This is a genomic window from Serratia nematodiphila DZ0503SBS1, from assembly GCF_000738675.1.
Taxonomy (GTDB): Bacteria; Pseudomonadota; Gammaproteobacteria; order Enterobacterales; family Enterobacteriaceae; genus Serratia; species Serratia nematodiphila.
Window position 1 is genome coordinate 4,001,414 of the sequence record NZ_JPUX01000001.1, and the last position, 113,838, is coordinate 4,115,251.

The window sequence follows — 113,838 nt, forward strand, 5'->3', positions numbered from 1 at the left end:
CCGTTATAATCGCACTCAGGCTCACTCCCCTATCCTGGAATAGAACATGGATTATCAATTAGATCTGGACTGGAACGATTTTTTGCAACGTTATTGGCAAAAGCGTCCGGTGATTCTGAAGCGCGGCTTCAAAAACTTTATCGATCCGATCTCCCCGGATGAGCTGGCCGGGCTGGCGATGGAAAACGAAGTGGACAGCCGTCTGGTCAGCCACCAGGACGGCCGTTGGCAGGTTGCGCACGGCCCCTTCGAGAGCTTCGACCACCTGAGCGAAAACAACTGGTCGCTGCTGGTGCAGGCGGTAGATCACTGGCATGAGCCTTCCGCCGCGCTGATGCGCCCGTTCCGCCAACTGCCGGACTGGCGGATGGATGACCTGATGATCTCCTTCTCGGTGCCGGGCGGCGGCGTCGGCCCGCACCTCGATCAGTACGACGTGTTCATCATTCAGGGCACCGGCCGCCGCCGTTGGCGCGTCGGGGAAAAAACGCCGCTGAAACAGCACTGCCCGCACCCGGATCTGCTGCAGGTCGAACCGTTCGACGCCATCATCGACGAAGAGATGGAGCCGGGCGACATTCTCTATATTCCGCCGGGCTTCCCGCATGAAGGCTACGCGCTGGAAAACGCGCTCAACTACTCGGTGGGCTTCCGCGCGCCGAACGGCCGTGAGCTGGTGAGCGGCTTCGCCGACTACGTGCTGGCGCGCGAGCTGGGCAGCAAGCGCTACGCCGATCCGGACGTTAAACTGCGCGAACACCCGGCGGAGATCCTGCCGCAGGAAGTGGACGCCTTACGGCAGATGATGCTGGATCTGGTGCAACAGCCGGAACACTTCCAGCACTGGTTCGGCGAGTTTATCTCCCAGTCGCGCCACGAGCTGGATCTGGCGCCGCCGGAGCCGCCGTATCAGGCCGGGGAAATCTACGAACTGCTGCAACAGGGTGAAGCGCTGCAGCGCCTGGGCGGATTGCGCGTGCTGCGCGTCGGCGATCGCTGCTTCGTCAACGGCGAGCTGATCGACACCGACCAGCTGCAGGCCGCAGACACCCTGTGCCAGCACTTCAGCGTCGATGCCGCCCTGCTCGGCGACGCGGTGGACGATCCGTCGTTCCTGGCGCTGCTGACCGCGCTGGTCAACAGCGGCTATTGGTACTTTAACGACTGAGTTCTTGGAATACCCCACTAAACCACAATAACGGCCCTCCAGAGCGGGCCGTTATTTATCGCTTCCAATAGTGCCCCGCTCCAAAATCACATCACTACGCCTCTAGCAATGTGGCAACTTATCCCATCATCACGTTTGAATATAACGCTTAAAAATTACGCAAATCTCTGAGCAACATGACATCAGCGGATATATCGGCCGACACCGAACTTAAGGAGGATGGCTAAAGCACATGGGGTTTAGAGGATCGATTTATACTTTACACTTGATACCCATACTTATAGCAGTGGCATCGTAGCCATCTTAATGGCCATCTGTCCGGTATTGTTAACCCAGCGTCCGGTTTTGTTTACTGTGAACAAAAAAAGACATGTGATAATAAATATCAAACCTGATTAACGTAAAACTTAACTAATGGAAGATTCAGTGCTTTTAGGTATGGCCTTTCCAAACATTCTCAAGACATTAATCGAATCTTGGTTGTTGTATAAAATAGTGTTATCTGTAATTAAGCATTTAAGCTTCTGGAAAAACGTATGGCATAAACCTCTTTTCTGTTTTTCGCTCTACTTAATGAGCCTCTCACTATTTACTCGCTGGATCTGAAATGAAAACCACCAGAAATATTTACCTGACATTACTGATATTTGTTCTAGGGTGTATCTCTGTTTACGCTGTTTATTCGAAACAAGTATACGGTCTATGGACCCGCGATGGCAGAGTGAGGAGTGACGTCATTGCCTTGTCGAGCGAGGTCAACGGCTATGTGGAAAGTGTCTATGTGCATGATAACCAACCCGTTAAAAAAGGGCAGCTGTTATTTGTCGTTGATGAACGCGAATACAAAATCATCGCCGCAGAAAGTTATCACGCCATGCAGTCAAAAAAGGTTGAAGTCAGTCGTCTAAAAAATAGGTATAACCGACGAAAGGGTTTGGCCGGAGAGGTCATCAGCCAAGAAGATGTAGAAAACGCCGCACTGAACTACGCAATGGCACTGGCGAACTATTCATCAGCGGTTGAGGAAAACCGCAAAGCGGAACTTGCTCTAAGTAAAACTAGAATTTATGCCCCCACCGACGGCTATATTACCAACCTGCTTATTCACCCCGGCGATTATCTGAATGCGGGAAAAAACATTGTCTCAATCGTAAAAAAGGACTCTTTCTATGTATATGCCTATTTCCAAGAGGATCAGATCCAAAGAATCAAGCCTAATCAGAAAGCAAAAATTATCCTGCTGAATAAAAATAATCAATATGAAGGGAGAGTCGACAGCATCTCCCGCGGCATCATTGACAGTAGCGATAAAAGCAGCACCGGTGAGTTACACGATATCAATCCGACATTTGAGTGGGTTCGCCTGCCAATGAGGATCCCCGTGCGCATCGTTATCGATCCCCACGAAAAAGGCTACGAAGCACTGATCTCCGGCATGACCTGCACGGTGGAAATCGTCGAGGAACAATGAAAATATCACTAAGCGCGCTGCGCATCATCCATCTCAGTATCGCCATATTTATTATTCAACTGTGCTCCTTTTACTTTAGCATCGACGGTGTCGCCACCTCCATCATGAGTGCAATTGTCGTTTCACAGTCTTTTGTCGGCACCCTATATCTCAAGGCCAGAAACCGGCTGATCGGCACCGGGTTGGGGATATTGTTCTCTTTTATTGCTGCGTTCCTGTTTCCGGAAAATCCATTCTTTTTCATTGGCCTCTCGCTTCTGTGGGTAACGACCATGACTGTGGTGTCGAGCTTTGTCATGAGCGAAAATACCTATATATATCAGCTTGCCGGATATACATACGCATTCATATCCATCCCGGTACTGGGAGACCCACAGAGGGCATTCCATAACTTAATTTTTCGCGCTACTGATGTCACGATGGGTATGGGGATACTCGTGGTCACTTCCCTGCTTATGTTTATGCACTACAGCAACTTCAATGTGAACGAGAGGATTCTGTCCATCTATAGAGGCGCGCTGCTACTGCACAAAAAGATCGCCAGAAGGCAAGAGGTATCTCTCGATGAACTTAAGGGTAACTTCAATAATGTCTCGGAACTTATCGCCAATAAAACCATTATCAAATATGAGTCCGCATTTAGCCTGCGTTCCGCAAACCTGTTTGACCGCTTTTCCTATGTGGCCCTGATGGCATTTTTCTACGCCAACACACTGCGACACTCGTTGCGTATTGGTGGTGAAATCTCCGTCAATATTCAGCGCGACTACGACAACATCGTGACCCAATCGGTACGTTATAAAAGAGAGTGGGGAAAATTTCGCGATAAGGCGATTGACCGACCTCATCGCTTTCCGGAGTACAAATCGGTTTCCCAAGCGTTACAGCGTGGAATCAGAACCTTGTTGGTATCCGTATTGCTGTTTACGTTGTGGTACCTGTCAGGGTGGGATGGCGGGAGTGATATGACCATTCTGGGCATTGTCTATATCGTCCTGCTCTCATCTTTCCCTGCCCCCTTGAGTGCAGCCAAAGAGATTTTTAACGGTACGATCCAGGGCGTCATTGGTGCGTGGATTTATATTCATTTCATCTATGGTTTTAGCTATGCCTATACGCAGCCTGCCATTTACTTCTTTTCTCAACTGCCATTTATGATTTACGGTGGCAGGCTGCTGGTCGAAAGTAAGACATTCTTAATCGGTATCACCTTCCTGACACAGTTTTACTTCTCTGTTCAACCTTCCAACGGTGAGCCGGTCAGTTTCTCCGTCTTTATGCAGAGTTCTCTGGGGGGGATTGCCGGCGTAGGCATTGCAGGCCTGGGGCTGGTTATGCTGTTTCCAGAAAGCAAAAAAATCAAAAATCGCGATCTGATAAAAGATGCAATAACGCTCATTCTCCAGGACATTAAAAAGGAAAGTTTTGACCTCCATGCCCAGCTAAAAAGCATGCACGATAAACTGCGCAGAAGTGCAATGTTGATCGCGCACACCCGTGATGACTTTAGCGTTTTAGCCGACCTGATGTCGTTGTACATCATCATGTGTCATGTAAAATTTCACAGGCTTGAAAATACGCCGCTTTTACCGTTAATCCGTCAGTTGCAGCTGTGGGCCAAAGAGGGCATTCTTCATGTGGACCCAGACTGTGCAGGCGCACTACAGGCACAGATAGCAGAAGAGAGTGGTGAGTTGAAGAGAGTTTCCCTGTGTATTCTCTCAATTATAAATGAGATTGGAGCCGTTTATGAAGAATAAAAACTACCATAATTCGCTGCTGGAAGGATTAAAGATATCCGATGAATATATTAGCGTACTTAGCGCTTCTCTAACGGCAAACACCGAAGTGGTACTGCATAAACACGATTGGGGTCAGCTTAATGTCATCAATATTGGCGTTATGGAGATCAACATTAACAATGAGGAAAGCCTCATCGCGCCCTGGCAATACTCAGTGTGGATCCCCCCTGGCATTCTGCATTCCAGCTATAACGAGAAAAATACGGACTACTGCTCAATCTCGATTCCCGCTAAATATTGCCATCGTTTATCTGCCACGCCGTGCATTATTGAGGTTTCAGAAATAAATCGAGCTATCATTAACGACCTCTTAGACCGTCACGTGGACATCCTGGCCAATGATAAAGATCTCAATCTTTCGAATGTCATTATCGACCAACTGGAAGAGAGCTCAAAAAGGCTAACTTACTTGCCGAGCACTACAGATAAATATATAAGCCCGATCATTGAATACCTGCACAATAATCCGGGTGATAACTGTACGCTGCAGCAGTGGGGTAAGAAAGTCTTCGCCTCAGAAAAAACGCTCTCCAGAAGATTTAACGAGAAATTACACATGCCATTTCGTGAATGGCGTTCGCGCCTGCGTTTTATCCACTCACTGTCTTTGTTGAAAACCAGTATGACCATTCAAGAAATCGCCTGGCAATTAGGATATGGGAATCCATCTTCCTTTATTATCATGTTTGAGAAAATATCTGGAACCACACCTGACCGATATCGTAAAAATCTCTTTATTCAGCCATAGATGACTTTAAAATATCAAAAACAGAAGAAGAATCCTATTCCATATTGACCGTTAATGTTCATCCGATGTCTTCTTTTGTTTATCACAAAGAAAATTTTTATCGTAAAATATTTACACATTCAAGAAATCATACAAATGGAGAACTTACCATGAAGAAAATAATTATTTTCAGCGCAATCATTTTCTCTGCTGCCAGCATGGCTGCGACTGAGGTGACATTTTCAACACCGCTTCCTGCTGGAAAAAATAAAATTGGCAGTGTCAGTTACAGTAATCCTAACGCTTCCACATCAGAGATTATCCAGGGGTTATCTGACCAAGCAGATAAAATGGGGGGTGCTTACTTCAAAATAACCTCATTGGAAGTGGCAAGTAATTCACGTGGAACCGCGATTGTTTATAAATAGTTTTTAACCAAGCCAAAAGTTGCTCGTTTAATTTTTATCTATTACACACTCGGAATTGCTGCTAAAAGCGGCCAGCCCTCTGACGATCAAGACAACCGTGAGAAAGGCGGTCATAAAGTGAACGGCGGGCGCGCTGGGCCCCGCCGGGCGGATCAGAAAAGGGAGTGCGGGCCGGCGCAAGCCGGCCGGGGAACGAAGGTGTTTACCGCGCCCGCTCGGCGGCCAGCGCCGCGATGCGCATGATCACCGCCACCGCTTGCTCCATGCCCTCCAGCGTCACGAACTCGTGCTTGCCGTGGTAGTTGTAGCCGCCGGTGAACAGGTTCGGGCACGGCAGGCCGCGGAACGACAGCTGCGCGCCGTCGGTGCCGCCGCGGATCGGCTTCATCACCGGTTCGATGTCGCAATCGCGCATCGCCTGCTGCGCCAGCGCGATCACGTGCGGGTGCTCCGCCACCTGTTCGCGCATGTTGTAATAGCTGTCTTCGATGCTGACTTCGATATAGCAATCGCGCGGCAGGCCTTTGCCGACCTCACGGGCGATGTCCACCATCTTGCGCTTGCGCGCCTCGAACCCTTCGCGCTCGAAGTCGCGCAGAATGTAGTGCATTTCGGCGCGCTCCACGCTGCCCTTGATGCTGCTGAGATGATAAAAGCCCTGGTAGCCTTCGGTGGTCTCCGCCGCTTCGTCCGCCGGCAGCGCCTGATGAATGCGGGTGGCCAGCGACAGCGCGTTGACCATCACTCCCTTGGCGCTGCCGGGGTGTACGCTGTTGCCGAGGATTTTGATCGTCACCGAGGCGGCGTTGAAGTTTTCGCACTCCAGCTCGCCGACGCCGCCGCCGTCCACCGTGTAGGCCCATTCCGCATTGAAGGCCGCCACGTCGAACAGCTGCGCCCCCTTGCCCACCTCCTCGTCCGGAGTGAAGGCCACGCGGATGTCGCCGTGCGGGATCTTGCGAGCGCGCAGGCGCACCATGGCGGTGAGGATCTCGGCGATGCCCGCCTTGTCGTCGGCGCCCAGCAGCGTTTTGCCGTCGGTGGTGATCAGCGTCTGCCCCAGCATCTGGTGCAGGATCGGGAACATCACCGGCGACAGCACTTCATCACCGATGCCGAGCGCAATGTCGCCGCCGCGATAGTTCTCGACGATCTGCGGATTGACGTGCTTGCCACTGAAATCCGGCGAAGTATCCAGATGGGCGATGAAACCGACCGCCGGCACCGGCCAGGCGACGTTACCCGGCCAGGTGCCCATCACGCAGCCGTGTTCGCTGAGCGACACCCGCTCGAAGCCGAGCGCGATCATTTCCTGCTGCAACGCACGCGCCAGCTTCAACTGCCCGTCGGTGCTCGGCACATGCTTTACGTTCGCTTTGGACTGGGTGTCGAAAGAGACGTAGTTGAAAAAGCGGTCAAGTAATTTGTCCATGGTAGCGGCCCCTCAGAATATCGCGTTTCATTATGCGGAACCGATCAGGATCAAATATTGCGTCAGGTCATTTTTAACCAGAATTCGCCAATATCATTAATCTTTGTGATGATTTCTGAGGGGAATAATGCTGTCATCACAGGGTCATTTGTCGCTATCATGATGAAAAACGCGGCATCTGGGCCGGATCGGCTTTCAATTCCGGCATTCAGCGTCTATCATGCGCGCTCGAAAAATTTCCATTGGCGTAACTGGTTTGAGCTTCATTTGATCAGCGGGTATCCCGCAAGCTCCGGCAGTCTTTTCCAGTTACGGTTCTATCTGCATTAGCCCACGGGATAGAGTAATACGATAAATGACTGAGACATCCTCTCCGACTCCCCTTGTTGAACTGCATGCCCTGAGCAAAGCGTTCGATGGCAAAACCATCATTGCCGATCTGGATCTGACGATTAACCACGGCGAATTCCTCACCATTCTCGGCCCCTCCGGCTGTGGCAAAACCACGGTGCTGCGCCTGATCGCCGGTCTGGAAGACGCCGATGTGGGCCGCATCGTGCTCGACGGCCAGGACATCACCGCCATTCCGGCCGAACATCGCCACGTCAACACCGTGTTTCAAAGCTACGCTCTGTTTCCGCACATGTCGGTGTTCGACAACGTCGCCTTCGGCCTGCGCATGCAAAAGGTGCCGGCGGCGGAACTGACGCCGCGCGTCGAAGAGGCGCTGCGCATGGTGCAGCTGGACGACTTTGCCAAGCGGCGGCCGGGCCAGCTCTCCGGCGGCCAACAGCAGCGCGTGGCCATCGCCCGCGCGGTGGTCAACAAGCCGAAGGTGCTGCTGCTGGACGAATCGCTGTCGGCGCTGGACTACAAGCTGCGCAAGCAGATGCAGAACGAACTGAAAGCGCTGCAGCGCAAACTGGGCATCACCTTCGTGTTCGTCACCCACGATCAGGAAGAGGCGCTGACCATGTCGGATCGCATCGTGGTGATGCGCGAAGGCCGCATTGAGCAGGACGGCACGCCGCGTGAGATCTACGAAGAGCCGAAGAACCTGTTCGTCGCCAGCTTCATCGGCGAGATCAACATCTTCGACGCGGTGGTCCTGCAACGCCTCGATCCGCAGCGGGTGCGCGCCAACGTGGAAGGCCGCGAGTGCGACATCTACGCCGATCTGCCGGTAGAGCCGGGCCAAAAGCTGAAGGTGCTGCTGCGTCCGGAGGATCTGCGGGTGGAAGAAGTGAACGACAGCGCGCAGCACGACGGGCTGATCGGCTACGTGCGCGAGCGCAACTACAAAGGCATGACGCTGGAATCGGTGGTCGAGCTGGAGAGCGGCAAAACGGTGATGGTCAGCGAATTCTTCAACGAAGACGATCCGGACGTCGATCACTCGCTCAATCAGAAGATGGCGGTAACCTGGGTTGAAAGCTGGGAGGTGGTGCTGGCCGATGAAGAAATCGCGTAAAGTCTTCCAGAATGTGGTGATCGTCGGCGTCGTCGCCTGGCTGTTGCTGTTCGTGTTCATGCCGAACCTGATGATCATCGGCGCCAGCTTCCTGACCCGCGACGACGCCAACCTGGTGCAGATGGTGTTCACGCTGGACAACTACCGGCGCTTGTTCGATCCGTTGTACGCCCAGGTGCTGCTGCACTCGCTGAACATGGCGCTGATCGCCACCCTGTGCTGCCTGGCGATCGGCTATCCGTTCGCCTTTATCCTGGCGCGGTTGCCGCAGAAGGTGCGGCCGCTGCTGCTGTTTCTGCTGATCGTGCCCTTCTGGACCAACTCGCTGATCCGCATCTACGGCCTGAAGCTGTTTCTCAGCACCCGGGGCTATCTCAACGACGCGCTGCTGTGGATCGGCGTCATCGACAAGCCGCTGCGCATCATGTACACCTCGGAAGCGGTCGTCCTCGGCCTGGTGTATATCCTGTTGCCGTTTATGGTGATGCCGCTCTACTCCAGCATCGAAAAGCTCGATAAGTCCTGCCTGGAGGCGGCGCGCGATCTCGGCGCCAGCAAGCTGCAAACCTTTATCCGCATCATCGTGCCGCTGACCATGCCGGGCATTATCGCCGGCTGCCTGCTGGTGGTGCTGCCGGCGATGGGGCTGTTCTTCGTCGCCGATCTGATGGGCGGCGCCAAAAACCTGCTGATCGGCAACGTGATTAAAAGCCAGTTCCTCAATATCCGCGACTGGCCGTTCGGCGCGGCCACCAGCATCTGCCTGACGCTGGTGATGGGGCTGTTGCTGCTGGTTTATTACCGGGCCGCACGCCTGCTGAACAAGAAGGAGGATCTGGCATGATCGGACGTCTGCTGCGCGGCGGCTTTATGACGCTGGTATACGCCTATCTGTATATCCCGATCGTCATCCTGATCGTCAACTCCTTCAACGCCTCGCGCTTCGGCATCAATTGGCAAGGGTTTACCACCAAGTGGTACAGCACCCTGCTGAATAACGACAGCCTGCTGCAGGCCGCGGGCCACTCGCTGACCATGGCGGTGCTCTCCGCCACCTTCGCCACGCTGATCGGCTCGCTGACCGCGGTGGCGCTGTACCGCTACCGCTTCCGCGGCAAACCGTTTGTCGGCGGCATGCTGTTCGTGGTGATGATGTCGCCGGACATAGTGATGGCCATCTCGCTGCTGGTGCTGTTCATGCTGCTGGGCATTTCGCTCGGCTTCTGGTCGCTGCTGTTCTCGCACATCACCTTCTGCCTGCCGTTCGTGGTGGTGACCGTCTACGCGCGCCTGAAAGGCTTCGACGTGAAGATGCTGGAAGCCGCGCGCGATCTCGGCGCAAGCGAGTTCACCATCCTGCGCAAAATCATCCTGCCGCTGGCGATGCCGGCGGTGGCGGCCGGTTGGCTGCTGAGCTTCACCCTGTCGATGGACGACGTGGTGGTCTCCTCCTTCGTCACCGGGCCGAGCTACGAGATTTTGCCGCTGAAGATCTACTCGATGGTGAAAGTCGGCGTCTCGCCGGAGGTCAACGCGCTGGCCACCATTTTGCTGCTGCTGTCGCTGGTGCTGGTGATCGCCAGCCAGTGGGTGATGCGCGATCGCTCGCCCAAGGCCGAGTAACCCTTCCCGCCGGGCGCTGCGGCGCCCGGTTGTGATCCCCTTCACAACCGGCACCGGTTGTCACTCCCTGACCATCGGTGCCTATTTCCGCCCCGCCGATTGCAGCGGCGAAAACTTCCCCCTATAACTGAATTCAGGCAAGGTGCCTTATTTTTTTCTCGCTTCCAGGGAGTTTATTCAGCAACGTCGCCATCCATTAAAATATAAAAAGGAACTGCCATGAAAGGTATTATCGATAATATCTTAAGCAAGCTGCAGCTTTTCTCCAAAGCCATGATGGGGCCGATATTTTTCCTGCCGGTAATCGGTCTGATCCTGGCGCTCAGTTCTATTCTCACCAATGCCACATTAATCAATGAACATTCCGCCGTCTTCTCTATCGGTAAAATGATCGGCGATACCTTCTGGCCATTATTCGGCAACCTCGGGCTGATTTTCTGCATCGGCATTACCTACGGCCTGGCCAAAGACAAGAAAAGCGAAGCGGCGCTGGTCGCCGTGATGTGCTTTATCATGTTCCTCGGCGCCAATTCTTCTTATCTGCAATTCAGCGGCCACGTCGCGGCCAAGATCAACGGCGAATATTACGGCACCGGGCAGACGGAGTTGCTGGGTTTTACCGTGGTGGATATGGGCATTTTCCTCGGTCTTATCCTCGGCGTCACCATCGCCTGGGTGCATAACCGCCTGTGCAACGTCGAACTCAACGGCGTGTTCTCGGTCTACGGCGGCGCCAAGCTGGTGCTGATTGCCATGACGCCGATCATCATGCTGTACGCCGTCGCCTTCAGCTACCTGTGGCCGGCGATCTCACAGGGCCTGATCGCGCTGACCGGCTTTATGAAAAGCGCCGGCTCGCTCGGGGTATTCGTCTACGGCTTCTTTGAGAAATTCCTGATCCCCACCGGGCTGCACCACTTTATCTGGTCGCCGTTCCAGCTCACCAGCATCGGCGGTTCGATCGTGCAGGACGGCCAGACCGTCTCCGGCTCGCAGGCGATTTTCCTGGCCTATATGCGCGACCCGAGCATCTCGCCGCTGATGAACGAAGCGCTGCGCTTCTCACAGCAAGGGATGGTGACCATCTTCGGCCTGTCGGGCGCGGCATTGGCTTTCTATCACACCGCCAAGCCGGAAAAGAAAATGCTGGCCAAGGCGATTCTGATCCCGGCCATCACCACCTCGATCCTGGTCGGCATCACCGAGCCGATTGAGTTCACTTTCCTGTTCATCTCTCCGCTGCTGTGGGTGATCCATGCCGTGTTGACCGCGCTGTCGCAGGTGGCCTGCAACCTGTTGCAGGTGCGCCCCTGGGGCGCCAGCGGGCTGGTCGAGTTCCTGGCCTATAACCTGCCGCTGCCGGTTTCCCTCACCCGCTGGCCGCTGTACGTGGTCATCGGCCTGGTGCAGTTTGCGGTGTATTACCTGGTGTTCAAAACGCTGGTGCTGAAGCTCAATCTGAAGACGCCGGGTCGTGAAGATGATCAGGACGTCAGACTCTATTCCAAACAGGATTACCGGAACCGCAAAAATACCCCGGACGAGCCGAGCGGCATCATTATTCGCGCGCTGGGCGGCAAGGAAAACATTATTTCCGTCGATAACTGCTTTACCCGGCTGCGGGTGGAATTAAAGGATATGACGCGGGTGGATGAGGCCGCGTTAAAAAGCACCGGCGCCAAAGGCGTAGTGAAGAATCGCCGTGAAGTGCAGGTGATTTACGGCGTCACGGTCGGCAAGGTCAAAAATCAGGTAGAAAAATATTTAGCGGCACTCTAACGCTTTATTAATGGGAGATATCGAATGAAATTAACCGTTCTCGGCGGCGGCGGCGTGCGTTCCCCGTTCCTCGCCAAATCCATCGCCTATAACGCCCATCGCATCGGCATTACCGAAGTGGTGTTTATGGATACCGATGAGCGCCATCTGGCGATCTACGGCGCCCTCGCGCAGGGCGTATTCCAGCGCATTCGCGGCGACATTGCTTTCAGCCTCAGCAGCGATCCGCGCCAGGCGCTGCAAGGCGCCGACTACATCATCACCACCCTGCGCATCGGCGGCGAGGAAGGCCGCATCCATGACGAGCGCATCGCACTCAATCACCAGTTGCTCGGGCAAGAAACCACCGGCGCCGGCGGCTTCGCCATGGCGATGCGTTCGATTCCGGCGATCCTCGACTATTGCCGCCTGATCGAGCAGCTTTCCTCGCCGGACGCGGTCTTGTTCAACTTTACCAATCCTTCCGGCATGGTGACCGAGGCGATCATCAAATCCGGCTTCCAACGCCGGGTCTACGGCATCTGCGACGCCCCCAGCGAGTTTATCCGCGAACTGGCAGAGCTGCTGGGCTGCCGCGAAGACCAACTGAGCGTCGACTGCTTCGGCCTCAACCATCTTTCCTGGTTCCGCAATGCGCGCGTCAACGGCGAACCGGTCACGGAACGGTTGCTGGCGGATCCGCGCCTGTATCGTGATACCTGCATGAAATACTTCTCGCCGGAGTTGGTGGCGCTGTCGGACAATTTGATGCTCAACGAGTATCTCTATTATTACTACTATCGTGAGCAGGCGATCGCCGCCATCGTCGCGGGCGGCGAGACCCGCGGCGAACAAATCGCGGCGATCAACCGCCAAATGCTGTCAGAGTTAGGCGAGCTGGACATCCCCCACCAGTTGGAACACGCCTTCTCTGTCTATTTCAGCCATTATCTGCAGCGCGAAAACTCCTACATGCAGCGCGAGTCCAACCAGGGCAAGGTGAAAACGCGCGAGATGCTGACGCTGCAACAGTTTATCGAGCAGCCGGACAGCGGCGGCTATGCCGGGGTGGCGATCGACATTCTGGAGGCGGTCAACAGCGGCCGGCAAAAACGCGTGGTGGTGTCGATGCAAAACCGCGACACGCTCGATTTTCTGCACCCGGATGACGTGATCGAAATCAGCTGCGAATTGAGCAGCGCCGGCATTCAGCCGGTCAAAATGCGCGATATTCCCGACACCCAGAAAAACCTGATTTCGCAGGTGAAAGAGTACGAACGGCTGGCGGTGGCGGCGATCCTGACCGGCAACCGCCAACTGGCCATCAAGGCGCTGATGGTGCACCCGCTGGTCAACTCCTACTCGCTGGCAAAAACGCTGGTAGAGGAGTACCTGCAGGCCCACCGCGCGTATGCCGGGCACTGGCGCTAAACGGTGCGGCCGTCAGCGGCCGCGACGTTCAAACCAGGCGGTGATCACATTCTCGAATCCCAACAGACAGTGGCCGAAAAACGGGTTGGGATAGTAGATATCGTGATCGTATTTTTGCCGGTCCTCAAACAGAAAGGTCATGTCGGCCTGCTGCGCCAGCGGGCTGCCGCCGTCGCCGCAGAAGGCCGCCAGCAGAATGCGGTTACGCTTCACCGCCTCGCTCCAGCTCAGCGCCGAGCCGCTGTTGCCCGACTTTGAAATCACGATCACCATGTCGAAGCGAAAGCGCGTCTCACGGTCAAGAATGTCGAAATCCGGCCACAGCGACAGATAACTGTCTACACCCAGCGTCATAAACTTGTTGTACATATATTGAGCCACCAGCTGCGAAAAACCGCTGCCGTGGATCAGGATCTTGCCGTTGTCGAGCAGATCGAGAAACTGCGCCTGCTGGGCCGGCGGTGCCGCCGACGTAGCGCGTTCCGCCTGGTAAGCCGGCGCCATCGTCAGGTTGAATTTGATGAAATAGACCAGTTCGAGATAGCCGCGAAAGCCCAGCTTTTTAGCCAGCCGCACCAGCGTCGAGGGGGAACTGTAGCAGCGTGCGGACACCGCACGGATGCCGTCGTCGATGCAGGCGTCCGGGTTGTCGAGAATGCAGTGCAAAATCGTCAGATCCGTCTTGCTGAGCTCAGCCTGGCTGAAGACCTGTTTGAAATTCATCGCTGCCCTCGTTTATTCGCCAAAATTATTGTTTCGCACGCGCTTCACCGCCTGTCCAGCGCGAGACACACAAATTGTGATGCGCTTTAAGGCGCTGAACCCCTTGATTTGCCAGCGGGATAACCGCCTTTACCCACCCCGCCCCGGCCCCTATAATGGCCCCTTTCTGGGGTATGGCGCGGCCGAAAACGGCAGCCCATACGGGTTCGGCTCACTACTGCTGAAGGATACGCTGCATGAAAAAGTGGTCACATCTGCTCGCAGCCGGGATGATGGCGCTGAGTTTCTGCTCTGCAAACGCCTCTGACGGCAAAACGCTGTATTTCTATAACTGGACTGAATACGTCCCGCCGGGGCTGCTGGAGCAGTTCACCAAAGAAACCGGCATCAAGGTGATCTATTCCACCTATGAATCCAACGAAAGCATGTACGCCAAGCTGAAGACCTACAAGGACGGCGCGTACGATCTGGTGGTGCCCTCCACCTACTTCATCGCCAAGATGAGCAAGGAAGGCATGCTGCAAAAAATCGACAAGAGCAAGCTCAGCCACTTCAAGGATCTCGATCCCACCCTGCTGAACAAGCCGTTCGATCCCAACAACGACTACTCCATCCCTTACATCTGGGGCGCTACCGCCATCGGCGTCAACAGCGACGCGCAGGATCCGTCCACCGTCACCGCCTGGGCCGATCTGTGGCAACCGCAGTACAAAGGCCGCCTGCTGCTGACCGACGACGCGCGCGAAGTGTTCCAGATGGCGCTGCTCAAGCTGGGCTATTCCGGCAACACCACTGACCCGAAAGAGATCGAAGCCGCCTACCACGAGCTGCAGAAATTGATGCCAAACGTGCTGGCCTTCAACTCCGACAACCCGGGCAACCCGTTTATGGAAGGGGAAGTCAACGTCGGCATGGTGTGGAACGGCTCGGCCTTTGTGGCGCGCCAGGCCGGCACGCCGCTGGAGATCGTCTGGCCGAAGGAAGGCGGGATCTTCTGGATGGACAGCCTGGCCATTCCGGCCAACGCGCGCAACGTCGAAGGGGCGCTGAAGCTGATCGACTTCCTGCTGCGGCCGGAAATCGCGGTGCAGGTGGCGGAGACCATCGGTTACCCGACGCCGAACCTGGCGGCGAAGAAGCTGCTGTCGCCGGAGATCGCCAACGACAAGTCACTCTACCCGGATAAGGCGGTGATTGAGCACGGCGAGTGGCAAAACGACGTCGGCGACGCCAGCACGCTGTACGAAAGCTACTTCCAAAAGCTGAAAGCCGGGCGCTAATACGCCCGCCATCCCATCAGGGCGCGCATTGCGCCCTGATGCCTTTCTCAGGGCCGGTCGGCCCGCGCCACCTTGCCCACCAGGAACTTGTGCACAAAACGCGGCACCACTTCGCTGGCCAGACCGTAGTGTTTCTCATCGAACTGGCTTTCTACCTGGCTCGGTTCCAGGTTCAGCTCCATGGCGTAAGCGCCGCCCAGCCGCGCCTCATGCACGAAGCCGGCCGCCGGGTAGACATGGCCGGAGGTGCCGATGGCGACGAAGAAATCGGCCTTGCTCAGCGCCTGGTAGATGTCATCCATGCCCAGCGGCATCTCACCGAACCACACCACGTGCGGCCGTAGCGGCGCCGGGAACTGGCAGCAATGGCAACGATCGTCAACGCTGAGATCGCCGGGCCATTCGAACACCTGCCCCGACTGGGTGCAACGCACCTTCAGCAGTTCGCCGTGCATGTGCAGCACCCGCTTGCTGCCGGCGCGCTCATGCAGGTTATCAATGTTTTGCGTGACCAGCAGGAAGTTGTCTCCCAACCACTCTTCCAAATCCGCCAACGCGCGGTGTGCGGCGTTCGGGGCGATCTCCTCCGTCTGCAGCTGGCGGCGGCGTTCATTGTAAAACGCCTGCACCAGCGCCGGATCGCGCTGAAAACCTTCCGGCGTGGCGACGTCCTCCACCCGGTGCTCTTCCCACAGCCCATCCGCGGCGCGGAAGGTGCGAATGCCCGACTCGGCCGAAATGCCGGCCCCGGTCAACACCACCACAAACGGCTTTTTCAGCTCGGCCGCCGCCATGGTGTCACGATGAAAAATGCGTGAACGAAAGCGCTGATGCAGCACATGCTTACTCTTGCGAAACTGACACAGCCGATGGCGAGTGTACATTAACTCTCTCCTTACTTTTCCCTGTTTACCCTTCTTACTGGACGTTGCGGCGTTGTTGGCTGCATACATTCACGCCCGGCCTCAACGCCCATTACGTTGGGCGCGCCAAATTGAGGAACGCCGCGCCGCGCACGCCGCCGGCGTCGCCATAGCGCGCCTTCTCGATGCGCGGCAGCCGGGCCACCCGCAGCAGGTGCGCCGGCAGCCGCTGCGGCAACGCCTGGTAAATGGCGTCGAAATTCGACAGCCCGCCGCCGATCACCACCAGATGCGGATCCAGCACCGTCAGCAGGTTACCCAGGCAGATCGCCAGCACGTCCATAAAGCGGTCGACGTGAGCCACCGCCTGCGGCTCACCTGCCTGATAATGGGCAATGATCTCGATGGCAGGCAAGCGCCGGCCATAGAAATGGGCGTACATCCATTCGAAACCGCGGCCCGATATGTAATTTTCAATGCAACCCTGATGGCCGCACCCGCAGGCAACGCGAGGCACATCACGCCCCAGCACCTCGAGCGCGTCCACCGGCAGGCGCAAATGGCCGAACTCGCCGGCGATATAGTTGCGCCCAGGCACCGTCTTGCCATCGACGATCAGGCCGCCGCCCACGCCGGTGCCGAGGATGATGCCCAGCACCGTCGGGTAGCGGCGGAACTCGTCGTCCCAGGCTTCCGACAGCGCAAAGCAGTTGGCGTCGTTATCGACGCGCACCTCGCGCCCGATCAGCGCCGCCAGATCGCGCGGCAGCGGACGCCCCATCGCCGCCGGCACGTTGGCGGTAAACAGCGTGCCGTCATCGTCGTTGGGCAGGCCCGGTATGCCGATGCCGACGCTGCCGCGCCGGCCGCAAAACGCATCCGCCTCAAGGGTCAGATCGCACAGCGTGGCCAGCAGTTGCCGGTAGTCTTCACGTGGCGTCGGCACTCGCTTTTGCCAAATGCGCTGCAGGTTGTCGTCGAACACCCCCAGCTCAATCTTGGTGCCGCCCATATCGAAACCGTAGTACATAACCCATCCCCAGGCTAAAAAAACGGGGCGGCATCGCTGCCTCCCCGTTGGTGTTATTGTCCGCTCAGCACCCGCGCCGGATCGATGCGGCTTGCGCGCCTCGCCGGATACCAACTGGCCAACAGGCTCAGCACAATGGCGGTCGCCAGCACGATCAGCACGTCCAGCCAGTGCAGCTCGGAAGGCAGGAAGTCGATGAAGTAGATATCGCCCGACAGGAAGGAATGACCGACCAGTTTCTCGATGCCGCGGATAATGTTAGTCAGCTGCAGCGAGGCGATCACGCCGATCACCACGCCGCTCAGGCTGCCCAGCAGCCCGGCCAACAGCCCGTACCAGATGAAGATGGCGCGGATAAAGCCGTCTTTAGCGCCCAGGGTGCGCAGCACCGCGATGTCGGCGCTTTTGTCTTTCACCGCCATCACCAGCGTGGAAACGATGTTGAAGCAGGCCACGCCGATCACCAGCACCATCGCCAGATACATGATGGCGCGGATCATCTGGATGTCGCGGTACATGTAGCCGTACTTGCCGATCCAGCTTTTGATGTAGATATAAGAATTGGTCACTTCGCCGGCGTCGCGCACCAGTTTATTGGCGGCGAACACGTCGTTCATCTTGAGCGCGATACCCGTGACGCTGTCACCCATGTCGAGATACTGCTGCGCGTCGGCCAGCGGCACCAGCGCCAGGCTGTGATCGAGCTGGCCGCTGAGCTGCAAAATGCCGGTCACATGCAGGCGAATGCGCTTCGGCTGCAGCAGCTTCATTTCCGGGTCGCTGTTGGGGATCATCACCGTCACATAGGCGCCCTGTTTAACGCCCAGTGCGTCGGCCACGCCCTTGCCGAGGATCACCTGCTGCTCGCCGGGCTTGAAGTTGGCCCAGGCGTCGCCCTGCACATACTGCGGCAGCGCGCTCAGCCGGCTCTCCTGCTGCGGATCCACGCCTTTGACTTCCACCGCGCGCAGCTGCGCGCCGTTTTCCATCAGGCCGGTGAAATTGATGTACGGCGCGGCGGCCAAAATGCCCGGCACCTTTTCCACCCGCTGCAGAATCGACGGCCAGCCGCTGAACGGCTGATTGACCGGCTCAAGCTCGCCGTGCGGCACCACCGCCAGAATGCGGTTCTTCAGCTCGCGCTCAAAACCGTTCATCGCGCTCAGCCCGACGATCAGCACCGCCACCCCCAGCGCGATGCCGATGGTGGAGATGACCGAGATCAGCGACACCATGCCGCCGCGTTTACGGCCGCGGCTGAAACGCAGGGCCGTCAGGAAGGACAGTGAGGCTCCCGCCATTATTCGGCCCCCATCAGGGTCAGCTGCGCCTGCAGGTGGCCGTCGGCCATTTCCAGCTGGCGGCTCAGGCGCTTGGCCAGCTGCAGATCGTGCGTCACCACCAGGAAAGCGGTGCCCTGGCGCACGTTCAGCTCGCCCAGCAGATCGAAGATGCTGTCCGCGGTGCGTTTATCCAGGTTACCGGTCGGTTCGTCCGCCAGCACCAACGCCGGGTTGTTGACCAACGCGCGCGCGATCGCCACGCGCTGACGTTCGCCGCCGGAGAGCTCGGACGGGCGGTGCTTGCTGCGTTTTTCCAGCCCGACCGCCGCCAGCATCTCCCGCGCCTTCTCCTGCGCCTGCGCCGGCTTGGCGCCGCCGATCAAGAGCGGCATGGCGGCGTTTTCCAGCGCGGTGAAGTCCGGCAACAGATGGTGGAACTGATAGATGAAGCCCAGCTGGCGGTTGCGCAGCTCGGCCTTGGCCGCCGAAGACATGGCGTTCAGCGATTCGCCCTTGAAGATCACCTCGCCGGAGGTCGGCGAGTCCAGCCCGCCCAGCAGGTGCAACAGGGTGCTCTTGCCGGAACCCGAGCTGCCGACGATCGCCATCATCTCGCCCTGCTGCATGGCAAAGCTGACATTGCGCAGCACGTCGGTGTGCAGATTGCCTTCCTGATAGGTCTTGCACAGGTTGTCACACTGCAGCAAAAGATGGTTACTCATAACGTAAAGCCTCAGCGGGTTGTACGGCGGCAGCGCGCCATGAAGGATAGAGCGTGGACAACAGGGAAACCGCCATCGCCACCACAGCGATGATCGTCACCTGCAGCGGATCGACCGCCACCGGCAGCGAAGCGCCGTCGATCAAGGCGCCGAGGATCGGCATCAGGTTATTCAGATTGGTAGCCAGCAGCACGCCGAGCAGCGTGCCGAGCAGCGAACCGATGATGCCGGCGCTGGCGCCCTGCACCATAAATACCGACATGATCTGGCGGCGGGTCAGCCCCTGGGTTTGCAGAATGGCGACCTCGCCCTGCTTCTCCATCACCAACAGGCCGAGAGAGGTGATGATGTTAAACGCCGCCACCGCCACGATCAGACTGAGCAGCAGCCCCATCATGTTCTTCTCCATACGCACCGCCTGGAACAGCTCGCCCTTGCGATCGCGCCAGTCTTTCCAGACGGTGCCCGCCGGCAGCGCCTGTTGGCTGAGGGTATCGACCGTCAGCGGCTGTTGCAGGAACAGGCGCCAGCCGGTGATGTTGCCGGCCGGGTAGCGCATCAGGCGCGAAGCGTCCTGTTGGTTGACCAGCAGCTGATAGCCGTCCACCTCGCTGTTGGCGTGGAAGGTGCCGATGAGAGTGAACAGGCGCTGGCTGGGAATGCGGCCCATTGGCGTGAACTGGCTGGCGCTCGGCACCATCACGCGCAGCGAATCGCCGCGCTTGACACCAAGTTGCCCCGCCAGCTGTTCGCCGATGATGATGTTGTACTGGCCCGGCTGCAGCTGCTGTTGCTTGACGTTGACCAGATATGGGGTCAGCGGATCGGCCTCGTCGGGATTGACGCCGAGCATTACCCCGACCGCCACGCTGCGGGCGCTTTGCAGCACCACGTCACCGGTGGTCAGCGGCGCGACGCGCGTGACGCCCTGCAGCTTCTGCACCTCGGAGGCCGGCAGCTGCTGCGGGTTGACCGATCCTTGCGGACTGGTGACCAACGCCTGCGGCATCAGGCCGAGAATGTTGTTTTCCAGATCCTTTTCGAATCCGTTCATCACCGACAGCACGGTGACCAACGCCATCACCCCCAGCGTAATGCCGATGGTGGAAAGCCAGGAAACAAACCGCCCGAAGCGGTCTGAGGCTCGCCCGCGCATGTAGCGCAGGCCAATGAATAACGCGACAGGTTGATACATGAAATCCGTTTGATAGCCGTGGCTTAAGCAAAGTGATCATGGATTATATCGTCGCCCTGAAAACAATTAAATGAAAAATAAAGATTTTTACGATTCTTACAGCAGTACGAATCCGGCCTTCCCATCTCGGATAACCCCTTGTTTACACTTAACTGTTTTTAGTGAATCGGCAAAATACTTGCGGCGTTCCGCCTCAGTTTCTTCTGAAAATGATAGTGAGACCTGCGATATCGCGTTTGCCTCTGTAACTCACCAGGCACTGGCCACATTGCCGTTTCCCACCGTTGCAACACGCCGCCGGCCAAGCGGGTTTCACTCAAGGTTCTGCGCGCAGGATCGCCAGCGATTTCACCCTATGCTACTATCTGCCAACATTGACAAAGTTGATGATAGTTATCGGTTAAACGCAAGGGCAATCAATGAGAGCGGAAACAAAATATAAAATCTATGCCGACTTCTTTCGCGCGAGCAGAAAGTCTGGCATCGCAAGGCTAATCAAGTCCCTTTTCCAACAGAACTACGTCGGCTTTAACTACATTTTCACCTTGCGGCTGCACAGTGATTTTCACGCCAAAAAACGCAATATCTTTGAGAGACTTTGTTTTCGTCTACTGGTGAAAAATCTCAAGCGCCTGCAGATAAAATATGGCATCGAAATTCCCCATCAGGCCAGTATCGGTGAAGGCCTGCTTATTCCGCACTTCGGCGGCATCGTTATCCATCCCAACGTGAAGATTGGTAAAAATTGCACCATCCTGCAAGGTGTGACCATCGGCAACAACCTCTTCAAAAGCCGTGAAGACGTCGCCACTATCGGCGATAACGTCACCATTGCAGCCGGAGCCAAGATCGTTGGTCCGGTCACTATCGGTGACAATGTGACGATTGGCGCCAACTCCGTTGTCACCAGTGACATTGAGCCAAACTGCATCGTGGCAGGCATGCCGGCCAAGATTATTTCGCGCAAAGAGTCAATTGTGCTGAATACGGATTACTTGTCCTTTGACGAATATCAAAAGCGCTAATCTTGCGCTGACTGGCGTTCTATCTTTCCTCCCGGCGACGCCTTGTTGGCGTCGCGCTTGCGTGCATCGTCGCCCCGATAACTAACGAGATAGGGCACTTTTATCGGTGTCAGTTTGCCGGCCGCTGGGCTACTATAAACAGCATAAAAGCACTGGGTTATCCGTGCCGGGACGCCCTCTAACACATTGATTAAAGATACCTGAATGAGCACTTCCGATAGCCGTAACCGTTCTTCATCCCCTCGTTATTCTCTGCCCGATCGCGCGGGCGATCTGCGCCAGCTGGGGCAACTGACCGGCGCGGCCTGCGCCGTGGAGTGCGCCGAGATCGTCGAGCGCCACCCTGGCCCGGTGATGCTGATCGCGCCGGATATGCAAAACGCCCTGCGACTGCGCGACGAGATCCAGCAGTTCACCGATCAGATGGTGACCACGCTGTCCGACTGGGAAACCCTGCCGTACGACAGCTTCTCGCCGCATCAGGAAATCATCTCGGATCGTTTGTCGAGCCTGTATCACCTGCCGACCATGGCGCGCGGCGTGATCATTCTGCCGGTCAACACCCTGATGCAGCGCGTCTGCCCGCACGAATTCCTGCACGGCCACGCGCTGGTGATGAAGAAAGGCCAGCGCCTGTCGCGCGATAAGCTGCGCGCGCAGCTGGAACAGGCCGGTTACCGCAGCGTCGATCAGGTGATGGAGCACGGCGAATTCGCCACCCGCGGCGCATTGCTCGATCTTTATCCGATGGGCAGCGATGAGCCTTACCGCATCGACTTCTTCGATGACGAAATCGACAGCCTGCGCATCTTCGACGTCGACACCCAGCGTACGCTGAGCGAAGTCGAGGCCATCAATCTGTTGCCGGCCCACGAGTTCCCCACCGACAAGAACGCCATCGAGCTGTTCCGCAGCCAGTGGCGCGAGCAGTTTGAGGTGCGTCGCGACGCCGAGCACATCTATCAGCAGGTCAGCAAAAGCGCCTGGCCCGCCGGTATCGAATACTGGCAGCCGCTGTTCTTCAGCCAGCCGCTGCCGTCGCTGTTCAGCTACCTGCCGGCCAATACGCTGATCGTCAATACCGGCGATCTGGAGAGCGCCGCCGAGCGCTTTTGGCAGGACGTCAACCAGCGTTACGAAAGCCGCCGCGTCGATCCGATGCGCCCGCTGCTGGCGCCGGATACGCTGTGGCTGCGCGTTGACGCGCTGTTCGGCGAGCTGAAAGCCTGGCCGCGCATCGCGCTGAAAACCGATGAGCTGCCGGTCAAGGCCGGCAATACCAATCTGGATTACCATGCCCTGCCCGATCTGGCGGTGCAGGCGCAGCATAAATCCCCGCTGGATAATCTGCGCCGCTTTATCGAAGGCTTCGACGGCAGCGTGATTTTCTCCGTCGAGAGCGAGGGGCGGCGTGAAACGCTGCAGGATCTGCTCGGCCGCATCAAGCTGGCGCCGGCGCTGATCCAGCGTCTCGATCAGGCGGAAACCGCGGGCCGTTACATGATGGTCGGCGCCGCCGAACACGGTTTCCTCGACGGCCTGCGCCAGCGTGCACTGATCTGCGAAAGCGATCTGCTCGGCGAACGCGTCAGTCGCCGCCGGCAGGACAACCGGCGCACCATCAACACCGATACCCTGATCCGCAACCTGGCGGAGCTGCATCCCGGCCAGCCGGTGGTGCATCTGGAGCACGGCGTTGGCCGCTATGTCGGCCTGACCACGCTGGAAGCCGGCGGCATCAAGGCTGAATACCTGATCCTCTCCTACGCCGGTGAGGACAAGCTGTACGTGCCGGTCTCATCGCTGCACCTGATCAGCCGTTACGCCGGCGGCGCGGATGAAAACGCCCCGCTGCACAAGCTGGGCGGCGACGCCTGGACGCGCGCGCGGCAAAAAGCGGCCGAACGGGTGCGCGACGTGGCGGCGGAGCTGCTGGATATTTACGCCCAGCGCGCCGCCAAGGCCGGTTTCGCCTTCAAGCATAACCGCGAACAATACCAGCTGTTCTGCCAGACCTTCCCATTCGAAACCACGCCGGATCAGGAACAGGCGATCAATGCGGTGCTGAGCGACATGTGCCAGCCGCTGGCGATGGACCGCCTGGTGTGCGGCGACGTCGGCTTCGGCAAAACCGAAGTGGCGATGCGCGCCGCCTTCCTGGCGGTGGAAAACGGCAAGCAGGTGGCGGTGCTGGTGCCGACCACCCTGCTGGCGCAACAGCACTTCGACAACTTCCGCGATCGCTTCGCCACCTGGCCGATCCGCATCGAGATGATGTCGCGCTTCCGCAGCGCCAAAGAGCAGCAGCAGGTGCTGGACGACGCGGCCGAGGGCAAAGTGGACATCATCATCGGCACGCACAAACTGCTGCAGAGCGATCTGCGCTGGAAGGATTTGGGGCTGCTGATCGTCGATGAAGAGCACCGCTTTGGCGTGCGCCACAAGGAGCGCATCAAAGCGATGCGCGCCGACGTCGATATCCTGACGCTGACCGCCACGCCGATCCCGCGTACGCTGAACATGGCGATGAGCGGCATGCGCGATCTGTCGATCATCGCCACTCCGCCGGCGCGCCGGCTGGCGGTGAAGACCTTCGTGCGCGAATACGACAGTCTGGTGGTGCGCGAGGCGATCCTGCGCGAAGTGCTGCGCGGCGGCCAGGTTTACTACCTCTACAACGACGTGGAAAACATCGAGAAAGCGGCGCAACGCCTGGCTGAGCTGGTGCCGGAGGCGCGCATCGCCATCGGTCACGGTCAGATGCGCGAACGCGATCTGGAACGGGTGATGAACGATTTCCACCACCAGCGCTTCAACGTGCTGGTGTGCACCACCATCATCGAAACCGGCATCGATATCCCCAGCGCCAACACCATCATCATCGAGCGGGCCGATCGCTTCGGCCTGGCGCAGCTGCACCAACTGCGCGGCCGCGTCGGGCGTTCGCACCATCAGGCTTACGCCTATCTGTTGACGCCAAACCCGAAAGCCATGGGCACCGACGCTCATAAACGGCTCGAGGCCATCGCGTCGCTGGAAGATCTCGGCGCCGGTTTCGCGCTGGCAACCCACGATCTGGAGATCCGCGGCGCCGGCGAACTGCTGGGCGAAGACCAGAGCGGCCAGATGACCACCGTCGGCTTCTCGCTCTATATGGAGCTGCTGGAAAGCGCCGTCGACGCGTTGAAAAACGGCCGCGAACCGTCGCTGGAAGATCTCACCAGCAACCAGACCGAGGTAGAGTTGCGCATGCCGGCGCTGCTGCCGGAAGATTTCATTCCCGACGTCAATACCCGCCTGTCGCTGTATAAGCGTATCGCCAGCGCGAAGAACGACGGTGAGCTTGACGAGCTGAAGGTCGAGCTGATCGACCGCTTCGGTCAACTGCCGGATGCGGCGCGCAATCTGTTGCAGTGCGCGGCGCTACGCCTGCACGCGCAGAAACTGGGGATCAAACGCATCGAGAGCAACGAGCGCGGCGGCTTTATCGAGTTCGGCGACAACAACCGCGTCGATCCGGGTTATCTGATCGGCCTGTTGCAGGGCAATCCGCAGGTTTACCGCCTGGACGGCCCGAGCAAGCTGAAGTTCACGCTCGACCTGGCCGATCGCCAAAAACGCCTGGCGTTCACCGAAGAGCTGCTGAACGCCTTCCGCGAACACACGCTGGCGGTCTGAGCCAACGCCCCCGCCGTGGCGGCGGGGGCGGCTTATTCGCGCGGGAATCCGGCGCCCAGCGGCGCCAGCTGCATCACGCGGCTGGTCACCACCCGGTTTTTGCCGCTGCGCTTCGCCTCATACAAGGCCTCGTCGGTCATGGCGATCGCCTTGTCCAGCGTCATGCCCGGCAGATACAGCGACACGCCGATCGACAGCGTGATGTGCGCTTCGTCGTGCGCATTCAGCAAGAACGTCGAGCTTTCAACCGCGCTGCGAATGCGCTCCGCCACCCCGCCGATGACCTGCGGATCGTAGCTGGCGGTGATCACCATAAACTCCTCGCCGCCGTAGCGCCCGACGAAGTCCTCATTGCGCACGCTGTTTTGCAGCAGCCGGCCGACGCTGGCCAGCAGCACGTCACCGGCCGGATGGCCGTAGGTATCGTTGATGCTTTTGAAGTTATCCAAATCGAGGATCATCAGCCCGCACGGGCGGCGCTCGGCACGCTGCAGCATCAGCTGATAATCGACGCTGGCGCGGTTGTTGATGTGGGTCAGGCTGTCGGTGGTGGCGCGCGCGCGCATCGCGAAATAGGCGTAGATATGGCGCTCTTTGAAATTCAGCGCATGATAGCAAATCGCCAGACAGAGCGCGGAAACCGCCTGGTACAGCAACACATCCGGCCACAGCCCGCTCATGTCCACCAGCAGCCACACCACCGCGATGCGATACAGCGCGATGATGCCGATCGTCAGGTAAAACGTCCGGTGGGATTTTTTCAGCCACACGCGCGACAGCAGCAGCGGCGCGACGATCGAGGCGATGAACAGGTTATCGACGGTGAAACCGCCGGTCAGCGTCATGGCGAACAGAAAACTCACCAGCCCGCTGACGCCGCCGCCGAAGAAAGTCACCAATATCATCGGGATCATCGCAAAGCTGTAATGCACCTTATCGGTCAGCTCCAGCCGATCCTGGCTCAAATACAGCACCGCCACCCCGGCCAGCAGGCCGAAAACAACGCGCTTCCACAGTGCGGATTGATAAGAAAAAGGGGCATTCTTGCTGAGAAGGAAATAGCTTATCGACAACGTCGCGTAGGTGATGCAGGCGTCGCTGTAAAGGGTAGAAATGGACGCAATGTAAGTCATAAATAGTCAGCGCGCTCCTCGGGATCGCCAGGGGGTAATGTGCAGACGTTGAATAACGCATCCCTGTCGTCTCCGCTTCGGCGGCGGCCATTTTACACGGTCTATTAATAGAGTAGCAGTTCTATCTTATCGCCAAGCCGTCTATCTCACGACGCCCGCTTCAGGCTACTCTGTGCGTTGTGTTATCGGGGGAGAACCGCATGAATATCGACGATGAACTGCAAGCGCTCAGCGAACAGGAAGCGACGCTGGCCTTTACCCATTTTGACGCCGCCACCGCCTGGGAACTGGGCGCGGCGCTGAAAACCGCCGCCGAGCGGCGCGGCCTGAGCATCGCCATCGAGATCCAACTGACCGGGCAGACGCTGTTTTATTACGCCATGCCGGGGGCAACGCCGGACATTGCCGACTGGGTGCGGCGCAAGCGCAATCTGGTGAACCATTTTCACAAAAGCTCTTACGCCATCGGCCTGCGCCTGCAGCAACGGCAAACGTCGCTGGAGGAGCGTTACGGGCTGAGCGTGCGTGACTATTCGGTGCACGGCGGCGCCTTCCCGCTCACCCTGACCGGCCTCGGCTGCGTCGGCAGCATCAGCATTTCCGGCGCGCCGCAGAAGGAAGATCACCAGCTGCTGGTGAGTACTTTAGCCCACTTTCTCGGCTTATCCCTGCCCACGCTGTAATAACCGTTAAAACCTTGACTGTCACTTTTCTTGTCAGCCGCAGAATCTGCGGCTGACTTCTCTATTATCGAAATTTAGCGCCGAACAAAAGGGCGACTCTCTGATTTCCTGCGCCAAATTGATACAGGTCTGGTAATCCGCTGAACAAAAGGCGTATGGTATCTGTCACGTGACAAGACGGACCTCATCGGGCCCGCCATTCCTTTCACTTTTGAAGATTTGGTACGCACCGTAGATGAAAACGCATGAAATAAACAAAATTCGCCCCTTCAGCGCGCTGATAGACGCCTGCTGGCGGGAACCTTATAACCTGGCGCGGTTGTTGAAAGACGCTATCGCCGGAGTCACGGTCGGTATTATCGCCATTCCGCTGGCGATGGCGTTGGCGATCGCCAGCGGCGTGCCGCCGCAGTATGGTCTATATACCGCCGCTATCGCCGGCATCGTCATCGCCGTCAGCGGCGGTTCGCGCTACAGCGTCTCCGGCCCCACCGCCGCCTTCGTGGTGATCCTCTATCCGGTCTCGCAGCAGTTCGGCCTGGCCGGCCTGCTGGTCGCCACGCTGATCTCCGGGGTATTTCTGCTGCTGATGGGGCTCGCGCGCTTTGGCAGGCTGATCGAGTACATTCCACTGCCGGTGACGCTCGGCTTTACCTCCGGCATCGCCATCACCATCGCCACCATGCAGATCAAGGACTTTTTCGGTCTGCAGCTGGCGCACACGCCGGAAAACTATGTCGGCAAGCTGTACACCCTGCTGCAGGCGCTGCCGACGCTGGATCTCGGCGATACCCTGATCGGCGCCGTGACGCTGCTGATTTTGATCTTCTGGCCCAAGCTCGGCCTGCGGGTGCCCGGCCACCTGCCGGCGCTGCTGGCGGGCACCGCGCTGATGGGGCTGCTGACGCTGTTTGACCACCCGGTGGCGACCATCGGCTCCCGCTTCAGCTACCTGCTGGCCGATGGCAGCAGCGGCCAGGGCATTCCGCCGATCCTGCCGCAGCTGTTGCTGCCCTGGGATCTGCCGGGCGGCGGCGGGCAGCCGTTCACTCTGAGTTGGCAAACCGTTTCCGCCCTGTTGCCGGCGGCGTTTTCGATGGCAATGCTCGGCGCGATCGAATCACTGCTGTGCGCAGTGGTGCTCGACGGCATGACCGGCAAGAAGCATAACTCGAACAGCGAATTAATCGGCCAGGGTGCGGGCAACATCATCGCGCCGTTCTTCGGCGGCATCACCGCGACCGCCGCGATTGCCCGATCGGCCGCCAACGTGCGCGCCGGCGCCACCTCACCGGTGTCCGCCATCATCCACGCACTGCTGGTGCTGTTGGCGCTGCTGGTTCTGGCGCCGTGGCTCTCTTATCTGCCGCTGGCGGCGATGGCGGCGCTGCTGCTGATGGTCGCCTGGAACATGAGCGAGGCGCACAAAGTGATTTACCTGCTGCGCCGGGCGCCGAAGGACGACATTCTGGTGCTGCTGCTGTGCATGTCGCTGACGGTGCTGTTCGACATGGTGATCGCCATTACCGTGGGCATCGTGTTGGCGTCGCTGCTGTTTATGCGCCGCATCGCCCGCATGACGCGGTTGAGCGAGCTGAGCGCCGACGATGGCCGCCTGGTGCTGCGAGTGAATGGCCCGCTGTTCTTCGCCGCCGCCGAGCGTATCTTTAGCGAACTGCTGGCACGCAGCGAGGATTACCGGACGATCGTGCTGCAGTGGGATGCGGTGCCAGTGCTCGACGCCGGCGGCCTGAACGCCCTGCGGCGCTTTATCGACGTGCTGCCGGCGGATAAAAAGCTGGTGATCACCGACGTGCCGTTCCAGCCGCTGAAAACCCTGGCGCGCGCGCGGGTGCAGCCGATCGAGGGCCGCTTGCAGTTCTACCCGACGCTGCCGGAAGCGCTGGCGGCCACCGGCGCCTGAACGTAAAAAAGCCCGACGCGTCGGGCTTTTTTTTGGCGATGAGCGCTTAGTTGCTGGTATCCAGCTCCGGGAAGCTCTTCACCAGGTCGTCGATGGCTTTCATCTGCGCCAGGAACGGTTCCAGCTTGTCCAACGGCAGCGCGGACGGCCCGTCGCACTTGGCGTTGTTAGGATCCGGGTGCGCTTCGAGGAACAGCCCTGCCAGGCCAACCGCCATGCCGGCACGCGCCAGCTCGGCCACCTGAGCACGACGGCCGCCGGACGCGGCGCCGAACGGATCGCGGGTCTGCAACGCGTGGGTCACGTCGAAGATCACCGGATGGCCGCCAGTCACGTTCTTCATCACGTTGATGCCCAGCATGTCGACCACCAGGTTGTCATAGCCAAAGTTGCTGCCGCGATCGCACAGGATCACCTGGTCGTTGCCGCCCTCTTTGAACTTGTCGACGATGTTGCCCATCTGCCCCGGGCTGACAAACTGCGGCTTCTTGACGTTGATCACCGCGCCGGTTTTCGCCATCGCTTCCACCAGATCGGTCTGACGCGCCAGGAAGGCCGGCAGCTGGATCACGTCAACCACTTCAGAAACCGGCTGCGCCTGTGCCGCTTCGTGCACGTCGGTGATGATTTTCACGCCGAAGGTTTTTTTCAGCTCTTCGAAGATCTTCATCCCTTCTTCCAGGCCCGGACCGCGGTACGAGTGAATGGAAGAACGGTTGGCCTTGTCGAAAGAGGCTTTGAATATGTAAGGAATGCCCAGTTTTTGCGTCACGGTGACGTAGTGCTCGCAGATGCTCATCGCCAGGTCGCGCGATTCCAGCACGTTCATACCGCCAAACAGCACAAACGGCAGATCGTTTGCTACGTCGATGTCGCCAATGCTAACCACTTTCTGTTTCATGCTTTCGCCTTTGTTAAGGTTGTAACCGTCGCCTTGCAAACTGCACGGAGTCATTGAATTAATGCAGCGTCACCTGTTTCGGTTCAATCGAATGGATCTGCACTTTGATCACCTCGCTGACCGGGTCTTCAGGACACTGCTCGACAAAATAGTTGAGATCGGAAATCGCGATGTGGTTGCACTCCAGCTGGGCATAAATCAGCCCGCGGTCGCGGATCTCGTACGGATCTTCCGGATCGAAGCACAACACCGTTTCACTGGTGCGCAGCGCCATTTCCAGCTGCTTTTCTTCCATCAGAGCGGCCTTCAGCGTATCCAGCATCTTGCGCACCACCATGATGTTCTCGGATTCGTCGAGATCGTCGTCTTCCAGCTCGGCGCCCAAGCCCAGGTTGCCCTTAATCCACACCTCCAGCTGGTGTTCGCTCAGGGTTTCGCCGTTCAGCGGGTTGATCAGCCACAGCTCTTCATCCAGCCAATCGGCGCGCAGGATCAGCTGAGTGGGGAAAATCACCGGCAGCAGCGGCAGATCCAGCGCGTTGGCGATGTGCAGGAAGATGGTGCCGAGCGAAACCGGCGTGCCCTGCCGCCCCTCCAGCACCTTGTCCAGCCAGATGGCGTCCGACAGGCGGTACACGCCGCTGGCGCCGCCGAATCCCCAGGTCTTGTAGAACAGTTCAATGAGCGCATCCAGTTGCTGCTCCTGAGTGATATCGGCCGGCACCACCGCGCGCGCTTCGTCCACCAGCTGTTGCAGCTTGCGCTCCACGTCGGCAGCCGGGAAATCGCGCCGCACCGACTGCGACACCAGGATCACCCCTTCGCTCAGCGGCGAGGTGTTAAATTCAAAATCAGCAATGCTACTCATAGGTATCCCATCAGAAACGGTATTTTCGTCGTGGCAAGTTTAATTATCAGGTACAGGCAGCCCAACGCCAGCACGAACGCCACGGTTCGCAGCCGCTGACTTTTGGTCTTCTTGCCCAATGCGACGTAGCCAAGCAGGATATAGATAATAACGCCAAACAGCTTCTCGGTCAGCCATGAGTCCATACCCAGCAGCGGATAAAACCCGAACGTCACCACCAGCGCGATGCCGCTGACGAACAGCAGCGTGTCATTCAGGTGCGGCGCTATCTTGACCCAGCGGCGACCCATGATCGGCGAACGGCGCCACTGCCAAAAGAAACGCAGCACAAACAAGGTAATACTGATGGCGACCGTCAGCAAATGGAAATGTTTCAACGCGGTGTATGCAGTCATGGTGCTCCCTTAAATGGCCCGGGCGTCGTTATTATGAGGGGCGCTTATCCCGGCCATTGGCCGAGCGTCACGCGGTCGTTGTCGCCGTAATCACGGTGGGTGGCGACAGCGGAAAATCCGGCGGCCTGCAGCAGCGCGCGCACGCTCTCACCCTGCTGCCAGCCATGTTCCAACAGCAGCCAGCCCTGCGGCTGCAGATGGTGCGGCGCCTGGCGCACGATGGCGGCCAGATCCGCCAACCCGTGCTCGGCGGCGACCAGCGCACTGCCCGGCTCGAAGCGCACGTCGCCCTGCGACAAATGCGGATCGGCGGCATCGATATAGGGCGGATTGCTGGCGATCAGCGCGAAACGTTGCCCCGCGACTGGCGCAAACCAGCTGCCCTGTAAAAATCGGACGTTGTCGATCTTCAGCTTGTGCGCATTGTGCTGCGCCAGCGCAACCGCCTCCGGCTGCACATCGACGCCGATAGCCGAACAATCCGGGCGCTCGCTGGCCAGCGCCAGCGCAATGGCGCCGGTGCCGGTGCCGAGATCGAGGAAGTGGCAGGGTTGCGGCGGCAGGCGCGCCAACGCCAGCTCCACCAGGCATTCGGTATCCGGGCGCGGGATCAGCGTCGCGGGCGAGACCGACAGCGGCAGCGACCAAAACTCGCGCTCGCCCACCAGATAGGCCACCGGCTCACCGCGTTCGCGGCGCGCCAGCAGCGTCTCCAGCTGCTGTTGCTGCGGCGGCGTCAGCACGGTTTCCCCGAACGCCATCAGGAAGGTTCTGGCCCTGCCGGTCACGAAACCCAACAGGATTTCCGCGTCGCGCCGGGCGCTGTCGCTGTGGGTCAAACGCGCGGCGGCGGCTTTCAGCCAGTGTTGATACTCCATCACTCTTGCTCGGCGGACAGCGCCGCCAGCTGATCGGCCTGATACTCCTGCACGATCGGCTGGATCAGCATGTCCAGTTTGCCTTCCATCACCTCGTCCAGGCGGTAGAGCGTCAGGTTGATGCGGTGGTCGGTCACCCGCCCCTGCGGGAAGTTGTAGGTGCGGTTACGGTCGGAACGATCGCCGCTGCCCAGCAGGTTGCGGCGAGTGGACGCCTCGGCCTGCTGGCGCTTGGCCATCTCGGCGGCACGAATGCGCGCGCCCAGCACCGACATCGCCTTGGCTTTGTTTTTGTGCTGTGAACGTTCGTCCTGGCACTCCACCACGATGCCGGTCGGCAGGTGAGTGATGCGGATCGCCGAATCGGTGGTGTTAACGTGCTGGCCGCCGGCGCCGGAGGAACGGAAGGTGTCGATTTTCAGATCGCCCGGGTTGATGTCCGGCAGCTCGGCTTCCGGCACTTCCGGCATCACCGCCACGGTGCAGGCGGAGGTGTGGATGCGCCCCTGGGATTCGGTTTCCGGCACGCGCTGCACGCGGTGGCCGCCGGATTCAAACTTCAGCTGGCCGTACACGCCGTCGCCGGAAACTTTGGCGATCACTTCTTTGAAGCCGCCGTGTTCGCCTTCGTTGGCGCTCATCACCTCGACGCGCCAGCGGCGGCCTTCGGCGTAACGGCTGTACATGCGGAACAGATCGCCGGCGAAGATCGCCGCCTCATCGCCGCCGGTGCCGGCGCGCACTTCGAGGAAGCAGCTGCGCTCATCATCCGGATCTTTCGGCAGCAGCAAGACCTGCAGCTGCTGTTCCAGCGCTTCGCTGCTCGCCCGCGCCTGTTTCAGCTCTTCCTGCGCCATCTCGCGCATTTCCGGATCGTCCAGCATCATTTCCGCCGTCTCCAGATCCTCCTGCACCTGACGCCATTCCAGGAAGCAGCGGCTGACGTCGGTCAGCTGCGCGTATTCTCGCGACAGCGCGCGGAACCGGTCTTGGTCGGCGATGACGCCGGCATCGCCGAGCAGCGCCTGCACTTCTTCATGGCGCTCTTGTAACGCTTCCAGTTTGGCAACAATAGAAGGCTTCATGCGTGGTAATAAACCCTGTTAATAGAGAAAACTAATGCTGATCCAGCCCGAGGCTGTCGCGTAATAACTGCAACCGCTCCACGTCGCCGTCGCCGGCGGCCTGCTGGAGGGATTTGGTAGGGGCATGAATAAGACGGTTGGTCAGTTTATGGGCCAGCTCGTGAATAACCTGCTCCACGTTGGCGCCCTGCGCGATGGCGGCCAGCGCTTTGGCCTCCATCTCTGCGCGGATCTGGTCGGCCTGCGAACGGTAGTCGCGGATGGTTTCCACCGCGCCCTGCGAACGCAGCCAGGCCATGAAGTTGGTGCTTTCCTGCTGCACGATCGATTCCGCCTGCACCGCCGCCGCTTTGCGCTGCGCCAGGTTGCTTTGAATGATGGCGTGCAGATCGTCCACGCTGTACAGATAGGCGTTGGCCAGCTTGCCGACCTCCGGCTCGATATCGCGCGGTACGGCGATATCCACCAACAGCATCGGCTGGTTGCGGCGCGCCTTCAGCGCGCGCTCCACCATCCCCTTGCCGATGATCGGCAGCGGGCTGGCGGTGGAACTGATAATGATGTCGGCGTCCGCCAGACGCTCGTCGATCTCCGGCAGGGTGATCACTTCCGCGCCGACTTCCTCCGCCAGCAATTGCGCGCGCTCGCGGGTGCGGTTAGCGATGATCATATGCCGCACTTTGTGCTCGCGCAGGTGGCGCGCCACCAGCTCGATGGTTTCACCGGCGCCCACCAGCAAGACGTTGAGATCGGCCAGCGATTCGAAGATCTGCCGCGCCAGCGTACAGGCGGCGAAAGCCACGGAGACCGCGCTGGCGCCGATTTCGGTTTCGGTGCGCACGCGCTTGGCGACGGAGAAGGATTTCTGGAACAGGCGCTCCAGCTCGCCGGACAGCGACTGACCGCGTTGTGACTCGGCGAAGGCCTTTTTCACCTGGCCGAGGATTTGCGGTTCGCCCAGCACCAGCGAGTCCAACCCGCTGGCCACCCGCATCAGATGGCTGACCGCGTCGTTGCCTTGATGCCAGTAGAGGCTTTTCTTCACCTCTTCCGGACGCAGGTTGTGGTAGGCGCACAGCCAGGCGACCAGCTGTTCGTGCATGTGCTCCTGCTGCTCCACGCTGAGGTACAGCTCGGTACGGTTGCAGGTGGACAACACGACGCCGCCCTGCACCAACGGTTGTTGGAGCAAGCTGGTCAGCGCCTCATCGATGGACTCTGGCGAGAAGGTCACCCTTTCACGCAGAGAAACCGGAGCGGTTTTGTGATTTATACCTAACGCCAGCAGGGTCATTGCTTCGAGTAATACTTCTGTTGGTACGGGTTCTCGTTGAACGGCATTCTACTTGATGCGCGGGATCAATAAAAGTAACAACCGCATCTTCCGTTCAATCGCTGTCATAGACGACATCAATTAATGAATAAGTAATAAATACAGCGGGATAAATAGTCAAAGGGAAGGCTGATGGTTTAAATTTTAGCGCAGTTTGCGAAGACGCGCACGCTATTCGGCGCACATAACGGCGGCGTTTGCGCAACTCTGCACCGCTTATCGGGAGCGCCTCCCCCGCCTTCAGGCGATTGTGTTACGCTTAATGGCAACCCCGACGCGCGCGCCGTGTTGGCACTACGCCGGTAAACGCGGCAAGATTCAACGCGATGCAGCAAAAAATTGACGCGCCGCCGCCGCCCCGTTAGCGTGAGCGCTGAATCCGGGTTTCGTCGCGCATGCCCGCAAGGACAAAAGGACAAGAAAAAGTTATGCCAATACGCAAAGTTAGTTTGCTCCGTCTGATCCCGCTGGCCAGCCTGGTGCTGGCCGCTTGTACCACCACCAAGCCAACCGGCCCGGCCACCAGCCCGACCTCACCGCAGTGGCGCGCCCATGAGCAGGCGGTGCAGCAGCTTAGCACCTATCAGACCCGCGGCTCTTTCGCCTACTTGTCTGATCAGAAAAAAGTCTATGCCCGCTTCTTCTGGCAGCAGTTTTCGCCGGAGCGCTACCGCCTGCTGCTGACTAACCCGCTGGGCAGCACGGAAATGGATCTCAACGTACAGAAAAACGTGGTGCAGCTGACCGACAACCAGGGCAAACGCTACGTCAGCGACAACCCGGAAGAGATGATCCGCAAGCTGACCGGGATGGCGATCCCGCTGAACAACCTGCGCCAGTGGATGGTCGGCCTGCCGGGCGAAGCCAGCGATTTTGCGCTGGATGACCAATATCGCCTGAGCAAACTGACCTACCAGCAAGGCGGTCAAACCTGGAAAGTGGATTACCAGAGCTACAGCACCGAGGTGCAGCCGACGCTGCCGAACCGTTTGGAGCTGCAGCAGGGCGACCAACGCATCAAGCTGAAAATGGATAACTGGACGCTCAAATGATCCGCCAGTGGCCCTCCCCCGCGAAGCTCAACCTGTTTCTGTACATCACCGGCCGTCGTGAAGACGGCTATCACCTGCTGCAGACGCTGTTCCAGTTTTTGGACTACGGCGACACCCTGACCATTGACCCGTGCCAGGACGATCGCATTAACCTGCTGACGCCGGTCGACGGCGTGCCGGACGAGCAGAACCTGATCGTGCGCGCCGCCCGCCTGCTGCAGCGCTATTGTGATGAACAGGGTCTGCAGACCGCACCGCGCGGCGCCGACATCAGCATCGACAAGCGCCTGCCGATGGGCGGCGGCCTAGGCGGCGGCTCTTCCAACGCCGCCACCGTGCTGGTGGCGCTGAACGAACTGTGGCGCTGCGGCCTTGACGACGACCAACTGGCTGCGTTGGGGCTTAGCCTCGGCGCCGACGTGCCGGTGTTCGTGCGCGGCCACGCCGCCTTCGCCGAAGGCATCGGCGAACGCCTGCTGCCGGCCGAGCCGCCGGAAAAATGGTATCTGGTGGCGCATCCCGGCGTCGGTATCCCGACACCGCTTATCTTCGGCGACCCCGAATTGAAAAGAGACACCCCGGTTCGCTCCTTAAGTGAGCTGTTGCAGGCGCCGTACGCAAATGATTGCGAACCGATCGCAAGAAAACGTTTTCGCGAGGTTGAACAGCTTCTTTCATGGCTGTTAGAATACGCCCCGTCACGCCTGACTGGCACAGGTGCTTGTGTGTTTGCTGAATTCGACACAGAAATCGCCGCCCGTCAGGTGTTAAATCAAGCCCCGGAGTGGTTGTGTGGTTTTGTAGCGCGCGGCGTTAACGTCTCCCCACTACATCGCATTCGTTCCGGGCGGTTTGAGTCGTAGCTCAACGTTTCGCTGCGCAGGGTCATGCACACCTGGCCCTGTTATCCCTGCGCTGCCTGCGATCTCAATTTTAGTTTTACATACCCGTATGTATATTGCGCCGGCGTCGCCGACTGCTCCTTGGCGAGGTCGTATGACAATATCTTCTCTGGACGCAAGCCTGAGGTTCTTCTCGTGCCTGATATGAAGCTTTTTGCTGGTAACGCCACCCCGGAACTAGCACAACGTATTGCCAACCGTTTGTACACCAGCCTTGGTGACGCCGCTGTAGGTCGTTTTAGCGACGGCGAAGTGAGCGTGCAAATCAACGAAAATGTACGCGGCGGTGATATTTTCATCATCCAGTCCACCTGTGCCCCGACCAACGACAACCTGATGGAACTGGTTGTGATGGTCGACGCCCTGCGTCGCGCCTCCGCAGGTCGTATTACCGCCGTTATCCCTTACTTCGGCTATGCCCGCCAGGATCGCCGCGTGCGTTCCGCGCGTGTGCCAATCACCGCCAAGGTGGTTGCCGATTTCCTCTCCAGCGTAGGGGTTGACCGCGTTCTGACGGTGGATCTGCATGCTGAGCAGATTCAAGGCTTCTTCGACGTACCGGTAGACAACGTGTTCGGCAGCCCGATCCTGCTGGAAGACATGCTGCAGCAGAACCTGGAAAACCCGATCGTGGTTTCCCCGGACATCGGCGGCGTCGTGCGCGCCCGCGCTATCGCCAAACTGCTGAACGACACCGACATGGCCATCATCGACAAACGCCGCCCGCGCGCGAACGTTTCTCAGGTGATGCACATCATCGGTGACGTGGCGGGCCGCGACTGCGTGCTGGTCGACGACATGATCGACACCGGCGGCACCTTGTGTAAAGCGGCTGAAGCGTTGAAAGAACGCGGTGCCAAGCGCGTATTCGCCTACGCGACGCACCCGATCTTCTCCGGCAACGCCGTGGACAACATCAAGAACTCGGTGATTGATGAAGTGATCGTCTGCGACACCATTCCGCTGTCGCCGGAAATCAAGGCACTGAAAAACGTTCGCACTCTGACCCTGTCCGGCATGCTGGCTGAAGCCATTCGCCGCATCAGCAACGAAGAGTCGATCTCTGCGATGTTCGAGCATTAATTCGTCGTCTTTCCGGTGCGGCGCCCACTGCGCCGGAAAGATAGCGAGCCCGACAGCAGAAAAGAAAAACCCGTTGGTGCGCGAGCAACAACGGGTTTTCTACTTGTAGTCCGACATGACCTCAAACCTTAATGCACGGCAGATGTTCCCTTGCCCCGCTCTTGCTTCCCTTCTGCTTTTTTAATCAATGCGACGAACGATGTTGATCGTTGCGGCACCGTTTATCAAAGTGTTTTACCCACCAGTAGCGATCCGCCACCTGTTCGCGGCCGCCGATACGCGCGCCCACCAGCCACAACAGCGCGCCGACGAAGATGCTCATGATGGCGCCGTGGGCGAAAAATTGCGGCAGATTGAACTGGGATACTTCAGCAATAATTGAGTATCCGACACCGCCGATCATCACGACCAGCCCCAGTCCCATAAAAAAGTTGCCCACTCTGTCCGCGCTTCTACGTTTCATATGCCACCTCCATGATTGCCATGTGCCAACCGGGATAACGCTGCAACTTGTTAACCCACTTTGATAAGTTAAGTATAGTCCCTGTTGCGGCAAGGGGATTGCGGAGGCGATCACAAATGGTAAAGAATTATTGACACTTCTTAACACAGTGCTGAAAATTAGCGGACAAATTGAATTATTAAGCTAATGAATCATTCATCTTTCTTACCCAGGGTGACGGCAGAGATCGGGTTTTGTCATTCATCGCCCCGACAGGTAGACTAAGGCACTTTCCATTACCCTGATCATAGCGAATCTCCCAGTGAGCAGTATTAAATTGATAGTCGGCCTCGCCAACCCGGGCGCGGAATACGCCCAGACACGCCACAACGCCGGCGCCTGGTACGTCGATCTGCTGGCCCAGCACCACAATCAGCAGTTAAAAGAAGAGAGCAAGTTCTTCGGCTACACCGCCCGTTTGAACCTGGCGGGCAACGACGTGCGCCTGCTGGTGCCGACCACCTTCATGAACCTGAGCGGCAAAGCGGTGCTGGCGATGGCCAACTTCTACCGCATCGAACCCAGCGAGATCCTGGTGGCGCACGACGAGCTGGATCTGCCGCCCGGCGTGGCCAAAATCAAGCTCGGCGGCGGCAACGGTGGCCACAACGGCCTGAAGGACATCCAGAACAAGTTCGGCAACAACCCGAACTTCTACCGCCTGCGCATCGGCATCGGCCATCCGGGCGACAAGAACAAGGTGGTGGGCTTCGTGCTCGGCAAGCCGCCGGCCAGCGAGCAGAAGATGATTGACGAAGCGATCGATGAGTCGCTGCGCTGCACCGAAATGCTGATGAAAGACGGGCTGGAAAAAACCGTTCAGCGCCTGCACAGCTTCAAGGCGCAGGCCTGATCCTTGCCGCAGCGGGCGCCCTGCCCGCTGCCTGCTTTTAGCCGCGCGGGTTGAAGGTTTCCTCGCCCACCCGGCGCTCATCGGCGGTGAAGCCCTCTTCCGCCACGTAATACTGCGGATCGTCCAGCTCATGGCTGCAGAACGGCCCGGCGCGTTTGAGCAGGCGCACGCAGTCAGCGCTCAGGTGTCGCAGACGAATGCTTTTCCCCGCCGCCAGATAACGCGCCGTCAGCTTATCGATAGCCTCCACGCCGCTGGAATCCATCACCCGGGTGCCGGCAAAATCCAGCACCACATTCTGCGCATCGCTCTGCGGATCGAACAGCTCGGCGAAAGCCGCGGCGGAGCCGAAGAACAGCGGGCCATCCAGTTGATACACCGCCACGTCGCCCGTCACCTGCCGCTGGCGCACGCGGATGCGCGCCTGCTGCCAGGCGAACACCAGCGCTGAGATAATCACCCCGCTGATCACCGCCACCGCCAGATCGGTAAAGATAGTGATCAGCGTGACGACGATCATTACCAGCGCGTCGGCTTTCGGCATGCGGCGCAAGCGGCGCAGCGAGCTCCACTCGAAGGTGTTGTAACACACCACCAGCATCACCCCGGCCAGCGCCGCCACCGGCAGCAGGCCGATATAGCGCGACAGGCTGACCACGAACAGAATCAGCAGGATGGCGCCCACCGTGCCGGAGATGCGCCCGCGCCCGCCCGAGGTGAAGTTGATGATCGACTGGCCGATCATCGCGCAGCCGGCGAAGCAGCCGAACAGGCCGCATACCGCGTTACCGGCGCCCTGCGCGATACTCTCGCGATTGCCGTTGCCCTTCTTGCCGCCCATTTCATCCAGCACCGTCATGGTCAGCAGCGATTCAATCAAACCGACCAGGGCGATCACCACCGCGTAGGGCAGCACCACCCGCACCATCTCCAGGGTAAACGGCGCCGTCGGCAGACTAAAGTGCGGCAGCGCGCCGGAAATGTCCGCCAGATCGCCCACCCGCAGCGTGTGCAGGTTGAGGCCAATCGCCAACGCCGAGACCACCAGCAGCGCCGCCAGCGAAGACGGAATGGCTTTGGTGAGGCGCGGGAACAGCACCACCACCGCAATCGCCAGCGCCACCAGGCCGTACATCAGCGGCCCCTGCCCGGCGATCATCTTCAGCTGCGCCAGCATGATGACGATCGCCAGGCCGTTGACGAAGCCGTGGATCGCCGGCAGCGGCACCAGACGAATGAACTTGCCCAGCCGGAAGGCGCCGATCAGGATTTGAATCGCCCCGGCAAACAGCGTGGCCCACAGCACGTAACCCATGCCGTACTGCGCCGCCAGGCTCATCAGCACCACCACAATGGAGCCGGCGGCGCCGGAAACCATGCCCGGTTTGCCGCCGAACAGCGCCGTGACCAGGCCGATAATAAACGCGGTATGCAAGCCGACAATTGGCGAAAGACCGGCGACCAGCGAAAAGCCAACCGCCTCGGGGATCATCGAAACCGCCACCACAAAGCCCGCCAGGACTTCATTTTTAACGTCCGCGATCCTGACGTTACTCAGGTTAAACATGCATTATTCACTTATGACAGATGACATCATCTCCCCGCGTAGCGGGTATGGGGTACCGCAAGGCGCGGCAGAGTGCAGGCGGGCACAGCTCAGGGTGGCGTAGGCAAGAAATACATCCGGCGCGTTTCCTGTCGGTTAATCGAAACGGCCAGTATGGGTAAATGTGATCCAAATCTCAATCAAAAACCGGTCGCCCGCGCTGCGCTCACCCCCGCCAAGCAAGTCTGATCGAGATAAACGCCCATTACGTGTATAATGGCGGCATTATTTTGCCCTTTATGCAGTCGGTTAAACCTAACCAGCTGATAGTTAAGATATTTAAGGTGATTACAACATGGGATTCAAATGCGGTATCGTCGGCCTGCCTAACGTAGGCAAATCCACCCTGTTCAACGCGTTGACCAAAGCGGGCATTGAAGCAGCCAACTTCCCGTTCTGCACCATTGAACCGAACACCGGTGTGGTGCCGATGCCCGATCCGCGTCTGGATAAGCTGGCCGAGATCGTCAAGCCGCAGCGCATTCTGCCGACCACCATGGAATTCGTCGACATCGCCGGCCTGGTGAAAGGCGCGTCCAAGGGTGAAGGCCTGGGCAACCAGTTCCTGACCAACATCCGCGAAACCGAAGCCATCGGCCACGTGGTGCGCTGCTTCGAGAACGACAACATCATCCACGTCAACAACAAGGTCGATCCGGCCGAAGACATCGACGTGATCAACACCGAGCTGGCGCTGTCTGACCTGGACACCTGCGAGCGCGCCATCCACCGCGTACAGAAGAAAGCCAAAGGCGGCGACAAAGACGCCAAGGCCGAGCTGGCGGCGCTGGAGAAATGCCTGCCGCACCTGGAAAACGCCGGCATGCTGCGCGCGCTGGATCTGACCGCGGAAGACAAAGCGGCGATCAAATACCTGAGCTTCCTGACGCTGAAGCCGACCATGTACATCGCCAACGTCAACGAAGACGGCTTCGAGAACAACCCGTACCTGGACACCGTGCGTAAAATCGCCGACGCCGAAGGCTCCGTGGTGGTCGCCGTGTGCGCCGCCGTGGAATCCGACATCGCCGAGCTGGAAGACGAAGAGCGCGACGAGTTCATGGCCGAGCTGGGCCTGGAAGAGCCGGGCCTGAACCGCGTGATCCGCGCCGGTTACGAGCTGCTGAACCTGCAGACCTACTTCACCGCCGGCGTGAAAGAAGTGCGCGCCTGGACCATCCCGGTCGGCGCCACCGCCCCGCAGGCGGCCGGCAAGATCCACACCGACTTCGAGAAAGGCTTTATCCGCGCGCAAACCATCTCCTATGACGACTTCATCACCTACAAGGGTGAGCAAGGCGCCAAAGAAGCCGGCAAAATGCGCTCCGAAGGTAAAGACTACATCGTCAAAGACGGTGACGTGATGAACTTCTTGTTCAACGTCTAACCCCTTCCCCGCAGCGTTTCTCTCCGCTGCCGGAAACGGAAAAATCCACGCTTCGGCGTGGATTTTTTGTTTTCGAAAGGGGATGCGTCGGCGCTAAAAGCAATGCGGCATCTCCCTCCCCAGCAGAACCTTTATTTATTTAACCGAGGGAAAAGCGCCAGAGCGTTATTCCGGTTGAAGCGTACTTTCTGCGCATCCGTCAGATTTGTCTCAGCATCGAGAATATGATTAAACTTAACGGCGACGGACTCCGGCGCATAAGGATAATCGCTACCGAACAGAATATTATTATGATTCGCAAACGTCAGCAAGCTGGAAAATGCATTAGGGCCGGAAGACAATGCGGTATCAAAATAAAAACGCTTAAATTTATCGTTCAACTCCTGAACTGACGGCCCATTTGGATTAAGCGATTCCGCCAACAATGTAAAGCGCAGAATGGCATAAGGCAGGAATCCGCCGGCATGCGAAAGAATAATTCTCACGTTAGGATAATTGTCCATAACGCCATTCAATACCATATGGACGGCATTGCGCGCCGTATCAAACGGGTAATCAACCAAGGGACCCGGAACGCCATCCAGCAAATCCATGATGGGATGACCAGGGTGAATGAAAACAACGGCAGAGCGTTGATTTAGCGCGGCCCAAAGCGGAGCCCACTTTTTATCCCCTAAATAAACCCCTTCATAGTTAGTCAATAATACGACACCATCGGCTTTCAGCACATCTAATGCATACTCCACTTCCAGCACCGCCCCCTCAACGTCCGGCAACGGCACGGTCGCGAAGTTACCAAACCGCGTAGGGTATTTCGCCACCAGATCCGCCGTATACTCATTGACTTTTCTGGCCATATCGCGGCGCGCCTGGCCTTCCCAGCCAACCACGCTCGGCGCGGTTAACGACAGGACGCTGGTCGCTATTTGCTGTTTGTCCATATAGCGAAGATGGTCGTCCGCCGTCCATTTGGGCAGAGACCAGCCCGACGGATCGCCGCCGTGGCTGGGCAGCGCGCTGCCCCAAAAAGGCGGGACCAGGTGAGTATGAACATCGATTCTGGCTAATGAATTCATTTAACGCCTCCACTATACATATATTCGGTTTTTGAAACAGATAGCAACACGCTGAGTGTTGTTGACTAGCCCGCACTCCAGAAATAATCTACACTTTAACGCGAGTTCTATTAGAGGGTATTTTCATGATCGCTATAAATCCAATTCATTTTTTTGAACGACTGATACAGGAATCTAATCCATGAATTTTCGCCATATCCAGGCATTCCTGGCTCTCGTTGAAGAAAAACATTTCGGCAAGGCGGCTAAGCGAATTCATGTTACACAGTCGGCTTTCAGCATGCAGATAAAAGCGCTGGAAGAAGAAATTGGCGCACCACTTTTTATTCGCAACAACCGCAATGTCGAACTAACCGAAGTAGGAGAGATATTTTTAAAAAATGCACCGGATATTTATGAAAAAATAAAAAGCACGCTTGACGAAACCAAAGCAGCAGCGAAAGGTGAGAATGGCAATGTGCGCATCGGATTTGTCGGCAATGCCGTCGCGGCGGGATTAGTCACCGCCGATATTCATCGATTTAAAGCAGAGCATCCCGGCGTTAATTTCCGCGCCAAAGAGATGTCTTATTGGAAACAAACCGATGAGATCGTCAACGGAAATATCGACGTCAGCTATTGCCCCAATCTGGATCTCAAAATCCCACCGGGGCTCGGCCTTATACCCATTAAAAAGTTTGACTGGGTCGTCGTGATTCAGGAAGACTCCGATCTGGCTAAAAAAGAGACCTTGAAAAAAGAAGACCTCTCGGGACGAGACTTTATCATCTACTCGGAAAACAGCGGAGACGATGGTCAGCTTCGTATCCTGAAAGCCATTCTTGAAGAAGACGTCCAGGTTTCCTATCGGCTGGACAGTACACTAAGCGTGCTCGCCATGGTGGCTTCTGGCCTGGGCATCGCTATCGTTCCTTCTACACTATCCTCAATCAAGCTGCCTAACATTACCTACAGAGCGATCCTCGGTGTCGATAACGTGACTGAGTTTTTTTTCATCTATCGTGAGAATGAAAAATCCGCCATCGTTAATGCCTTCATATCAGATGTAAAAAGTAATCTATGACTTTCGTCGATTTCTCCTCTCCCCACGCTTAATCTCGCCCCCTCTTTGAACGCGAAGATAAAAGCCGACACTCACGGTGAAAGCGTGGCTTTCCGGCCGGCGTTCAGGCCATCAGCCGCTGTTAATCATAAACTCCAATAATAAGAGTAATAACTCCAATTATTGAAGTTATCAAGCCGAGGCGATAAAATTCTCGGCAATCAGGCGGCAAGCGGAGGTAAGGCAACGTGAAAGCAAAAGGGTTTGAAGGCATGACGTGCTCGGTGGCGCACGTGCTGTCAGCACTGGGCGATCGCTGGGGCGCGATTCTCATGCGCGATCTATTGCTGGGGCTCTCGCGCTATGACGATCTGCGCCACTCGACCGGCATCACCAACAATACGCTGGCCGACCGGCTCAAGGCCCTGGAAAGCCACGGCCTTATCGAAAAGCGGCAATACCAAACGCGCCCCGCTCGCTACGAGTATCTGCCGACGGAGAAGGGAAAAGATCTCGGGCTGCTGGTGATGGCGATGATTCAGATTGGCGACAAATGGAATCTGTCCGAGCTGGCCGGGCCGCCGCTGCGCGTGGTTGACCGCGTGACCGGCCACCCCGCCACCCTGCGCGTGGTAGATGCCGTGACCGGCGAATCTCTGCCGCCGCAAAGCCTGGCGCTGGCGGCCGGGCCGGGCGCCGACGAAATGACGCAATGGCGACTGGCCGTCGGCCAGGCCCGTTAACGGCGCGCTACAGCAGCGCAATCATCTTCAGCAATTCCACCCGATTGCGGATGCCGAACTTCTTGCCGGCATTGTTGAGGTGCGAATAAACGGTTTTCGGGTGCAAATTCAGCCGCCGCGCGGTCAGGCGGATATCTTCCGTACGGGCCGTTTCACACAGCACCGCCGCCTCGCCGGGCGTGATCGCCGCCGCCCGATGCCGCCTCACCACGCGCCGTTCGCCCGCCTCTTCACGGCGGACTAGCGCCGCGCAGGTTTCCCACACCACTCGCAGCGCTTCCCGTTTGTGCAAAATCGCATCCGGCTGCGCCGCCGCGATAAATGCCAGGATCAGCGGCGAAGTCTTATCGACGAAGAACAGTATCCGGACGCCTTCATATTCAGCACGTGAGGCGTGAATAAATCGCAAATACGCTTCGAACCGATAAATTTCATGGGGAAAATCCATGATAATTAAATCAGGCGCAGGGCTTATATTTTTAATAATATTAATATTGGGCGAGGATAAGGTTATCACTCCTTCTCCCAATAATGTTTTCATCCCCAAACGGCATAGCGGCGAACCGTCGATATAAATCACTCTCACTTTAATTCTCCTTATCAGCGTGAAAGTATGCTTCCACACCTCAGGCGCCTTGTCGCTGCTCTTTTTTGGGGTAATTCGCCTGCAAAGCACACCGATATAAAACAACTTGATAACATGTTTTTCAAATAATCACGCAACAGCCAGCACTTTGATTAATACGCAAAAAAGGCATGAATGTTTCAAATTATTTCATAAACAAAAGACGACGATCCAATAAAAACGCAACACAATGATATAGATCTATTTTCCATTTTGTATGATATAAGCAAAAATGAAAATAAATGTAACAACCCGCATCGCAAACTTATTACCATGCGGAAAACACCTATAGGGAAAATTCTTAGTTTGTTAGGATGAAAATCCATGTTTGCCGACGCGTTTAAAAAACAATTGCGCAACATGATTAATCAACAAACGCACGTCAGTAATTTATTACTGTCAGGAAAGCTTTTCTCTAAAGTTAATTAAAGGGTATTTCACATGAATGTTAAATTAGTCGCATTATCCATGCTGGCTCTCTCCGGCGCCTGTGCGGCCGCCTCGTCCAATACCGTGCAATTCAAAGGCGAAGTCAGCACGCAAACCTGTTCGGTGAATATTAACGGCAACCAATCCAACCCGGTCGTGTTGCTGCCGACCGTCGCCGCCAGCCAGCTCGCCACCAAAGGCGCCACCGCCGGCGACACCACCTTTACCGTTAACGTCACGGGTTGTGCGGCGGCGACCAGCGATACGGCGATCAAAACCGTGTTGGCGGGCAACAACCCGACCACCAACGGCAATCTGGGCAACGCGGGCGATGCGGCCAAGGTGTCCATTCAACTGCTGGACAGCGACGCCACCACGCCGCTGTCGTTCGCCAGCGGTTCGACCGTCACCACGTCGGCGATGACGCTGGCGAAAGACGCCACCTCCACCTCGCAGAACCTGGTGGCCCGCTACTACGCGGAAGACACCGGCGTGGCGGCCGGTTCGGTGATCGCCACCGCCCAGTTCGCCATTAGCTACAAATAAGCCGGCGTCAGGCGCCATACCTGTTGATGCCAGCGCCGTTCCTTAGCGGACGGCGCTGAATGACTCGCTTCTTTATCGGTTCACGTTTATGCCGCAGATATCCCGTTCCGCCCGCCGATGGGCCGCCCTGTCACTTTGCCTGATGAGTTTTGCCGCCACCCACGCCTTGGCCAGCGTAACGCTGCTCGGCAACCGCGTGATCTACCCCGCCGAGGCGCGGGAGAAAACGCTGCAGTTCACCAACGATGACGGCGCCCCGGCGCTGATGCAGATCTGGCTCGACATCAACAACCCGCAGTCCACGCCGGAAAACGCCGATGCGCCCTTTGTCGCCTCGCCGCAAATCTTCCGCATGGATCCGCACAGCGGGCAAATGGTGCGGCTGTCGTTCGTCGGCCAGCCGCTGGCGCGCGATCGCGAATCGCTGTTCTACCTCAACTTCCTGCAGGTCCCCGCCGTGCGTCAGACGGACAGCGACAAGAACAAACTGCTGCTGGTGGTCACCAACCGGCTGAAGGTGTTCTATCGCCCGGCCGGGCTGGCCGGCGACGCCAACCACGTCATCGATAAGCTCAACCTGCGCCAGGTCGGCAACGCGCTGCGCGTCGACAACCCGACCGGCTACTACGCCAACGTCAGCCAGGCGGTAATTCTGAGCGGCGCGAAGCGCAGCGCCATTCCGCAGGCGGATCTGATCCCGCCGTTTTCACAGGCCAATTGGCCTGTGAACGGGGAAGTGCGGCAGGTCGCGCTGCGCGTCATCAATGACTACGGGGTGGAAATCACGCGCACCCTGAACGTCGCGCGCTGAAACCAGACAGGGAGGTTTTCATGTTCGATGTCCGCAAGGCGACGCCGCTGCCCGCACGCTGGTGCTGCGCGCTGCTGGCGCTGCCGTTGGGCTGCGCCGCCGCCGACGGCTACACCTTCGATCCCGCTCTGCTGCGCGGCAGCGTGCTGAGCAACAGCGCCCTGAGCCAGTTCAACCAACAGGACGCCGTCGCCCCCGGCAGCTATCAGATCGATCTGTACCTCAACGGCCAGTTTCTCGAGCGCGATCAAATTCGCTTCGTACGCGCAGGCAAACAGGTGCTGCCCTGTTTCGATCGCGCGCAGCTGACGCGCTTCGGGCTGAAAAATCCGCCGGCGGCCGAAACGGCATGCCTGCTGCCCGGCCGGGATCTGAAGGACATCATGGTGAACGCCGATATCTCGCGGCTGCGGCTGGATCTCAGCATTCCGCAGGCGCTGTTGAACGGCCGGCCGCGCGGCAGCGTCAATCCCGCCAGCCTGGACAGCGGCGAATCAATGGCCTTCGTCAATTACAACCTCAACCAGTACCACGTCAGCTACCGGCAGGGGCAAACCCGCGATCTCGATTCGACCTACGCCAACCTGAACGGCGGGTTCAACCTCGGGCTCTGGCGCTACCGCCAGCAGTCCAGCTACCGCTACGATCGGGAGTTCGGCGGTCACCTGGACACCAGCCGCCGCTACGTGCAGCGCGCAATCCTGCCCTGGCGCAGCGAAATGCTGTTGGGCGAAGGCTTTACCGACGGGCACTTCTTCTCCGGCCTGGGCTTTCGCGGCATTCAGCTCAGCTCGGACGATCGCATGCTACCGGATTCACAGCGCGGCTATGCGCCGGTGGTGCGCGGCGTGGCGAAAAGCAACGCGCGCGTGACGGTGCTGCAGGGTAAAAGCACGCTGTACGAAACTACCGTGGCGCCGGGGCCGTTCGCCATCAACGATCTGTACGCCACCAACTACGCCGGCGATCTGACCGTGGTGGTGACCGAAGCCGACGGCAGCGTCAGCACCTTCACCGTGCCGTTCGCCGCGGTGCCGGAATCCATTCGCCCCGGCCAGTCGCGCTACTCCGCCATCGTCGGCCGTTCCCGCTACGTCGGCGACAACGATCTGTTCAGCGAAGTGACCTGGCAGCACGGCCTGACCAACGCCCTGACCTTCAACCTCGGCAATCAGCTGGCGGACGGCTATCAGGCGATGATGCTGGGCGGCGTGTACAGCAGCTGGCTGGGCGCCTTCGGCATGGATACCACCTATTCCCACGCCAGCCTGCCGGACGGCGGCGCCTCCGGCTGGATGCTGCACCTCTCTTACAGCCGAACCTTCAGCCCGACGGACACCACGCTATCCATCGCCGGCTACCGCTACTCTACCGAAGGCTTTCGCGATCTCAGCGACGTGCTCGGCGTGCGGCGCGCCGCCGTTACCGGCCAAAACTGGCAGTCCGACTCCTACCGCCAGCGTTCGCGTTTCGAGGTGGCCGTCAATCAGGGCATGGGCGCGTTCGGCAGCCTGACGATGTCCGGCTCGACTCAGGACTACCGCGATCAGCGCGGCCGCGACAATCAGCTCCAGCTGGGCTGGGGGAAAACCTTCGGCAACGGCGTGGCGCTTAACCTCTCCGTCACCCGCACCCGCAGCCTGGGCTACAGTAACGGCGACTACCGCGGCTACGGGCCGCTGGATAACGTCTACAGCGCGCCGCTGGCGCAGAACGCGCAGACCGTCACCGCCCTGTCGCTGAGCTTCCCGCTCGGGCGCTCATCATCCGCCCCCAGCGTCTCGCTGCTGGCCAACCACAGCCAGGGTCAGGGCGGCAACTATCAGGCTGCGCTGTCGGGCAGCGTCGGCGACGAACAGCCGGTCAGTTACGGCCTGAACTTCACCACTGACGACGATCGCCAACAAAGCGTCTGGGGCGGCAACCTGCAAACCCGCCTGCCTTACGCCAACGTCACCGGCTCGTTCTCCACCGCGCGCCAGTACCGACAAGGCTCCCTGTCGCTGCAGGGCGCGGTGGTGGCGCACCGCGGCGGCGTGACATTAGGGCCGTATGTCGGCGACACCTTCGCCCTGATCGAAGCGCCCGGCGCCAGCGGCGCACGGGTGATGGACGGCCAGGGCGCGCGCGTCGATCGCTTCGGCTACGCCCTGGCGCCCTATCACTACAACACCGTCGCGCTGAACCCCGAGGGCATGAACGACAAAGCGGAACTGGAAGACGGCCAGCGGCGCGTGGCTCCTTATGCCGGTGCCACGGTGCGCCTGCGCTTCAACACCGTGCGCGGCCAGGCGCTGCTGATCACCGCACAGCGGCCCGATAGCGCACCGATCCCGATGGGCGCCAACGTCCTTGACGCGGCAGGCAACAGCGTGGGCATGGTTGGCCAGGCCAATCAGGTATATCTGCGCAGCGACCGGAATGCCGGCACGCTGACGCTGAACTGGGGCGACGCGCCCGGCCAGCAGTGCACGCTGCATTATCGCCTGCCCGCCGCGGAAGACAACCCGATTCAGCGGCTCAGCGCCCCGTGCCGTTAGCCCGTTTAACTTATCTCAGGAGAGACGATGAAACGCATTTCTTATCTGGTCGCAGCCCCGGCGCTGTTCGCCCTGTCGCTGTTCGGCGCCCCCGCGGCGCTGGCGCAATGCACGCGGGTCGCCCCCTGGATCGACTCCGGCTGCGATCCTTGCGGGGTGGGCACGGCGCTGGGCCGGGTCAACCTGACCAGCACTTACCTGCAGCCCGTCGGTACGCCGCTCGGCACCAGCGTGTTCGATCTGACCTCCGGCACCCGTTATCCCGATCCCAACAAGGTGCTGTATGAATGCGATGCCGGCGATGTTGGGCAAATTTATGAAGTCTTCGCCACCAACGGCGACGACCGCGTCGGCGGCTATTTCGATCTGGGTGCCAGGGACGGCAACCCCAACTATTACGCCACCTACTTCCCTTACGTCGGCATCCGTTTGACCCACCTGGATTCCGGCAAGGTTTTTACCCGTTACTGGCAGTCGGCGCCGATTACCCGCTACGCCACCGTCGGCAACAAAATCCAGATCCGGGTGAAAGACTTCAGCGCCATCCGCGCCGATCTGATCCGCATCAGCTCGCTGCCGGGCGCGGGCGCCAGCAACTACTGCGGCTACAGCGCCGGCAACCCGCTGGTGGGCATGGCCTCGACCACCGGCAATTCGAACTATACCTGCACGCAGCCGAACGGCTATGTCACCTTTCAGGGGCCCGGCATCGCTTCGGATCCTATCGGCAGCGATTCCGCCACCAACTACGCCACCTGGGGCACCGGGCGCTGGAACGCGATGGGCATGGGCACCGCACCGATCTCCTCATTGACCTATACCGCCACCTGCGTGGCGCGCAACGTCACGCCGCTGGTGATCCTGCCGACCATTTCCGTCAGCCAGTTGACCGCCGGGCAAACCTCACAGGCGCAGTTCACTATCAATATCGAATGCGACAACGCCGCCGTGTCCGGCGTCAGCAGCAACAATACCGCCCTCGGCCTGCAGGTACCGTATGAAAGCTATGTCGCGGCGCAGCAGCTCGGGCTGGTCAGCGCCAACGGCGGCGTGAGCTACCTGCTCTCCAGCGGCTACGGCACCGACAGCAGCGTCGCTACCGGCGTGGGTATCGCGCTCGCTAACGCCGGCAACGGCGCGCCGATGAATTTCGTCGGCTGGGCGCGCTGCAGCGCCGGGCAATGCCCGCAGGGCAGCGACGCCGGCTGGTACCCGGTGCTCAACGGCGCCAGCGGCGGCGGCAGCACCGCAGCGGGGTTTACCCACTACACCACCCAGCTCACCGCCACGCTCGCCCGGCTGCCCGGGCAAACCGTCACCGCTGGCAAGGTGGACGCCAGGGCCTACGTTTGGGTTAAGGTGCAATGATGAGAAAGAAATATCTGACGATGGGATGCGCCCTGCTGCTGGCGCTGGCTTCCATCGGCGCGCAGGCGGGCATCATCGCCTCCGCCACGCGGGTGATTTTCCGCGAAGGCGAGACGGAAAAAACCCTGATGCTGCTCAACACCAACGGCTACCCGATCGTGGCGCAAACCTGGGTCGATAACGGTGACGTCAACGCCGCCCCCGAACTGTCCCGCGCGCCGTTTGTCACCCTGCCCAGCGTGTTCGCCCTGCCGCCTTCGGCGCTGAAGGGGCTGAGGATCCTGTTTGCCGGCGCGAACCTGCCCGCCGACCGGGAGTCGGTGTTCTGGCTTAACCTGTATGAGATCCCGCCCAGCCGGCCGGCCATGCCGCCGCTGGCGTCGCGCGTGACGCTGGCGATGAACACCCAGATGAAGATCTTCTACCGGCCCAGAGCGCTGCAGGGGAAAGCCGAAAACGCGGCCGGGGCCGTCTCATTCACGCTGCAAAAATCGCCGGACGGTTATCTGCTGCGCTGTCAAAACCGATCGGCGTTTTATCTCTCGTTCGCGCACATCGCCGTGCACACCAACAGGCGCGATTACCCGGTGCGACAAGAAAGCGACATGATGACCGCGCCATTCAGCTCGCGGGATTATCACCTCGACGGCGTTTCGGCATCCGCGCTCCCCTCTCGGGCCACCGTTCAGACCACCCTCATCAACGACCAGGGCCAGCAGATCGTCAAGTCATACACAGCAAACCCATAACGATAAAAAGCAGCACATTTTTTAAGTACAGGAAATAGGGAAAATGAGTCTAAGCAGATTCCAGCTACAGTTTCACCTGGAGAAACAGGCCAACATCATCAGGCAGTCACCGGCGTTCCACGCCGCCATCGTCAAACACGGGGAATTATTGAGGGAGACCTACAAGAAGCATCCGCTGTTTTACAAAATCATTTTCAGGAACAGCCGGTTCATCATCTGCTCCACCATCCTGTCCATTTATTACCACCAGCCCGCCGCCGCGCTGAAAGACATCAAAGCCTTTTTCAAAGGGAAGAATATGATCAGCGAGAATTCCCTGGATTCCTTTCTGTTCTTTTTACGGGTCGGGCGCCGGCTGGAGGTCAAACCCTGCGAGCATGACAAACGCCAGTTACGCTATAAGCCTACGCCGCACGCGCTGGCGGAAACCCAGGCGCTGATCGCCTCAATGGCGCGCCCTTATCAGGCGCTGGCGCCACAGATGCCCATCGCGGCGCTGCTGGCGGCGCCCGACTTTCTGTCCACCTTTTTCGCCGCCTACGGGCAACTGATGCTCAAGGAGGTCTACCTGATCGACCTGGTGCCGCAATCCGCGCTGTTTATCAGCAAAGATGCCGGCCACATGGTGCTGTTGATGTTGTTTATCGAAAGCATCCGACAGGACTCCCCCTTTCTGCTGCTCTCCTCGGCGAAAATCGCCAAGTCCTGCTCCGTCTCACGCGCGCACGTGAACCGCATTCTGCAGGCGGCGGAAAAATCCGGCCTGTTGACCACCACCAATAATGTGGTGATCGAACTCAACAGTTCGTTCTTCATCATGGCGGAGCGCTATTTTAGTCTCTATTTCGCGATGGTCGAATTCGGACTTGAACGGGTTTGGCAAAACAGGCAAGAAGGCCAGACAGCAAAATCGTAAGTTGACGCCGAGACTAAATCGTCACATGCCCAGAGGTGAAATACTCACAATGGTGTGAAAATCGGCCTATAGAAAAATAGCGGTTCCACCCTATAAGAACCGCTATAAAGTCCCAATAAGCTCTGATTCTCAAAGCATCGGCAGTTTCAATCCAAACCTTTTCGCGGCGGCAACGGCTTGCTCATAGCCGGCATCGGCATGGCGCATCACGCCGGAACCGCAGTCGTTGACCAACACCCGAGCAAGCCGCCGGTCAGCCTCCTCACTGCCATCGCACACGATCACCATTCCCGAGTGCTGTGAATATCCCATACCCACACCGCCACCATGATGCAAACTCACCCAGGTAGCGCCGCCCGCAGTATTGAGCAATGCATTCAGCAACGGCCAATCGGAAACGGCATCGGTTCCATCCTTCATGCTTTCGGTTTCACGATTGGGGCTGGCGACTGAACCCGTGTCCAGATGATCTCGGCCGATAACAACCGGTGCACTAAGCTCCCCTCTGCGCACCATCTCGTTGAAAGCCAGGCCTGCCAGATGGCGTTCGCCCAACCCCAACCAACAGATGCGCGCCGGCAACCCCTGGAAAGCAATGCGCTCACGCGCCATGTCCAGCCAACGATGGATATGCTGGTTTTCAGGAAACAGCGCTTTAACCTTGGCGTCCGTTTTGTAGATATCTTCCGGATCGCCAGATAACGCTACCCAACGAAACGGTCCTTTGCCTTCGCAAAACAGCGGGCGAATATAAGCCGGTACGAAGCCAGGAAAATCGAAAGCATTTTCCACGCCCATGTCGCGTGCGACCTGGCGAATGTTGTTACCGTAATCAACGGCCGGCACCCCCATGTCAACGAAATCAAGCATAGCCTGCACATGAATGGCGCAGCTACCGGCTGCAGCGTCAGACAATCGGGCATGTTGCGCCGGATCGCGTTGCGCTGCTTTCCACTGCGCCACGCTCCATCCAACCGGCAAATAACCGTGGATCAAGTCGTGCGCAGAGGTCTGATCGGTAACCAGATCGGGCCGGATACCGCCTGCACGCGCGCGTTTGACCAGCTCAGGCAACACCTCTGCGGCATTGCCTAGCAGCCCTATAGAAATCGCCTGTCCGGCCGCCGTGTATTCCTTAACCAAAGCGATAGCTTCATCCAGGTCTTTTGCCTGCTTATCGAGATAGCGCGTGCGCAAACGAAAATCCAGGCTACTCTGCTGGCACTCTATATTCAAAGAAACCGCGCCGGCCAATGTCGCCGCTAACGGCTGCGCCCCGCCCATGCCCCCCAGCCCGGCGGTAAGGATCCAGCGTCCTGTCAGATCCCCGCCATAGTGCTGGCGGCCCGCTTCAGCAAACGTTTCAAACGTACCCTGCACAATGCCCTGACTACCTATGTAGATCCAACTACCGGCCGTCATCTGCCCGTACATGAACAATCCCTTGCGATCAAGCTCGCTGAAGTGTTCCCAATTGGCCCACTGTGGAACCAAATTAGAATTGGCGATTAACACTCGGGGAGCATCGGTATGGGTGCGGAATACACCAACCGGCTTTCCGGATTGAACCAACAGAGTTTCGTCTTCATTGAGCGCTTTAAGTGAGGCTAAAATCTGATCGTAACATTGCCAATTGCGAGCAGCGCGACCGATACCGCCATACACGACCAACCCTTGCGGGTTTTCGGCGACGTCGGGATCCAAATTATTTTGAATCATGCGATAGGCCGCCTCAGTCAGCCAATTTTTGCAGGTCAATTGATTGCCCCTGGGAGCACAAATATTCCGGGTGGAATCGAAACGAGGATCGAGAGTATTCGTCATGGCTTGTCTCCTTCAACATGACAGACATCATGGTTCGCCAGCCTAGTCAGGCAGGCTACAGAAAGGCGTACCGCTCACATTAAAACGCCCGTTGAAAACGCCGCCGAGAGCTAAAAGGAACCGTACAATCAACGACGCATTTATTGACGAACCCATTCGCATCACTCCCGCCATAAAGCGGCAATTGCGAGGGATCAAGGGAAGTGCCGGGCAGCAAAGCGCTAACGTGAATGTCGCGTTCAAGTCGGGCGCGCGTACTCATAGCCCAGAGGACATCACGCTCCGAATAAGGGTCAACATCCTCATCCACCAGTAACACATTTTTGAGTGACGGCACTTCGCCGAGCAATCTCTTGGCTGCTTCGATAACGCACAGATCGTCACCGCAAGCGCGTTTAGCGACTTGCAATACGGTAAGCAAGTGACCGCCGCCGGAAGGCAGAGCCGCGACTCGACAAAACAACCTCTCAAGCCCTTCTGTTTTTAGTCGGGCGAGCAGCGAACACTCTTGGCCTAAACCAAGCAGAATGGATTGCTCCACTCCAGGACCCGACAGCGTCTGATATATCGCCCCGGCGCGGTAGCTTACCGCCTGAACCTGCAGTGTTGTGGCCATACCGCATGGCGAGCGATAACCGAGATATTCAGGTAAGGAAAAACCGGCCACCTCTGCTGCCTCCGGCTCTTTTTCCGCACTCAACATCCCTTCTATAACGATCTCGGCATGGGCGATATATCGCCCCGTATTGGCGCGACATGGCGCAACCTCGACCGCATTGCTGCGCAGGGCCCCCGCAACGCCTAACTCGTCGCTACCGTAAGAAAGACAAGGCCGAGTCAATGTCGAAGCCAGATAAATGGCCGGATCAAGCCCAATATTGACGGAAATCGGCAGTCGCTCTCCGCGCGCCAGATGTGTCGAAAGCATGTGTTGCAAGTGACCACGAGAGTCAATCGACACCACTGCGGAATCCTCTTTGAAGGTAATTCGGTGGTAAGAATAATTCGCGGCTCCGGTTCGATTATCGTGCGCATAGATCAACCCCAACGTCACCGTCGGCCCAGGATCATCTTGCAGATAACGTAGGATCGGCAGCAAATCCAGGATTTCAGCAGGCTTACGCACGTTGCGAAAGTTGCGTTTATCCCCGCCCAGTAATCTGGGTGCTATCGGACTACTCGCCGCCTGCAGCAGCAACTGAGCATTTGATATTTCTGAGGAATAACGTCCGTAGGGATCCAAAAACAACCTACAACGGCGACGATTGCCAAACATCCCCATCAAAACGGGAAACTCGCCCCGTGTTGGTCGTCGATAAAGCCGTAACGGTTGCTCATCGGCAAACCAGGAACCGCCAGGCTGGCGATAGGCATCGAGAAAATCTTCAATCATCTCCACCTCGGGAGAAATCGATCTCTTCACCAGGGTGATTTCATCCCCTGTTTGCCGCAACAGCGCCAAGGCAGAGCGCAAGTCATTAGGCAATAGCATTTGACTCCCCCTCATCCCATCCGGGAAGTACAGCGAGAAGCCAAGACGATCCCCAACGCAGACAACAGCGCCGCCATGCCGGCCAACGCAATGGACAACGTGTAACTCTGATACAGATCATACAGCCAACCGGCGGCGCTGCCCCCGCCAACGGCGGCGATCCCCACCGCGATATACAACGCCCCCAGAATGGCGCCCAGATTGGCGGTGCCGAACCATGTACTGGCCACCGCCGGATACAGCGCAATACAGCCGCCGTTGGCCGCGCCGAATAACAACGCGAAAATCGCAAGCGCGGTAAAGCTGTGCGCCACACTCCAAAAGCCGCACAACACGGCCAAACTCAACGTAACAATGACCAAAAAACGTCGCGCGCCCATGCGATCGCCTATCCGCCCCAAAACCAGACGGCCGCCGATATTGCCCACGCCGATCAAGCCGATGAGCAGATTGGCCTGCGTTGAATTTAGCCCCTGTTGCAGCGCATAAGGATTGATATGAACCAATGCCAGAAACAGCCCGATCGAACCGAAAAATATCGCGATAAAAAACCACCAAAACTGAGCCTGTCTCGCCGCTTCTCGCAACGTAACGCTACCGTTAAACGCGGAACCCGGTATTGATGTCACCTCAACGGGACGAAGCCCATCGGGATATTCGCCCACGTCCTCTGGCCGGCCTCGTAAAATGAAGGCGGCAGCCAACCCCAATACGGCGATAGCGACGGCATAAATTTGCAGAGTGCTTTGCCAGGACAAATGTTGCATCAGCCCACCGGCCACCATCGGCCCCACCAGCGTTCCCAAGCCGGTGCCGGCCAGCGCCAGGCCGGAAGCCGAGCTGCGATGAACGACGAACCAACGTTGGATGGTTGAAACAGCCGGCACGTAAACCAATCCGACGCCAACCCCTACCAACAGGCAAAACGTGAGCAAAAATGCCGTCAGTGACGATGCCAGCAGGCTACTGCCGAAGAATCCCAGCGAAAGCAGTAAAATACCGATGCCGGTTACCGTCCTCACCGAAGTACGATCGCTCCAGGCACCGGAAAATACCCCAACGGCATAGTAAATTAACGCCGTCAGCGAGAAGATTGAGGCGGTAGAAAAACGCCCAGCGTCAAAGTTCGTCTGTAATGCAGTAAAAAATGCTCCGAATGAATAGGCCGCACCAAAAATAACCGCCAGCAAAAGATGAACGGCGCCGACCATGTACCAACCGCGAAACTGCCCTTCCTTGACCATCACAGCCTCCTTTTTATTTAATAATTGACGCCCACAACGATCGAATGCTCGCCGCTCACATCCACTTCAATAAGCGATTGCACCGAGATCCCCGTCGCCTCGAACACACGCCTGGCTCCACCATAGTTGCGTTTTTCCACCACGCATAAGATGCCTGATACTTCGGCTCCGGCTTTACGCACTGCGGAGATTAATCCCACCAATGTTCCACCTGTGCTGATGAGATCGTCCACGATGTAAACGTTGTCTCCTGGCTCCACACCGTTCAAAAAGAGACTGCCGCCGGTATATTCGCAATCGAAGTCAACCTGTACCTGCCCTTCAAGGCCGGATGGATACCAGCGAGCAATGCCGTATGGCAGGCCTGAAAGCAACGAAACGGCAGCCAATAAACCGCCCCCTTTGTCTTCCTCCCCCACCAGCTTGGTACCCGGCGGAAATTGCGCCGCATAACAGACTAGCCTGGCTGCTTCACGCAAGAGTTCAGCCGGGGTTGCGGGGATCTGTTCCGTCAGGGCATTCAACAAAAATCGCCGCCCCTGAATCTCCACCAAAGGCTGCCGATCAAAAGAGGCCTTGAGGATGTCCTCTTGCCCACTCTCAGCCGGCACCTGCACGCGAAGCCGATCGGCATAGGCGACAGCGTCAAAAAAGGTTTGGAGTCGCACAGGGTCCTTACGGCGCGCGGACCGGGAGACGCCAGAACAGACATCAATGGCCGTGGGGAAGTAATGCTGAATCAGATGGCTGACATTGCCGGTGTGCAGTCCGCCCGCAACAATTACTGGCCGCGCAAATGTTTTGTTTTTCAACAAAACCCAATCGAATGTTTTTCCAGAGCCGCCGCTCAGCCCCTCAACCTGCGTGTCCAATAGATATGCACTGACCTGATAACCATTTATCCTCTCCAGCGCCAAAGTGCCGTCGAGATGGAAACTCTTAATGACCGGGACATCAAATGCCTGGCAATACTCATTCGTTTCGTCACCCTGAAGCTGAATCGCCGTCAGCCGGCAATAGCGAATAATGCGCTGCACTCGCTCCCTGGGCTCATTGACAAACACGCCGACCATCTGAGTAAACGGTGGCAATCGTTCAATGATCAAACGAGCGTCCTCTGGCGAAACTTGACGTGAGCTCGGTGAAAAAATGAACCCCAACGCATCGGCCCCCGCGTTTAGCGCCGCCAAAGCATCCTCATGGTGTGTGATGCCGCAGACTTTCACTCTCGTTCTCATTCATCGTCTCCTTGAATCGTTTAAGAACCTGATACGCCCGCCCGTTATCCAATACTTGCCGCACGAGTTTCGCCGCTTCGCCAAAGGAGTGCGTTTTGCCAGCCAACACCAGCGCCGTCGCGGCGCTCACTATAGTCGCGTTACGATGGGCACCCTGTTCGCCGTTAAGCACTGCCAGGCAGATTTTCGCGTTACGCTCCGCAGAACCACCTCGCAGCGCCCGTAATTCACAGGCTGGAACCTCAAAATCATCCGGCTGCACGGAAAACCGACCTATACAGCCATCACTGACACACAGGACCTGGGTTTCTCCGAGGCAGCTGACTTCATCCAAATCTCCGGCACCATGTACGATAAAAGCCGTCACCCCGCCCAACCTCACCAGCGCCTCAGCCATGGGATACAAAAGCGAAGCATGCGCAACGCCTATCAGTTGGTGCGTCACGTTAGCGGGATGAACCAACGGCCCACTCAGATTAAACAGGCTACGAACACCCAAAGCGCGCCGTACGGCAGTCAGCCGTTCAGGAAACGCATACCAAGACGAAGTAGAGAGAAACGCGAAGTTGCTCGTTGCCAACGACCGCCGCAGCCACGCTTCATCACCCTTGCGCGAAACATCAATGCCCAACGCCGACATCATGTCGCTGCTGCCGCTGACGCTGGTCACGTGACTATTGCCATGCTTGATCACTGGCACCCCGGCCGCGGCCACAACCAAGGCTGCCGTGGTGGAAATATTGAAGGTCCCGCTCCGGTCTCCTCCGGTGCCACCGATATTCAACGTAAGCGGCAAGCCGCATGCCAATGGCCGGCAACGTGCCGCTATTGCGTCAACCGCACCGGCGATCTCGTCAGCGGATTCTCCCTTTTGCGCCATGGCGACGAGCAACGCGCCGATCTGCATATCGTCCAATTGCAGTTCCAGCATGGCCTGAACCAGATCTCGGGTCTGTTCCCGGCTCAAGCTAAGCCGTTTTTCAACCAAGATTTGCAAGACGTTTCTGAATCGCTCTTCCAGTGGTTTTATCGACAGCGTTGCGCTCATGCCTCCTCCAACCCCACCCGCAAGAGATTCATAACCTCTGCCAAGCTCTGAATACGGCCAAATACATAACCGATGTTCTCAAGCGCCGCCTCATGTCGCACATGACGCGTGCCCGCGACGCACTCGCGCGGCACTATGACGCGATAATCTAATTGCATGGCGTCCTGAGCAGTTGCACGAACACAAACATCCGTGGCAACACCGGTCAGAACGACGGTATCTACCCCTATCCCGCGCAGCAAAAGATCCAAATCGGTGGCGAAGAACGCACTGTAACGGCGTTTGATTAATACCTGATCGCCAACCTGTGGGGACAAGTCTGCGATGATCTCAACGCCACGGCTCCCTTCGAGGCAATGAAGTGTCTCGCCGTAGTCAAGCTCCCGGCCGAAGTCCACACGGTTGACGCGGTGACTTTCCTGGGTATAGATCACCGGGATGCCCGCACCGCGCGCAAAGTTCAATAAAACTTGCAGCGGCGCGATAATCGCCCTCCCTCCTTCGCAAGGAACAGGACCACCTTCATCCAGAAAGTCGTATTGCATGTCGATCACCAAAACGGCGAATCGACGTGTCCGATTGGGGGGCAGAGTTGTTTTTTGACGTTGCATCTTTCTCTCCATGAATGACCGCACGGTGCCGATATTCGGCCTGAGTCAGGCGAAATATTTCGTGGCGATCTCTTGCAATGCGCGATGGCTTTCGCGCACGGGTTCCAATTCATCCAAATGATCGAACCCCATGACATGCAACACGCCGAATCCGCCCGACAGCGTCTGCATTTCTTCTATGCGTTCACGTACCGTCTCCGGCGAGCCAAGGAGCCAACAATGCTTGGCGCAATACTCGACGGTGACTTCACTGTCTGGCACATCAGGATGGTGTTTGAACAAACCAAGCGCCTTGTTGCCGGCGATCATCGGCAAGTAATCCTCACGAAAGTAGCGTCCCATCTCGCCTTCGACGGCGAGCCGCCACGCTTGCGCATCTGTGTCAGCGATCAGAATAGGACGACTGACACGCCACGTATCCCTGGCCGGCGGCGCCCTTCCATTCAACGCAGCGCCCTCTTCAACAACTTGCCAATGGGTATGAAGATACTGCGGTGTAAAACAAAAGCTGATAGGGATCCAGCCATTACGACCGGCAATCTTCAACGTCGAGGATGAAGGTGAAAGGCCGGTCACTCCTACTGGCGGATGGGGTGATTGATAGGGCTTGAGGTGATAACCGGAGGTTTTATCCCACTGATCCGCCGGCCGACGCGCTGTCCAATACTTACCTTTAAATTCGAATGGCCCATCGCTATTCCAAAATCGCATCATGATCGCTATCGATTCTGCCGTCATCTCCCGATGCACACCCGACTTATGATCTATGTCGAACATGTCGAGATCCAAAGTGGTACCGCTGGCGCCAATTCCCACCATTAATCGCCCCTTAGAGATATGATCCAGCCAGCAAATGCGGTGAGCCAACTCGGCTGGATGATGAAACGGCAGCATAAAGGCGCCCGGCGCCAATTTTATGCGCTCAGTCTGCAAAATGGCTTGAGCAATGAGTAAATCTGGAGAAGGGCACGGTTCAGCCGGCATCGTATAATGCTCGCCAATCCAGGCCTCATCGAAGCCGATTTTGTCCAAAAAACTCAAGGTATCAAGATCGTGGTAATGCCCATCGTGCAACGAGCGATAACGCGGATGTGCCGGCATTAAAAATGCGCCAAGTTTCATGTTCGACTATCTCCTTGAAGCGTAAAATCCCGATTAGCACGTGATATACGGTAAATTGACATTCAACCCATCAATTTCATTCAAAATAAAAATGAATTAATACTTAGACATTATTAAATCGTAAAATTAAACACCCCAAAAAAATTAACCACGTAAAGTCCAGCTGGTTATTGGTCATTCGTTTTGTCTCAAGTATATAGTTGTATAGACAAGATCATGGCAATATAAAATTGCTCAATTTGTGATCGGAAACAAATTCATAACAATTACCCATGAAGAGAAAAAGGTATTACTGGTTCAAAAAAAGAGGCAAAATGAAGTGTGCAAAAGCGAGATACAGAATGGCTAACCACACTGTTAAATAAGGGAAAAAATAAAGACCACTGCATTAATAACTGCGAGGAAGATGAAGTATGCGCTCCAATTTGGTTTTATTGCTGAAGGAAACAACCAAATACAATAATTAGAATATTCCCATTTATAATCATAGATTTGTTGAATAATTAATCAAAAATGCATTTTAAAACTCAATTAATTATATTTTCAGTTACACTTTACCCATTTAGTAGAGAAAGGTATATTTACCAAACATCAATATAACAAATACCCATAGAGAAGTATCCTGCACAATAAACTCCCCATCCTCGCGGGTATAGCCAAAATTATCGATACCCTCTACGCTGGTTATTCTGCCTTTTCGTCTTCAACGGAAACACGCAGTCAGTTCGTTAATGGCAGTGCGAATACGACGATTGGAAATAATTGCGAAAATATCACCATCACCAACACACCCGGTTAAAAGGCGCCTCAGCTAGTGCTGAAGCGGCCCGATGCCATTAATTACTCAACCCAATATGGATAACTTGTTGGAGCCCACCAAACATATTTGCCAGCTCATCGCCGGCACACAGGTCACATTGACGGGTAAAAGCGCTGCAATGAACATCGGCAATGCAGAATGGAAAGAGATCGCCATCATTATCGGCGAATGTGCCGGTCAGCGAGGCTGGACCACCTCAACGGCGCTCACCTACCAATGATATTGCCCCCTTCATTCAGCTATCGGGGCCGACACTCACCGCGCCCGCAATACCCTATCGATCACGCTGCTTCATAACTCAGACCGCAATGTTATGTGTTCTCTCATCGTCTTATAGATGAGATTTGCTTTTACATAGATATTAAGTTGACATGGATAATTGACTCATTAAAAATGTATTTCACGATCTCAATTCTACATCAGAAACCAGATTTATCCATAAAAAACCATTTACCAGATGAAAAATAAAATATATAATTCACATATAAATTAGTTAAAGAACAAAAGGAGATAATCATGGAAAAGAATCAATTCAATAAGATCTTATCACTAGTGTCCTCGGATAGACTTCGCACATCAAATACTGGTAATGGTGATTTATTAATAGCTACTGAAAGCGATAAAGGTAGAGTAATAAATTCTGCGTCATTCCGCCGTCTTCAGCAAAAGGCTCAAGTGTTTTCTTTAGAGTCAAATGCAGCTGTTCGCTCCAGATTGACCCACTCTATAGAGGTATCTCAATTAGGACGATACCTGGCTCAAAGTATCGTAAAAAAAGCTGCTAATACAGATACAGGCTACAGAGAGCTAACATCATTTGTTAACACTGTTGAAACTGCCTGTTTACTTCATGATATAGGTAACCCTCCTTTTGGCCACCTTGGCGAGTCTGCAATAAAAGAGTTCTTTAGCCACAAGCACAGTAACGAAAACCTCAGTAACTTTGATGGTAATCCACAAGGATTTCGGTTGGTCAGTTTTTTAAATGGCCATGACTCATATGGATTCAATTTAACAACGAGTCTTTTACTTTCAATTGTCAAGTATCCTTGGACATACATAGATAATCCAGACGAAAATAAAATAGGAATGTTTACCAGTGAATATCCGTCGTACGAAATGGCATGTGAATCTCTTAAATGGAATGTAGGTAAAAAATTCCCTTTAATGTTACTAATGGATGCAGCCGATGAAATCGCCTATTCGATGAGTGATCTTGAGGATGGCTTGGAGAAAAAATTATTTAGAATAGAAGAAATAAAAAGTGAATTCGGACCTGCTCGTTTCGAGAGAAATGCCAGCATAAATCCCATGGTCAATTTTAAGACATCAATAATTAATGATCTAGTGGCACATGCCGCTGATAACTTCACAATAAACCTAGACGAGATAATGGAAGGTGGCAATGTGAAATTAATAAATAAAAAAAGTGAAATTGGTGAGCTTTTGAGCCAGGTCAACAACTTTGCAAGAGATAATATATACTGCCACGAAGAAATTGAAAAAATAGAGTTGTCTGGGAGATGTGTTATAAAAGGACTTTTATCTCACTTTAATGAACTATTGGTTTTAGATCATGATAAATTCGAATTATTGGTTAATAAAGACAAAAAAGCAATCAGGGCAAGAAAATTAGATTTCGAATCAAGAATATTTAATAGACTCCCGTGGAGTTATGTTGAAAAGTATAAAGAGGCTAGAAACAGATGTGATAGTGACGAAATGCAGGCAAGACAGCATCTAGTTGTTGACTTCATCTCTGGAATGACTGATGATTTTTCTTTAGAAACATATCAAATACTAGAGGGGATTAAAATAAAATGACCTTAGAAAACCACCCCTATCAATTTGTAAAGCATCTATTCAAGAAAGAAGGTGCTATATTTTCCTTTAGCAAATATATATATACCCCGGATTCTTTATTTGATGAAAGACAGGTGATAAAAATTGATTCATTCAAAATAAACAGTGATTGGCTTGAGGACATGCTACATTCTCTTGCGGAAAAACAAGAGTTGGCAATAAACTCCAGCGTCATAATAAAAAACAGGAAATATCATATTCCCATGATAGACTTCATGTGTAAAAGGCTATCAGGAACAGATATTTTCGATAGAATGAGATATTACCTTCCGCATAAAGTAATAGCAAACATGGCTATTTATCATAGCGGGACCTCTTACCATGCATACTCGAATACACTAATATCACCGAAGGAGTGGCTTGAGTTTATGTACCGACTACTTCTTGTAAATAGAGCTCATGAAGAGGAACTTATAGATAGCCGTTGGATAGCGCATCGACTTATGGGAGGATATGGTTCATTAAGATGGTCTAATAACACCGCTTTATACAAGGGGTCACCAACTAGAATTCAATATCCTTAGCAATTATCATAATTGATGACTACAAAAGCCCCTTTGAAAGGGGCTACGAGATTCAAATACTCATACTCACCTTTGAATATATCATTAATATCATCTATCGAAAATAAATCACTGACATAATCCATGCCTCACTGGGATAGCTTCCTCAGAGTAAATCATCAAAAACAACAGCCCCTTGAAACAAAAAACATGTTAAATCATAAACATCCTATAAAATCGCCACATATTAAAACTAAACTGCATCTCAACAGATCACTACTGTTGTAAATTAACAGTATCTGGCTATATTATTATTAATAACGCAATACCCGATCGATCAGTCCCCAGGCCGCCGCTTCGTCGGCGGTCATAAAGCGATCGCGATCCAACACCCGCTCCACCTCTTCATAGCTTAGGCCGCAATGTTGGGCATACAACCGAATCACCGTGTCTTTGGTGCGCTTCATCTCTTCGGCGTGGATCAAGATGTCGGAGGCCTGCCCCTGAAAGCCGCCCAGCGGCTGGTGCACGTGCAGGCTGGCATTAGGCAGCGCCATGCGGTGCCCCGATTCGCCGGCCATCAGCAGGAACGAGCCCATCGAGCGCGCGGTGCCCATGCACAGCGTATGCACCGGGGCGCGGATATACTGCATGGTGTCGTAAATCGCCAGCCCGCTGGTGATCACCCCGCCCGGCGAGTTGATATAAAGATGGATGGGTTTTTCCGGGTTTTCCGCCTCCAGAAACAGCAGCTGGGCACACAGCATTTCGGCCACGTCGTCGTTGACTTCGCCGTTAAGGAACACTATCCGATCGCGCAGCAGGCGCGAATAAATATCAAAGGAACGTTCTCCCCGGCTGGTCTGTTCCACCACCATCGGGACGAGCATCATCTTCTCACGCATCGGTGAACTCCTGGGTTGGCAACAAAGAGAAATGTGTTTAACGCGTCAGGCGGCGCGCATCACCGTCGGCGGGCCATCGTTGGCGGCATCGAGCTGGTGGATAATCCGCAGCAGGCTGCCGCCGCCGGCGTCCGGCACGATCTGCAGGGTGACGACGCTTTCGAGAAACGGCGGTTGGTCATCGCGCAGGCGATAGCTCACCGCCTCACCCGGCGTGGCGGCCAGCGGCTCGGCCTGCGCCAGATCCCCCGTCGGCAGCCACTGCTCGCGCAATTCGGGAACGCTGAGCGCCCGCCACACTTTTTCCGGCGGCGCCTCGAGCGAATATTCCAACACCAGCCGGTCGCGCGGCGGCCGCTCAGCCTGTTTGTTCATTGATCCATGTCCTTCAGCAAAGTTTGCAGCGCGTCGATGCGCGCCGGCCAGTAGGCGCGGTACTTCGCCAGCCACTGGGCGATCTGCGCCAGCCCTTCCGGGTCGACCTGGTAATTGACGCAGCGCCCCTGCCTCGTCTCGCGTACCAGTCCGGCGTTGCGCAGCACCGCCAGGTGTTGCGACATCGCCGACTGGCTGATGGGCAGCCCTTCGCGCAACGCACTGGCGTTCATGCTGGCGACAGCGAGTTTGTCGAAGATGCTGCGGCGAGTCGGATCGGCCAACGCCTTGAAGATGTCATTTTCGTTCATACAAACACATTAGTATTCACTTATGTATTATGCAAGCAAACAAGGCAAATTTTTGCCTCGAGAAAACTCCGCGCCGCGGCGCGGAGTGAATGGATGAAGAATGATCGCCGGCAAATCGCGCTTACGAACGGATCGGGATCACCAGCACGTCGATATTCAGCTGGTTGATGGCGTTGCGGGTAGAAGAAAACAGGTTGCTCCACAGATCGTGGTGATGGCCGAACACCAGAAGATCGATGTTCTTGTCCACGACCGCCGTGCGCAGTTCGTCAACGAAGCCGCCGCGCCCGATAATCACTTCCGCGATCGGGTAATTGACGTTTTGCGTGGTGGGTTCCAGCTCTTTGCGGATCTTCTCTTCGAACGGCACGCCGTCATAACTGCGCTCCGAAAAGCCGATCGCCGCGTGGTAGGTGTCGTAGTGGACGTCCACATAGATCAGCGAGAGTTTGGCCTGCAGCGCCTCCGCCAGCAACGCCCCCTTTTCGACCAGCCGTTTGCCGTCATCGCTCAGATCGGTGGCGATGACAATATGGTGGTAACACATAGCGCCTCCTGTCATGGACTCGGTTGAGCCGAGGCTCCGATATCACGCCTGCGTCATATCGTTATGATTAATTTTAGTTCAGAAATGGCGCTCGTGGCGGGAGGTGATGCGGTGGGAAAGCCCCGTCGCCGGGGCTGAAGGCAAAAAATTATTTCTCGCGCTGCGCCTCAAACCAGACGTTGCACAACGACAGGATCAGCGTGTTGGCATCTTTCACCAGCACGTTATCGCCGGGCACCCCATCGGTGCCCTGATCGGTGATGCCTTTGATGGCGGTATCCGCGTGCTGAATGGCCACGCGCTCGACCGACGGCGTGCTGATGCCCAGCATCGGGAAATCGATGTAGGAGCTGCTGCCGGCATTGTCCTCGACAAACTCCTGCGCTTCTACGGTGCTGACGGTGGCCCCTTCGCTTTTCAGCGCCGTGCCGTTCCAGCTGAACGCATCCGCTTTGTAGCTGATTTTACCGCCGATCAGGCTCTGCGCCTGCTGCTGATCCCAGCAACCGGTGGTTTGGGTCGGCACGATCTTGCTGACGCGCCAGTTGCCCAGCAGCTGTTTAGGGATCGGCCCGGTATCGCTCTCCGCCGCCCGAACCTGAGTCGCCGAGACGCAGGCCAACACCACCAGCGGCAGCAACGCCTTGCTCCAAGTGTTCAATCGCATTGTCTTTTCCTTCGTTTCAGTACCCAGTCTGCCCTCGCGGGCCAACGGCTATCATAATAAGCCCGCCGATTCGCCGTCAAAACAATCCGCTCCGCACCGGGCCGCGGCCGCTCATAGCTAATCGCTATGAGTCATAGTGAATCAGTATTTTGTTTTAGCCCAGCGATTACCTACAGTCACTGCCACTATTCTGCCCGCCAAAATTAGCAGGCAATGTTGACAAGGACCCTGGGAAAATGACATTTACGCTGAAAAACCTCACCCTGGCGCTGGCCGCCGCCGGCACGCTGCTGCTGACCGCCTGCGGCCCAACGGCACAGGACGATCACCACATCAAGGTCGGCATCAGCGCCGGTATCGATCAGTCGCTGTGGGCGGTGGTGCAAAAGGTCGCCAAGCAGAAATACGATCTGGACGTGGAGGTGGTGACCTTCAACGACTACGTGCTGCCGAACGAAGCGCTGAACAACGGCGATCTGGACGTCAACGCCTTCCAGCACAAGCCGTATCTGGACAAGCAGATGCAGGAGCGCGGCTACAAACTGGCGGCGGTGGGCAACACCTTCGTCTACCCGATCGCCGGGTATTCGAAGAAGATAACCGCGCTCAGCCAGCTGCCGAACGGCGCGCAGGTGGCGGTGCCGAACGATCCGACCAACCTGGGCCGCTCGCTGCTGCTGTTGCAAAAACAGGGGCTGATCACCCTGAAAGACGGCGTCGGCCTGCTGCCGACCGCGCTGGACATCGTCGGCAACCCGAAAAAGCTGAAGATCGTCGAGATTGAAGCGCCGCAGCTGCCGCGCGCGCTGGACGACCAACAGGTGACGCTGGCGATCATCAACACCAACTATTCCAGCCAGATTGGCCTGTCGCCGGCCAAGGACGGGCTGTTTGTCGAAGACAAAAACTCGCCGTACGTCAACATCTTCGCCAGCCGCATCGACAACAAAGACAGCGAGAAAGTGAAGGATCTGGTCAAGGCCTATCAGACCGACGAAGTGGCGGCCAGCGCCGCCGACATCTACAAGGGCGACGCCGTCAAAGGCTGGTAACGCTCTCCCGCATGCCCGTGGCGCCAGGCCACGGGCCATGCCAACCTCAGCCGCGCTGAATGGACACGCCGCCGTCCACCAGCATCGCGGTGCCGGTGACAAACGAGGAAGCGTCAGACGCCAAATACAGCGCCGCCTGCGCGATCTCCTCCGGCATCGCCAGCCGCTTCAGCGCGTGCAGGTCGGCCACCTGCGCCAAGGCTTCCGGGGTATTGCTCATCTGCCGCCCCATCGCCGTATCGGTGCCTCCCGGCAGCAGCGCGTTCACCCGAATGCCGCGCCCGCCAAACTCCACCGCCAGCGCCTGCGTCAGGCCGATCAGCCCCGATTTGCCGGCCGCATAGGCCGCCGTGCCGGGAAACGCCGCGGTGTGGCCGACGAACGTGGAGGTGAAGATCACCGAGCCCGCGCCGCGCGCCAGCATGGCGGGAATTTGATGCCTGGCGCCGTAATAGGCGCTGGACAGGTTAGTTTCCAGCACCTCGCGCCATTCTGACGCGCTGAGCGCCAGCGACGACCCCAGCGGCCCCAACGTGCCGGCGTTGTTGAAGGCGATATCCAGGCCGCCGAATTCGTCGACCGCCGTCGCCGTCAGCCGTTCGGCGAAGGCTTCATCGCGCACGTCACCCGCCACCGCCAATGCCCGGCCGCCCTCGCGCCGAATGTCCTCCACCAGCTCGGCCAACAGCGGCGCGCGCCGGGCGCCCAACACCAGCGCCGCCCCCTGCCGGGCGAACAGCAGCGCCGCCGCTTTGCCGATCCCCGAACTGGCGCCGCCGATCACCGCCACCTTGCCGTTTAATGCGTTCATCGCTCATCCTCACGTTGTTTAAAGATCCTCAGTGTGAGGCAAGGTTCGACGCCGCGCTGGCCGCAAGCGGACATGCAATTGGCGCAATAAAAAAGGCGCTGCAAGCAGCGCCCCGGCAACGCGGATCCGACGGCGAACTCACGGTTTGGCCGCGTATTTCTCCTGATTGGCCGGCGTCACCAACTCGAACGGGATCCAGTAATACGGCTCAAGCTTTTCACCGTTGATCATGCGCTGCGCCACATCGACCGAGGCTTTGCCCTGCCCGATCGCGTCCTGGAACACCGTGACCTGCATCTTGCCGGAGGCCAGCGCCTTGAGGCCGTCCGGCGTGGCGTCGATGCCGCCGATCAGCACTTTCTTGTCCGCCTTGCCCGCCTGCTGCAGCGCCATGATCGCGCCGATCGCCATCTCGTCGTTGTTGGCGGCGACGATGTCGATCGCTTCGCCGTTGGTCAGCCAGTTCATCATCAGATCCATGCCTTCACTGCGTGAATAGTTGGCGCTCTGCTTCTGCACCACCTTCATGTTCGGGTACTTGGCCACCACCTGCTCCACGTCTTTGGTGCGCTGCAGAGCGCCGGCGTCGGTCAGGTTGCCGATCATCACCGCCACGTTGCCCTGATAGTTGGCCAGCCGCGCCAATTCCTCCATTTGCAGCGTGCCGGACTCCCGCTCGTCGGAGCCGACGAATACCACGCCCTGAGGCAGTTTGGCGTCCCCCGGCGTGCGGTTCACGTACACCAGCGGCACGCCGGCGGCCTGCACCATTTTGGTCATCACCGGCGTGCTGGCCGAGTTGACCGGATCGACGATAATCGCGTCCACCCCGGCGCTGATAAAACTCTGCACCTGGTCGGTCTGGCGGCCGACGTCGCCGCGCGCGTCCTCGAACTGCACGGTAATGCCGCGCGCCTTGGCCTCCTTGTCGATCGCCTGGCGGATAATGGTGAGGAAGTTCTGGTCGAAATAGGCCATCGATACGCCGATGGTTTGCGCCAATGCCGGGGTGGACGCACACAGCGCCACCGCCAGCCACAGCCCTTTCAGGTAATTCATGATGTGCCCCCCGGTAAAAAAACACCGCCGGCCAACCTTGGCGCCGGCGGCAATTCACGGCAATCAGTGTTTCTTGCGGTTGCGACGCATGTCGATCGACACGGCGGCGACGATAATCACGCCTTTGATGATGTCCTGAATGTAAGAATCGACGCCGATAAAGGTGAAGCCGCTTTTGATCAGGCCGAGGATCACCGCGCCGATCAGCGTGCCGGTGATGCGCCCGACGCCGCCCATCAGGCTGCTGCCGCCGATCACCGCCGCGGCGATGGCGTCCAGCTCGTACGACATCCCCATGCTCGACTGGCCGCTGCTGACGCGCGCCGCCAGCACCACGCCCGCCAGCCCCGCCAACCCGCCGGCGATGGTGTAAACCGTCACCAGATATTTGTTGACGTTGATGCCGGACACCCGCGCCGAGGTCATGTTGCCGCCGATGGCGTAGATGTATTTGCCATAGCGGGTGTGTTTGAGCGCGATATGGAAGATCACCGCAATCACCAGGAAGATGATCACCGGCATCGCGCCCTGGCCGATTGACGTGAAGCCGTCCGACAGGAAGCTGACCGGGTTACCCTTGGTGTAGTACTGCGCCAGACCGCGCGCCGATACCATCATCCCCAGCGTAGCGATGAACGGCGGAATGCCGGTGCGGGTGATCAGGAAGCCGTTGATAAAGCCGCAGACAATGCCCACCCCAATCCCCGCGCCGATCGGGATCGCCGCCGGCAGATCGAGCAGCCCCGGGTACATCGGCGAAATGCTGTCCGAGGTCTGCGCCAGGCTGGCCGCCACCACCGCAGTCAGCGCAATCAGCGAACCGGAGGAGAGATCGATGCCGGTGGTGATGATCACCTGGGTGACGCCCACCGCGATGATGCCGATGATCGCCACCTGCAGCACGATCAGCAGCAGGCGGTTCGGGTTCAGCAGGAACGACTGATCGCGCATGTACCAGCCGAGGATTTCGAAGACCAGCGCGATGCCGAGCATCACGATGAAGATGCCGGTATCCTTCGGCATTTTGCCTCTCAGCCCGGAGAACAGCGTTCCCTTGCTCGTTGAATCGGCGGAGAGCGGCTTCTCAATCTTTACGTTACTCATGATGTTCACCCTTCGTTATTCTGAGGCCAGCGCCAGGATCTTTTCCTGGTCCGCGTCGTCTTTGTCCAAAATGCCGGTGATGCGGCCGCCGTGCATCACCATCACCCGGTCGCTCATGCCGAGGATCTCCGGCAGCTCGGAGGAGACCAGAATGATGGCGACGCCGCGGTTGGCCAGCTCGCTGATCAGGCGGTAGATTTCCGCTTTGGCTCCCACGTCGATGCCGCGCGTCGGTTCGTCGAGGATCAGGATTTTCGGCTGCGCCAGCAGCCAGCGCGCAATCAGCACCTTCTGTTGGTTGCCGCCGCTGAGGTTATTGATGATCTGATCCATGGTCGGCGTTTTGATGTTGAGCTTTTTGATCTGATCCATGCAGTCTTTGGCCATCTGCACGTGGCTGACGAAACCGTTCTTGCCGATGTATTCCGACAGGTTGACGATGCTCATGTTCTCGACCACCGACAGCACCAAAAACAGGCCGGATTTTTTGCGGTCTTCGGTGAGGAAGGCCAACCCGCTCTCGATCGCCTTCGCCGGGGAATCGACCTTCACCGCCTGGCCCTCGATAAAGATCTCGCCGCCGTCCGCCGGGTGCATGCCGAACAGGCTTTCCATCACTTCGCTGCGCCCGGCGCCCACCAGCCCGGCGACGCCGAGGATCTCGCCGCGTTTGACGCTGAACGACACGTCGTGGAACCAGCCGCTGCGGCGCAGCCCCGCCACCCGCAGCACTTCCTCGCCGATGTTGTTGTTGAATTTGGGGAACATCTGCGTCAGTTCACGCCCCACCATCATGGTGATCAGCGACTGCTTGGTCAGATTTTCGGTTTTGTCGCAGGCGATGAAGGTGCCGTCGCGGAAAATGCTCACTTCGTCGGTGATGGCGAAGATCTCGTCCATCTTGTGGCTGATATAGATGATGCCTTTGCCCTGCTCGCGCAGTTCGCGGATGATGGCGAACAGGTGCACCACTTCACCTTCGGTCAGCGCCGAGGTCGGTTCGTCCATGATCAATACGTCGGCGTTGTAGGACACCGCCTTGGCGATCTCCACCATCTGCTGGTTGGCGATGCTCAGTTCGCCCACCAGCGTGTCCGGCTGCAGTTTGATGTTCAGCCGCGCCAGCAGCTCGCGGGTGTTCTCGTTCAGCTGCTCGTGGTTGACGAACCCCAGCCGCGCCGGCTCGCGCCCCAGCCAGATGTTTTCCGCTACCGTCATATAAGGCACCAGGTTCAGCTCCTGGTGGATCATGGAAATGCCCGAATGCAGCGCCTGCAGCGTGTCGCTGAAGGTGACCGGCCGGCCTTTGATTTTTATCGAGCCTTCATCCGGGTGGTAGATGCCGATCAGGCATTTCATCAGCGTCGATTTGCCTGCGCCGTTTTCCCCCATCAGCGCGTGCACGCTGCCGGGTTTGATTTTAATCGAGACCTTATCCAGCGCTTTGACGCCGGGGAACTGCTTGCTGATGCCTTCGGCCTCAAGAACATAAGGGTACATACCGCTTACCTCCGCACTGACCCACGTTTTCCGCCGCGCTCGCCCCACACCGGCGCCCGCGGCGGGCTTCAAGGCTTATTTCTTGTTTTTATCGGCGAATTGCTGGTAATTGGCCTGGGTGATCAGCTGGTAAGGGATCAGCACGTTGCTCTCCACTTTCTCGCCTTTCACCAGTTGAACGGCGGTCTGCACCGCGCCCTCGCCCTGGCCTTTGGCGTCCTGGAATACGCTCAGCGCCAGATCGCCCTTCTTGATGAACTCCAGCGCGTCCGGCGTGCCGTCAACGCCGGCCACCAGCACGCCGGATTTCTTGGCTTGCTTCAGCGCCAAAATAGCGCCGATGGCCATTTCGTCATTGTTGGAAGCGATGGCGTCGATCTGCTGGCCGGACAAAATCCAGTCGGTGGTGACGTCCACCGCCTCTTTGCGGAAGAACTTGGCGGTTTGCTTGTCGACTATTTTGATGCCGGGGTAGTTGGCCGCCACCTCTTCCACGCCACGGGTGCGGTCCCGCGTGGCTTCACTCGACAGCTCGCCCATCAGGATCATCACGTTGCCCTTGCCGTTCATCAGCTTGGCCAACGCTTCCATCTGCAGTTTGCCGGCCAGCTTGGAATCGGAGCCGACGTAGGCCATGCCGGCCGGGAGCGCCACTTCCGGCTTGCGGTTGACGAACACCAGCGGGATCTTGGCGTTCTCGGCCAGTTTGATCATCGGCTTGACGCCCTGGGTATCCACCGGGTTGAGGATGATGGCGTCGACGCCCTGGCTGACGAAGTTTTCGATTTGTTGAATTTGCTGCGCGATGTCGCCCTTGGCGTCTTCGAACTGGCCGCTGACGTTGCCGTCGGCCTTCATTTTGCTTTGCATCGACTGGCGCAGAATGGTGAGGAAGTTGTCATCGAAGTAAGCCATGGAAACGCCGATCTTGATGTCTTTCGCCAACACGCTGGCCGGCAGCATGCACATCAGTACCGAGGCGGCGATCAATTTCTTCAGCTTCATGTTCGTTACCCTTTAATCGTTAGAATGAAGAGGTCTGTTGGTTGACAGCTAATGAAAAATATTTTTTACATTCAAACAACAATACGGTCGGTGTTATCCCTTTGATACGGCGAAATTACCGCGTTATCGCCGTATTAAGGCCGTGAACAAAATGGTGATCGATATCTCAAAATAGATTAAAAACAATCAATTGAAATAAACCCCTGGTGGAACAAGCCGCGTCTTCGCCGCTTTTTTAAATGTTTATTTCATAATTTAGACTATTGAAACTTTTTAACCCAAACAAGCGAAACATGCGTTTTGGAATGGCTTATTAACAAAAACATGACACGGATCTAACAAATGAAATGAAAGCCGCCCGCGAGCGTTCCCCTTTCGTGCGCCGGCAAAAACTGCGAGCGGGCACGCAGTTTGCGGTTTCTGCGTTTCCCGACCATCCTTACTCGGCAATAATGGACATATCCCTATCTCAGGAGGACCTGACATGCAGCTCAGCAGTAAGGTGCGGATGAACCGCCTGTTCAACAACGGCAAGTGCCTGGATGTGGCGATCGATCACGGCATCGCCAACGAACCGGATTTTTTAATCGGGCTGGAAGATATCGAACGGGTGATGGGCAACCTGATCGCCGCGCGCCCCGACGCGATTCAGGTCAACTACGGGCAGGCGGATCTGCTGCAGCGCGCGCCGCAGCGCGAAAAACCGGCGCTGGTGATGCGCACCGACGTCGGCAACGCCTATAACGCCGCACGCCACCGCGAAATGTGGGCGGTGCTGCACAACCCGGAAGCGCCGATCCTGGCCGCGCTGCAAATGGACGCCGCCGCGGTGGTGGTCAACCTCTATATGATCCCGGATGAACCCGGCATTTTCCGCCAGTGCGTAGAAAACATCGGCCGCCTGCGCCACGCCTGCGATCGCTACGCCATGCCGCTAATGATCGAACCGCTGGTGATGGCCCCGGCCGGCCAGGGCGCCGCCTACGGATCGCTGGGTGACGTGGAGAAAATCGTGCCGCTGGTGCGGCTGGCGCGCGAGCTGGGCGCCGACATCATCAAGGCCGATCCGACCGATCGGGTGGAAGATTTCCACCGCGTGGTGGAAGCGGCGCGCTGCCCGACGCTGGTGCGCGGCGGCGGCAAGGGAGAGCTGGGCCCGGTGCTGGAGAAATCCGCCGCGCTGATGGCCCAGGGCGCCTCCGGCATGGTCTATGGCCGCAACGTCTATCAACACAGTAATCCTTCGCAGGTGGTGCGCGCCCTGATGGCGATCATCCACCAGGGCGCCAGCGGCCAACAGGCGCTGGAGATCTATCACCAGCAGTAACCCGCTTTTGTAACTAAAATAACCCCTCCGCCCCCCGGCAGCGTGCTATAACCTGCTGCCGGTAACTGCAGCTTGCCGCATTCCTCGCTAGAATACGCCGTGATATCGCCATTCGGAGAACCGCCATGCCAAAACAACGGGTGCCGCTCAAGCTGAGCACCTCCATCACGCTGATGGTGTCCGCCATCATCGCTTCGGTGCTGCTGGTGGTGTTCGCGCTGTTTTTCGTGCAGATGAGCCGCGAGGGGCAAGATCAGCTGCAGCAGAAAGCCATCGCCGTCGCCAACACGCTGGCGCTCTCCAACACCGTGATCGACGGCCTGCAGCGGCGCGATCACAGCGGCGCCATTCAGCGCTTCGCCGAGCAGGTGCGCCATCAAAACGAGCTGCTGTTCGTGGTGGTGGTGGATATGCAGGGCATCCGCTATTCGCACCCTAAACCCTGGCTGATCGGCAAGCATTTTATCGGCGACGATCTGGCGCCCGCGCTGCAAGGCAACGTCAACAGCGCCATCAACCGCGGCACGCTGGCTCCGGCGCTGCGGGTGTTCGTGCCGGTGTATGACGATCAGAAAAAACAAATCGGCGTGGTGGCGCTCGGCATCGCGCTGGACACCGTGCAGCGGGTGGTGGCGGAAAGCCGATGGATCATCTATTGGACCATCGCCTTCGCCGCCCTGGTCGGCAGCCTGGGCACCTTTTTCCTGGTCTCTGCGCTCAAACGCATCATGCTGGGTTTCGAGCCCTACGAAATCTCCAACCTGTTCGAACAGCGCAACGCCATGCTGCAATCGATTAAAGAAGGCGTGATCGCGGTCGATAATGAATCCCGCATCACCATCGTCAATGACGAAGCCAAGCGCCTGCTGCGCCAGAGCGGGCCGGTGGAAAACCTGCTGCGGGAAGCCGCCAGCAAGCATTGGCCGGCGCAGCTGCATCTGGCGGAGGTGCTGGCCAGCGGCGAACCGCTGCGCGATCGGCAGATCAGCTTCAACGGCAGCGAACTGCTGACCAATACCGTGCCGGTGATCGTCAACGGCCAGGTGACCGGCGCCATCGCCACCTTCCGCGACAAGACCGAGATCAGCCGCCTGCTGCAGCGGTTGAGCGGCATGGCGCACTACGCCGACGCCCTGCGGGTGCAGTCGCACGAATTTATGAACAAGCTGCATGTGATACTCGGCATGCTGCATATGAAGGCCTATCAGCAGTTGGAAAACTACATCATCAACACCGCCAGCAACTACCAGGAAGAGATCGGCGCGCTGCTGCGCAAGATCCATTCGCCGGAGGTGGCGGGCTTCTTCATCGGCAAGATCAGCCGTGCCCACGAGGCCGGCATCGAACTGACCATCGAGGAAACCAGCCTGCTGCCGGAAACCGACGATGCGGAAACCACCCACGTGCTGATCAGCGTGCTCGGCAACCTGATCGAAAACGCCATCGACGCCATCGACGGCGTTGAGGGCCACGAGATCGGCCTGAGCTTCCATCATCACGACGATCAATTACACTGTATCGTCAGCGACGACGGCCCCGGCATCGATCCGGCGATCGGCGCGCGTATCTTCGAACACGGATTTTCCACCAAGGGAACGGGACGCGGCATCGGCCTGGCGCTGATCCGCAGCCATCTGGAGAAACTGGGCGGCAGCATCGATTTCGAATCCGAACCGGGCGAGCTGACCCAATTTTTCGTGCACCTTCCCTATCAGGCCAAGAGCAGAGCCCATGATTAACGTACTGATTGTCGACGACGACCCGATGGTGGCGGAGCTGAATAAATACTACCTGAGCCAGGTCGGCGGTTTTCACTGCCAGGCGACGGTCGCCACCCTGAGCCAGGCGCGCGCCCTGCTGGCCGATACCAGCGTCAGCATCGATCTGGTGTTGCTGGATATCTACATGCAGCAGGAGAATGGGCTGGATCTGCTGCCCGGCCTGCGCGAGCTCGGCGAAAAGACCGATGTGATCATCATCTCCTCCGCCAGCGACGTGAACACGGTGCAAAAAGCGCTGCACTACGGCGTGGTGGATTATCTGATCAAGCCGTTCCAGTTCAGCCGCTTCAAGGAGGCACTGAGCCACTACCGGCAACAGTCACAGCTCTTGGAGCAACGCGAGTTTTCGCAGGCCGACGTCGACAGCCTGTTGCGCCGCCAGCCCGGCGGCCAGGAAAGCAAAAAGCTGCCGAAGGGCCTGACCAGCATCACCCTGAGCACGGTGTGCGAGTGGATCGAACAACAGCACGACAGCGAATTCTCTACCGATAATCTGGCCAACGCCATTGGCATTTCGCGGGTGTCCTGCCGCAAGTACCTCATCTATCTGGCGGAAAGCGGTATCCTCGGCACCCGTATTCTGTACGGCGCCACCGGCCGGCCGGTCTATCTGTATCAGCTGAAACCGGACGCGATCGCCATGCTGAAAGAGCATTGCCGCCCGGCCTAAACGACGTCGGGCGCAGAAAGCGCCCGGACGTTGAAGGTTAGAAGTTGTGCATGTAACACTTCGCCTCGGGATGAGGATCTTTCGAGTGTCTGCGCAGGCAGCGCTGCTTTTTCTGCTGCTGTTCCAGGTTCCGCTGCTGCCGCTCGGCGGTCTCAGCGGCTTCGCGTTGCTGTTCACGTGCAATTGCCTGCTCGTTGGCCAGCGTCAGGTTATCGACATTCCACACCTTGTGGCGCAATGCGTCGCGCTTTTTCTGGTACTCCTCGGTGACCTTACTGTCCTTCGGCGTCGCCGCATGGTATTCCAGATCCACCCGCGCCTGCGCGAAGCTGGAACAACACAAGGCCACGCCGGCCAACACGATCCTTTTCATCAATGACTCCTTTTACATTACATCGCTTGACTCTGCGCGCACGCCGGCTCAGCAACCGTTCGGCGATGCCGTCGGCTTTTCCTCTGAACGGGAGACGCGCTGCCCGCCGGTGACGGGCGCTTTGCCGGGCTCGATAGCGCACTCCGCCAACCGCGCCAGCTCTTCCGCATCGCGCTCTGTCGGCGGCGCTTCCTCGCTCATTTCCTGACGCAGATCCTGCGCCAGCGCTTTCAGGCGCTTTTGAAACAGCACCGGCGACACCCCTTCGCACGGCCTGTCGTAGCGCGCTGCGCCGGCGCTTTGGCTTAGCGGCGGCAACAGCAAGAGAAAGATCGCGGCCATGTTCTTCGTCATGGGCAACTCCTTTGATTACGCCGAAATAAACCGGCGGTTCCCTATAAGGAAAACGAATTGTCTGCTAACGCAATGAATGGTCAAGCCACGGCAGAATAACGCAGGAAAGGTAAACCCTCCGACAATATCGGCAGAATGCGCGCATTAATTTGGCTGAATATATTTAGCGGTTTAACGATCGAATATTTTCGACCCATCTAACGTGCCGCCAATACCGATATTACCTTCATGCAATACCGACGAGGCAGACTCACCCGCCATGATGCGTTGCCGCTGTTCCCGCGTGGCCGGCTGAGGCCGAGACCAGTCCGGGGACGTCGACGTTGGCTGGATCGCGCTGCAGCCGCTCAACAAAAACAACGATACCGTGGCACAATAACGCCATGTCATAGTTTTCTCCTTAAAGGAAATAAAATACCCGCAGCCGGCGGCAAGGGTAAATAAAAAATGACTTTCTTTAGTTTAATAACCGCCGTTATTTCACCATCCGACTGCCGATGTTAACCACCCGGTTCCTCTGTTAACCCGAAATAAACATTTTCGCTTAGCCACCCGATAATTCGCAGGCAATAAAAAAGGCCGGGCTAACCCGACCTTGCTTGACCGCTCGACGCGCTTAGACCAGCTCGATCACATCGAAATTGGCTTCGCCGCTCAGATCGGCGTCGTAGTCAACGCCCTGCAGACCGAAGCCGAACAGACGCAGGAATTCCGCCTTGTAGCCCTGGTAATCGGTCAGTTCGTTGATGTTGTTGTCGTTCAGCTGCCGCCAGATTTCACGACAGGTTTCCTGCACTTCGTCGCGCAGTTCCCAGTCATCCAGACGCAGACGGTGCTTCTCGTCGGTGTCCGGCGCCGCACCGCTGTACAGCTTGGTGGCGAACAGACGCTGGATCTGCTCGATGCAGCCTTCGTGAATGCCCTGCTCCTTCATGATTTTGAACACGATGGAGATATACAGCGGCATCACCGGAATGGCGGAGGAAGCCTGAGTCACTACCGACTTGAGCACCGCAACGTAAGCCGCGCCGCCTTTGGCCTGCAGCTTCTGGTTGATGGCGTGCGCCGCGCGATCCAGATCTTCTTTCGCCTTGCCCAGCGTACCGTGCCAGTAAATTGGCCAGGTCAGATCGGTACCGATGTAGGAGTAAGCGACCGACTGCGCGTTATCCGCCAGCACGCCCGCTTCATCCAGCGCGTCCATCCACAGCTGCCAGTCCTGGCCGCCCATCACCTTCACGGTGTCGGCGATTTCTTGCTCGTTGGCCGGCTCGACCACGGCTTCAACCAGCACGTCTTTGTTGGTGTCCAGCGCGACGGATTTGTATGGCTCGCCGATCGGCTTCAGTGCGGAACGCACCACTTCGCCGGTTTCCGGCATCTTACGCACCGGTGAAGCCAGCGAGTAAACCACCAGGTCAACCTGACCCAGGTCTTTTTTGATCAGATCGATCACGGTCTGACGGCACTCGTTGGAGAATGCGTCGCCGTTGATGCTTTTCGCGTACAGGCCTTCTTCTTTAGCTGCCTTGTCGAAACCGGCGGAGTTGTACCAACCGGCGGAACCGGTTTTGCCTTCGCTGCCAGGCTTCTCGAAAAATACGCCGATGGTGGCCGCACCGCTGCCGAAAGCGGCATTGATGCGCGAGGCCAGACCGTAACCGGTGGATGCACCAATGACCAGCACCTTTTTAGGCCCGTTTTTCAGTTCGCCGCGTGACTTAACGTAGGCGATTTGCTCACGGACGTTGGCTTCACAGCCTGCCGGGTGAGCGGTGGTGCAGATAAAACCACGAATTTTAGGTTTGATAATCATAGTAATTTTTTCTTGGTAGCTAAAAACCGAAGGACAATATACCTGATTTTCTCGATATACTTAAGAAAGTGCGAAAACAAGCGCAGTGAACAGACCAGTTTAGTCGATGGTTCAGGGTTGCCCAACTCCGCATCGTGATGCCTTCACGCGCCACGCCTCGCCCCCTCAACGCGTTCAAGCTTTCCCTCTTCAAATCAGCGAAAGTTGATCAAGCTTCTGGCGTTACGTTATGGTGTGGCTGTTTTTCGGTCGAATATCAGGGAAGATAAAATCACCAGGAACAGTGATGGAACCGACTTTATATTATATTTTTCTACTCTCGCTGCCGCGGCCTGTCTGGCCGTGAAATACGTCTTCAGACCGTCTCTGGGTTCCAAGGGTTATGTCGTTCTGGTTGCGATATGTTTTCTAATCCTTTGCTGGCAATTTACCCTTTTTGCCAACGGCAACGCGATGTTTATTGCTGGTTCTGAAACTTGGGCCAAAGCAAATTGGCCTCTACGGAACTGTGCGCTGGGGTTTGCTCTTGCACATGCCTTCGCCACTTTCGAAGCATCCAAAAGAAAGAAAAAAGACAAACTTTCCTGAGGAAATCATCACCAAATGAAACACCATTTGGTGATGATGGGGTAGATCCATTATGCCTTGTGCTTTTCCAGCTGCTCGATCAGCGTGTAACGCAGCGATGAGGCATCGGCCGGTACGTTCTCCACCGGGGTGACGCGCACTTTCAATCGATACTGATAGCCCGGTTCGAAGGTGAAGCCCTCGATGCCGGTATAGAACAACTCCCACGGCTGCTGCGCGGAGCGGCGCACCTGCATGCACTTCATCGGGGCGACGCCCACGCAATCTACCAGCGCGCTGTTCACCAGCAACACTTCCGTTTGGCCGCCTTTTTCGTTTACGGGCTGATTCATCGAGGTTCCCTCCTGGCTGCAGCCGGCCAGCGCGGCCAACGCAACAAATAACAACGCTTTAATTTTCAATGTACTGCACCAATAGTCATCCAGGGGCGCCATGCTAACAAATTAACCGACCCAAGAGAACAGATAGCGCTACGGTTCCACACGCCCCAAATATCATTCCTCTGTGCTCTATCAGTCTGGAAAATATCGCAAAATAAACCCCCTGTTCTTATCCGAACCGGTAATTACCCCCGCTATTTTTTCTGTTAAAAACAGCTGGCTTGCGCAAGCTTTACTGAATCTAACTGAATCGATAAAGAGGGAATTTTATGCAAGAGATCGATGCCAAACACTTTCACCTGATCGCCGGCGCCGGTAACTTTGGCGACAACCGCAGCAGCAATGGCCGCGTCAACAACAACGGCGGCAACAAGAACGGAGGCGGATCATCCAATCAGGGATTCTACGGCAAGCACACCTCGCCGGATTGCGTTAACGGCGTGATCACCGGCTCTCTGGGCGGCCTTGGCGGCCTGGCGGTGGGCGCGCTCAACGGCGGCTGCTTCAAGGAAGGCAGCAAAGGCGGCGGCAACGTCGGCATGGGGAAAGGCGGCAACAAAAACAGCGGCAGCAGCTGCAATAACAATAGCAGTAAAGGCGGCAATACCTGTTCGCGCTAAGCGGTTTTAATTAATCAAAGCTCCGGCTGAGCCTCTCCGTTCGGTCGGCGCTTTCCGTATTTTTGGTGATAACCATGTTTAAACTGTTTCGTACCTTATGCCTGCTGCTCGGCTTCTGGATCGCCACCCTGCTGCTCAGCGGCGCGGGGGTCTCCTTTACCCACGGCTACGCCGCGCCTAAAAATCTGTCGCATTTCGTCGTCTCGCTGGTGGTGGTTGGCGCCATCCTGCTGTGGACCCATAAATTGCTGCGGTTCTTTTTTGCCGAGAAATTTGAGAAGAAACCGCGTTAAGCCGTGTTCTCGTTGGGGGCGCCGCCCGCAACGATAAAACCGGCATCGCGAATCGCCGCCTTAACCTGCCTGGCGTCCATCACGGCCGTTTTCACATAGCCAAAAAAGGCCACCCGTGCGCTGGGCAAACGGATTGGCGTCGCCAGTTGGGCCATAAGCTCACGATTGCGCTGCGCCATCAGCTCGGCGCGCGCCTGCCAAAACGCGGCCGGTTCGGAGGGGGCTTCAGTGGCGGTTTCGAACCGAGACGCCAACTCGCTTAGCGCCTCCCACTCCGCCAACAGGGCGGCAACCACTTCAGGGTTAGCCACCAGCCCCCAGTCAGAGGGTAAGGCCCCCTCACGCCACGCATTGAGATAGCCGGGCAACATCATCTTTAATTGACTCAGTTGCTCGTTCACTGCGGGTTACCTTTTATAGCGCCTGATGCCGGGATATTTCCCATAATGACACTCTCGTTAAACCGTTGATTGAAGCAATGGCCGAAGCTTATCAACGCCATAAATGACGTAATGACTTTTGGTGCGGCTAAATTAGCAATAGGTGCGGGTGGTGTGTGGAGCCGGAGATCGGGCTGAGGTGTTACGACTGGAAAGAGAAACCAGAATTTTATTGGCGTCTTAAGTGGAATTTTCTTATAAATCAATCACACAAAAAAAGACCGAATACGATTCCTATATTCGGTCTAGGGAAATGGCTCTTGGGAGAGAGCCGTGCGCTAAAAGTTGGCATTTAATGCAGGGCTTGTTCAGCCGTGCACTTTAAGAGTAGCCTACCGCGCCAGTTTTGCCAGCCGCCCGGCGGCCGCGTGATAGTTTCGTGACGAAATAACTATGCGGCAAATGCGCATCAATCTGCGCACGCTGGGCAAGGCGTTGGCAAACAAGCGGTTAGTCAGCGCACAGCTTCTCGGCGCGCTCGATAAACGGCGCCATGCTCATTTTTTTCCCCGGTTCGGCAGGGTCGTCCAGCAGGATCACCTCCAGCGGCTGCGCGCGCTGATGGCCCTTCTTCACCTGCTGCTCCGCAACGTCGTTGAGCGGATATTGCATCAGGGTGCTGTTATTCAGCACAAACAGCGCGCCGCCGCTGCGGCACTGCAGCGTCACTTCTTCCTTGGTGAACGCCCACTGTTTGCCGTACTCCAGTTTGGTGATGTTCACCAGTTTGTCTGCCGCCAGCGCGCCGGTCGCGGTTGCCAGCAGCGTAATGCCGAGTAATACCGATTTCATGTGATGGCCTTAAGGTTGCTATTCGCGCCGATTTTCCCGCAGCTTGGCCGGTTGCGGCAAGCTGAAATGTCATACCGGCGCATAGGTTGCAAATAAACTGACCAGCAGCAGCACCGCCATCCCCAGCCCGACTTCGAGCCAGCAGGCCAGCACCACCCCGCGCTGCGCCAGCGCCGGTACGCGGCTCATCGCCGGCACGATGGCGTAGCGATTGGCCAGCGCCACCATCACCATCAGCGCCACCAGCGCGGTTTTGATCAGCAACAGGCGCTGATAAGGCGAGCCGAGGTTGAGCGGCCAACCGCCGAGAATGATCAGGCTGTTGACGATGCCGGTGACGATCACCGCCGCCACCGCCAGGTGCCCCCAGCGCGAGAAACGGATCAGCGTGGTGATGGCGTCGCTGCGCCACTGCGGCGGCGACAGGTAACGCAGGCAAACCAGCAGCGGCGCCAGGCTGCCGAACCAGTAACCGGCGGCCAGCAGGTGCACCGCATGGTTGGCGCGGTGCAGCGCGCCCAACGCGCCTTCATGCATCGCCGCGTGGCCGATGAACGCCAGGCTCACCAGCAGCAGCGCCGAGCACAGCGCCAACGCCTGTGCGCGCGGCCGTTCCGGCAGCGGCAGGCTCAGGATCGCCAGCAGCGACAGGCCCAGATGCCAGCGCCACACTTCGCCGAAGGTGGTGCCGAGCACCGCCCACCAGACCTCCAGCCGCCAGGCGTCTTGCCAACCGTCGCCCATCTGCCCGGCCTGAATGGCCAGCAGCGCCACGGCGGAAAGCCCGGCAATCCAGGTGCCGGCAAGCAGCAGCGGACGCACATCGCGGGAGAGGATCGGGGAGAGGCGCTGCGGTGACAATAAGGCGGTGAACAGACTGATGCCGAACATCAGCATCACCGCCGCAAAGTGCACCAAGCGACACAGAACGAACAGGGTCGCCAGAGTCACGATCAGTTTACGGTGAAGCTGTACTGGCCTTTGGTTTTATGCCCGTCGACCGACACCACATGCCAGCTGACGTTGTATTTGCCCGCGCTCAGCTCGCCTTCAATCGGCACGTTGACCTGAGTGTTGTTGTTCGGATCGAGCTGCAGCTTGCCGGTTTTCACCACGGCGTTGTCCGGGCCGGTGATTTTCACGCCGCTGAAGTTTGGCTCGATACCTTCGGAGAAGCTGAGGGTCAGCGCCTTCGGCGCCGGGCTGACGCTGGCGTCGGCCTTCGGCGTTTCCACTTTCAGGTGGGCGTGCGCCAGCGCTTGCTGCGAAGACAGGCCGACGAACAGAACGAAAACGGTGGAAAGCAGGCGACAGGAGGAACGAATTTTACCGATCACAGTGGTATCCCTTAACAAAATAAAGAGGGTCATAAGGGTTAAGGCCACAGCCAAGGCGATGTATCAGCGGCCCCAACCCACCGCAATGATTGCGCCACGGGTAAACAGAAAAACGGGTTGTATCGGCTAACCCGCTGTTTTGACTCTACCATCCCTGTAGCGTATCGCGGTAAATCATAACGACCACGCTGCGGCAAGTCGAGCGCATCACTGGCATTTTGCGATCCGGCAGCACGTATCGCCGCATAACCGCGATAAACGCAGGGTAAAAAAAAACCGCGCATCAGGCTCGCCCGCGCGCGGTTTTTCGATGCTCTGGTGCAGATCAGGCCTGGTCGTTGCCGCCCTGGCCCATCGCGCCCATTTTCTTCAGATCTTTGTCGATGAAGAACAGGCCCTTGCCGCTGGTCCCCACCAGCGCCAGCTTGTCCAGCACGGATTTGAACAGTTTCTCTTCTTCATGCTGCTCCGCCACGTACCACTGCAGGAAGTTGAAGGTGGAGTAATCGTGTGCGGTCATGGCGGCGTGCGCCAGTTCGTTGATCTGACGAGTGATCAGCTGTTCGTGTTCGTAGGTCTGCTGGAACACGTCCGCCAGCGACTCAAACGCCACCGGCGGCGCGGCGATGGTGCCCAGCAGCGGCAGAGAGCCGGTGTCGCTCAGATAGTCGAACAAACGTTGCATATGCTGCATCTCTTCCTGAGAATGCTCTTTAAGAAATGCGGCGGCGCCTTCAAAGCCTTTATCGCTGCACCATGCGCTCATCTGCAGATACAGGTTGGCGGAGTAGAACTCCAGATTCAGTTGCTCATTCAGCTTTTGAGTCATTTCTTGCGTCAGCATAATGATTCCTTTTATTTTGCAGGTCATGAATTTAATTTCCGCGCATTATGCCTTGCTGCCGTAAAAATAAAAACACATTATTCACACCAAGCAAACATTAATTATAAAAATCATAAATATCAACAAATTAAAATATTCAACCCACATTGAGAATTCACATGATAATTATTTTCATCTTTTATTTTAATCAAAAAGCGAATCATTCTTATTTAAAAGAATAAATAGATTGCATTACTCTCGGATAAATATCGCTCCCGGCAACGGCGTAATGGGCTTGCCAAGCGCCGCCGGGTGGATTACCTTCTGCGCAGATTCAATGCGGCAAAGTAAGTAAGGAGCATAGCGTGGGTTACAATCTGGCCGAGCTGTCCAAAGAGGAAATGGACAGGGTGAATGTGGATCTCGCCGCCTCAGGCGTGGCGTACAAAGAGCGCTACAACATGCCGGTGATCCCGGAAGTGGTGGAGCGCGAGCAACCGGAAGCGCTGCGCGACTATTTTCGCGAGCGCGTGGCGCACTACCGCGCGGAATCCCACAAGTTTTCGCGCCTGCCGTACGAGCCGAAGGCTAAATAGAAAAACCCGCCGTTACGGCGGGTTTTTTGCGTCACTTGCCGGCAAAGCGGTCGGTGGCGATCATCAGCTGGTGCAAAATGCCCGGCTCATCATACGAATGCCCCGCCCCTTCCACGATATGCAGCTCCGCCTCCGGCCAGGCCTTGGCCAGGTCCCAGGCATTCTGCACCTGGCAGGCCATGTCATAACGGCCGTGGACGATCACCGCCGGAATATGGCGGATCAGCGGCACGTTGCGCAGCAGTTGGTCGTCGCTTTCCAGGAACCCCAGATGGGTGAAGTAGTGGTTTTCAATGCGGGCGAACGCCAGCGCGAAATCATCCTCGCCGAACGAAGCGGATTCGCGGCTCGGCAGCAGCGTGACCGTCTCCCCTTCCCACACGCTCCACAGCTTGGCCGCTTCAAGCTGCACCTGCGGATCGGCCGAGGTCAGCCGCTGCCGGTAGGCGGCGATCACATCTTTACGCTCGTCATCCGAGAGGATGGACAGCACGCGCTCCCATTTTTCCGGGAAGAAGCGCGAAGCGCCGTCCTGGTAATACCAATGCAGTTCCTGCTTGCGCAGGGTGAAGATGCCGCGCAGCACCATTTCACTGACGCGCTCCGGGTGGGTCTGCGCATAGGCGAGCGCCAGCGTCGATCCCCAGGAACCGCCGAACACCAGCCACTGTTCGACGCCGGCCATTTCCCGCAGCCGCTCGATATCGGCCACCAAATGCCAGGTGGTGTTGTTGTCCAGGCTGGCATGCGGACGGGAGCGGCCACAGCCGCGCTGATCGAACAGCAGCACCTTGTAGCGTTCGGGATCGAACAGCTGACGATGATGCGGGGAGATGCCGCCGCCCGGCCCGCCGTGAATGAAAACCGCCGGCTTACCGTTCGGGTTACCGCTCAGCTCCCAGTAGATCCGGTGGCCATCCCCAGTGTCCAGCCAACCGCTGTCGTATGCCGCTAACGGCGGGTACAAACCTCGTAATTGTTCCATGGCGCTTTCCGTCTCTCTGTGAGTCATGCTTTCATCAAAGCGGAAGCCGCCCGGCAGGTCAACGGTAAAACCCGAAAACTCGAACGCGCGCCGGGAACTCGGCGCGCGTTTGCTCAAAATCACAACGACCTGCTTGCAAAACGCCCACAGGCCCGATCAGTTCAGGTGCGCAATCGCGCTGATCTCCACCAACTGCTCGGGCGAAGCCAGCCCAGTGACGCCGATCAGCGAACCGGCAGGCCGGTGAGCGCCGACATAGCGCTTGAACAACGCAACGCAGGGTTCAAAATGCGCCTGTACGTCAGTCAGATAGATCTCCACATACGCCAGGTTCGAACGTTCGGCGCCGAATCCCGCCAATACCCGATCCAGGTTGTCCAACGTCTGCTGGGTTTGCCGTTCGATATCGCCCGCGCCGATAAACTCACCCTGCATATCATGGGAAAACTGCCCCGAAATATAGAGGGTGTCTTTGACGCGAATGCCTTGGGACACGCCATTCTCCTCTTCCCAAATGACCCCGTGATGGTAGTGCGTGATGCCGTTTTTCATGCTGCTTCTCCAACCGTTTATCGTTTCCATGACGACTATAATCGTTTGATTGACGAATGGACGTCGTCACTGAAACGACATTCATTATGCAGTTAATTAATTGAATATGTTAAATTAATTATCTTATCACCGGCTCTCGGGGGGCGGCATGCTGCGGGCGAATCTCAATGACATTCAGGTTTTCATGGCCGTCGTCGACGCCGGCAGTTTTGTCGCCGGCGGACAGACGATGGGGCTATCGCGCTCGGCGGCGGGCAAAGCCATCGCGCGTCTGGAGCAGCGGCTGAGCGTGCGGCTGTTGCATCGCACCACGCGTTCGCTTGGCCTGACCGACGAGGGGCGAGAGTTTTATCGGCGCGGTCTGCAGATCCTCGCTTCGGTCGATGACGCCGAGGCCAGCGTGGCCGGCGACAAAGGCACCGCACGCGGGGTGCTGCGGTTGACCGCTCCCGCCGCCTTCGGCAGACGGATCCTGTTGCCGCTGGTGCCGAAATTTCTCGTCGCCTGGCCAGAGGTGCAGGTGGAGATCAGTTTTTCCGATCGCCTGGCGGATATCGTGGAAGAAGGATTTGATTTGGCGGTGCGGATCGGCGTCACGGTGCCGGATACCCGGCTGGTGTCCAGAACCCTCGCCAGGTATCGCGCCCTGCTGTGCGCCTCCCCCGCCTACCTCGCCGCCCGTGGCGAACCGCAAACCGTCGAGTCGCTCGCCGGGCATGAGGCTCTGCTGTTCAGCAGTCGCAACCAAAAACAGCCCTGGCGGCTGCGCGACGAGCGCGGCGAATGGGTCAAGGCCCCGGTGCGCGGCCGCCTGCGGCTGGACAGTGGGGAAGCGTTACGCGACGCCGCTCTGTCCGGGTTGGGCATCGCGTATCTGCCGGAGTTTATGATTGCGGAGGACCTGGCCGCCGGCCGTCTGCGGCAGGTGTTGCGCGCCGTGGCGGGTGAAGAAGTCAGGATTGTGGCGCTCTATCCGAATAAGCGCCTGCTGGAACCACGCGTCAGGCGCTTTCTCGATCTGTTGGTGGATACGCTCGGCGGCTGAGACCTTACCCGCCTTTACGCATATGCGGCTCACGCATCTCCTGTGCGGTTTTCGCCTCGATGCTCAGCTCCGCCGTCGGGCGCAGCAGCAGACGCGCCAGCCCGATAGGTTCGCCGGTTTCACGGCAGTAGCCGTACTCGCCGTTCTGCAATCGCGCCAGCGCCGCATCGATTTTCGGCAGCAGGCGGCTTTCGCGATCCAGCTGGCGGAACAGCAGGCGCAGATCCTCTTCGCGCGCCGCCTTGTCGGCCTCATCGCCCGTCGCTTCGCCGCCGTCGATCTCTTTTTTCAGCTCATCGATGTGCAGCAGCAGCTTTTGCCGCTCATCCTGCAGCAGCTGACGGAAAAACGCCCGTTGAACCGAGTTCATATAATCAGAATCCGGCATGGCCAGCAGTTGCTGCGCATCCGGTAATGCCATCACAGTCATTGCGTTCTCCGAATATTGAAAGTGTAATATTATAACATAATATTTATTTTTAACACCCGGTCATCCAAAAACAAAATTTCACGTGCAAACAGCCGGTTAAGTGCAATTTGCACTTTGTCGCTTGCATCCTGCCGGCTTTAGGCGGTTAATGGCTGAGCAAGCCACCCAATCATAGGTAACGAGAGGCCATCATGAGTAAGGGAATGGATAGCAAAAAAAATGCGAAGAAGAAGCCGTTGAAAACCCCAGCAGAGAAACGTGCGGAGAAACGCGCCAAAAAAGCGCATCCGTCTGGTGAGTAAGCGTCCTTCCATCCGTCATTAAACCCGCCAAGGCGGGTTTTTTATTGCCTCACAGGAGAGATGGCCGATGTCCTGCTTCACCCTCGCCGCCGCCCAATACCCCGCCGCTGCGGCCGATATCGCCTGCAACCTTGAACGTCACCTTGAATTTGTCGCGCAGGCAGCCCAACAGCAGGTGCAGCTGCTGGTGTTTCCCGAACTGTCGCTAAGCGGCTATGAACTGGCCGATGCAGCCGAACTGGCGCTGACGCTGGGCGATCCGCGTCTGCAACCGCTCGCTGCGGCGGCGCAATCGCATCAGATGACGATCATCGTCGGCGCGCCCTTACGCAGCGGCCAGGCGCTGCATATCGCCGCCTTGATCTTTCACCCCAATGGCGCATTGACGCCCTATACCAAGCAGCATCTGCACGGCGCGGAACAGCAACGGTTCTTGCCCGGTAATGGCGGCACGCTGCTGGAAATACATCGGCAACGCATCGCGCTGGCTATCTGCGCCGATACTTCGGAGCCCGGCCACGCAAGCGCCGCCGCACAGGCGGGCGCGCAGATTTATGCTGCCGGCGTGCTGGTATCTGAAGCCGGTTACGCGAAAGACAGCGCCGCGCTGGCAGGCTATGCCCGGCGTTATGGCATGGTCACGCTGATGGCCAACCATGCGGCGCCGACCGGCGGCTGGATCCCGGCAGGCCGCAGCGCCATCTGGGATGAAACGGGAGCGCTTTTGGTTGCCGCGCCGGATGACGCTCCTGGGCTGATCATCGCCGGCAAGACTTCCGACGGTTGGCACGGTCGCCTGTGCCGGTTAAGCTGAAGCCTGACGGCAACGCGGAGGAAAGCATGACGTTACGCGTAATAGATACTGAGACCTGCGGGCTGGACGGCGGCGTGGTGGAAGTGGCCTCCCTCGATCTGCTCGACGGCCAGTTAACCAATCCGATGAGCGACCTGGTCAGCCCGGATCGCCCCATCAGCCTCGACGCGATGGCGATTCATCACATCACCGAACAGATGGTGGAAGGCAAACCGCGCATCGCGGTGGCGATCGGCCGCTATCAGGGCAGCCCCTACTATGTGGCGCACAACGCCGCCTTTGATCGCGGGGTGTTGCCGGAGATGAACGGCGCCTGGATCTGCACCCTCAAGCTGGCGCGCACGCTGTATCCGGACATCAAGTACGGCAACCAGTATCTGCGCTACGCGCTGAACCTGGACGTGCAGCTGCCAGCAGACGCCACGCTGTACCCGCACCGCGCGCTGTACGACTGCTACGTCACCGCCGCGCTGCTGCAGCGCATCATCAAGGATTCGGGCTGGACGCCGGAGCAAATGGTGCAGATCACCGAACAGCCGGTGCTGCTGAAGAAGTTCAAATTCGGCAAGTATCGCGGGCAAGAAATCGATCGCATCGCCCAGGAAGATCCCGGCTATCTGCGCTGGATGCTGAAATCCATCGACGATCTGAGCCCGGACATGAAACACACGCTGAAATACTATCTGATTGGCTAGCACAGCGGGCGGCGCAGGCCGCCCGCTGTTCGCCGTTACTCCGCCAGCGCCAGAATGAAGGCGTACTCCAGCGCAATATCCTCATAGGCCTTGAAGCGGCCGGATTTGCCGCCGTGGCCGGCATCCATGTCGGTATACAGCAGCAGCTGCCGATCGTCGGTTTTCAGCTCGCGCAGCTTGGCCACCCACTTGGCCGGCTCCCAATACTGCACCTGCGAATCGTGCAGGCCGGTGGTCACCAGCAGATGCGGGTATGCCTGCGCCTTCACCTGATCGTACGGGCTGTACTGTTTGATGTAGTCGTAATAGGCCTGCTCGTTCGGGTTGCCCCACTCGTCGTATTCGCCGGTGGTCAGCGGGATCGACTCGTCCAGCATGGTGGTCACCACATCGACGAACGGCACCTGCGCCACCACGCCGTGGAACAGCTGCGGCGCCTGGTTGATCACCGCGCCCATCAGCAGACCGCCGGCGCTGCCGCCCATGGCGAACACCCGCTTGCCGTCGCCGTACCCCTGGGCGATCAGCGTTTCGGTCACGTCGATAAAGTCGTTGAAGGTGTTCTGCTTGTTGAACAGTTTGCCGTCTTCATACCACAGCTGCCCCAGCTCACCGCCGCCGCGAATGTGCGCCAGCGCGAACACGACACCGCGATCCAGCAGGCTCAGGCGGCTGGCGCTGAACGCCGGATCCATGCTGCTGCCGTAAGAGCCGTAGCCGTACACCATCAGCGGGTTGGCGCCGCGCTGGAAGCTGTCCTGGCGATACACCAGCGAGACCGGCACCTCGACGCCGTCGCGCGCCTTCACCCACACCCGCTCGCTGCGGTAGTTTTCCGGCGTGAAGTTCTTCACTTCCTGCTGTTTGAGCATCGTCCGCTCACCGCTGTCCATGTTCAGTTCGTACAGCGTGGTCGGGGTGGTCATCGACGAATAGCCGTAGCGCAGCAGCGCGGTTTCCGGATCCGGGTTATACGCCAGCCAGGTGGTGTAGGTCGGATCGTCGAAGGCGATGCGTTTCTCTTCGCCCGTCTGCCAGTGGATCTGGCGCAGCAGCGTCAGGCCGGCATTGCGCTCTTCCACCACCAGCCAATCACGGAACAGGCTGAAGCCCTCCAGCATCACGTCGGCGCGCGGGGCGATCAGCGTCTGCCACTGCGCTTCGTCCGCCTGCTCGCTCTGGTACAGGCCGAAGTTCTTGCCGTCCTTATTGGAGCGAATATAGAAATGCTGGTGATAGTGATCGATGGCGTACTCGTGATCCTTGCGGCGCGGCACGAACAGCTGCGGCTTGGCGTCCGCACGATCGGCGTCCAGCAGCAGGATCTCCGAGGTGGTGGTGCTGCTCAGGTGGATCAGGATAAAACGCTCGGAGGTGGTCTTCTCCAGCCCGACGTAAAAGGTATCGTCCAGCTCTTCGTAAATCAGCTCATCCTGTTGCGGATCGCTGCCCACCACGTGGCGATAGACCTGATACGGCAACAGCGTCTTGGCGTGCTTGCGCACGTAGTACACCGTCGAGGAGTCGTTGGCCCACTCGAAGCTGCCGGAGGTGTTTTCCAGCACTTCGTCGGCCCAGCTGCCGTCGGCCAGGTTCTTGAAACGAATGTCATACTGGCGGCGCGACAGGAAATCCTCCGCCACCCCCAGACGCTGATTGTCGGGGCTAACGTCCAGCCCGCCCAGGGTGTAAAACTCGTGGTTCTCGGCGCGCTGGTTGCCGTCGATAAGCACTTCCCAGTGCTCGCTCTCGGCCTGCGGCTGGCGCACATAAATCGCGTATTCGTTGCCCGGCTCGTAGCGCGTCTGATAGCGATAGCCGTGGCGCACGTAAGGCACCGAATGTTCCTGCTGCGGAATGCGCGCCACCATCTCTTCGTACAGGGTTTCGCGCAGCGCCTGCTGCGGCTTCAGCATCGCATCGGTGTAGGCGTTCTCCGCCTGCAGGTAGTCCAGCACCTGGCGGTCTGCGCGCTCGTCGTCGCGCAGCCAGTAGTAGTCATCCACGCGCGTGTCGCCGTGAATGGTGATGGGATAAGGGCGTTTTTCCGCTTTCGGTGGGGTCATCATTGCTAAATCATCCGCTTACATAGATTGCGGCAAGAGTGACACGATTCCCCCCGGCTTGCCAAGCGGCGCTACGCCAGCTCGCGCTTTTTCTCGTTGACGTCGCTCTCGATGCCCTGCTTGACGTCCGCCGGGATCTTCAGCGCCTGCGCCAGCGCATCGAGGTAGCCGCGTTCCATAAAGTGATCGACGTCGATCACCAGACAGCTCAGGTAGTAAACCTCCAGCGCCTCGTCTTCATTTTGCACGCTGCGGGCGATCAATTCCGGGTTGAGCGGCTGATCGAGCGCTTCCTGCACCCAGGCCTGCGCCTCTTCCCCCACCTGCAGCTGCGACAGGCTGTGATCGATGGCGCGCTGCTCGTCGGCATCGATATGGCCGTCGCTCTTGGCGGCGAACACCAACGCCTGCACCAAACGCTTGGCGCGCAGATCCACCGGCGTGGTTTGCAAACCGAACTGCGGTTCGTCCTGATGGCTCTCTTTCACCCGCTGCTTATACTTGTTCCACAGCACCGCGCCCACCGCCGCGCTGCCGCCGATAATCAGCGCATTCTTGCCGAACTTGCCCACCAGCTTGCGCGAGGATTTGTTGGCCAACAGCACGCCGACCAAACCGCCCAGCGCCGTGGGCGCCAGCAGCTTGCCGATGCCTTCCGCCCCGCCCATCGCGCCGGCCTTCTGCCCGATCAACGTTTGAATCTGCTGCATCCAGTTACTTTTCATCATCTACCCCTTGCGTGAAAAAGCGCGGCGCGCAGGCGCGGCCGAACCGACGGTAAACCGCCAGATTAGGGGATCTTTTGTCAATTTACGTCTGGGGGATGCAAACCTGTGTTTAGCGGATCGGCGGGCCGGGCGGCCCGCCTGGATGGCTGCGGCGTTACGCGTCTTCGTCGCCCGCTTCGTCGTCCTGCTCGTACTCCGCCAGCTCGTCGCGCATCGCCTGGATGGCGTCGCGGGTCATCAGCGCCAGCGTGCGGTAGAAACCGGTGGTGGCGTGCGCTTCCACTTTGCCGAGGAAGCGGCCGCACCACGGCAGCAGAAACTCGTCGAACAGCGCGATCTGCGCCTGCGCTTCATCTTCCTGCGACTGATCCTCCAGCCAGGAAGCGGCCAGCAGCAGCTGGCCGAAATGGTCGGCCGGCGCCTCCGCCAGCGGCATGCCGCGCTGCTGCAGGAAGGTGCGCACTTCCGCTTCGCTGGCGCCTTCGACGTAGTCGGAGCGGAACGGCGACACGCTGCATTCGCTGCCGACGAACATCGCGTTAAAGTCGGTCGCCAGCTGGTTGACGTCGCAGCCCTGCTGCAGGCGCTTCAGCAGGTCATCCTGCTCCAGCGGCCAGTGCTGCTGAAGCTTGCCCTCTTTGATCAGCGCGAACAGCGGCACCAGCAGCGGATCCTGCGGCTGGCGGTAGAACAGCGTACCCAGCACGCGGCAGACAATGGAAAACTCATTCATGATAATGCCTTATACAATACGGAAAATTTTGCCGGGACGATGTCACAAATCGGCCAATTCCGCAATCGCCGGCTTGCCGCGCCGCTCGAGAAAATCCAGCAACCGGCGCGGGCTGACGTTGAGAATGCGCTCCTGCGGGAAGCCCACCTCTTCGATGATGCGCTCGCAGTGCTCGAAATTACCCAGTGAAAAAGCGACGTGCGAATCCGAACCCAGCGCCAGCCAGCCGCCGGCGTCGCGCACCGCGGCGGCGATCGCCCGGCAATTGGCCTCGCTGCCCTTGCGGGAGTGGGTGAACGACGAGTTATTCAGCTCCAGCGCCACCTCGTATTTGGCCGCCGCCGCCGCGACGGCGGGAATATCGATCGGGTAACGCGGGTTGCCGGGGTGGCTGATGATATGCACGTCTCCCTGCGCCATCGCGGCGATCATCGCTTCAGTATTGGACGCTTTATCCTGCGGCGCAAACACCGGCTCATGGAAACCGGCGATGATCACGTCGGTGGCCGTCAGCATCGGGCCGGTGCAGTCGATATCGCCCTGCAGGTTTTTGATGTTGGCTTCGATACCGCGCAAAATGCCCACGCCGTTCACCCGGCGCGGCCACACGTGCATGTTCATGAAGTGCCAGTAGTGCGGCGCATCGGCCATGTCCGGGCCGTGATCGGTGATGGCGAACAGCTTGATGCCCTTCTGCTGGGCTTCGGCGATGTAATCGTGCAGCGTGCTGTAAGCGTGGGTGCTGGCGACGGTGTGCATATGCAAATCAACGGGGTACATTGTTTCTCCTTCCAGAGGGCCCGCCCGCAAAGGTACGGACAGGCGCGATGACGATAACAGCTTATCAGTTACCGAACGGCGGCTGAAGGCTCAGTAACCCCGTTGCCTGTCGACCACGCCGGCCGGGGCATGCCCCGCCTCCAGCGCGCGGATGTTGGCGGCGATCTGATCCATCGCCTGCTGCGGCAACGTGATGGCAGCAATATGCGGGGTAATGGTGACACGCGGATGACGCCAGAACGGGTGATCCTGCGGCAGCGGCTCGCGGGCGAACACGTCCAGCGTGGCGGCGGCCAGTTGCCCCTGCTCCAGCGCCGCCAGCAGATCGGCCTCCACCAGATGCGCGCCGCGCGCGATGTTGATGAGGTAAGCGCCCGGCCGCAGTTGCGCGAACAGCTCGCGGTTGAGAATGCCGACGGTCTCCGGCGTATTGGGCAGCAGGTTGATCAGCAGTTTGACGCCGTCGAGAAAGGCGCCGCGCTGCGCCTCTCCGGCGAAGCTTTGCACGCCGTCGATCTGTTTGGCGCTGCGGCTCCAGCAGCGTACGCTGAAGCCAAACTCGGTCAGCTTGCGCGCCACGCTCTGCCCCAGCACGCCGGCGCCGAGGATGCCGATAGTGAAATCATCCAGCGAGTGCGGATCGAGCGGTTGCCATTCCTGCCGCTGCTGCAACGCCTGATACTCGTCGAAACGGCGGAAATAGCGCAGCACATAGCTCAGCGCATATTCCTGCATCTGCTGCGCCATACCGGTATCCTCCAGCCGCAGCAGCGGCACGCCGGCGGGCAGTGTGCCGGGGTGTTTGCGCTCCTGATCGAGAATGGCGTCGACGCCGGCGCCGAGGGCGAACACCGCTTTCAGATCGCGGCGGTTGGCTAACATTTCGTGCGGCGGGCGCCATACCAGCGCGTAATCCGCCGGCCGCTCGTCGCCGCGCTGCCATTCGCGGATCTCGGCCTGCGGCAGGCGTTGCTTGATGCCGGTCAGCCATTCCTGGGCGTTAAACAAGGGGTGGTAATAGATGATGTTCATACTGCGGGCTCCGGTTTGTTTTTATTGGTTTTCCTTCAGCCTTCCGCGATTCGCCGCCGGATGCAAGCGTTAAAGCCCAAAATAAAAACAGCCCCGACCAGTGGGGCTGCTGTGTATTCTCGCCAAATCAGGCGGCAGACGGACCGTCGCGCCGGATAAGGCGCCGCAACAGCGGAATGAGGATCAGCATCGCCACGCCGACGCCCGTCGCCCCCCAGCCCAGTGCGCTGAAGATTTCGCTGTAGCCGGGATTGGTTTGCAGCGGCGTACTGCCGCTGTTTTCCGGCATCAGGCCGGAGACGTAGCCCGCCAGCACCGAGGCGACGCCGGTCACCATCATCCAGCAGCCCATCATCACGCCCTGATAGCGCGGCGGCGCCAGCTTGCCGATCATCGCGTAACCGATCGGCGAGATCATCAATTCACCGACGCTTTGCAGCACATAGCTGATGACGATCCATTTAAACGCCACCAGCCCGTCGCCGCCGGCCATGCTGATGCCCAGCGGCAGCACCAGCATGCCAAGCCCGATGCAGAACAGCGATCCGGAGAACTGCAGCGGAATGTCGATGTTGCAACCGCGGGCGCGCAGGCGGTTGAACCACCAGGCCAGCAGCGGGCCGCCCACCACGATCACCAGCGTGTTGATATTCTGGATCCACTGCGGCGCCACCTGAATGCCGTAAACGTTCAGGTTGATGTTGTGCTCGGAGAACAGCATCAGCCCCATCGGCGCCAGCTGATACAGCGCCCAGAACACCAGCGACCCCAGCGCCAGGATCAGATAGGCCGCCATTCTGCGGCGCTCATCGCGCGGATGGTGGCGCAGCGTGACCACGCACAGCATCAGGAAGATCAGCGCGCCGAGCACGATCACGAAATGGCCGCTGAACTCGGCGTGGGTCAGCATCACGCGGATAATCGGCACCAGCGCCACCAGCACCGCCAGCCCGACCAGCATGCGCCAACGGTATTGACTGCGGCTGGCATCGTGCAGCGGCGTATTGAGATCCGCCAGAATCCGCCAACGGCAGACGGCGACGATGATCGCCGCCGCATTGCCCAGCGTGGCGAACAGGAACAGCGCGCGATAGTTTTCCGTCAGTTGGAAATACCCGGCGACGGTAAAGCCAACGAAGAACCCGAGGTTCATGCCGGCGTAGTTCCACAGGAATGCCGATTCGCGCCGGTCATCGTCCGGTTTGAAACGCTGGGTGAGCATCATATTAATGCAGGTCACGTTAAGGCCGCTGCCGGTCAGGAACATCGCCAGCCCCCAGTACAGCCCCCACACGCCCGCGACGGCAATCAGCGCGCAGCCGATCACCTGCAGCACCATGCCCAGCACGAACAGATTGCGGTTACTGAGGAAACGGCCGCCGAGGTAGCCGCCGAACATGTGCAGACCATAGTTGAAGGCGCCGAACACCCCCATCATGGCGTTGGCGCTGCTTTCGTTGAAGCCCAATCGCTTGGTGGCGTACAGCACCAGCGTGGAGTAAAGCACGGCGAAGCCCAGTGTGGCGAAGATCTGGATGAAGAACAGCGCCCCCGCACCGGGGGGAATGGCATGGCGCGCTTGCGGCGCCGGCATGGCATCTGAAGGAGTCAAAACGAACCTCTACTGCATTATTATGTAATGAGTCTGTCCCTGTCTGCGATATCGCCGGCCTGTCTCCCGGCAATCTGCGCGGCGCCGTGATGTTCCTTGCCAAAAACGCCGCGCCGACATAATTCCATTTAGCGACACATTTGACTAATAATCCAGTATTAATGCATATAACATCAAATAGACTAATCTCATTGGCGATATATTGAGCTACCCGTACAGAAAAAGGTCAAACAATCATCTTTCACGCGTTTTGAACATAGTCCGCCCTGCCCGCCGGTGGCCAAGAGTGGGAATATCGTTCGGTAAATCAGCAAATTGCTGCAAGTTTGGCTAAACAGTCATGAGAATGAAATAAGAGGGTTGACGCTGAGATCAGATTCTCCTACATTAGCGCCCGTCGACAGCGCAAAGCGTTTTCGACAACAAAACGGTGAGGTGTCTGAGTGGCTGAAGGAGCACGCCTGGAAAGTGTGTATACGCGAAAGTGTATCGAGGGTTCGAACCCCTCTCTCACCGCCAAATTCAAAGAGAAAGCCTGGATTAACGTCCAGGCTTTTTTTGCATGATGCACCGCCGAGAGGGGTGAGAAGCCTCGACAGGGTTCGACAAAACGCCTGCGTTTTGGACCGCCAACGGCGGCCCGTAGGGTGAGCGCAGCGAATCAAGCCCACAGCCCGCGCCCGTAATTCCCATTTCCACCGGTTATCCACGAACCTTACTTCTGATTTTCCCACCTTTTCATGACTTCTGCCCTGTCGTTCGCCGCAGTTTTCAGCAAAGTGAACACGGCTTGAGCGGACGAACAAAAACACAGAAATTATTCTTGACCGGATCGGCCCCACTCCCTATAGTAGCGCCCCGTTGCAGCGATGATTTCGCAACAAAAAATATGGTGAGGTGTCCGAGTGGCTGAAGGAGCACGCCTGGAAAGTGTGTATACGCGAAAGTGTATCGAGGGTTCGAATCCCTCCCTCACCGCCATATTCTACGAAGAAGCCTGAACTCACGTTCAGGCTTTTTTGTATGCATAGCGCACCGTTCGGGAGGGTGAGAATCCTCGACAGGGTTCGACAAAACGCTTGCGTTTTGGACCGCCAACGGCGACCCGCAGGGTGAGCGCAGCGAATCTATCCCTCCCTCACCGCCATATTCTAACGAGAAAGCCTGAGCGAAAGTTCAGGCTTTTTTGCATGCATAGCGCAACGACCGGGAGGGTGAGAACCCTCGACAGGGTTCGACAAAACGCTTGCGTTTTGGACCGCCAACGGCGGCCCGCAGGGTGAGCGCAGCGAATCAATCCCTCCCTCACCGCCATATTCTAACGAGAAAGCCTGAGCGAAAGTTCAGGCTTTTTTGCATGCATAGCGCAACGACCGGGAGGGTGAGAACCCTCGACAGGGTTCGACAAAACGCCCGCGTTTTGGACCGCCAACGGCGGCCCGCAGGGTGAGCGCAGCGAATCTATCCCTCCCTCACCGCCATACAAAAAAGCCCGAACGCAAATTCAGGCTTTTTTTATCCCCCCCAACCGCTCAGTGGTGCGTGCGCCCCATTGATGCCGGCTGCGCCAGCGCGCGGCGCCAGTCGCCCGGCGTTTGGCCGAATTGGCGTTTGAAGCTGCGGTTGAACGACTGCTGTGAGTCGAAGCCGAGCGAGATCGCCACGCTGACGATAGGCTCGCCGCTGTTGGCCAGGCGCTCCGCCGACACTTTCAGTTTTTGCATGCGGATATACTCTCCCAGCGCGTAGCCGGTCTGGCGTTTGAACATGCGCTGCAGATGCCATTTGGAATAGCCCGCGCGGTCCGCCACGGTGTTGATATCCAGTTTCTCTTCCAGATTGTTGTCGATCCACGCCTTCAAATCGGTAATAAAGCCCGTAGTGTTCATGCAGATGCTCCCATCATTCGGCAGGGTCACCCTCTGCCCGATGCACATACGTTGCAACAGTTTCGCTTTAAATGCAATTTTTATTATTGCATTTATTGGAAAGCCGCCACTATACTCCACCCAATTAATGTAACCGATATTGATACATTAATGTGACACCAATGTGTTTCAAAACCTAACGTTGCGCCGCTGCACGGCGCAGCCGCCCCCTCACCGCACGCCGGCGCGGGGGCGAATCCCGGAGAACAGGGCCGGGTATGGGGCCTGACCGCGCTTACTTATCGGAATAAAAATAATGGCAAATCAACCAAACTCATCGTTCAACGCCGGCGGCCGCACGCGCGCCGTCGCTCTGGGTCAGCGGCTCTCCGGGGTGGCGCTGCTGGCCGCCCTGCTCGCCGGATGCGACAACAGCGTCGCGCACAATGCCCCGCCGCCGCCGCCGGTGGTCAGCGCCGCCAGCGTGGTGGTCAAGCCGATCAGACAGTGGGATGCCTTCAACGGCCGCGTCGAGGCGGTGCAGAGCGTGCAACTGCGCCCACGGGTCTCTGGTTACATCGAGCGGGTCAACTACACCGAAGGCGACGAGGTGAAAAAAGGCCAGGTGCTGTTCACCATCGACGATCGCACCTACCGCGCCGCGCGCGAACAGGCGCAGGCAGAGCTGGTGCGGGCGCGCAACCAGGCCGCCCTGGCGCGCAGCGAATCCTCGCGCACCGAGAAACTGATCGGCACTCAGGCCATCTCTCAGGAAGTGTGGGAGCAGCGCCGGTCGTCCGCCGCGCAGGCGCAAAGCAACGTGCTGGCGGCGCAGGCCCAGCTCGATATGGCGCAGCTGAATCTCGATTTTACCCGCGTTACCGCGCCGATTGACGGGCGCGCCAGCCGCGCGATGATCACCGCCGGCAACCTGGTCACCGCCGGCGACAGCGCCAGCGTGCTGACGACGCTGGTGTCGCTCGACAAGGTCTACGTCTATTTCGACGTGGATGAAGCCACCTTCCTGCGCTATCAGCAGCAAGGCCGGCACGATGCCCGCCTGCCGGTGAAAGTCGGCCTGGTAGGCGAAGACGGCACTCCGCATCAGGGGCTGGTGGACTTCACCGATAACCAACTGAACGCCGGGACCGGCACCATCCGCATGCGCGCCCTGCTCGACAACCGCGATCGCCGCTTCACGCCGGGGCTGTTCGCCCGGGTACAGATGCCCGGCAGCGCCGAGTTCAACGCCATGCTGATCGACGACAAAGCGGTGATGACCGACCAGAACCGCAAGTTCGTTTACATCGTCGATAAAGACGGCAAGGCGCAGCGCCGCGACATTGACGTGGGCCGCATGGCCGAAGGATTGCGCATCGTGCAGAAAGGGTTGGCAAACGGCGATCGGGTGATCGTCGACGGCATGCAGAAAGTGTTTATGCCGGGCATGCCGGTCGACGCGAAAGCCGTCGCCATGAACCCTATCGCCTCCACGCTTAACTAAGCTCCCAGCAGAGACTTCTGACCCATGGACTTTTCCCGCTTTTTCATCGACCGGCCGATCTTCGCCGCGGTGCTGTCGATACTGATTTTTGTCGCCGGGGTGATAGCCATCCCGCTGCTGCCGATCAGCGAGTACCCGGACGTGGTGCCGCCCAGCGTGCAGGTGCGTGCAGAATACCCGGGCGCCAACCCGAAAGAGATCGCTGAAACGGTGGCCACGCCGCTGGAAGAAGCGATCAACGGCGTCGAAAACATGATGTACATGAAATCGGTCGCCGGTTCCGACAGCGTGCTGGTGACCACCGTCACCTTCCGCCCGGGCACCGATCCCGATCAGGCGCAGGTGCAGGTGCAAAACCGCGTGGCGCAGGCCGAAGCGCGCCTGCCGGAAGACGTGCGCCGCCAGGGCATCACCACCCAGAAACAGTCTCCGGCGCTGACGCTGGTGGTGCATCTGGTATCGCCTTCCGGCAAGTACGACTCGCTGTACCTGCGCAACTACGCCACCCTGAAGGTCAAGGATGAGCTGGCCCGTCTGCCGGGCGTCGGCCAGGTGCAGATCTTTGGCGCCGGCGAATACGCGATGCGCATCTGGCTCGATCCGAACAAGGTCGCCGCGCGCGGGCTGACCGCCTCCGACGTGGTGAGCGCCATGCAGGAGCAGAACGTGCAGGTCTCCGCCGGCCAGCTCGGCGCGGAGCCGATGCCGACGCGCAGCGACTATCTGCTGTCGATCAACGCCCAGGGGCGCCTGCAAACCGAAGAAGAGTTCGGCAACATCATTCTCAAGAGCGGTGATAACGGCGAGATCGTGCGGCTGCGCGACGTGGCGCGCATCGAAATGGGCTCCGGCAGCTACGCGCTGCGCGCCCAGCTCAATAACAAGGATGCGGTCGGCATCGGCATCTTCCAGTCGCCGGGCGCCAACGCCATCGAGCTGTCGGACGCGGTGCGCGGCAAGATGGCCGAGCTGGCGACCCGCTTCCCGGACGGCATGAGCTGGAAGTCGCCATACGACCCGACGGTATTCGTGCGCGACTCGATCCGCGCGGTGGTAGATACCCTGCTGGAAGCGGTGATCCTGGTGGTGCTGGTGGTCATTCTGTTCCTGCAGACCTGGCGCGCCTCGATCATTCCGCTGCTGGCGGTGCCGATCTCCGTGGTCGGCACCTTCGCCGCGCTGTATCTGCTGGGCTTCTCGCTCAACACCCTCAGCCTGTTCGGGCTGGTGCTGGCGATCGGCATCGTGGTGGATGACGCCATCGTGGTGGTGGAAAACGTCGAGCGTAATATCGAAGAGGGGCTGTCGCCGCTGGCGGCGGCGCACCAGGCGATGCGCGAGGTCTCCGGCCCGATCATCGCCATCGCCGTGGTGCTGTGCGCGGTGTTCGTGCCGATGGCGTTCCTTTCCGGCGTCACCGGCCAGTTCTACAAGCAGTTCGCCGTCACCATCGCCATCTCGACGGTGATCTCCGCCATCAACTCGCTGACCCTGTCACCGGCGCTGGCGGCGCGCTTGCTGAAGCCGCACGGCGCGCCGAAAGACCTGCCGTCGCGCCTGATCGACCGGCTGTTCGGCTGGCTGTTCCGGCCGTTCAACCGCTTCTTCGCCAGCGGTTCGCAACGCTACCAACAGGGCGTCTCCCGCGTGCTGGGCCGGCGCGGCGCAGTGTTCGTCGTCTACCTGCTGCTGCTGGCCGCCGCCGGCGTGATGTTCAAGACCGTGCCCGGCGGGTTTATCCCGACGCAGGACAAGCTGTATCTGATTGGCGGCGTGAAGATGCCGGAAGGCGCCTCGCTGGAACGCACCGATGCGGTGATCCGCAAGATGAGCGCCATCGGCCTGAGCGTGGACGGCGTCACCGATGCGGTGGCCTTCCCCGGCCTGAACGCGCTGCAGTTCACCAATACGCCGAATACCGGCACGGTGTTCTTCGCGCTGGAGTCATTGAGCACCCGTACCCGCACCGCGGCGCAGATCAACGCCGAGATCAACGCGCGCATTTCGCAGATCCAGGAAGGCTTCGCCTTCTCGATCATGCCGCCGCCGATCCTCGGCATCGGCCAGGGTTCCGGCTATTCGCTGTACGTGCAAGATCGCGCAGGGCTGGGTTACGGCGCGCTGCAGACCGCGATCAACACGATGTCCGGCGCCATTATGCAAACGCCGGGCATGGGGTTCCCGATCTCCTCCTATCAGGCCAACGTGCCGCAGCTGGACGCCAAAATCGATCGCGACAAGGCCAAGGCGCAGGGGGTGCCGCTCAACGCGCTGTTCAGCACGCTGCAGACCTACCTCGGTTCGTCTTACATTAACGACTTCAATCGTTACGGCCGCACCTGGAAGGTGATGGCGCAGGCCGACGGCCAATTCCGCGACAGCGTGGAAGACATCGCCAACCTGCGCACCCGCAACGATAAGGGCGAAATGGTGCCGATCGGCAGTATGGTCAGCATCGGCACTACCTACGGCCCGGATCCGGTGATCCGTTACAACGGTTTCCCGGCAGCGGATCTGATCGGCGACGCCGATCCGCGCGTGCTCTCCTCTACCCAGGCGATGGGCGCGCTGACGCAGATGGCCGGCAAGCTGTTGCCGAACGGCATGAATATCCAGTGGACCGATCTGAGTTACCAGCAATCGACCCAGGGTAACGCCGCGCTGGTGGTGTTCCCGGTCGCGGTGCTGCTGGCGTTCCTCGCGCTGGCGGCGCTGTACGAAAGCTGGACGCTGCCGCTGGCGGTGATCCTGATCGTGCCGATGACCATGCTGTCGGCGCTGTTCGGCGTGTGGCTGACCGGCGGCGACAACAACGTGTTCGTTCAGGTCGGGCTGGTCGTCCTGATGGGGCTGGCCTGCAAAAACGCCATTCTGATCGTCGAGTTCGCCCGCGAACTGGAAATGCAGGGCAAAGGCATCGTCGAAGCGGCGCTGGAGGCCTGCCGCCTGCGGCTGCGGCCGATCGTGATGACCTCCATCGCCTTCATCGCCGGCACCATCCCGCTGATCCTTGGCCATGGCGCCGGCGCCGAAGTGCGCGGCGTCACCGGCATCACGGTGTTCTCCGGCATGCTGGGGGTCACCCTGTTCGGGCTGTTCCTGACGCCGGTGTTCTACGTCACCTTGCGGCGCCTGGTGGCGCGCAAAGCGCAGCCGCAGACGGCGTAATCATCATCCTGAAATGCAAAAAGGTCGGGCAATGCCCGACCTTTTTTATGCGCTCCATCCGGCATTATTTACCGGCGGCTTCAGCCTCTTGCGCGGCGGCGTATTCCGCGCAGGCGCGCTTGTCGCCCCGCTCCAGCTCGGCCAGCGAGTCGGCCACGGTGTGGCGCGCCAGCACCGCGAGCGAAGCCTGCTCGGCCTCGTTCACCACCGATTTGAAATACCAGCAGGCGTTGGCGCTCACCAGGCAACGAGCCGGCACTTCAGGGCGGGAAGCCCAGATGCGCTTGTCGTCGATTACCGCCAGATAGATGTCCCGCAGGGTGATCTCTTCCGCCGGGCGGCCAAGGTGGATAGAGCCGTTTCGGCCCAGGGTGGAAACGATGATGCCGTCTTTGGTCAGCGGCACCATCAGTTTGCGGATAAAGCTGGGGTTGGCTTCCAGAGCGGCGGCGAGGGTGGCGCTCGTCGAACGCATGCCCTGCTTCTCAGCTACGGCGACGCTAAGGACCATTTGCAACGCTGTCGGAAAGCGAAAATCTAACATGTCGTTATCTCTGCGAGACGAAATACTCGGGTTTGGCCGGTGTGGCGATTGGCGCCGATAACACCGCTTAATTGCACAATAATATAACAAACGCAGGGGCTTTTTTGAAGTTTCGCCCAGCGATATCGCACGCAGACATTAGAACGATCGCAAACTTTTGGGCAGGCAGAAAACAGAAACCCGCGTCAATGTTAACGCCGCTCGCTTAACCGGGTTAAACGATCAGAACTAACACTGCCCGCGGGTTTAATTCGAATGTGGCGATCAGGCTCTGTTCAGCACCAGCTGGCCGTTTTTGTCCAACGGAATTTGCGTGCCCGGATCGTGATCCATGCGGATCTTGCCCTGCTGATTGCCGATCTTGTAGGTCACGTCATAGCCCAGCATTTTCTGGGACTTGTCGTAGACCGTTTTGCAACGCTGCTGAACGCTGGTGGTGACGTCGTTGTTCTGCATCGCCCCTTGCACCTGGTTGCCGGCGTAGCCGCCGCCCAGCGCGCCCACCACGGTCGCCACGTCGCGTCCGCGACCGCCGCCGAACTGGTGGCCGATCACGCCGCCCGCCACTGCGCCCAGCACAGAACCGGCGATGCGGTTTTCATCCTGCACCGGTGCACGGTGCGTGACGGTGACGTTGCGGCATTCCTGACGCGGCGTTTTGATGGTTTCTTTAATCGGTGTGGCGGCGAGCACCTGCGCATATTGCGGACCGGCAGAAAAGACGTCCAGGCTGGCTACCGCGGCAATCCCCAGAGCGGCAGCGATACCAATTCCAACACCGGCTAACATTGACTTGTTCACAGGAAACCTCCTGAAAGTGTTACCACGCATTTTTTCCGGGGTCTGTTACCGGCTGGCACCGCGCTTATTATTTTGCGCATGGGCGGCTGGCGGTATCCCGGTTTACGGCGTGCGCGACGCGCCGTCTGTAAACGAGGTAAAGTCTGCACAATGATCTGAAGGCCCGCAATAAGACAAGGGGACCAAAAATGCGGGAAAACGGCCGTTTTCCCGTTGTTTAGGAGGAATCTTAAGAATTTTACCCATATCGGCGACAGCTTATGCTGAAGAATCAAGCAACCGCCGCCGATCGCCTCGCGCCGCCATAAAAAAACCCGCGCGGGCGAACCGGCGCGGGTTGGTCGACAAAGGCGGGATCAGTGCATCTTCAGACGCGGACGGATCACCCGGTTAATGCCGCCCACCAGCATCATCAGGCCGGTTTTGATGTAGCCATGCAACGCGACCTGATGCATGCGGTACAGCGAGATGTAGACGAAGCGCGCGATGCGCCCTTCCACCATCATCGAACCGCGCATCAGGTTGCCCATCAGGCTGCCGACGGTGCTGAAGCGCGACAGCGACACCAGCGAGCCGTGATCTTTATACACGTAAGGCTTCAGCGTCTGGCCGTTCATCAGCGCCAGAATATTGGTGGCGCAACGCGAAGCCATCTGGTGCGCCGACTGCGCGCGCGGCGGCACGAAACCGCCGCCCTCTTTCGGACAGGAAGCGCAGTCGCCGATGGCGAAGATGTTCGGATCGCGCGTGGTCTGCAGCGTCGGCTCCACCACCAGCTGGTTGATGCGGTTGGTTTCCAGGCCGCCGATGTCCTTCATAAAGTCCGGCGCCTTGATGCCGGCCGCCCACACCATCAGATCGGCGTCGATGAACTCGCCGCCCTTGGTGTTCAGGCCTTTGGCATCGGCGCTGGTCACCATGGTGTTGGTCAGCACGCGCACGCCCAGTTTGATCAGCTCCTGGTGCGCGGCGGCGGAAATACGCGGCGGCAGCGCCGGCAGGATGCGCTCGCCGGCTTCCACCAGCGTCACGTTGAGCGCGCTGTTGTCCAAGCCTTCAAAGCCGTAGCTGTGCAACTGCTTCACCGCGTTATGCAGTTCGGCGGACAGTTCAACGCCGGTGGCGCCGCCGCCGACGATAGCGATGTTGACCCGCTCTTTTTGCCCCGGCTGCGCCGAGAACTTCAGGAACAGGTTGAGCATTTCGTTGTGGAAACGACGTGCCTGATGGGGGTTATCCAGGAAGATGCAGTGCTCTTTCACGCCTGGCGTACCGAAATCGTTCGAGGTGCTGCCCAGCGCCATCACCAGAATGTCGTACGGCAATTCGCGCGCCGGCACCAGCTCGCCGCCCTGCTCGTCGCAGATCTGCGCCAGCTGCAGCGTTTGCGTCTCACGGTTGATGTTGGTCAACGACCCCAGCTGGAAGCTGAAATGGTGATTGCGCGCGTGCGCCAGGTAGCTGAGCGCATCTACGCCGTCATCGAGGGAACCGGTCGCCACTTCGTGCAACAGCGGTTTCCACAAATGGCTGTGGTTGCGATCCACCAACGTGATCTCGGCTTTGTTCTTGCGGCCAAGTTTATGGCCCAGGCTGGTCGCCAGCTCCAAACCACCGGCGCCGCCGCCAACAATAACGATTTTCTTCTTTGGCGTTGTCAAAATAACCCCCTAAATGTGAACCACTTGTTATCCCAGGGTAAATAAATAATATCCTTAGAATACATAGGGTTCGCTTAAAATAAATCGGCTCTCTGCAGCCAGAATAGCATGTGAGGTTATTTGGTCATACCAAAATTGACGTACATCAAATTTTTTTGGTTAAAGGCTGGACGCGGGGATTTTTTGGGGATTGTGATTCAAATAGTTAGCGCTGAGTCACAGTTTTAAATTTTGCCGATTGCCACACAGAATCTTGCTTTGGCGTACAAAAAAGCCGCACTTTCCGCCGGTGAAAAACGGGGCGCGCGGCTCGCGGCAGCGTTATGAAACTGTTAACCCAGCGCCTTGAACGCCTTGAGCCGCTGCAGATGCGGAGAGATGTTTTTGAACTTGTGCGTCTGCTGTTCATCCCACACGATCTCGTAGTAGTGATGCAGCAATTCGGCGCTGCGCCGGTTATCCAGCACCTCGTCGTGGCGCGACAGCACCACCAGACAGCGATCGCGGTTTTTCTCGCGGAAATCCTCCACGCACTTGGTGGCGATATCGCGATACTCTTCCGGCCGGTCTATCTTGCCGTGCATGTGCTCTTCCGGGTACAGGTTGGGATTGAACATCGCCTGGCGAATGCCGCACAGGAAGCCGATGCGCTCCGCCCAGAAGCCGCCTAGGCCAACCCCGCAGATCAACGGGTGCGCATCGCCGCCCTGCTGCACCGCCTTGTCCACCTCCTTCAACAGATGCTGCATGTCGTGACGCGGATGCAGCGTGCTGTAGCTGATAAAGCGCACGTCCGGATCGATAAACTGCAGCTGTAATACCTTTTCATGATTGCCGGGACTGGTGGAATCGAAGCCGTGCAAATAGATAATCATGTGGATCCTCGCAACAAGCCAAGAGCCGCGGGCGCGGCCCTCATCATTTCCGCTCTGCGCCGCGATGCGGCACCTGGATTCACCCTTGCGAACGCTGCTTGTGCTCCTCCCAACGCTCGCTCAACGCGCTGAGCGCCTTGTGCGCCTGCTGCCAGCGCTCGGAGTCGCGCAGTTCCTGACGGGTGAACTGACCGCGATGATATAACCGCTTCACCTTCTCTGCTTTGACCGGGGACAGGTTATCCAACACGCTGACCGCACCGGCGCGGTTGTTGCACACCAGGATCATGTCGCATCCGGCATCCAGCGCCGCCTGGCCGCGCTCGGCGTAGCTGCCCATGATGGCGGCGCCTTCCATCGACAGATCGTCGGAGAAGATCACGCCGTCGAAGCCCAGCTCCTGACGCAGGATCTGCTGCAGCCAGTAAGGCGAGCCGCTGGCCGGACGCGGGTCCGCTTCAGTATAGATGACGTGGGCCGGCATGACGGCGTCCAGCAGCTGGCGGTTGATCAGCTCGCGGAAGATCGCCATGTCGTGCTCGCGGATCTGCGCCAGCGGCCGCGGATCGCGCGGGGTTTCCTTGTGCGAATCGGCGCTGACGGCGCCGTGCCCCGGGAAGTGTTTACCGGTGGTTTTCATGCCGGCGCTGTGCATGCCGAGGATAAAGCGCTCCGCCATCGCCAGCGCCTGCGGCGGATCGCTGTGGAACGAACGCTCGCCGATCGCCGCGCTGCCGTGGCCGATGTCCAGCACCGGCGCGAAGCTGATGTCGATATCCTGCGCGATCATCTCCGCCGCCATCAGCCAGCCGGCCTCCTGCGCCAGACGGCCGCCTTCCTGCGCATCGTGCAACGCGGCGAACGACTGCGCCGCCGGCAAACGGGTGAAACCCTCGCGGAAGCGCTGCACACGCCCGCCCTCTTGGTCTACCGCCACCACCAGCCGATCGTGCGAGGCGGCGCGGATCTGGCGCACCAGCTCACGCAGTTGCTCCGCATCGTGGAAGTTACGGGTAAACAGGATCAATCCGCCAACCAGCGGGTGTTTCAAAATCTCGCGTTCCTCTGCATCCAGCTCGTAGCCGGCGACATCTAGCATTACTGGGCCCACGGGCACCTCACTTCATTTTGTTCGTTCAGAATTCGGATGATGATAAACAGAATCGCCGGCGCACCGCAGCGCCCCAGCGCAAAAATTCAACGTCGCCGCTCTGCTGCCAGCGCACTTCAAACCACAGCAGCATCAGATAATCCACCCACGGCAGCCAACGGCGCACCTGCGCCTGCAACCGGGCGACGTCGCGATAGCCCTGATGCGCGTAGTGCTGCAAAAAGCGCTGCTGCTGTTCGGCCGACCAGCCGTTGCTGCGAAACAACGCGGCGATATCCAGCGCTATGTCGCCGTCGGCGGCATACTCCCAGTCGATCAGCCGCAGCTCTTCGCCCGTGGTGAGCAGATTGCCCGGATGGATATCCATGTGCAGCGGCGCCAGGCGCAGCGGCCGTGGCAAGGCGCTGCGTAAAAAATGACGCTGCAGGCGCAGCCAGGCGGGGGTTAAACGCCGCGTATCCAGCAGCTGCCAGTAGCGGAGGAATTGCCGCCGCAGATCCAGCCGGTAACCGCTGAGCGGCCGCCGATGCAGCGTCGCCACCATCGCCGCCAGCTCGCCGCGCTGATTCAGCGCGTCAAATTCGGCATTTGTGACGACGTCACCTTCAAGCCATTCGAGGATAAGCCACTGATTATTCCGTGCGAAAACCCGTGGCCCCAGCCCCGGCGCACAGCGACGCAGAACCTGCGCTTCCCGCCGCCTGCTCACGCCCAGCGCGCGTTTCTCCGCGCTATGTTGCCGCGCCAGCAGCGTGACGCCCGAACCGTCGATGCGCCAGCTCTCGCCGGTCAGCCCCTGCACCGGGCTGAAATGACAACCGGCGGTATTCACCGCCGGCAGTCTGGTTTCCATCAATCGTCGCAGTGCGGCCTCAGCGTTTAACGGCGCCATTGCCCGACCAGACGATCTCGCCGGTTTGCACCAGCATCAGCTGCATATCCAGCGCCGGTGACTTCACGTCGCCGCTGACATCGCTGTACAACACGTACTGCGCGCCGACGATGCGCGCCAGGCCAATCGCCTTACTGCGCGAGCCGAAGCTGTCATCCGCCGACAGGCCCAGCGTTTGTCGGGCGCTGGTCAGCTTCGCTTCCGGCACCACGCTGAAAGTGGAGTTCGACGCCAACGCCTTATACAGTGCCGCGGTGGCTTTGCCCATCTGCAGCGAGCCGTTGGTGTTGTTCTTGACGCTGTCCAGCAGCAGCACGCTGCCGGCCGTGACGCCATCGGCCTTCAACATCTGCCCCACCAGCGGTTGAACGCTGCCCAGCCAGTCGAGCTGCTGGATTTTCGGTGGCTGCGGCACTGGCTCGGTAGTTGGCGGCTGCGGCTGCTCGATCGGCGGCGTCGGCTGATCCGGCTCGACGGTGACCGGCGGCAACGGTTGTTCCGGCTCAGGCGGGCGCGACAGACAGCCGCTCAGGGTTAATGCGGCCAGCGCCACTAAGACGTACTTTTTCATGCTTTTTCTCCAAACCTGGCAAGCGCTTATAGGTACAGATACAGACGCGCGCTTTTAGCGTCCAGATTGCCGTTAATCGAGTAGATTTTGGCGTCCGAGTCGGGCGCCACCACGATCTCACGCGGTTTCTCGAAGGGGCGAATATCCAGCCCCTGCGCGTCGTACCAATAGAAACGGTAATGTACGGTGACCGGCGTCGGCTGACTGTTATTGAGCACCGAGGTTGCCATCACCCGCCCGGAAGCGTTCGAAATAGAGGGCGTGTCGGCCAGAATACCGGCGGTCAGCACCGAGGGATCCATCACCACCGTCTGCCCTTGGTTGACCGCGATGCCGGGCGGTGAGCTGCATCCCATCAACAATGCGGCGGGCAGCGCCAACGCCATCAGACCACGCAGAGTTTTTTTACCGCGCATGATTTCCTCGCTTAACGTGACAGCAGCGGCCCCAGCGAGCGGCCACCGACCAGGTGCATATGAATATGATAGACCTCCTGACCGGCGTGGCGGTTGCAGTTGACGATCAGGCGGTAGCCGTCCTCGGCGATGCCTTCCTGTTCGGCGATTTTCGCCGCGGCGGTGATCATGCGACCCAGCGCGGCTTCGTGCTCCACGGTCACGTCGTTGACGGTTGGGATCAGCACGTTGGGAACGATCAGCACATGGGTGGGCGCCTGGGGGGAGATGTCACGGAAAGCGGTCACCAGTTCATCCTGGTAAACCACATCAGCAGGGATTTCGCGGCGGATAATTTTACTGAAAATCGTTTCTTCGGCCATCTGGCGTTCCTTGTTTTACACAATTAGCTGTACGCAGTATGAGTGACAAATTCTACTGCTTTCAACCTGATTGCGCACTTTCCACGTCGAGTGCTGCAGATTCGCGCAGCCCGGCCCCCCACTTGTGCATCTTTTCACTTTGGTTATTCACTATTGTTGCTTTACTTGCCCCGCGCCGCCGCCAATAGTAACTCCATGATTAACAAAGGATAGAGGGCGTTATGTTACCGAGAATTTCAGCGCTGTGCGCGCTGTTGCTGAGCGCCGCCGTGCAGGCGGCCCCGTCGGGCGGTATCGACCTGCAGGCTAACCGACAGCCGATACACGCAGAGAAGAATCCCGCCGCTATCGCGCTGATCCCGGCGAACTTTCACTTCGCGGTGCCAGGCAAGCTGACGGTGGCGGTGGCATTCGAGAACTCCCCGCCGCTGGCGCTGTTCGCCGAAGACAATAAAACGCTGATCGGCAGCGATCCGGACATCGCCCGCCTGGTGGCCGATAGCCTCGGACTGGAGCTGAATCTGGTGCCCACCTCCTGGGAAGATTGGCCGCTTGGCATCAGCACGGGCAAATACGATGCGGCAATCTTCAACATCGCCGTCACCAAACAGCGTAAAACCAAATTCGACTTCGCCACCTACCGGGTGGATACGCTGGGCTTTTACGTCAAATCCACCAGCCACATCACCGCGATCAACCGGCCGCAGGACGTCGCCGGTCTGCGGATCATCGTCGGATCCGGCACCAATCAGGAAAACATTCTGCTGGGATGGGATAAGCAAAATCGCGCCGCCGGGCTGCCGCCGGTACAGCCGATCTACGTGACCGACGACGCCGCCACCAACCTGAGCATTCAGTCCGGGCGCGCCGATGCGTTCTTCGGCCCCCACTCCACCGGCGCCTACAAGGCGGCGCTGACCGGCAAAACCAAAATGGTCGGCATCGGCCCCAGCGTGGCCTATGTCGCGGTCACCACCAAAAAAGGCAACGGGCTGGTGAACGCCGTCAACGCCGCGATCAATGGCGCGATCGTCAACGGCGAATATGCGCAGGTGCTGGAACGCTGGGGCGAAGGCGACGAAAAGGTCGAGCGTTCAACCATCAACCCGCCGGGCATCGGCGACTAGCCGCCGATCAGCTGCGGCGCATGCCGACGCATCCACTCGGCCAGCGAGTCCAGCGTTGGCCGCAGCGATTTGCCCAGCGCGGTGACCTGATACTCCACCCGCGGCGGCACTTCGGGAAACACCTGCCGCGTCACCAGGCCGCGCTGTTCGAACAGCCGCAGCTGGCGCGTCAGCTCCTTCTGCGCAATGGGCGCCACCGCCCGCTGCAGCTCGCTGAATCGCACCGGGCCGTCGATCATGATCAGCCGGTACAAGATCGGTATCGCCCATTTGCCCGACACCAGATTGACGAAGTCCACCATCGGGCAGGGTTCGCCCGCCGTCGGCAACGCCGCCAAATTATTTTCCGCCGCTAAGGGCGCTTGCGCCGTCATTTCATCCCTCCTCGTCTATTAGTATCCAAAAGGTGCCTACTATGCAAAAGGAACTATAGCGCAAATAATGCCGCAACAGACGCTAAAGAGGAATCGGTTATGTCACGACTGCAAGGCAAATACGCATTGATTACCGGCGGCACCAGCGGCATCGGGCTGGAAACCGCTCGCCAGTTCATCGCCGAGGGCGCTTTGGTTGCGATCACCGGCCGCAGCCAACGCGCCCTGGACGCGGCGGGCCAGGCATTGGCGGACAAGGCGCTGTTGCTGCTGAGCGACGCCGGCGACATCCCACAGCAGCGCGCGCTGGCGCAGCAGTTGGAGCAGCGGTGGCCGCGGCTGGACGTGCTGTACGTTAACGCCGGCGACGTCACGCATCGCCCGCTGCAGGAGTGGGATGAGCAAAGCTATCAGCGGCTGATGGACATCAACCTGAAGGGGCCGTTCTTTCTGATCCAGGCGCTGCTGCCGCTGCTGGCCAACCCTTCTTCGGTGATCCTGTGCGGTTCGGTCAGCGCCCATATCGGCCTGCCGCAGAGCAGCGCCTACGCCGCCAGCAAAGCCGGTTTGTTATCGCTGGCCAGAACGCTCTCCGGCGAGCTGCACGCGCGCGGCATTCGCGTTAATGGCCTCAGCCCCGGCCCGACCGAAACCCCGGCATTGGGTAAACTGGGGTTGGCGGAAGCGGACGAGCGGGCCTTGCGCGACGATATCCGCGCGCTGGTGCCGATCGGCCGCATGGGCAGCGCGCTGGAGCTGGCCAAAGCGGCAGTGTTTCTGGCGGCGGACGAGTCGGCCTTTATGGTTGGCGCCGAGCTGCAAATGGACGGCGGCGTGGGGAATTTATAATTTAGCGACGCGGCCGCGCCCCGCGCGGCCCGCAAGATCACCCCAATCCAGGGATGTCGACGCCGAAAGTCTGCAGCAGCAACACCACGTTGAGCAGCACGATCACCACC

The 113,838-nt window shown here is 58.4% G+C and carries 113 protein-coding genes, 2 tRNA genes and 3 other RNA genes (1 of these 118 running past the window's edge); 53 read left to right on the top strand and 65 right to left on the bottom strand.

Translation table 11 applies throughout. The features are described 5' to 3' along the window. Positions 1–46: 46 nt before the first annotated feature. From JL05_RS18480 to JL05_RS24980, 6 genes are all read left to right on the top strand, one after another. The gene (locus JL05_RS18480) at positions 47–1,168 is read left to right on the top strand and encodes a ribosomal protein uL16 3-hydroxylase (protein ID WP_033633286.1); all 1,122 of its coding nucleotides are present in this window, start codon (positions 47–49) and stop codon (positions 1,166–1,168) included. A gap of 438 nt (positions 1,169–1,606) precedes the next feature. After that, the gene (locus tag JL05_RS25905) at positions 1,607–1,774 is read left to right on the top strand and encodes a DUF1656 domain-containing protein (RefSeq protein ID WP_367889509.1); all 168 of its coding nucleotides are present in this window, start codon (positions 1,607–1,609) and stop codon (positions 1,772–1,774) included. A 1-nt stretch (position 1,775) separates the two neighbouring features. Next, positions 1,776–2,639: an efflux RND transporter periplasmic adaptor subunit gene (locus tag JL05_RS18485; protein WP_050501257.1), complete on the top strand. Its 864-nt coding sequence runs from the start codon at positions 1,776–1,778 to the stop codon at positions 2,637–2,639. Beyond that, positions 2,636–4,399 (top strand): FUSC family protein, encoded by a 1,764-nt coding sequence (locus JL05_RS18490; protein ID WP_033633287.1) that lies wholly within the window; start codon positions 2,636–2,638, stop codon positions 4,397–4,399. The genes JL05_RS18485 and JL05_RS18490 overlap by 4 nt, the downstream gene beginning before the upstream one ends. After that, the gene (locus JL05_RS18495; protein WP_049278645.1) at positions 4,389–5,189 is read left to right on the top strand and encodes an AraC family transcriptional regulator; all 801 of its coding nucleotides are present in this window, start codon (positions 4,389–4,391) and stop codon (positions 5,187–5,189) included. Before JL05_RS18490 ends, JL05_RS18495 begins: the two co-directional genes overlap by 11 nt. A gap of 65 nt (positions 5,190–5,254) precedes the next feature. Then, on the top strand, positions 5,255–5,596 hold the full coding sequence (locus JL05_RS24980) for a YdgH/BhsA/McbA family protein (RefSeq protein WP_080347684.1): 342 nt from the start codon (positions 5,255–5,257) through the stop codon (positions 5,594–5,596). Positions 5,597–5,798: 202 nt separating this feature from the next. Here JL05_RS24980 and pepT read toward each other — a convergent pair whose 3' ends face one another. Continuing rightward, entirely contained in the window at positions 5,799–7,028 is a 1,230-nt protein-coding gene (pepT, locus tag JL05_RS18500; protein WP_033633288.1) for a peptidase T, read from the bottom strand. Between the two features lie 355 nt (positions 7,029–7,383). On the opposite strand from pepT, the gene potA reads away from it, so the two are divergent. The 5 genes from potA to JL05_RS18525 all read left to right on the top strand — a co-directional run bounded on the left by potA (position 7,384) and on the right by JL05_RS18525 (position 13,311). Then, positions 7,384–8,499, top strand: a complete 1,116-nt coding sequence (potA, locus tag JL05_RS18505) for a spermidine/putrescine ABC transporter ATP-binding protein PotA (protein ID WP_004941151.1) — start codon at positions 7,384–7,386, stop codon at positions 8,497–8,499. Further along, entirely contained in the window at positions 8,483–9,343 is an 861-nt protein-coding gene (potB, locus tag JL05_RS18510; protein WP_004941149.1) for a spermidine/putrescine ABC transporter permease PotB, read from the top strand. The genes potA and potB overlap by 17 nt, the downstream gene beginning before the upstream one ends. Then, a complete protein-coding gene (gene potC, locus JL05_RS18515) occupies positions 9,340–10,122 on the top strand; it encodes a spermidine/putrescine ABC transporter permease PotC (protein ID WP_004941147.1) in 783 nt (260 codons plus the stop codon). The genes potB and potC overlap by 4 nt, the downstream gene beginning before the upstream one ends. Positions 10,123–10,341: 219 nt before the next feature. Beyond that, on the top strand, positions 10,342–11,901 hold the full coding sequence (locus JL05_RS18520) for a PTS transporter subunit EIIC (protein WP_033633289.1): 1,560 nt from the start codon (positions 10,342–10,344) through the stop codon (positions 11,899–11,901). 24 nt (positions 11,902–11,925) lie between these two features. Then, entirely contained in the window at positions 11,926–13,311 is a 1,386-nt protein-coding gene (locus JL05_RS18525; RefSeq protein ID WP_033633290.1) for a family 4 glycosyl hydrolase, read from the top strand. A 12-nt stretch (positions 13,312–13,323) separates the two neighbouring features. Here the strand turns inward: JL05_RS18525 and JL05_RS18530 are convergent, their stop codons facing one another. After that, on the bottom strand, positions 13,324–14,034 hold the full coding sequence (locus tag JL05_RS18530; protein ID WP_004941137.1) for a MurR/RpiR family transcriptional regulator: 711 nt from the start codon (positions 14,032–14,034) through the stop codon (positions 13,324–13,326). Here JL05_RS18530 and JL05_RS25450 point away from each other — a divergent pair. After that, positions 14,024–14,341 carry a hypothetical protein gene (locus JL05_RS25450; protein WP_134954151.1) on the top strand — a complete coding sequence of 106 codons (318 nt, stop codon included), beginning with the start codon at positions 14,024–14,026 and terminating at the stop codon, positions 14,339–14,341. The two genes, JL05_RS18530 and JL05_RS25450, sit on opposite strands and share 11 nt — an antisense overlap. Next, the gene (gene potD / locus JL05_RS18535) at positions 14,271–15,314 is read left to right on the top strand and encodes a spermidine/putrescine ABC transporter substrate-binding protein PotD (RefSeq protein WP_033633291.1); all 1,044 of its coding nucleotides are present in this window, start codon (positions 14,271–14,273) and stop codon (positions 15,312–15,314) included. Before JL05_RS25450 ends, potD begins: the two co-directional genes overlap by 71 nt. A gap of 47 nt (positions 15,315–15,361) precedes the next feature. Here the strand turns inward: potD and cobB are convergent, their stop codons facing one another. The 5 genes from cobB to lolC all read right to left on the bottom strand — a co-directional run bounded on the left by cobB (position 15,362) and on the right by lolC (position 20,407). Further along, on the bottom strand, positions 15,362–16,198 hold the full coding sequence (gene cobB, locus JL05_RS18540; RefSeq protein WP_033633293.1) for a Sir2 family NAD+-dependent deacetylase: 837 nt from the start codon (positions 16,196–16,198) through the stop codon (positions 15,362–15,364). 91 nt (positions 16,199–16,289) lie between these two features. After that, entirely contained in the window at positions 16,290–17,207 is a 918-nt protein-coding gene (nagK, locus tag JL05_RS18545; RefSeq protein WP_033633294.1) for an N-acetylglucosamine kinase, read from the bottom strand. A 53-nt stretch (positions 17,208–17,260) separates the two neighbouring features. After that, positions 17,261–18,508 (bottom strand): lipoprotein-releasing ABC transporter permease subunit LolE, encoded by a 1,248-nt coding sequence (gene lolE / locus JL05_RS18550; protein WP_015377581.1) that lies wholly within the window; start codon positions 18,506–18,508, stop codon positions 17,261–17,263. Further along, the gene (gene lolD, locus JL05_RS18555) at positions 18,508–19,212 is read right to left on the bottom strand and encodes a lipoprotein-releasing ABC transporter ATP-binding protein LolD (RefSeq protein WP_004941120.1); all 705 of its coding nucleotides are present in this window, start codon (positions 19,210–19,212) and stop codon (positions 18,508–18,510) included. The genes lolE and lolD overlap by 1 nt, the downstream gene beginning before the upstream one ends. After that, complete coding sequence (lolC, locus tag JL05_RS18560) at positions 19,205–20,407, bottom strand: lipoprotein-releasing ABC transporter permease subunit LolC (RefSeq protein WP_004941116.1); 1,203 nt, start codon at positions 20,405–20,407, stop codon at positions 19,205–19,207. The genes lolD and lolC overlap by 8 nt, the downstream gene beginning before the upstream one ends. 419 nt (positions 20,408–20,826) lie before the next feature. Here lolC and JL05_RS18565 point away from each other — a divergent pair, with 419 nt between their 5' ends. Both JL05_RS18565 and mfd read left to right on the top strand, forming a co-directional pair. Next, positions 20,827–21,432 carry a serine O-acetyltransferase gene (locus JL05_RS18565; RefSeq protein ID WP_033633295.1) on the top strand — a complete coding sequence of 202 codons (606 nt, stop codon included), beginning with the start codon at positions 20,827–20,829 and terminating at the stop codon, positions 21,430–21,432. 204 nt (positions 21,433–21,636) lie between these two features. Continuing rightward, entirely contained in the window at positions 21,637–25,110 is a 3,474-nt protein-coding gene (mfd, locus tag JL05_RS18570; RefSeq protein WP_033633296.1) for a transcription-repair coupling factor, read from the top strand. A gap of 32 nt (positions 25,111–25,142) precedes the next feature. Here mfd and JL05_RS18575 read toward each other — a convergent pair whose 3' ends face one another. Further along, positions 25,143–26,243 carry a GGDEF domain-containing protein gene (locus tag JL05_RS18575; RefSeq protein WP_033633297.1) on the bottom strand — a complete coding sequence of 367 codons (1,101 nt, stop codon included), beginning with the start codon at positions 26,241–26,243 and terminating at the stop codon, positions 25,143–25,145. A 200-nt stretch (positions 26,244–26,443) separates the two neighbouring features. Between JL05_RS18575 and JL05_RS18580 the strand changes: the two genes are divergently transcribed. After that, a complete protein-coding gene (locus JL05_RS18580) occupies positions 26,444–26,926 on the top strand; it encodes a heme-degrading domain-containing protein (protein ID WP_033633298.1) in 483 nt (160 codons plus the stop codon). Positions 26,927–27,161: 235 nt separating this feature from the next. Beyond that, a complete protein-coding gene (gene dauA / locus JL05_RS18585) occupies positions 27,162–28,850 on the top strand; it encodes a C4-dicarboxylic acid transporter DauA (protein WP_033633299.1) in 1,689 nt (562 codons plus the stop codon). A 46-nt stretch (positions 28,851–28,896) separates the two neighbouring features. Here dauA and kdsA read toward each other — a convergent pair whose 3' ends face one another. Genes kdsA through hemA form a run of 6 tightly spaced genes read right to left on the bottom strand, consistent with a single transcriptional unit; the run spans position 28,897 to position 34,271 of the window. Further along, the gene (kdsA, locus tag JL05_RS18590; protein ID WP_033633672.1) at positions 28,897–29,751 is read right to left on the bottom strand and encodes a 3-deoxy-8-phosphooctulonate synthase; all 855 of its coding nucleotides are present in this window, start codon (positions 29,749–29,751) and stop codon (positions 28,897–28,899) included. A 58-nt stretch (positions 29,752–29,809) separates the two neighbouring features. Further along, a complete protein-coding gene (gene sirB1, locus JL05_RS18595) occupies positions 29,810–30,619 on the bottom strand; it encodes an invasion regulator SirB1 (RefSeq protein ID WP_015377575.1) in 810 nt (269 codons plus the stop codon). Continuing rightward, the gene (locus JL05_RS18600; protein ID WP_004941079.1) at positions 30,616–31,014 is read right to left on the bottom strand and encodes a SirB2 family protein; all 399 of its coding nucleotides are present in this window, start codon (positions 31,012–31,014) and stop codon (positions 30,616–30,618) included. Before JL05_RS18600 ends, sirB1 begins: the two co-directional genes overlap by 4 nt. A gap of 44 nt (positions 31,015–31,058) precedes the next feature. Further along, positions 31,059–31,892, bottom strand: a complete 834-nt coding sequence (gene prmC, locus JL05_RS18605; RefSeq protein ID WP_033633300.1) for a peptide chain release factor N(5)-glutamine methyltransferase — start codon at positions 31,890–31,892, stop codon at positions 31,059–31,061. Further along, a complete protein-coding gene (prfA, locus tag JL05_RS18610; protein ID WP_015377573.1) occupies positions 31,892–32,977 on the bottom strand; it encodes a peptide chain release factor 1 in 1,086 nt (361 codons plus the stop codon). The genes prmC and prfA overlap by 1 nt, the downstream gene beginning before the upstream one ends. Positions 32,978–33,008: 31 nt before the next feature. Continuing rightward, on the bottom strand, positions 33,009–34,271 hold the full coding sequence (gene hemA / locus JL05_RS18615; RefSeq protein ID WP_004941072.1) for a glutamyl-tRNA reductase: 1,263 nt from the start codon (positions 34,269–34,271) through the stop codon (positions 33,009–33,011). Positions 34,272–34,738: 467 nt separating this feature from the next. On the opposite strand from hemA, the gene lolB reads away from it, so the two are divergent. The 3 genes from lolB (at position 34,739) to prs (ending at position 37,347) form a co-directional block, all read left to right on the top strand. Further along, positions 34,739–35,362, top strand: coding sequence for a lipoprotein insertase outer membrane protein LolB (lolB, locus tag JL05_RS18620; protein ID WP_004941069.1), 624 nt, complete (start codon positions 34,739–34,741; stop codon positions 35,360–35,362). Beyond that, positions 35,359–36,225 carry a 4-(cytidine 5'-diphospho)-2-C-methyl-D-erythritol kinase gene (gene ispE, locus JL05_RS18625; protein ID WP_033633301.1) on the top strand — a complete coding sequence of 289 codons (867 nt, stop codon included), beginning with the start codon at positions 35,359–35,361 and terminating at the stop codon, positions 36,223–36,225. Before lolB ends, ispE begins: the two co-directional genes overlap by 4 nt. A 174-nt stretch (positions 36,226–36,399) precedes the next feature. Beyond that, a complete protein-coding gene (prs, locus tag JL05_RS18630) occupies positions 36,400–37,347 on the top strand; it encodes a ribose-phosphate diphosphokinase (RefSeq protein WP_004941061.1) in 948 nt (315 codons plus the stop codon). Between the two features lie 184 nt (positions 37,348–37,531). Here the strand turns inward: prs and ychH are convergent, their stop codons facing one another. Beyond that, positions 37,532–37,810, bottom strand: a complete 279-nt coding sequence (ychH, locus tag JL05_RS18635) for a stress-induced protein YchH (RefSeq protein ID WP_004941056.1) — start codon at positions 37,808–37,810, stop codon at positions 37,532–37,534. 301 nt (positions 37,811–38,111) lie between these two features. Between ychH and pth the strand changes: the two genes are divergently transcribed. Further along, the gene (pth, locus tag JL05_RS18640) at positions 38,112–38,702 is read left to right on the top strand and encodes an aminoacyl-tRNA hydrolase (protein ID WP_033633302.1); all 591 of its coding nucleotides are present in this window, start codon (positions 38,112–38,114) and stop codon (positions 38,700–38,702) included. 37 nt (positions 38,703–38,739) lie between these two features. On the opposite strand, the gene JL05_RS18645 is transcribed toward pth, so the two are convergent. Beyond that, entirely contained in the window at positions 38,740–40,269 is a 1,530-nt protein-coding gene (locus JL05_RS18645) for a SulP family inorganic anion transporter (RefSeq protein ID WP_033633303.1), read from the bottom strand. Positions 40,270–40,603: 334 nt separating this feature from the next. On the opposite strand from JL05_RS18645, the gene ychF reads away from it, so the two are divergent. Further along, positions 40,604–41,695 carry a redox-regulated ATPase YchF gene (ychF, locus tag JL05_RS18650; protein WP_033633304.1) on the top strand — a complete coding sequence of 364 codons (1,092 nt, stop codon included), beginning with the start codon at positions 40,604–40,606 and terminating at the stop codon, positions 41,693–41,695. 131 nt (positions 41,696–41,826) lie between these two features. Here the strand turns inward: ychF and JL05_RS18655 are convergent, their stop codons facing one another. Beyond that, positions 41,827–42,771: an amidohydrolase family protein gene (locus JL05_RS18655; protein WP_033633305.1), complete on the bottom strand. Its 945-nt coding sequence runs from the start codon at positions 42,769–42,771 to the stop codon at positions 41,827–41,829. 181 nt (positions 42,772–42,952) lie between these two features. Here JL05_RS18655 and JL05_RS18660 point away from each other — a divergent pair, with 181 nt between their 5' ends. Continuing rightward, the gene (locus JL05_RS18660) at positions 42,953–43,834 is read left to right on the top strand and encodes a LysR family transcriptional regulator (protein ID WP_033633306.1); all 882 of its coding nucleotides are present in this window, start codon (positions 42,953–42,955) and stop codon (positions 43,832–43,834) included. Positions 43,835–44,061: 227 nt separating this feature from the next. Continuing rightward, positions 44,062–44,556, top strand: a complete 495-nt coding sequence (locus JL05_RS18665) for a winged helix-turn-helix transcriptional regulator (protein WP_033633308.1) — start codon at positions 44,062–44,064, stop codon at positions 44,554–44,556. Between the two features lie 7 nt (positions 44,557–44,563). Here the strand turns inward: JL05_RS18665 and JL05_RS18670 are convergent, their stop codons facing one another. Continuing rightward, positions 44,564–45,142, bottom strand: a complete 579-nt coding sequence (locus JL05_RS18670; RefSeq protein ID WP_033633309.1) for a helix-turn-helix transcriptional regulator — start codon at positions 45,140–45,142, stop codon at positions 44,564–44,566. A 480-nt stretch (positions 45,143–45,622) separates the two neighbouring features. On the opposite strand from JL05_RS18670, the gene JL05_RS18675 reads away from it, so the two are divergent. From JL05_RS18675 to JL05_RS18700, 6 genes are all read left to right on the top strand, one after another. Beyond that, complete coding sequence (locus JL05_RS18675) at positions 45,623–46,156, top strand: fimbrial protein (protein ID WP_033633310.1); 534 nt, start codon at positions 45,623–45,625, stop codon at positions 46,154–46,156. A gap of 88 nt (positions 46,157–46,244) precedes the next feature. Further along, positions 46,245–46,967 carry a fimbrial biogenesis chaperone gene (locus tag JL05_RS18680; RefSeq protein ID WP_033633311.1) on the top strand — a complete coding sequence of 241 codons (723 nt, stop codon included), beginning with the start codon at positions 46,245–46,247 and terminating at the stop codon, positions 46,965–46,967. A 20-nt stretch (positions 46,968–46,987) separates the two neighbouring features. Then, complete coding sequence (locus tag JL05_RS18685; protein WP_033633312.1) at positions 46,988–49,507, top strand: fimbria/pilus outer membrane usher protein; 2,520 nt, start codon at positions 46,988–46,990, stop codon at positions 49,505–49,507. Positions 49,508–49,534: 27 nt separating this feature from the next. Beyond that, positions 49,535–50,875, top strand: a complete 1,341-nt coding sequence (locus JL05_RS18690; RefSeq protein WP_033633313.1) for a fimbrial protein — start codon at positions 49,535–49,537, stop codon at positions 50,873–50,875. After that, positions 50,875–51,624, top strand: coding sequence for a fimbrial biogenesis chaperone (locus JL05_RS18695; protein WP_033633315.1), 750 nt, complete (start codon positions 50,875–50,877; stop codon positions 51,622–51,624). Before JL05_RS18690 ends, JL05_RS18695 begins: the two co-directional genes overlap by 1 nt. 43 nt (positions 51,625–51,667) lie before the next feature. Beyond that, entirely contained in the window at positions 51,668–52,540 is an 873-nt protein-coding gene (locus JL05_RS18700) for a hypothetical protein (protein WP_033633316.1), read from the top strand. A 129-nt stretch (positions 52,541–52,669) separates the two neighbouring features. Here the strand turns inward: JL05_RS18700 and hutU are convergent, their stop codons facing one another. From hutU to JL05_RS18735, 7 genes are all read right to left on the bottom strand, one after another. Continuing rightward, a complete protein-coding gene (hutU, locus tag JL05_RS18705; protein WP_033633317.1) occupies positions 52,670–54,364 on the bottom strand; it encodes a urocanate hydratase in 1,695 nt (564 codons plus the stop codon). A gap of 79 nt (positions 54,365–54,443) precedes the next feature. Further along, positions 54,444–55,856, bottom strand: coding sequence for a UbiD family decarboxylase (locus JL05_RS18710; protein WP_162180463.1), 1,413 nt, complete (start codon positions 55,854–55,856; stop codon positions 54,444–54,446). 11 nt (positions 55,857–55,867) lie between these two features. Beyond that, positions 55,868–57,100, bottom strand: a complete 1,233-nt coding sequence (locus tag JL05_RS18715; protein ID WP_033633318.1) for an MFS transporter — start codon at positions 57,098–57,100, stop codon at positions 55,868–55,870. A gap of 17 nt (positions 57,101–57,117) precedes the next feature. Further along, positions 57,118–58,338, bottom strand: coding sequence for a phosphoribosylanthranilate isomerase (gene trpF, locus JL05_RS25660; RefSeq protein WP_050501259.1), 1,221 nt, complete (start codon positions 58,336–58,338; stop codon positions 57,118–57,120). Next, positions 58,298–59,386 (bottom strand): anthranilate phosphoribosyltransferase, encoded by a 1,089-nt coding sequence (trpD, locus tag JL05_RS18725; protein ID WP_050501260.1) that lies wholly within the window; start codon positions 59,384–59,386, stop codon positions 58,298–58,300. The genes trpF and trpD overlap by 41 nt, the downstream gene beginning before the upstream one ends. Then, the gene (locus JL05_RS18730; protein WP_050501261.1) at positions 59,383–59,997 is read right to left on the bottom strand and encodes a cysteine hydrolase family protein; all 615 of its coding nucleotides are present in this window, start codon (positions 59,995–59,997) and stop codon (positions 59,383–59,385) included. The genes trpD and JL05_RS18730 overlap by 4 nt, the downstream gene beginning before the upstream one ends. A gap of 45 nt (positions 59,998–60,042) precedes the next feature. Next, positions 60,043–61,119 (bottom strand): LLM class flavin-dependent oxidoreductase, encoded by a 1,077-nt coding sequence (locus JL05_RS18735; protein WP_033633319.1) that lies wholly within the window; start codon positions 61,117–61,119, stop codon positions 60,043–60,045. A gap of 830 nt (positions 61,120–61,949) precedes the next feature. Here JL05_RS18735 and JL05_RS18740 point away from each other — a divergent pair. From JL05_RS18740 to JL05_RS25455, 3 genes are all read left to right on the top strand, one after another. Further along, positions 61,950–62,159 (top strand): hypothetical protein, encoded by a 210-nt coding sequence (locus JL05_RS18740; protein ID WP_033633320.1) that lies wholly within the window; start codon positions 61,950–61,952, stop codon positions 62,157–62,159. Between the two features lie 296 nt (positions 62,160–62,455). Further along, positions 62,456–63,763, top strand: coding sequence for a dGTP triphosphohydrolase (dgt, locus tag JL05_RS24470; protein ID WP_033633322.1), 1,308 nt, complete (start codon positions 62,456–62,458; stop codon positions 63,761–63,763). Next, positions 63,760–64,326: a primase 1D-like protein gene (locus tag JL05_RS25455; RefSeq protein ID WP_072010110.1), complete on the top strand. Its 567-nt coding sequence runs from the start codon at positions 63,760–63,762 to the stop codon at positions 64,324–64,326. The genes dgt and JL05_RS25455 overlap by 4 nt, the downstream gene beginning before the upstream one ends. A gap of 293 nt (positions 64,327–64,619) precedes the next feature. Here JL05_RS25455 and JL05_RS18750 read toward each other — a convergent pair whose 3' ends face one another. The 5 genes from JL05_RS18750 to JL05_RS18770 form a co-directional block, all read right to left on the bottom strand. After that, positions 64,620–65,210 carry an ATP-dependent Clp protease proteolytic subunit gene (locus tag JL05_RS18750; protein ID WP_033633323.1) on the bottom strand — a complete coding sequence of 197 codons (591 nt, stop codon included), beginning with the start codon at positions 65,208–65,210 and terminating at the stop codon, positions 64,620–64,622. A gap of 45 nt (positions 65,211–65,255) precedes the next feature. Continuing rightward, complete coding sequence (locus JL05_RS18755) at positions 65,256–65,585, bottom strand: SRPBCC family protein (protein ID WP_015377555.1); 330 nt, start codon at positions 65,583–65,585, stop codon at positions 65,256–65,258. Continuing rightward, complete coding sequence (locus tag JL05_RS18760) at positions 65,582–65,896, bottom strand: ArsR/SmtB family transcription factor (protein WP_004941008.1); 315 nt, start codon at positions 65,894–65,896, stop codon at positions 65,582–65,584. The genes JL05_RS18755 and JL05_RS18760 overlap by 4 nt, the downstream gene beginning before the upstream one ends. Positions 65,897–66,017: 121 nt before the next feature. Beyond that, positions 66,018–66,443, bottom strand: a complete 426-nt coding sequence (locus JL05_RS18765) for a universal stress protein (RefSeq protein ID WP_015377548.1) — start codon at positions 66,441–66,443, stop codon at positions 66,018–66,020. Between the two features lie 148 nt (positions 66,444–66,591). Further along, the gene (locus tag JL05_RS18770; protein WP_015377547.1) at positions 66,592–67,110 is read right to left on the bottom strand and encodes a hypothetical protein; all 519 of its coding nucleotides are present in this window, start codon (positions 67,108–67,110) and stop codon (positions 66,592–66,594) included. A gap of 236 nt (positions 67,111–67,346) precedes the next feature. Between JL05_RS18770 and metQ the strand changes: the two genes are divergently transcribed. Then, positions 67,347–68,162, top strand: coding sequence for a methionine ABC transporter substrate-binding lipoprotein MetQ (gene metQ / locus JL05_RS18775; protein WP_033633324.1), 816 nt, complete (start codon positions 67,347–67,349; stop codon positions 68,160–68,162). Positions 68,163–68,208: 46 nt separating this feature from the next. Here metQ and JL05_RS18780 read toward each other — a convergent pair whose 3' ends face one another. From JL05_RS18780 to JL05_RS18800, 5 genes are all read right to left on the bottom strand, one after another. Then, on the bottom strand, positions 68,209–68,973 hold the full coding sequence (locus JL05_RS18780) for an SDR family oxidoreductase (RefSeq protein WP_033633325.1): 765 nt from the start codon (positions 68,971–68,973) through the stop codon (positions 68,209–68,211). Positions 68,974–69,111: 138 nt separating this feature from the next. Beyond that, positions 69,112–70,032: a sugar ABC transporter substrate-binding protein gene (locus JL05_RS18785; protein WP_033633326.1), complete on the bottom strand. Its 921-nt coding sequence runs from the start codon at positions 70,030–70,032 to the stop codon at positions 69,112–69,114. A gap of 63 nt (positions 70,033–70,095) precedes the next feature. Continuing rightward, positions 70,096–71,136, bottom strand: coding sequence for an ABC transporter permease (locus JL05_RS18790; RefSeq protein WP_033633677.1), 1,041 nt, complete (start codon positions 71,134–71,136; stop codon positions 70,096–70,098). Positions 71,137–71,151: 15 nt separating this feature from the next. Further along, positions 71,152–72,636, bottom strand: coding sequence for a sugar ABC transporter ATP-binding protein (locus JL05_RS18795; protein WP_004940975.1), 1,485 nt, complete (start codon positions 72,634–72,636; stop codon positions 71,152–71,154). Between the two features lie 75 nt (positions 72,637–72,711). Then, entirely contained in the window at positions 72,712–73,641 is a 930-nt protein-coding gene (locus JL05_RS18800) for a sugar ABC transporter substrate-binding protein (protein ID WP_016928128.1), read from the bottom strand. Between the two features lie 484 nt (positions 73,642–74,125). On the opposite strand from JL05_RS18800, the gene JL05_RS18805 reads away from it, so the two are divergent. From JL05_RS18805 to dcuR, 3 genes are all read left to right on the top strand, one after another. After that, positions 74,126–74,968, top strand: coding sequence for a class I fructose-bisphosphate aldolase (locus tag JL05_RS18805; RefSeq protein WP_015377543.1), 843 nt, complete (start codon positions 74,126–74,128; stop codon positions 74,966–74,968). Positions 74,969–75,093: 125 nt separating this feature from the next. Continuing rightward, positions 75,094–76,707, top strand: coding sequence for a sensor histidine kinase (locus tag JL05_RS18810; protein WP_033633327.1), 1,614 nt, complete (start codon positions 75,094–75,096; stop codon positions 76,705–76,707). Then, a complete protein-coding gene (gene dcuR / locus JL05_RS18815; protein WP_033633328.1) occupies positions 76,700–77,419 on the top strand; it encodes a two-component system response regulator DcuR in 720 nt (239 codons plus the stop codon). The genes JL05_RS18810 and dcuR overlap by 8 nt, the downstream gene beginning before the upstream one ends. 37 nt (positions 77,420–77,456) lie before the next feature. Here dcuR and JL05_RS18820 read toward each other — a convergent pair whose 3' ends face one another. The 3 genes from JL05_RS18820 to fabV form a co-directional block, all read right to left on the bottom strand. Continuing rightward, a complete protein-coding gene (locus JL05_RS18820; RefSeq protein WP_033633329.1) occupies positions 77,457–77,792 on the bottom strand; it encodes a hypothetical protein in 336 nt (111 codons plus the stop codon). A 48-nt stretch (positions 77,793–77,840) separates the two neighbouring features. After that, on the bottom strand, positions 77,841–78,146 hold the full coding sequence (locus JL05_RS18825; protein WP_004940954.1) for a hypothetical protein: 306 nt from the start codon (positions 78,144–78,146) through the stop codon (positions 77,841–77,843). Positions 78,147–78,762: 616 nt separating this feature from the next. After that, positions 78,763–79,962 carry an enoyl-ACP reductase FabV gene (fabV, locus tag JL05_RS18830; RefSeq protein ID WP_016928134.1) on the bottom strand — a complete coding sequence of 400 codons (1,200 nt, stop codon included), beginning with the start codon at positions 79,960–79,962 and terminating at the stop codon, positions 78,763–78,765. Between the two features lie 204 nt (positions 79,963–80,166). On the opposite strand from fabV, the gene JL05_RS18835 reads away from it, so the two are divergent. Then, positions 80,167–80,550, top strand: a complete 384-nt coding sequence (locus JL05_RS18835; RefSeq protein WP_033633330.1) for a hypothetical protein — start codon at positions 80,167–80,169, stop codon at positions 80,548–80,550. A gap of 50 nt (positions 80,551–80,600) precedes the next feature. On the opposite strand, the gene JL05_RS18840 is transcribed toward JL05_RS18835, so the two are convergent. Continuing rightward, positions 80,601–80,951 (bottom strand): DUF4377 domain-containing protein, encoded by a 351-nt coding sequence (locus tag JL05_RS18840; RefSeq protein ID WP_033633331.1) that lies wholly within the window; start codon positions 80,949–80,951, stop codon positions 80,601–80,603. A 248-nt stretch (positions 80,952–81,199) separates the two neighbouring features. On the opposite strand from JL05_RS18840, the gene JL05_RS18845 reads away from it, so the two are divergent. Together JL05_RS18845 and JL05_RS18850 are read left to right on the top strand one after the other, a co-directional pair. Then, on the top strand, positions 81,200–81,550 hold the full coding sequence (locus JL05_RS18845; protein WP_004940946.1) for a hypothetical protein: 351 nt from the start codon (positions 81,200–81,202) through the stop codon (positions 81,548–81,550). 74 nt (positions 81,551–81,624) lie between these two features. Then, entirely contained in the window at positions 81,625–81,843 is a 219-nt protein-coding gene (locus JL05_RS18850; protein ID WP_004940942.1) for a hypothetical protein, read from the top strand. Here the strand turns inward: JL05_RS18850 and JL05_RS18855 are convergent. From JL05_RS18855 to ftnA, 5 genes are all read right to left on the bottom strand, one after another. Beyond that, positions 81,840–82,244, bottom strand: a complete 405-nt coding sequence (locus JL05_RS18855) for a hypothetical protein (RefSeq protein ID WP_033633332.1) — start codon at positions 82,242–82,244, stop codon at positions 81,840–81,842. The two genes, JL05_RS18850 and JL05_RS18855, sit on opposite strands and share 4 nt — an antisense overlap. A 489-nt stretch (positions 82,245–82,733) precedes the next feature. Continuing rightward, positions 82,734–83,075: a YebY family protein gene (locus JL05_RS18860; protein WP_033633333.1), complete on the bottom strand. Its 342-nt coding sequence runs from the start codon at positions 83,073–83,075 to the stop codon at positions 82,734–82,736. A gap of 69 nt (positions 83,076–83,144) precedes the next feature. After that, positions 83,145–84,026 (bottom strand): copper homeostasis membrane protein CopD, encoded by an 882-nt coding sequence (gene copD, locus JL05_RS18865; RefSeq protein WP_033633334.1) that lies wholly within the window; start codon positions 84,024–84,026, stop codon positions 83,145–83,147. A 2-nt stretch (positions 84,027–84,028) separates the two neighbouring features. Continuing rightward, positions 84,029–84,412, bottom strand: a complete 384-nt coding sequence (yobA, locus tag JL05_RS18870; RefSeq protein WP_004940886.1) for a CopC domain-containing protein YobA — start codon at positions 84,410–84,412, stop codon at positions 84,029–84,031. Between the two features lie 325 nt (positions 84,413–84,737). After that, entirely contained in the window at positions 84,738–85,256 is a 519-nt protein-coding gene (gene ftnA, locus JL05_RS18875) for a non-heme ferritin (protein WP_015377481.1), read from the bottom strand. A 344-nt stretch (positions 85,257–85,600) separates the two neighbouring features. On the opposite strand from ftnA, the gene JL05_RS18880 reads away from it, so the two are divergent. Next, entirely contained in the window at positions 85,601–85,831 is a 231-nt protein-coding gene (locus JL05_RS18880; protein ID WP_016928156.1) for a DNA polymerase III subunit theta, read from the top strand. 31 nt (positions 85,832–85,862) lie between these two features. Here JL05_RS18880 and pip read toward each other — a convergent pair whose 3' ends face one another. Continuing rightward, on the bottom strand, positions 85,863–86,816 hold the full coding sequence (pip, locus tag JL05_RS18885; RefSeq protein ID WP_004928848.1) for a prolyl aminopeptidase: 954 nt from the start codon (positions 86,814–86,816) through the stop codon (positions 85,863–85,865). A 156-nt stretch (positions 86,817–86,972) separates the two neighbouring features. Continuing rightward, entirely contained in the window at positions 86,973–87,368 is a 396-nt protein-coding gene (locus tag JL05_RS18890) for a RidA family protein (RefSeq protein WP_033633335.1), read from the bottom strand. Positions 87,369–87,516: 148 nt separating this feature from the next. Between JL05_RS18890 and JL05_RS18895 the strand changes: the two genes are divergently transcribed. Further along, positions 87,517–88,413, top strand: a complete 897-nt coding sequence (locus JL05_RS18895) for a LysR family transcriptional regulator (protein WP_033633336.1) — start codon at positions 87,517–87,519, stop codon at positions 88,411–88,413. A gap of 4 nt (positions 88,414–88,417) precedes the next feature. Here the strand turns inward: JL05_RS18895 and dksA are convergent, their stop codons facing one another. Next, entirely contained in the window at positions 88,418–88,843 is a 426-nt protein-coding gene (gene dksA, locus JL05_RS18900; RefSeq protein ID WP_004928840.1) for an RNA polymerase-binding protein DksA, read from the bottom strand. Positions 88,844–89,212: 369 nt separating this feature from the next. Between dksA and JL05_RS18905 the strand changes: the two genes are divergently transcribed. Continuing rightward, positions 89,213–89,959, top strand: a complete 747-nt coding sequence (locus JL05_RS18905; protein ID WP_033633337.1) for a carbon-nitrogen hydrolase family protein — start codon at positions 89,213–89,215, stop codon at positions 89,957–89,959. Positions 89,960–89,985: 26 nt separating this feature from the next. Then, complete coding sequence (gene exoX / locus JL05_RS18910) at positions 89,986–90,654, top strand: exodeoxyribonuclease X (protein WP_004928833.1); 669 nt, start codon at positions 89,986–89,988, stop codon at positions 90,652–90,654. A gap of 35 nt (positions 90,655–90,689) precedes the next feature. Here the strand turns inward: exoX and JL05_RS18915 are convergent, their stop codons facing one another. From JL05_RS18915 to JL05_RS18940, 6 genes are all read right to left on the bottom strand, one after another. Further along, positions 90,690–92,723: a S9 family peptidase gene (locus JL05_RS18915; protein WP_033633338.1), complete on the bottom strand. Its 2,034-nt coding sequence runs from the start codon at positions 92,721–92,723 to the stop codon at positions 90,690–90,692. Between the two features lie 68 nt (positions 92,724–92,791). Beyond that, on the bottom strand, positions 92,792–93,445 hold the full coding sequence (locus JL05_RS18920; RefSeq protein WP_033633339.1) for a tellurite resistance TerB family protein: 654 nt from the start codon (positions 93,443–93,445) through the stop codon (positions 92,792–92,794). A 157-nt stretch (positions 93,446–93,602) separates the two neighbouring features. Continuing rightward, a complete protein-coding gene (locus tag JL05_RS18925; RefSeq protein WP_015377474.1) occupies positions 93,603–94,181 on the bottom strand; it encodes a TorD/DmsD family molecular chaperone in 579 nt (192 codons plus the stop codon). Positions 94,182–94,223: 42 nt separating this feature from the next. Then, entirely contained in the window at positions 94,224–94,961 is a 738-nt protein-coding gene (locus tag JL05_RS18930; protein ID WP_004928821.1) for a phosphatase, read from the bottom strand. 90 nt (positions 94,962–95,051) lie between these two features. Next, on the bottom strand, positions 95,052–95,993 hold the full coding sequence (ghrA, locus tag JL05_RS18935; protein ID WP_021505290.1) for a glyoxylate/hydroxypyruvate reductase GhrA: 942 nt from the start codon (positions 95,991–95,993) through the stop codon (positions 95,052–95,054). Positions 95,994–96,120: 127 nt separating this feature from the next. Beyond that, positions 96,121–97,587 carry a peptide MFS transporter gene (locus JL05_RS18940; RefSeq protein ID WP_049202801.1) on the bottom strand — a complete coding sequence of 489 codons (1,467 nt, stop codon included), beginning with the start codon at positions 97,585–97,587 and terminating at the stop codon, positions 96,121–96,123. Positions 97,588–98,034: 447 nt separating this feature from the next. Here JL05_RS18940 and JL05_RS18945 point away from each other — a divergent pair. From JL05_RS18945 to JL05_RS24485, 5 genes are all read left to right on the top strand, one after another. After that, positions 98,035–98,124, top strand: a tRNA-Ser gene (locus tag JL05_RS18945). A 372-nt stretch (positions 98,125–98,496) separates the two neighbouring features. Then, positions 98,497–98,586: transfer RNA gene (locus tag JL05_RS18950), tRNA-Ser, on the top strand. 46 nt (positions 98,587–98,632) lie between these two features. Continuing rightward, a non-coding RNA gene (locus JL05_RS24475) (RtT sRNA) lies at positions 98,633–98,752 on the top strand. 47 nt (positions 98,753–98,799) lie between these two features. Next, a non-coding RNA gene (locus JL05_RS24480) (RtT sRNA) lies at positions 98,800–98,919 on the top strand. 47 nt (positions 98,920–98,966) lie between these two features. Next, positions 98,967–99,086: non-coding RNA, RtT sRNA (locus JL05_RS24485), on the top strand. 51 nt (positions 99,087–99,137) lie between these two features. Here the strand turns inward: JL05_RS24485 and JL05_RS18955 are convergent. Then, positions 99,138–99,494, bottom strand: a complete 357-nt coding sequence (locus JL05_RS18955; protein WP_004928813.1) for a helix-turn-helix domain-containing protein — start codon at positions 99,492–99,494, stop codon at positions 99,138–99,140. 295 nt (positions 99,495–99,789) lie between these two features. Between JL05_RS18955 and sdeA the strand changes: the two genes are divergently transcribed. After that, positions 99,790–100,977 (top strand): multidrug efflux RND transporter periplasmic adaptor subunit SdeA, encoded by a 1,188-nt coding sequence (gene sdeA, locus JL05_RS18960; RefSeq protein ID WP_033633341.1) that lies wholly within the window; start codon positions 99,790–99,792, stop codon positions 100,975–100,977. A gap of 24 nt (positions 100,978–101,001) precedes the next feature. Continuing rightward, complete coding sequence (sdeB, locus tag JL05_RS18965; protein WP_033633342.1) at positions 101,002–104,145, top strand: multidrug efflux RND transporter permease subunit SdeB; 3,144 nt, start codon at positions 101,002–101,004, stop codon at positions 104,143–104,145. 64 nt (positions 104,146–104,209) lie between these two features. Here sdeB and JL05_RS18970 read toward each other — a convergent pair whose 3' ends face one another. The 9 genes from JL05_RS18970 to hinT form a co-directional block, all read right to left on the bottom strand. Further along, positions 104,210–104,689 carry an RrF2 family transcriptional regulator gene (locus JL05_RS18970; protein ID WP_033633343.1) on the bottom strand — a complete coding sequence of 160 codons (480 nt, stop codon included), beginning with the start codon at positions 104,687–104,689 and terminating at the stop codon, positions 104,210–104,212. Between the two features lie 264 nt (positions 104,690–104,953). Further along, the gene (locus JL05_RS18975; protein ID WP_004928798.1) at positions 104,954–105,490 is read right to left on the bottom strand and encodes a glycine zipper 2TM domain-containing protein; all 537 of its coding nucleotides are present in this window, start codon (positions 105,488–105,490) and stop codon (positions 104,954–104,956) included. A 356-nt stretch (positions 105,491–105,846) separates the two neighbouring features. Then, positions 105,847–107,151 (bottom strand): NAD(P)/FAD-dependent oxidoreductase, encoded by a 1,305-nt coding sequence (locus tag JL05_RS18980; RefSeq protein WP_004928794.1) that lies wholly within the window; start codon positions 107,149–107,151, stop codon positions 105,847–105,849. Between the two features lie 332 nt (positions 107,152–107,483). Continuing rightward, positions 107,484–108,026 carry an alpha/beta hydrolase YcfP gene (ycfP, locus tag JL05_RS18985; RefSeq protein ID WP_015377468.1) on the bottom strand — a complete coding sequence of 181 codons (543 nt, stop codon included), beginning with the start codon at positions 108,024–108,026 and terminating at the stop codon, positions 107,484–107,486. A gap of 79 nt (positions 108,027–108,105) precedes the next feature. Beyond that, a complete protein-coding gene (gene nagZ / locus JL05_RS18990; RefSeq protein WP_021504926.1) occupies positions 108,106–109,125 on the bottom strand; it encodes a beta-N-acetylhexosaminidase in 1,020 nt (339 codons plus the stop codon). 37 nt (positions 109,126–109,162) lie between these two features. Further along, a complete protein-coding gene (thiK, locus tag JL05_RS18995; RefSeq protein ID WP_033633344.1) occupies positions 109,163–110,029 on the bottom strand; it encodes a thiamine kinase in 867 nt (288 codons plus the stop codon). Then, on the bottom strand, positions 110,010–110,600 hold the full coding sequence (gene lpoB / locus JL05_RS19000) for a penicillin-binding protein activator LpoB (RefSeq protein ID WP_033633345.1): 591 nt from the start codon (positions 110,598–110,600) through the stop codon (positions 110,010–110,012). Before lpoB ends, thiK begins: the two co-directional genes overlap by 20 nt. 26 nt (positions 110,601–110,626) lie before the next feature. After that, on the bottom strand, positions 110,627–111,016 hold the full coding sequence (locus JL05_RS19005) for a YcfL family putative periplasmic lipoprotein (RefSeq protein ID WP_015377465.1): 390 nt from the start codon (positions 111,014–111,016) through the stop codon (positions 110,627–110,629). Between the two features lie 11 nt (positions 111,017–111,027). Beyond that, positions 111,028–111,378: a purine nucleoside phosphoramidase gene (hinT, locus tag JL05_RS19010; RefSeq protein ID WP_004928776.1), complete on the bottom strand. Its 351-nt coding sequence runs from the start codon at positions 111,376–111,378 to the stop codon at positions 111,028–111,030. Between the two features lie 221 nt (positions 111,379–111,599). On the opposite strand from hinT, the gene JL05_RS19015 reads away from it, so the two are divergent. Continuing rightward, complete coding sequence (locus tag JL05_RS19015; RefSeq protein WP_033633346.1) at positions 111,600–112,505, top strand: ABC transporter substrate-binding protein; 906 nt, start codon at positions 111,600–111,602, stop codon at positions 112,503–112,505. Here JL05_RS19015 and JL05_RS19020 read toward each other — a convergent pair. Beyond that, positions 112,502–112,879, bottom strand: a complete 378-nt coding sequence (locus tag JL05_RS19020) for a winged helix-turn-helix transcriptional regulator (protein ID WP_074469396.1) — start codon at positions 112,877–112,879, stop codon at positions 112,502–112,504. The two genes, JL05_RS19015 and JL05_RS19020, sit on opposite strands and share 4 nt — an antisense overlap. A gap of 99 nt (positions 112,880–112,978) precedes the next feature. On the opposite strand from JL05_RS19020, the gene JL05_RS19025 reads away from it, so the two are divergent. Continuing rightward, entirely contained in the window at positions 112,979–113,728 is a 750-nt protein-coding gene (locus JL05_RS19025) for an SDR family oxidoreductase (RefSeq protein WP_033633347.1), read from the top strand. 37 nt (positions 113,729–113,765) lie between these two features. Here the strand turns inward: JL05_RS19025 and JL05_RS19030 are convergent, their stop codons facing one another. Beyond that, a protein-coding gene (locus JL05_RS19030) for an Nramp family divalent metal transporter (RefSeq protein WP_033633348.1) crosses the window boundary here: on the bottom strand, positions 113,766–113,838 show its 3' end. Its footprint extends 1,232 nt past the window's final position; the window shows 73 of its 1,305 coding nt (coding positions 1,233–1,305); its start codon lies beyond the right edge, outside the window; its stop codon occupies positions 113,766–113,768.

Excerpts from the sequence above, each read along its gene's own strand:
- JL05_RS18645 (WP_033633303.1), bottom strand. The coding sequence starts at position 40,269 with ATGTTTAACCTGAGTAACGTCAGGATCGCGGACGTTAAAAATGAAGTC.
- potD (WP_033633291.1), top strand. The coding sequence starts at position 14,271 with ATGAAAAAGTGGTCACATCTGCTCGCAGCCGGGATGATGGCGCTGAGT.
- JL05_RS18790 (WP_033633677.1), bottom strand. The coding sequence starts at position 71,136 with ATGAGTAACGTAAAGATTGAGAAGCCGCTCTCCGCCGATTCAACGAGC.
- JL05_RS25455 (WP_072010110.1), top strand. The coding sequence starts at position 63,760 with ATGACCTTAGAAAACCACCCCTATCAATTTGTAAAGCATCTATTCAAG.
- JL05_RS18970 (WP_033633343.1), bottom strand. The coding sequence starts at position 104,689 with ATGTTAGATTTTCGCTTTCCGACAGCGTTGCAAATGGTCCTTAGCGTC.
- JL05_RS18895 (WP_033633336.1), top strand. The coding sequence starts at position 87,517 with ATGCTGCGGGCGAATCTCAATGACATTCAGGTTTTCATGGCCGTCGTC.
- JL05_RS18710 (WP_162180463.1), bottom strand. The coding sequence starts at position 55,856 with ATGCTATTGCCTAATGACTTGCGCTCTGCCTTGGCGCTGTTGCGGCAA.
- JL05_RS18565 (WP_033633295.1), top strand. The coding sequence starts at position 20,827 with ATGAGAGCGGAAACAAAATATAAAATCTATGCCGACTTCTTTCGCGCG.
- JL05_RS18915 (WP_033633338.1), bottom strand. The coding sequence starts at position 92,723 with ATGATGACCCCACCGAAAGCGGAAAAACGCCCTTATCCCATCACCATT.
- JL05_RS18800 (WP_016928128.1), bottom strand. The coding sequence starts at position 73,641 with ATGAAGCTGAAGAAATTGATCGCCGCCTCGGTACTGATGTGCATGCTG.
- JL05_RS18525 (WP_033633290.1), top strand. The coding sequence starts at position 11,926 with ATGAAATTAACCGTTCTCGGCGGCGGCGGCGTGCGTTCCCCGTTCCTC.
- sdeA (WP_033633341.1), top strand. The coding sequence starts at position 99,790 with ATGGCAAATCAACCAAACTCATCGTTCAACGCCGGCGGCCGCACGCGC.
- JL05_RS19020 (WP_074469396.1), bottom strand. The coding sequence starts at position 112,879 with ATGACGGCGCAAGCGCCCTTAGCGGCGGAAAATAATTTGGCGGCGTTG.
- cobB (WP_033633293.1), bottom strand. The coding sequence starts at position 16,198 with ATGTACACTCGCCATCGGCTGTGTCAGTTTCGCAAGAGTAAGCATGTG.
- ychF (WP_033633304.1), top strand. The coding sequence starts at position 40,604 with ATGGGATTCAAATGCGGTATCGTCGGCCTGCCTAACGTAGGCAAATCC.
- thiK (WP_033633344.1), bottom strand. The coding sequence starts at position 110,029 with ATGGCGCCGTTAAACGCTGAGGCCGCACTGCGACGATTGATGGAAACC.
- JL05_RS19005 (WP_015377465.1), bottom strand. The coding sequence starts at position 111,016 with ATGCGCGGTAAAAAAACTCTGCGTGGTCTGATGGCGTTGGCGCTGCCC.
- JL05_RS18480 (WP_033633286.1), top strand. The coding sequence starts at position 47 with ATGGATTATCAATTAGATCTGGACTGGAACGATTTTTTGCAACGTTAT.
- JL05_RS18580 (WP_033633298.1), top strand. The coding sequence starts at position 26,444 with ATGAATATCGACGATGAACTGCAAGCGCTCAGCGAACAGGAAGCGACG.
- JL05_RS18820 (WP_033633329.1), bottom strand. The coding sequence starts at position 77,792 with ATGAAAAGGATCGTGTTGGCCGGCGTGGCCTTGTGTTGTTCCAGCTTC.
- metQ (WP_033633324.1), top strand. The coding sequence starts at position 67,347 with ATGACATTTACGCTGAAAAACCTCACCCTGGCGCTGGCCGCCGCCGGC.
- JL05_RS18925 (WP_015377474.1), bottom strand. The coding sequence starts at position 94,181 with ATGAATGAGTTTTCCATTGTCTGCCGCGTGCTGGGTACGCTGTTCTAC.
- JL05_RS18810 (WP_033633327.1), top strand. The coding sequence starts at position 75,094 with ATGCCAAAACAACGGGTGCCGCTCAAGCTGAGCACCTCCATCACGCTG.
- JL05_RS18740 (WP_033633320.1), top strand. The coding sequence starts at position 61,950 with ATGCCATTAATTACTCAACCCAATATGGATAACTTGTTGGAGCCCACC.
- dcuR (WP_033633328.1), top strand. The coding sequence starts at position 76,700 with ATGATTAACGTACTGATTGTCGACGACGACCCGATGGTGGCGGAGCTG.
- JL05_RS18660 (WP_033633306.1), top strand. The coding sequence starts at position 42,953 with ATGAATTTTCGCCATATCCAGGCATTCCTGGCTCTCGTTGAAGAAAAA.
- JL05_RS18690 (WP_033633313.1), top strand. The coding sequence starts at position 49,535 with ATGAAACGCATTTCTTATCTGGTCGCAGCCCCGGCGCTGTTCGCCCTG.
- JL05_RS18940 (WP_049202801.1), bottom strand. The coding sequence starts at position 97,587 with ATGCCGGCGCCGCAAGCGCGCCATGCCATTCCCCCCGGTGCGGGGGCG.
- potC (WP_004941147.1), top strand. The coding sequence starts at position 9,340 with ATGATCGGACGTCTGCTGCGCGGCGGCTTTATGACGCTGGTATACGCC.
- prmC (WP_033633300.1), bottom strand. The coding sequence starts at position 31,892 with ATGGAGTATCAACACTGGCTGAAAGCCGCCGCCGCGCGTTTGACCCAC.
- JL05_RS18770 (WP_015377547.1), bottom strand. The coding sequence starts at position 67,110 with ATGCGATTGAACACTTGGAGCAAGGCGTTGCTGCCGCTGGTGGTGTTG.
- JL05_RS18780 (WP_033633325.1), bottom strand. The coding sequence starts at position 68,973 with ATGAACGCATTAAACGGCAAGGTGGCGGTGATCGGCGGCGCCAGTTCG.
- mfd (WP_033633296.1), top strand. The coding sequence starts at position 21,637 with ATGAGCACTTCCGATAGCCGTAACCGTTCTTCATCCCCTCGTTATTCT.
- sirB1 (WP_015377575.1), bottom strand. The coding sequence starts at position 30,619 with ATGAGTAGCATTGCTGATTTTGAATTTAACACCTCGCCGCTGAGCGAA.
- JL05_RS18730 (WP_050501261.1), bottom strand. The coding sequence starts at position 59,997 with ATGCAACGTCAAAAAACAACTCTGCCCCCCAATCGGACACGTCGATTC.
- JL05_RS18715 (WP_033633318.1), bottom strand. The coding sequence starts at position 57,100 with ATGGTCAAGGAAGGGCAGTTTCGCGGTTGGTACATGGTCGGCGCCGTT.
- dksA (WP_004928840.1), bottom strand. The coding sequence starts at position 88,843 with ATGACTGTGATGGCATTACCGGATGCGCAGCAACTGCTGGCCATGCCG.
- JL05_RS18850 (WP_004940942.1), top strand. The coding sequence starts at position 81,625 with ATGTTTAAACTGTTTCGTACCTTATGCCTGCTGCTCGGCTTCTGGATC.
- JL05_RS18490 (WP_033633287.1), top strand. The coding sequence starts at position 2,636 with ATGAAAATATCACTAAGCGCGCTGCGCATCATCCATCTCAGTATCGCC.
- trpF (WP_050501259.1), bottom strand. The coding sequence starts at position 58,338 with ATGAGAACGAGAGTGAAAGTCTGCGGCATCACACACCATGAGGATGCT.
- dauA (WP_033633299.1), top strand. The coding sequence starts at position 27,162 with ATGAAAACGCATGAAATAAACAAAATTCGCCCCTTCAGCGCGCTGATA.
- pip (WP_004928848.1), bottom strand. The coding sequence starts at position 86,816 with ATGGAACAATTACGAGGTTTGTACCCGCCGTTAGCGGCATACGACAGC.
- JL05_RS18760 (WP_004941008.1), bottom strand. The coding sequence starts at position 65,896 with ATGAACGAAAATGACATCTTCAAGGCGTTGGCCGATCCGACTCGCCGC.
- JL05_RS18890 (WP_033633335.1), bottom strand. The coding sequence starts at position 87,368 with ATGAAAAACGGCATCACGCACTACCATCACGGGGTCATTTGGGAAGAG.
- sdeB (WP_033633342.1), top strand. The coding sequence starts at position 101,002 with ATGGACTTTTCCCGCTTTTTCATCGACCGGCCGATCTTCGCCGCGGTG.
- JL05_RS18825 (WP_004940954.1), bottom strand. The coding sequence starts at position 78,146 with ATGACGAAGAACATGGCCGCGATCTTTCTCTTGCTGTTGCCGCCGCTA.
- ispE (WP_033633301.1), top strand. The coding sequence starts at position 35,359 with ATGATCCGCCAGTGGCCCTCCCCCGCGAAGCTCAACCTGTTTCTGTAC.
- JL05_RS18680 (WP_033633311.1), top strand. The coding sequence starts at position 46,245 with ATGCCGCAGATATCCCGTTCCGCCCGCCGATGGGCCGCCCTGTCACTT.
- JL05_RS18920 (WP_033633339.1), bottom strand. The coding sequence starts at position 93,445 with ATGAAAAGTAACTGGATGCAGCAGATTCAAACGTTGATCGGGCAGAAG.
- JL05_RS25905 (WP_367889509.1), top strand. The coding sequence starts at position 1,607 with ATGGCCTTTCCAAACATTCTCAAGACATTAATCGAATCTTGGTTGTTG.
- JL05_RS24980 (WP_080347684.1), top strand. The coding sequence starts at position 5,255 with ATGTCTTCTTTTGTTTATCACAAAGAAAATTTTTATCGTAAAATATTT.
- pepT (WP_033633288.1), bottom strand. The coding sequence starts at position 7,028 with ATGGACAAATTACTTGACCGCTTTTTCAACTACGTCTCTTTCGACACC.
- JL05_RS18495 (WP_049278645.1), top strand. The coding sequence starts at position 4,389 with ATGAAGAATAAAAACTACCATAATTCGCTGCTGGAAGGATTAAAGATA.
- JL05_RS18575 (WP_033633297.1), bottom strand. The coding sequence starts at position 26,243 with ATGACTTACATTGCGTCCATTTCTACCCTTTACAGCGACGCCTGCATC.
- JL05_RS18805 (WP_015377543.1), top strand. The coding sequence starts at position 74,126 with ATGCAGCTCAGCAGTAAGGTGCGGATGAACCGCCTGTTCAACAACGGC.
- JL05_RS19025 (WP_033633347.1), top strand. The coding sequence starts at position 112,979 with ATGTCACGACTGCAAGGCAAATACGCATTGATTACCGGCGGCACCAGC.
- JL05_RS18795 (WP_004940975.1), bottom strand. The coding sequence starts at position 72,636 with ATGTACCCTTATGTTCTTGAGGCCGAAGGCATCAGCAAGCAGTTCCCC.
- JL05_RS18655 (WP_033633305.1), bottom strand. The coding sequence starts at position 42,771 with ATGAATTCATTAGCCAGAATCGATGTTCATACTCACCTGGTCCCGCCT.
- ghrA (WP_021505290.1), bottom strand. The coding sequence starts at position 95,993 with ATGAACATCATCTATTACCACCCCTTGTTTAACGCCCAGGAATGGCTG.
- hemA (WP_004941072.1), bottom strand. The coding sequence starts at position 34,271 with ATGACCCTGCTGGCGTTAGGTATAAATCACAAAACCGCTCCGGTTTCT.
- fabV (WP_016928134.1), bottom strand. The coding sequence starts at position 79,962 with ATGATTATCAAACCTAAAATTCGTGGTTTTATCTGCACCACCGCTCAC.
- dgt (WP_033633322.1), top strand. The coding sequence starts at position 62,456 with ATGGAAAAGAATCAATTCAATAAGATCTTATCACTAGTGTCCTCGGAT.
- JL05_RS18685 (WP_033633312.1), top strand. The coding sequence starts at position 46,988 with ATGTTCGATGTCCGCAAGGCGACGCCGCTGCCCGCACGCTGGTGCTGC.
- hutU (WP_033633317.1), bottom strand. The coding sequence starts at position 54,364 with ATGACGAATACTCTCGATCCTCGTTTCGATTCCACCCGGAATATTTGT.
- JL05_RS18860 (WP_033633333.1), bottom strand. The coding sequence starts at position 83,075 with ATGAAATCGGTATTACTCGGCATTACGCTGCTGGCAACCGCGACCGGC.
- potA (WP_004941151.1), top strand. The coding sequence starts at position 7,384 with ATGACTGAGACATCCTCTCCGACTCCCCTTGTTGAACTGCATGCCCTG.
- JL05_RS18695 (WP_033633315.1), top strand. The coding sequence starts at position 50,875 with ATGAGAAAGAAATATCTGACGATGGGATGCGCCCTGCTGCTGGCGCTG.
- ychH (WP_004941056.1), bottom strand. The coding sequence starts at position 37,810 with ATGAAACGTAGAAGCGCGGACAGAGTGGGCAACTTTTTTATGGGACTG.
- ftnA (WP_015377481.1), bottom strand. The coding sequence starts at position 85,256 with ATGCTGACGCAAGAAATGACTCAAAAGCTGAATGAGCAACTGAATCTG.
- lolC (WP_004941116.1), bottom strand. The coding sequence starts at position 20,407 with ATGTATCAACCTGTCGCGTTATTCATTGGCCTGCGCTACATGCGCGGG.
- JL05_RS18520 (WP_033633289.1), top strand. The coding sequence starts at position 10,342 with ATGAAAGGTATTATCGATAATATCTTAAGCAAGCTGCAGCTTTTCTCC.
- JL05_RS18600 (WP_004941079.1), bottom strand. The coding sequence starts at position 31,014 with ATGACTGCATACACCGCGTTGAAACATTTCCATTTGCTGACGGTCGCC.
- lolE (WP_015377581.1), bottom strand. The coding sequence starts at position 18,508 with ATGGCGGGAGCCTCACTGTCCTTCCTGACGGCCCTGCGTTTCAGCCGC.
- lpoB (WP_033633345.1), bottom strand. The coding sequence starts at position 110,600 with ATGAAAAAGTACGTCTTAGTGGCGCTGGCCGCATTAACCCTGAGCGGC.
- JL05_RS18785 (WP_033633326.1), bottom strand. The coding sequence starts at position 70,032 with ATGAATTACCTGAAAGGGCTGTGGCTGGCGGTGGCGCTGTGTGCGTCC.
- exoX (WP_004928833.1), top strand. The coding sequence starts at position 89,986 with ATGACGTTACGCGTAATAGATACTGAGACCTGCGGGCTGGACGGCGGC.
- trpD (WP_050501260.1), bottom strand. The coding sequence starts at position 59,386 with ATGAGCGCAACGCTGTCGATAAAACCACTGGAAGAGCGATTCAGAAAC.
- JL05_RS18485 (WP_050501257.1), top strand. The coding sequence starts at position 1,776 with ATGAAAACCACCAGAAATATTTACCTGACATTACTGATATTTGTTCTA.
- potB (WP_004941149.1), top strand. The coding sequence starts at position 8,483 with ATGAAGAAATCGCGTAAAGTCTTCCAGAATGTGGTGATCGTCGGCGTC.
- hinT (WP_004928776.1), bottom strand. The coding sequence starts at position 111,378 with ATGGCCGAAGAAACGATTTTCAGTAAAATTATCCGCCGCGAAATCCCT.
- JL05_RS19015 (WP_033633346.1), top strand. The coding sequence starts at position 111,600 with ATGTTACCGAGAATTTCAGCGCTGTGCGCGCTGTTGCTGAGCGCCGCC.
- JL05_RS18765 (WP_015377548.1), bottom strand. The coding sequence starts at position 66,443 with ATGTGTTACCACCATATTGTCATCGCCACCGATCTGAGCGATGACGGC.
- JL05_RS18755 (WP_015377555.1), bottom strand. The coding sequence starts at position 65,585 with ATGAACAAACAGGCTGAGCGGCCGCCGCGCGACCGGCTGGTGTTGGAA.
- JL05_RS18955 (WP_004928813.1), bottom strand. The coding sequence starts at position 99,494 with ATGAACACTACGGGCTTTATTACCGATTTGAAGGCGTGGATCGACAAC.
- JL05_RS18905 (WP_033633337.1), top strand. The coding sequence starts at position 89,213 with ATGTCCTGCTTCACCCTCGCCGCCGCCCAATACCCCGCCGCTGCGGCC.
- kdsA (WP_033633672.1), bottom strand. The coding sequence starts at position 29,751 with ATGAAACAGAAAGTGGTTAGCATTGGCGACATCGACGTAGCAAACGAT.
- lolB (WP_004941069.1), top strand. The coding sequence starts at position 34,739 with ATGCCAATACGCAAAGTTAGTTTGCTCCGTCTGATCCCGCTGGCCAGC.
- JL05_RS18930 (WP_004928821.1), bottom strand. The coding sequence starts at position 94,961 with ATGTACCCCGTTGATTTGCATATGCACACCGTCGCCAGCACCCACGCT.
- prfA (WP_015377573.1), bottom strand. The coding sequence starts at position 32,977 with ATGAAGCCTTCTATTGTTGCCAAACTGGAAGCGTTACAAGAGCGCCAT.
- JL05_RS18700 (WP_033633316.1), top strand. The coding sequence starts at position 51,668 with ATGAGTCTAAGCAGATTCCAGCTACAGTTTCACCTGGAGAAACAGGCC.
- nagK (WP_033633294.1), bottom strand. The coding sequence starts at position 17,207 with ATGTACTACGGTTTCGATATGGGCGGCACCAAGATTGAGCTGGGGGTG.
- JL05_RS18750 (WP_033633323.1), bottom strand. The coding sequence starts at position 65,210 with ATGCGTGAGAAGATGATGCTCGTCCCGATGGTGGTGGAACAGACCAGC.
- ycfP (WP_015377468.1), bottom strand. The coding sequence starts at position 108,026 with ATGATTATCTATTTGCACGGCTTCGATTCCACCAGTCCCGGCAATCAT.
- nagZ (WP_021504926.1), bottom strand. The coding sequence starts at position 109,125 with ATGCTAGATGTCGCCGGCTACGAGCTGGATGCAGAGGAACGCGAGATT.
- JL05_RS18845 (WP_004940946.1), top strand. The coding sequence starts at position 81,200 with ATGCAAGAGATCGATGCCAAACACTTTCACCTGATCGCCGGCGCCGGT.
- JL05_RS18675 (WP_033633310.1), top strand. The coding sequence starts at position 45,623 with ATGAATGTTAAATTAGTCGCATTATCCATGCTGGCTCTCTCCGGCGCC.
- JL05_RS18735 (WP_033633319.1), bottom strand. The coding sequence starts at position 61,119 with ATGAAACTTGGCGCATTTTTAATGCCGGCACATCCGCGTTATCGCTCG.
- lolD (WP_004941120.1), bottom strand. The coding sequence starts at position 19,212 with ATGAGTAACCATCTTTTGCTGCAGTGTGACAACCTGTGCAAGACCTAT.
- JL05_RS18530 (WP_004941137.1), bottom strand. The coding sequence starts at position 14,034 with ATGAATTTCAAACAGGTCTTCAGCCAGGCTGAGCTCAGCAAGACGGAT.